At 62.0% G+C, this 115,343-nt stretch carries 101 protein-coding genes and 2 pseudogenes (1 of these 103 running past the window's edge); 53 read left to right on the top strand and 50 right to left on the bottom strand.

Annotated features, from left to right (window positions below; genetic code table 11):
• Window positions 1-93: pseudogene (locus tag VI234_RS12550) on the top strand (IS1595 family transposase); the annotation flags it as partial.
• A gap of 1,028 nt (window positions 94-1,121) precedes the next feature.
• On the opposite strand, the gene VI234_RS12555 reads toward VI234_RS12550, so the two are convergent.
• The 3 genes from VI234_RS12555 to VI234_RS12565 all read right to left on the bottom strand — a co-directional run bounded on the left by VI234_RS12555 (window position 1,122) and on the right by VI234_RS12565 (window position 5,699).
• A complete protein-coding gene (locus VI234_RS12555) occupies window positions 1,122-1,664 on the bottom strand; it encodes a DUF7344 domain-containing protein (protein WP_008312046.1) in 543 nt (180 codons plus the stop codon).
• Window positions 1,665-2,200: 536 nt separating this feature from the next.
• Complete coding sequence (locus tag VI234_RS12560; protein WP_008312048.1) at window positions 2,201-2,464, bottom strand: HalOD1 output domain-containing protein; 264 nt, start codon at window positions 2,462-2,464, stop codon at window positions 2,201-2,203.
• Window positions 2,465-2,534: 70 nt separating this feature from the next.
• Entirely contained in the window at window positions 2,535-5,699 is a 3,165-nt protein-coding gene (locus VI234_RS12565; RefSeq protein WP_008312050.1) for a GAF domain-containing protein, read from the bottom strand.
• Window positions 5,700-6,240: 541 nt separating this feature from the next.
• On the opposite strand from VI234_RS12565, the gene rdfA reads away from it, so the two are divergent.
• From rdfA to VI234_RS12595, 6 genes are all read left to right on the top strand, one after another.
• Window positions 6,241-6,888, top strand: coding sequence for a rod-determining factor RdfA (gene rdfA / locus VI234_RS12570; protein WP_008312051.1), 648 nt, complete (start codon window positions 6,241-6,243; stop codon window positions 6,886-6,888).
• Window positions 6,885-8,675 carry an archaea-specific SMC-related protein gene (locus tag VI234_RS12575; RefSeq protein WP_336330196.1) on the top strand — a complete coding sequence of 597 codons (1,791 nt, stop codon included), beginning with the start codon at window positions 6,885-6,887 and terminating at the stop codon, window positions 8,673-8,675. The genes rdfA and VI234_RS12575 overlap by 4 nt, the downstream gene beginning before the upstream one ends.
• A 153-nt stretch (window positions 8,676-8,828) precedes the next feature.
• Complete coding sequence (locus VI234_RS12580; RefSeq protein ID WP_336330197.1) at window positions 8,829-9,650, top strand: hypothetical protein; 822 nt, start codon at window positions 8,829-8,831, stop codon at window positions 9,648-9,650.
• Window positions 9,651-10,059: 409 nt separating this feature from the next.
• Window positions 10,060-10,908: an NAD(+) synthase gene (gene nadE, locus VI234_RS12585; RefSeq protein WP_049943033.1), complete on the top strand. Its 849-nt coding sequence runs from the start codon at window positions 10,060-10,062 to the stop codon at window positions 10,906-10,908.
• A 146-nt stretch (window positions 10,909-11,054) separates the two neighbouring features.
• The gene (locus tag VI234_RS12590; RefSeq protein ID WP_129756283.1) at window positions 11,055-11,252 is read left to right on the top strand and encodes a 30S ribosomal protein S17; all 198 of its coding nucleotides are present in this window, start codon (window positions 11,055-11,057) and stop codon (window positions 11,250-11,252) included.
• Between the two features lie 119 nt (window positions 11,253-11,371).
• Complete coding sequence (locus tag VI234_RS12595) at window positions 11,372-12,706, top strand: 5'-deoxyadenosine deaminase (protein ID WP_336330198.1); 1,335 nt, start codon at window positions 11,372-11,374, stop codon at window positions 12,704-12,706.
• A 19-nt stretch (window positions 12,707-12,725) separates the two neighbouring features.
• Here the strand turns inward: VI234_RS12595 and VI234_RS12600 are convergent, their stop codons facing one another.
• Genes VI234_RS12600 through yqeC form a run of 3 tightly spaced genes read right to left on the bottom strand, consistent with a single transcriptional unit; the run spans window position 12,726 to window position 14,582 of the window.
• The gene (locus tag VI234_RS12600; RefSeq protein WP_008312058.1) at window positions 12,726-13,106 is read right to left on the bottom strand and encodes a Rid family detoxifying hydrolase; all 381 of its coding nucleotides are present in this window, start codon (window positions 13,104-13,106) and stop codon (window positions 12,726-12,728) included.
• A 32-nt stretch (window positions 13,107-13,138) separates the two neighbouring features.
• Window positions 13,139-13,756, bottom strand: a complete 618-nt coding sequence (locus VI234_RS12605) for a nucleotidyltransferase family protein (RefSeq protein WP_336330199.1) — start codon at window positions 13,754-13,756, stop codon at window positions 13,139-13,141.
• 46 nt (window positions 13,757-13,802) lie between these two features.
• Entirely contained in the window at window positions 13,803-14,582 is a 780-nt protein-coding gene (yqeC, locus tag VI234_RS12610; RefSeq protein WP_008312063.1) for a selenium cofactor biosynthesis protein YqeC, read from the bottom strand.
• A 95-nt stretch (window positions 14,583-14,677) separates the two neighbouring features.
• Between yqeC and VI234_RS12615 the strand changes: the two genes are divergently transcribed.
• Window positions 14,678-14,926 carry a sulfurtransferase TusA family protein gene (locus tag VI234_RS12615; RefSeq protein WP_008312065.1) on the top strand — a complete coding sequence of 83 codons (249 nt, stop codon included), beginning with the start codon at window positions 14,678-14,680 and terminating at the stop codon, window positions 14,924-14,926.
• Window positions 14,927-14,928: 2 nt separating this feature from the next.
• Complete coding sequence (selD, locus tag VI234_RS12620; RefSeq protein ID WP_336330200.1) at window positions 14,929-15,969, top strand: selenide, water dikinase SelD; 1,041 nt, start codon at window positions 14,929-14,931, stop codon at window positions 15,967-15,969.
• Window positions 15,970-15,986: 17 nt separating this feature from the next.
• Here selD and yqeB read toward each other — a convergent pair whose 3' ends face one another.
• From yqeB to VI234_RS12665, 9 genes are all read right to left on the bottom strand, one after another.
• The gene (yqeB, locus tag VI234_RS12625) at window positions 15,987-17,567 is read right to left on the bottom strand and encodes a selenium-dependent molybdenum cofactor biosynthesis protein YqeB (RefSeq protein WP_336330201.1); all 1,581 of its coding nucleotides are present in this window, start codon (window positions 17,565-17,567) and stop codon (window positions 15,987-15,989) included.
• Window positions 17,564-17,809: a hypothetical protein gene (locus VI234_RS12630; RefSeq protein ID WP_336330202.1), complete on the bottom strand. Its 246-nt coding sequence runs from the start codon at window positions 17,807-17,809 to the stop codon at window positions 17,564-17,566. The genes yqeB and VI234_RS12630 overlap by 4 nt, the downstream gene beginning before the upstream one ends.
• Before the next feature lie 2 nt (window positions 17,810-17,811).
• Window positions 17,812-18,165, bottom strand: coding sequence for a DsrE family protein (locus tag VI234_RS12635; RefSeq protein WP_336330203.1), 354 nt, complete (start codon window positions 18,163-18,165; stop codon window positions 17,812-17,814).
• Window positions 18,162-18,533: a DsrE/DsrF/TusD sulfur relay family protein gene (locus VI234_RS12640; RefSeq protein WP_008312074.1), complete on the bottom strand. Its 372-nt coding sequence runs from the start codon at window positions 18,531-18,533 to the stop codon at window positions 18,162-18,164. The genes VI234_RS12635 and VI234_RS12640 overlap by 4 nt, the downstream gene beginning before the upstream one ends.
• 100 nt (window positions 18,534-18,633) lie before the next feature.
• The gene (locus VI234_RS12645) at window positions 18,634-21,114 is read right to left on the bottom strand and encodes a xanthine dehydrogenase family protein molybdopterin-binding subunit (RefSeq protein ID WP_336330204.1); all 2,481 of its coding nucleotides are present in this window, start codon (window positions 21,112-21,114) and stop codon (window positions 18,634-18,636) included.
• Window positions 21,111-21,677 carry a (2Fe-2S)-binding protein gene (locus tag VI234_RS12650; RefSeq protein WP_336330285.1) on the bottom strand — a complete coding sequence of 189 codons (567 nt, stop codon included), beginning with the start codon at window positions 21,675-21,677 and terminating at the stop codon, window positions 21,111-21,113. The genes VI234_RS12645 and VI234_RS12650 overlap by 4 nt, the downstream gene beginning before the upstream one ends.
• Before the next feature lie 111 nt (window positions 21,678-21,788).
• Window positions 21,789-24,254 (bottom strand): xanthine dehydrogenase family protein molybdopterin-binding subunit, encoded by a 2,466-nt coding sequence (locus VI234_RS12655; protein WP_336330205.1) that lies wholly within the window; start codon window positions 24,252-24,254, stop codon window positions 21,789-21,791.
• Window positions 24,247-24,801: a (2Fe-2S)-binding protein gene (locus VI234_RS12660; RefSeq protein WP_008312080.1), complete on the bottom strand. Its 555-nt coding sequence runs from the start codon at window positions 24,799-24,801 to the stop codon at window positions 24,247-24,249. Before VI234_RS12660 ends, VI234_RS12655 begins: the two co-directional genes overlap by 8 nt.
• A gap of 233 nt (window positions 24,802-25,034) precedes the next feature.
• Window positions 25,035-26,267 carry a Zn-dependent hydrolase gene (locus VI234_RS12665; RefSeq protein WP_008312081.1) on the bottom strand — a complete coding sequence of 411 codons (1,233 nt, stop codon included), beginning with the start codon at window positions 26,265-26,267 and terminating at the stop codon, window positions 25,035-25,037.
• Between the two features lie 148 nt (window positions 26,268-26,415).
• On the opposite strand from VI234_RS12665, the gene VI234_RS12670 reads away from it, so the two are divergent.
• Window positions 26,416-28,131: an N-acyl-D-amino-acid deacylase family protein gene (locus VI234_RS12670; RefSeq protein WP_008312082.1), complete on the top strand. Its 1,716-nt coding sequence runs from the start codon at window positions 26,416-26,418 to the stop codon at window positions 28,129-28,131.
• Window positions 28,132-28,225: 94 nt separating this feature from the next.
• Here VI234_RS12670 and VI234_RS12675 read toward each other — a convergent pair whose 3' ends face one another.
• Together VI234_RS12675 and VI234_RS12680 are read right to left on the bottom strand one after the other, a co-directional pair.
• A complete protein-coding gene (locus tag VI234_RS12675; protein WP_336330206.1) occupies window positions 28,226-29,353 on the bottom strand; it encodes a BMP family ABC transporter substrate-binding protein in 1,128 nt (375 codons plus the stop codon).
• Window positions 29,354-29,548: 195 nt separating this feature from the next.
• Window positions 29,549-30,700 (bottom strand): BMP family ABC transporter substrate-binding protein, encoded by a 1,152-nt coding sequence (locus VI234_RS12680; protein ID WP_336330207.1) that lies wholly within the window; start codon window positions 30,698-30,700, stop codon window positions 29,549-29,551.
• 308 nt (window positions 30,701-31,008) lie between these two features.
• Between VI234_RS12680 and VI234_RS12685 the strand changes: the two genes are divergently transcribed.
• The 4 genes from VI234_RS12685 (at window position 31,009) to VI234_RS12700 (ending at window position 35,900) form a co-directional block, all read left to right on the top strand.
• On the top strand, window positions 31,009-32,673 hold the full coding sequence (locus VI234_RS12685) for an ABC transporter ATP-binding protein (RefSeq protein WP_336330208.1): 1,665 nt from the start codon (window positions 31,009-31,011) through the stop codon (window positions 32,671-32,673).
• Window positions 32,673-33,773 carry an ABC transporter permease gene (locus tag VI234_RS12690; protein WP_191449597.1) on the top strand — a complete coding sequence of 367 codons (1,101 nt, stop codon included), beginning with the start codon at window positions 32,673-32,675 and terminating at the stop codon, window positions 33,771-33,773. The genes VI234_RS12685 and VI234_RS12690 overlap by 1 nt, the downstream gene beginning before the upstream one ends.
• Window positions 33,773-34,765 (top strand): ABC transporter permease, encoded by a 993-nt coding sequence (locus VI234_RS12695; RefSeq protein ID WP_008312092.1) that lies wholly within the window; start codon window positions 33,773-33,775, stop codon window positions 34,763-34,765. The genes VI234_RS12690 and VI234_RS12695 overlap by 1 nt, the downstream gene beginning before the upstream one ends.
• A gap of 100 nt (window positions 34,766-34,865) precedes the next feature.
• Complete coding sequence (locus VI234_RS12700; RefSeq protein WP_336330209.1) at window positions 34,866-35,900, top strand: LLM class flavin-dependent oxidoreductase; 1,035 nt, start codon at window positions 34,866-34,868, stop codon at window positions 35,898-35,900.
• Window positions 35,901-35,918: 18 nt separating this feature from the next.
• Here the strand turns inward: VI234_RS12700 and VI234_RS12705 are convergent, their stop codons facing one another.
• From VI234_RS12705 to VI234_RS12715, 3 genes are all read right to left on the bottom strand, one after another.
• Window positions 35,919-37,325: a uracil-xanthine permease family protein gene (locus VI234_RS12705; RefSeq protein WP_336330210.1), complete on the bottom strand. Its 1,407-nt coding sequence runs from the start codon at window positions 37,323-37,325 to the stop codon at window positions 35,919-35,921.
• A 234-nt stretch (window positions 37,326-37,559) separates the two neighbouring features.
• Entirely contained in the window at window positions 37,560-38,819 is a 1,260-nt protein-coding gene (thrC, locus tag VI234_RS12710; RefSeq protein ID WP_336330211.1) for a threonine synthase, read from the bottom strand.
• Between the two features lie 160 nt (window positions 38,820-38,979).
• Window positions 38,980-40,323, bottom strand: a complete 1,344-nt coding sequence (locus VI234_RS12715; RefSeq protein WP_336330212.1) for a dihydroorotase — start codon at window positions 40,321-40,323, stop codon at window positions 38,980-38,982.
• Between the two features lie 142 nt (window positions 40,324-40,465).
• Here VI234_RS12715 and VI234_RS12720 point away from each other — a divergent pair, with 142 nt between their 5' ends.
• From VI234_RS12720 to VI234_RS12730, 3 genes are all read left to right on the top strand, one after another.
• Window positions 40,466-41,764 carry an amidohydrolase family protein gene (locus tag VI234_RS12720; protein ID WP_008312100.1) on the top strand — a complete coding sequence of 433 codons (1,299 nt, stop codon included), beginning with the start codon at window positions 40,466-40,468 and terminating at the stop codon, window positions 41,762-41,764.
• Between the two features lie 295 nt (window positions 41,765-42,059).
• On the top strand, window positions 42,060-42,986 hold the full coding sequence (locus tag VI234_RS12725; protein ID WP_008312102.1) for a hypothetical protein: 927 nt from the start codon (window positions 42,060-42,062) through the stop codon (window positions 42,984-42,986).
• 87 nt (window positions 42,987-43,073) lie between these two features.
• Window positions 43,074-43,922: a hypothetical protein gene (locus VI234_RS12730; protein ID WP_008312103.1), complete on the top strand. Its 849-nt coding sequence runs from the start codon at window positions 43,074-43,076 to the stop codon at window positions 43,920-43,922.
• 214 nt (window positions 43,923-44,136) lie between these two features.
• Here the strand turns inward: VI234_RS12730 and VI234_RS12735 are convergent, their stop codons facing one another.
• The gene (locus VI234_RS12735) at window positions 44,137-44,907 is read right to left on the bottom strand and encodes a hypothetical protein (RefSeq protein ID WP_336330213.1); all 771 of its coding nucleotides are present in this window, start codon (window positions 44,905-44,907) and stop codon (window positions 44,137-44,139) included.
• Between the two features lie 106 nt (window positions 44,908-45,013).
• Between VI234_RS12735 and VI234_RS21305 the strand changes: the two are divergent.
• Window positions 45,014-45,483 (top strand): annotated as a pseudogene (locus VI234_RS21305) (hypothetical protein).
• Between the two features lie 56 nt (window positions 45,484-45,539).
• On the opposite strand, the gene VI234_RS12745 reads toward VI234_RS21305, so the two are convergent.
• On the bottom strand, window positions 45,540-47,375 hold the full coding sequence (locus VI234_RS12745; RefSeq protein ID WP_336330214.1) for a bacteriohemerythrin: 1,836 nt from the start codon (window positions 47,373-47,375) through the stop codon (window positions 45,540-45,542).
• Between the two features lie 102 nt (window positions 47,376-47,477).
• On the opposite strand from VI234_RS12745, the gene VI234_RS12750 reads away from it, so the two are divergent.
• From VI234_RS12750 to VI234_RS12795, 10 genes are all read left to right on the top strand, one after another.
• A complete protein-coding gene (locus tag VI234_RS12750) occupies window positions 47,478-47,912 on the top strand; it encodes a pyridoxamine 5'-phosphate oxidase family protein (protein ID WP_336330215.1) in 435 nt (144 codons plus the stop codon).
• 216 nt (window positions 47,913-48,128) lie between these two features.
• Window positions 48,129-48,341: a hypothetical protein gene (locus VI234_RS12755; protein ID WP_049943035.1), complete on the top strand. Its 213-nt coding sequence runs from the start codon at window positions 48,129-48,131 to the stop codon at window positions 48,339-48,341.
• Window positions 48,342-48,475: 134 nt separating this feature from the next.
• Window positions 48,476-49,093, top strand: a complete 618-nt coding sequence (locus VI234_RS12760; protein WP_336330216.1) for a class I SAM-dependent methyltransferase — start codon at window positions 48,476-48,478, stop codon at window positions 49,091-49,093.
• Between the two features lie 125 nt (window positions 49,094-49,218).
• Window positions 49,219-49,488, top strand: a complete 270-nt coding sequence (locus VI234_RS12765) for a DUF7571 family protein (protein ID WP_005532887.1) — start codon at window positions 49,219-49,221, stop codon at window positions 49,486-49,488.
• Between the two features lie 303 nt (window positions 49,489-49,791).
• Window positions 49,792-50,781: a DMT family transporter gene (locus tag VI234_RS12770; protein WP_336330217.1), complete on the top strand. Its 990-nt coding sequence runs from the start codon at window positions 49,792-49,794 to the stop codon at window positions 50,779-50,781.
• 134 nt (window positions 50,782-50,915) lie between these two features.
• Window positions 50,916-52,376 carry a carotenoid oxygenase family protein gene (locus tag VI234_RS12775; protein WP_336330218.1) on the top strand — a complete coding sequence of 487 codons (1,461 nt, stop codon included), beginning with the start codon at window positions 50,916-50,918 and terminating at the stop codon, window positions 52,374-52,376.
• A 185-nt stretch (window positions 52,377-52,561) separates the two neighbouring features.
• Complete coding sequence (locus VI234_RS12780) at window positions 52,562-53,542, top strand: NAD(P)/FAD-dependent oxidoreductase (RefSeq protein ID WP_336330219.1); 981 nt, start codon at window positions 52,562-52,564, stop codon at window positions 53,540-53,542.
• Window positions 53,542-54,657, top strand: coding sequence for a FecCD family ABC transporter permease (locus VI234_RS12785; protein WP_336330220.1), 1,116 nt, complete (start codon window positions 53,542-53,544; stop codon window positions 54,655-54,657). The genes VI234_RS12780 and VI234_RS12785 overlap by 1 nt, the downstream gene beginning before the upstream one ends.
• Window positions 54,657-55,589: an ABC transporter ATP-binding protein gene (locus VI234_RS12790; RefSeq protein ID WP_008312120.1), complete on the top strand. Its 933-nt coding sequence runs from the start codon at window positions 54,657-54,659 to the stop codon at window positions 55,587-55,589. Before VI234_RS12785 ends, VI234_RS12790 begins: the two co-directional genes overlap by 1 nt.
• A gap of 175 nt (window positions 55,590-55,764) precedes the next feature.
• On the top strand, window positions 55,765-56,976 hold the full coding sequence (locus VI234_RS12795) for an ABC transporter substrate-binding protein (RefSeq protein ID WP_008312122.1): 1,212 nt from the start codon (window positions 55,765-55,767) through the stop codon (window positions 56,974-56,976).
• 478 nt (window positions 56,977-57,454) lie between these two features.
• Here VI234_RS12795 and VI234_RS12800 read toward each other — a convergent pair whose 3' ends face one another.
• Window positions 57,455-58,495 carry a zinc-dependent alcohol dehydrogenase family protein gene (locus tag VI234_RS12800; RefSeq protein WP_336330221.1) on the bottom strand — a complete coding sequence of 347 codons (1,041 nt, stop codon included), beginning with the start codon at window positions 58,493-58,495 and terminating at the stop codon, window positions 57,455-57,457.
• 113 nt (window positions 58,496-58,608) lie between these two features.
• Between VI234_RS12800 and VI234_RS12805 the strand changes: the two genes are divergently transcribed.
• Together VI234_RS12805 and VI234_RS12810 are read left to right on the top strand one after the other, a co-directional pair.
• Window positions 58,609-59,187, top strand: a complete 579-nt coding sequence (locus VI234_RS12805) for an NAD(P)/FAD-dependent oxidoreductase (RefSeq protein ID WP_336330222.1) — start codon at window positions 58,609-58,611, stop codon at window positions 59,185-59,187.
• A 219-nt stretch (window positions 59,188-59,406) separates the two neighbouring features.
• Complete coding sequence (locus VI234_RS12810; protein WP_008312129.1) at window positions 59,407-59,976, top strand: hypothetical protein; 570 nt, start codon at window positions 59,407-59,409, stop codon at window positions 59,974-59,976.
• Between the two features lie 90 nt (window positions 59,977-60,066).
• Here the strand turns inward: VI234_RS12810 and VI234_RS12815 are convergent, their stop codons facing one another.
• Entirely contained in the window at window positions 60,067-60,807 is a 741-nt protein-coding gene (locus VI234_RS12815; protein WP_049943036.1) for a ThuA domain-containing protein, read from the bottom strand.
• A 678-nt stretch (window positions 60,808-61,485) separates the two neighbouring features.
• On the opposite strand from VI234_RS12815, the gene VI234_RS12820 reads away from it, so the two are divergent.
• Together VI234_RS12820 and VI234_RS12825 are read left to right on the top strand one after the other, a co-directional pair.
• Window positions 61,486-63,264 (top strand): L-lactate permease, encoded by a 1,779-nt coding sequence (locus VI234_RS12820; RefSeq protein WP_336330223.1) that lies wholly within the window; start codon window positions 61,486-61,488, stop codon window positions 63,262-63,264.
• Window positions 63,265-63,291: 27 nt separating this feature from the next.
• Window positions 63,292-66,336, top strand: a complete 3,045-nt coding sequence (locus VI234_RS12825; RefSeq protein ID WP_336330224.1) for an FAD-binding and (Fe-S)-binding domain-containing protein — start codon at window positions 63,292-63,294, stop codon at window positions 66,334-66,336.
• Window positions 66,337-66,371: 35 nt separating this feature from the next.
• Here the strand turns inward: VI234_RS12825 and VI234_RS12830 are convergent, their stop codons facing one another.
• The 7 genes from VI234_RS12830 to VI234_RS12860 form a co-directional block, all read right to left on the bottom strand.
• Window positions 66,372-66,818: a hypothetical protein gene (locus tag VI234_RS12830; protein ID WP_336330225.1), complete on the bottom strand. Its 447-nt coding sequence runs from the start codon at window positions 66,816-66,818 to the stop codon at window positions 66,372-66,374.
• Window positions 66,806-68,560 carry an Nramp family divalent metal transporter gene (locus VI234_RS12835; RefSeq protein WP_336330226.1) on the bottom strand — a complete coding sequence of 585 codons (1,755 nt, stop codon included), beginning with the start codon at window positions 68,558-68,560 and terminating at the stop codon, window positions 66,806-66,808. Before VI234_RS12835 ends, VI234_RS12830 begins: the two co-directional genes overlap by 13 nt.
• 8 nt (window positions 68,561-68,568) lie before the next feature.
• Window positions 68,569-69,141 carry an ArsR family transcriptional regulator gene (locus VI234_RS12840; protein ID WP_336330227.1) on the bottom strand — a complete coding sequence of 191 codons (573 nt, stop codon included), beginning with the start codon at window positions 69,139-69,141 and terminating at the stop codon, window positions 68,569-68,571.
• A 215-nt stretch (window positions 69,142-69,356) separates the two neighbouring features.
• Window positions 69,357-70,691 (bottom strand): metallophosphoesterase family protein, encoded by a 1,335-nt coding sequence (locus VI234_RS12845; RefSeq protein WP_336330228.1) that lies wholly within the window; start codon window positions 70,689-70,691, stop codon window positions 69,357-69,359.
• A 124-nt stretch (window positions 70,692-70,815) separates the two neighbouring features.
• Window positions 70,816-71,820 carry an alcohol dehydrogenase gene (locus VI234_RS12850; protein ID WP_336330286.1) on the bottom strand — a complete coding sequence of 335 codons (1,005 nt, stop codon included), beginning with the start codon at window positions 71,818-71,820 and terminating at the stop codon, window positions 70,816-70,818.
• Between the two features lie 199 nt (window positions 71,821-72,019).
• A complete protein-coding gene (locus VI234_RS12855) occupies window positions 72,020-72,844 on the bottom strand; it encodes a M48 family metallopeptidase (RefSeq protein WP_008312162.1) in 825 nt (274 codons plus the stop codon).
• 129 nt (window positions 72,845-72,973) lie between these two features.
• Window positions 72,974-73,633 (bottom strand): class I SAM-dependent methyltransferase, encoded by a 660-nt coding sequence (locus tag VI234_RS12860; protein WP_336330229.1) that lies wholly within the window; start codon window positions 73,631-73,633, stop codon window positions 72,974-72,976.
• Between the two features lie 115 nt (window positions 73,634-73,748).
• Between VI234_RS12860 and VI234_RS12865 the strand changes: the two genes are divergently transcribed.
• From VI234_RS12865 to VI234_RS12885, 5 genes are all read left to right on the top strand, one after another.
• Window positions 73,749-74,345 carry a hypothetical protein gene (locus VI234_RS12865; protein ID WP_336330230.1) on the top strand — a complete coding sequence of 199 codons (597 nt, stop codon included), beginning with the start codon at window positions 73,749-73,751 and terminating at the stop codon, window positions 74,343-74,345.
• Between the two features lie 155 nt (window positions 74,346-74,500).
• A complete protein-coding gene (locus VI234_RS12870; protein WP_008312168.1) occupies window positions 74,501-75,292 on the top strand; it encodes an aldo/keto reductase in 792 nt (263 codons plus the stop codon).
• Window positions 75,293-75,438: 146 nt separating this feature from the next.
• A complete protein-coding gene (locus VI234_RS12875; RefSeq protein WP_336330231.1) occupies window positions 75,439-76,437 on the top strand; it encodes a DMT family transporter in 999 nt (332 codons plus the stop codon).
• An 86-nt stretch (window positions 76,438-76,523) separates the two neighbouring features.
• Window positions 76,524-77,270, top strand: coding sequence for an NAD(P)-binding oxidoreductase (locus VI234_RS12880; RefSeq protein WP_336330232.1), 747 nt, complete (start codon window positions 76,524-76,526; stop codon window positions 77,268-77,270).
• A gap of 49 nt (window positions 77,271-77,319) precedes the next feature.
• Window positions 77,320-78,243: an LLM class oxidoreductase gene (locus tag VI234_RS12885; RefSeq protein WP_336330233.1), complete on the top strand. Its 924-nt coding sequence runs from the start codon at window positions 77,320-77,322 to the stop codon at window positions 78,241-78,243.
• A gap of 117 nt (window positions 78,244-78,360) precedes the next feature.
• Here VI234_RS12885 and VI234_RS12890 read toward each other — a convergent pair whose 3' ends face one another.
• The gene (locus VI234_RS12890) at window positions 78,361-78,732 is read right to left on the bottom strand and encodes a cupin domain-containing protein (protein ID WP_008312175.1); all 372 of its coding nucleotides are present in this window, start codon (window positions 78,730-78,732) and stop codon (window positions 78,361-78,363) included.
• Between the two features lie 315 nt (window positions 78,733-79,047).
• Between VI234_RS12890 and VI234_RS12895 the strand changes: the two genes are divergently transcribed.
• The 3 genes from VI234_RS12895 to VI234_RS12905 all read left to right on the top strand — a co-directional run bounded on the left by VI234_RS12895 (window position 79,048) and on the right by VI234_RS12905 (window position 81,653).
• Window positions 79,048-80,754, top strand: coding sequence for a cbb3-type cytochrome c oxidase subunit I (locus tag VI234_RS12895; protein ID WP_008312177.1), 1,707 nt, complete (start codon window positions 79,048-79,050; stop codon window positions 80,752-80,754).
• A 227-nt stretch (window positions 80,755-80,981) separates the two neighbouring features.
• Window positions 80,982-81,248, top strand: coding sequence for a hypothetical protein (locus VI234_RS12900; protein WP_014031241.1), 267 nt, complete (start codon window positions 80,982-80,984; stop codon window positions 81,246-81,248).
• 3 nt (window positions 81,249-81,251) lie between these two features.
• Window positions 81,252-81,653, top strand: a complete 402-nt coding sequence (locus tag VI234_RS12905) for a PIN domain-containing protein (protein ID WP_336330234.1) — start codon at window positions 81,252-81,254, stop codon at window positions 81,651-81,653.
• A gap of 103 nt (window positions 81,654-81,756) precedes the next feature.
• Here VI234_RS12905 and VI234_RS12910 read toward each other — a convergent pair whose 3' ends face one another.
• Entirely contained in the window at window positions 81,757-82,359 is a 603-nt protein-coding gene (locus tag VI234_RS12910) for a class I SAM-dependent methyltransferase (protein WP_008312183.1), read from the bottom strand.
• Window positions 82,360-82,493: 134 nt separating this feature from the next.
• On the opposite strand from VI234_RS12910, the gene VI234_RS12915 reads away from it, so the two are divergent.
• The 5 genes from VI234_RS12915 to VI234_RS12935 all read left to right on the top strand — a co-directional run bounded on the left by VI234_RS12915 (window position 82,494) and on the right by VI234_RS12935 (window position 89,250).
• The gene (locus VI234_RS12915; RefSeq protein WP_049943048.1) at window positions 82,494-83,339 is read left to right on the top strand and encodes a DUF726 domain-containing protein; all 846 of its coding nucleotides are present in this window, start codon (window positions 82,494-82,496) and stop codon (window positions 83,337-83,339) included.
• A 125-nt stretch (window positions 83,340-83,464) separates the two neighbouring features.
• Window positions 83,465-84,556 (top strand): hypothetical protein, encoded by a 1,092-nt coding sequence (locus VI234_RS12920; RefSeq protein WP_336330235.1) that lies wholly within the window; start codon window positions 83,465-83,467, stop codon window positions 84,554-84,556.
• Window positions 84,557-85,193: 637 nt separating this feature from the next.
• Window positions 85,194-85,904, top strand: a complete 711-nt coding sequence (locus VI234_RS12925) for a metallophosphoesterase family protein (RefSeq protein ID WP_336330236.1) — start codon at window positions 85,194-85,196, stop codon at window positions 85,902-85,904.
• 4 nt (window positions 85,905-85,908) lie between these two features.
• Complete coding sequence (gene ppk1 / locus VI234_RS12930) at window positions 85,909-88,437, top strand: polyphosphate kinase 1 (RefSeq protein ID WP_336330237.1); 2,529 nt, start codon at window positions 85,909-85,911, stop codon at window positions 88,435-88,437.
• 141 nt (window positions 88,438-88,578) lie between these two features.
• The gene (locus VI234_RS12935) at window positions 88,579-89,250 is read left to right on the top strand and encodes an AIM24 family protein (protein ID WP_008312194.1); all 672 of its coding nucleotides are present in this window, start codon (window positions 88,579-88,581) and stop codon (window positions 89,248-89,250) included.
• Between the two features lie 11 nt (window positions 89,251-89,261).
• On the opposite strand, the gene VI234_RS12940 is transcribed toward VI234_RS12935, so the two are convergent.
• From VI234_RS12940 to VI234_RS12950, 3 genes are all read right to left on the bottom strand, one after another.
• On the bottom strand, window positions 89,262-89,930 hold the full coding sequence (locus VI234_RS12940) for a class I SAM-dependent methyltransferase (protein ID WP_336330238.1): 669 nt from the start codon (window positions 89,928-89,930) through the stop codon (window positions 89,262-89,264).
• A gap of 74 nt (window positions 89,931-90,004) precedes the next feature.
• On the bottom strand, window positions 90,005-91,474 hold the full coding sequence (locus VI234_RS12945) for an MATE family efflux transporter (protein WP_008312198.1): 1,470 nt from the start codon (window positions 91,472-91,474) through the stop codon (window positions 90,005-90,007).
• Window positions 91,474-92,073, bottom strand: coding sequence for a TetR/AcrR family transcriptional regulator (locus tag VI234_RS12950; RefSeq protein ID WP_008312199.1), 600 nt, complete (start codon window positions 92,071-92,073; stop codon window positions 91,474-91,476). Before VI234_RS12950 ends, VI234_RS12945 begins: the two co-directional genes overlap by 1 nt.
• Window positions 92,074-92,251: 178 nt before the next feature.
• On the opposite strand from VI234_RS12950, the gene VI234_RS12955 reads away from it, so the two are divergent.
• Window positions 92,252-92,842, top strand: coding sequence for a TetR/AcrR family transcriptional regulator (locus VI234_RS12955; RefSeq protein ID WP_008312200.1), 591 nt, complete (start codon window positions 92,252-92,254; stop codon window positions 92,840-92,842).
• A gap of 73 nt (window positions 92,843-92,915) precedes the next feature.
• On the opposite strand, the gene VI234_RS12960 is transcribed toward VI234_RS12955, so the two are convergent.
• The 4 genes from VI234_RS12960 to VI234_RS12975 form a co-directional block, all read right to left on the bottom strand.
• The gene (locus tag VI234_RS12960) at window positions 92,916-93,170 is read right to left on the bottom strand and encodes a hypothetical protein (protein WP_239642321.1); all 255 of its coding nucleotides are present in this window, start codon (window positions 93,168-93,170) and stop codon (window positions 92,916-92,918) included.
• Between the two features lie 213 nt (window positions 93,171-93,383).
• Window positions 93,384-94,094: an iron-sulfur cluster repair di-iron protein gene (ric, locus tag VI234_RS12965; protein ID WP_336330239.1), complete on the bottom strand. Its 711-nt coding sequence runs from the start codon at window positions 94,092-94,094 to the stop codon at window positions 93,384-93,386.
• A 76-nt stretch (window positions 94,095-94,170) separates the two neighbouring features.
• A complete protein-coding gene (locus tag VI234_RS12970) occupies window positions 94,171-95,235 on the bottom strand; it encodes a DUF2249 domain-containing protein (protein WP_336330240.1) in 1,065 nt (354 codons plus the stop codon).
• A gap of 262 nt (window positions 95,236-95,497) precedes the next feature.
• On the bottom strand, window positions 95,498-95,965 hold the full coding sequence (locus VI234_RS12975) for a metal-dependent transcriptional regulator (protein ID WP_336330241.1): 468 nt from the start codon (window positions 95,963-95,965) through the stop codon (window positions 95,498-95,500).
• 128 nt (window positions 95,966-96,093) lie between these two features.
• On the opposite strand from VI234_RS12975, the gene VI234_RS12980 reads away from it, so the two are divergent.
• A complete protein-coding gene (locus VI234_RS12980) occupies window positions 96,094-96,969 on the top strand; it encodes a hypothetical protein (protein ID WP_336330242.1) in 876 nt (291 codons plus the stop codon).
• 652 nt (window positions 96,970-97,621) lie between these two features.
• Here the strand turns inward: VI234_RS12980 and VI234_RS12985 are convergent.
• Together VI234_RS12985 and VI234_RS12990 are read right to left on the bottom strand one after the other, a co-directional pair.
• The gene (locus VI234_RS12985) at window positions 97,622-98,014 is read right to left on the bottom strand and encodes a DUF5684 domain-containing protein (protein WP_336330243.1); all 393 of its coding nucleotides are present in this window, start codon (window positions 98,012-98,014) and stop codon (window positions 97,622-97,624) included.
• A 263-nt stretch (window positions 98,015-98,277) separates the two neighbouring features.
• Window positions 98,278-98,556 carry a PRC-barrel domain-containing protein gene (locus VI234_RS12990; protein WP_008312209.1) on the bottom strand — a complete coding sequence of 93 codons (279 nt, stop codon included), beginning with the start codon at window positions 98,554-98,556 and terminating at the stop codon, window positions 98,278-98,280.
• 348 nt (window positions 98,557-98,904) lie between these two features.
• Here VI234_RS12990 and VI234_RS12995 point away from each other — a divergent pair, with 348 nt between their 5' ends.
• The gene (locus VI234_RS12995; RefSeq protein ID WP_336330244.1) at window positions 98,905-100,260 is read left to right on the top strand and encodes a DUF7827 domain-containing protein; all 1,356 of its coding nucleotides are present in this window, start codon (window positions 98,905-98,907) and stop codon (window positions 100,258-100,260) included.
• 196 nt (window positions 100,261-100,456) lie between these two features.
• Here VI234_RS12995 and VI234_RS13000 read toward each other — a convergent pair whose 3' ends face one another.
• Window positions 100,457-101,068 (bottom strand): ArsR/SmtB family transcription factor, encoded by a 612-nt coding sequence (locus VI234_RS13000; protein WP_008312215.1) that lies wholly within the window; start codon window positions 101,066-101,068, stop codon window positions 100,457-100,459.
• 64 nt (window positions 101,069-101,132) lie between these two features.
• The gene (locus VI234_RS13005; RefSeq protein WP_336330245.1) at window positions 101,133-102,434 is read right to left on the bottom strand and encodes a S8 family serine peptidase; all 1,302 of its coding nucleotides are present in this window, start codon (window positions 102,432-102,434) and stop codon (window positions 101,133-101,135) included.
• Between the two features lie 800 nt (window positions 102,435-103,234).
• Here VI234_RS13005 and VI234_RS13010 point away from each other — a divergent pair.
• Together VI234_RS13010 and VI234_RS13015 are read left to right on the top strand one after the other, a co-directional pair.
• A complete protein-coding gene (locus VI234_RS13010; RefSeq protein WP_336330246.1) occupies window positions 103,235-103,483 on the top strand; it encodes a hypothetical protein in 249 nt (82 codons plus the stop codon).
• Between the two features lie 204 nt (window positions 103,484-103,687).
• Window positions 103,688-104,419: a creatininase family protein gene (locus tag VI234_RS13015; protein WP_008312222.1), complete on the top strand. Its 732-nt coding sequence runs from the start codon at window positions 103,688-103,690 to the stop codon at window positions 104,417-104,419.
• A gap of 239 nt (window positions 104,420-104,658) precedes the next feature.
• Here the strand turns inward: VI234_RS13015 and fdhF are convergent, their stop codons facing one another.
• Together fdhF and VI234_RS13025 are read right to left on the bottom strand one after the other, a co-directional pair.
• Window positions 104,659-107,970, bottom strand: coding sequence for a formate dehydrogenase subunit alpha (fdhF, locus tag VI234_RS13020; RefSeq protein WP_336330247.1), 3,312 nt, complete (start codon window positions 107,968-107,970; stop codon window positions 104,659-104,661).
• Window positions 107,967-109,490: an NADH-ubiquinone oxidoreductase-F iron-sulfur binding region domain-containing protein gene (locus VI234_RS13025; protein WP_336330248.1), complete on the bottom strand. Its 1,524-nt coding sequence runs from the start codon at window positions 109,488-109,490 to the stop codon at window positions 107,967-107,969. The genes fdhF and VI234_RS13025 overlap by 4 nt, the downstream gene beginning before the upstream one ends.
• 168 nt (window positions 109,491-109,658) lie before the next feature.
• On the opposite strand from VI234_RS13025, the gene VI234_RS13030 reads away from it, so the two are divergent.
• Window positions 109,659-109,928, top strand: coding sequence for a hypothetical protein (locus tag VI234_RS13030; protein WP_008312227.1), 270 nt, complete (start codon window positions 109,659-109,661; stop codon window positions 109,926-109,928).
• 91 nt (window positions 109,929-110,019) lie between these two features.
• Here VI234_RS13030 and VI234_RS13035 read toward each other — a convergent pair whose 3' ends face one another.
• A complete protein-coding gene (locus VI234_RS13035; protein ID WP_008312229.1) occupies window positions 110,020-110,412 on the bottom strand; it encodes a Rid family detoxifying hydrolase in 393 nt (130 codons plus the stop codon).
• Between the two features lie 90 nt (window positions 110,413-110,502).
• Window positions 110,503-110,913, bottom strand: a complete 411-nt coding sequence (locus VI234_RS13040; RefSeq protein ID WP_008312231.1) for an EamA family transporter — start codon at window positions 110,911-110,913, stop codon at window positions 110,503-110,505.
• 172 nt (window positions 110,914-111,085) lie between these two features.
• On the opposite strand from VI234_RS13040, the gene VI234_RS13045 reads away from it, so the two are divergent.
• Together VI234_RS13045 and VI234_RS13050 are read left to right on the top strand one after the other, a co-directional pair.
• Window positions 111,086-112,336 (top strand): NAD-binding protein, encoded by a 1,251-nt coding sequence (locus VI234_RS13045; RefSeq protein WP_336330249.1) that lies wholly within the window; start codon window positions 111,086-111,088, stop codon window positions 112,334-112,336.
• 102 nt (window positions 112,337-112,438) lie between these two features.
• Window positions 112,439-114,295, top strand: a complete 1,857-nt coding sequence (locus VI234_RS13050) for a BCCT family transporter (RefSeq protein WP_336330250.1) — start codon at window positions 112,439-112,441, stop codon at window positions 114,293-114,295.
• Window positions 114,296-114,313: 18 nt separating this feature from the next.
• On the opposite strand, the gene VI234_RS13055 is transcribed toward VI234_RS13050, so the two are convergent.
• On the bottom strand, window positions 114,314-114,886 hold the full coding sequence (locus VI234_RS13055) for an anthranilate synthase component II (protein ID WP_008312236.1): 573 nt from the start codon (window positions 114,884-114,886) through the stop codon (window positions 114,314-114,316).
• Window positions 114,883-115,343, bottom strand: partial view of an anthranilate synthase component I family protein gene (locus VI234_RS13060; protein ID WP_336330251.1) — the final stretch only. 1,051 nt of this gene lie beyond the right edge of the window; only the last 461 of its 1,512 coding nucleotides appear in the window; its start codon lies off the right edge, out of view — the gene reads right to left on this strand; its stop codon occupies window positions 114,883-114,885. The genes VI234_RS13055 and VI234_RS13060 overlap by 4 nt, the downstream gene beginning before the upstream one ends.

Consider the following 115,343-nt stretch of genomic DNA (forward strand, 5'->3'; position numbering starts at 1 on the left):
ACACAGTATCTTAGAGCATTTCAGCTACGCCGAGAGCTGTTTCGGAAACCCGGCCGAGATGCTCTCAAATACGCTGTTCGAGCAACTCTGTGAAATCAACAATGTGCTACGGATGAGCGTACTCTCTTTTACCCGTGATCGTTACGCTTGAAGCTCTAAACCGAAAATGCCTCTCAAATGGCGCCACCACGTACTTCAACCGCATTCAACACTTGAGTAAAAGGCTCAGCTACAACTGCTCCACATACCTTTCGAGTGGTAAGCTCCGCTATGGCGGAATAACACGACTATAACAATACACCCCTGCACATAAGATACTGGTGGAGAGGGCAGTTACCCGACACCCACAACACCGGCCCAATCCTTACCACCCCCCTCAGGGACGCTCGTGCCCTGTTAGTCGCTGTCGACTCGGATCGCTCTCTCCACTTTGATAGTGAGCCGGAACGGCTTCGGTCACACCGTCCTTTCCGGCTCACTCCGGTCTTGACTTTTTAGCTATGACGTGGATTCTAATCCTTTGCTAAGGCTTCGCCGATTCTCCGAACTAATTGTGGATACACTCCAGACGTCCTTAACTTAAACTTAGGTCATCAGAAGTCATTGATGCCCAGCAGACACAGCGAAACTGCATACCAGAATTTGTGACCGAGTAACGGATGTTATGATTGCATTCAGAATCCCCGATAAACACTCCTATAGCCGATATCTGGGTGAGTACTTCTGATAGTTGCAATACCCGGAGGGGTTTTACAACAAAATTCCTAAAGCTCAACACTAGTATACCCCGGACATCGACAACTGGCAAGCGTCTATAGTAGCGATTGGATCAATGCACACCTGCTCGCACGACGGCAGTGCGATCAGTGTGTACATCGTTTCAATTGTTACTATAGAAGTAGCCGACTACCTCAAATATGAACTCAATTACTAAACTGTAACAGTTACACGTAGCGGTGTATGCCGGAACATATCTCCGACAGCGAAATGGAACGGATTTCGGAATTCGCGAGCACTCCGATGTACAAACGGTCGCCCGATCAGTTACTGCCGGACGGTGCGGCCGACGACGAAGAATAACATACCCTTGGGGGGTATTTTCGGTCAGCGCATAGTTCAGCTCACGGCTCGCCGATCTCGAAGGTCTTGTTGTTTTCCCCTCGCCGCCTGGAGACTGCGTGAACAATAGAAAGCACGAGAAATGAACTAATGACGACTAGTCCGATAACTAATGGACTGATTGCACTGAGCGGCGACACACCGACAATTGCTGCGAGGAGTAAAATGGCGTTCAACAGGGCTACGGCCCCATAGTACTGATACCATTTAGAATCATTATCACTATTGCTGATGAATGGTTCAACCTCCGGAGCATCCTCTCGAAGAGCAATCTCGCCCGTATCGGCGTCGTACGTTATTAGCCCTGCCTCTTGAAGCTTCGGAGCATGGGTCTGATACAGCGAGACGTACACCCGCTTTCGCGCCTGCGAGGAGAGTTCTTCGACGGTTGTGTCGTTCTCCCACGCAGCCAACTCCTCAGCTAAGTCGGTTAGCTGGACTGGCTCCTTTTGCTGGCGTAGATAGTAAAGGGTATATCGACGCCTCGAACTGCTGAGGATATCGAACATTTGGTCGCGTGAGAGCTCTGGTTCTTCCTCTACCATCGGTTCACTCATGACCTCGATTGCTGCATTGGTTTGTGTTCAGGCCGCGAGAGCCACATATATACACGAAACCCGGGGTACCGTTTTGTTACACCCCCGTTACCTTCTAATTCCTGAGTAAGAAATAGCTACTTGTATCGCACACCGTACTCCCGTTCTTCACCGACTGACCACAGTCTGTATATAATCCCTCAGTTTGTGACATCCGGAATCATTTGGCGTACTACATGACTCAATCACAATGACCTGCAATAAATAAAAATAAGTCTGCATGTGAAAACGCAGTACAGTGTGTTATTGTTCGGCTCGGTACAAGTCTCTGTTTCATTACTGCGAAACTCCGAACCTTTTCGTATTAGTTTAGATACATATATTAGTACTACGCTATCGAATTCCAGTGAGGATAGACAGAAACTACATAGCATCCTATTAATAACATATCATGAACTCTCCCGGATCTTCTCCACGGCATACTCTCTTACCGGAGGTTCCTCGTTATCCGCTCAGTTAAGAACCAGGAGGAAAGTTCTAGCCGGTTACGTCGGCGTGATCTCGATGGTCTCGCTGTCTCGAATCCGAACGGTGTACCCACTGTATGTGAAACTAATCTGAATGTCGTCGTTGGTCTGCCCTGAGACAATAGTATCAAGGGCGTCCGGGTCGATTCGGTTGTACAACGGTGGGAGACTGGTTTCCGTTACGGATTCTTTAGCTGCTATAGCGGTCACAATCGCTTCACTCGGTGATTCGTACTGGTTTGTCCAAAAGACAGTTTCTGTCTCGTTCCACTCCAGACTCATTGTTCTTTGTATGAACACACTCCCGTATCAGCATATACTCTATCAGACTAGCAAACTCAGACAACAGGTGCTATCTATCTAGATGCTGGGTCGTTCCCCCTTCGCTAAACAACTGTTCTAGAAGCTTCCGGATAGCTACCCGAAGGTGGTGGCTGAACGTCGGCTGTGATATATCGAGTGTATCGGCTATCTCTTGACCGGTCTTGTCACGGGGTGATTGATAGAATCCGCTATAAAAGGCTGCGAGCAGGACTTCGAATTGGCGGGGGGTCAGCTGTGCTGTCAATTCTGAGTGGAACGACTCACGAGTTTGAACACCACGTTCCCGCTTGTGGCGGCCCACGAGTTCGATGTCCGGACATGAACGCCGTAATTCAGCTACGAGCTGGCGAATGTCGACCGTCTGTGGGACCTCAAGCTGAATCTCCAGAGTCTTCCCGTCAGATTGGATTAATTGCGGGGCTCCTCCTTGTTCGGCGACTGTCAGTGCGAGCTGTGTACCCGACACTGTTGCTTCGAACAAACTCGTGTCTTCTGTGTCAGTTAAACACTCTAATCGCTCAATCCGTGGAAGAGTGTCCAAACACGCTTGTAGGTCATCTGGTGGAGCGTCAGTGCTGAAAAACACGATACAGCTGGTATCTCCCTGTGGGACGATACCCTCGAATGTGATTTCTGTATCGACGACGTCCGCAATCCGATGAATGATATCGTCGGATTCCGTTGCTTCTAGCTGGAGTTCGACAGCCCGATCCGCGACGAGCCCCTGCTTCGTCTCAATACTGTTGATGGCGTATCCGACCGTTTCACTCACCTCCTCGAGTACTGACTGTGTCGGCAGATCGAAAACGTCCGGCGTTTTCGCGTACACAGTCAGGATGCCGTAAGAGAGTTGCTGATAGCTGAGCGGAATGCTGACGACTGACTGGAACCCACGTTCCAGTAGCCGCCGTTGCCACCCTTTTCCCCTGAGTCCGTCCGCGATGTTGTTGTTCAGCGTCTGTTCGTTAGTCCGGGCTGTCTGGACTGCTGGTGGAGGCGGTGTCTCATTAGAGGGCGTGCGCGATTCCTCCAGAAAGCCACGGTCGGTCCCTGCCCACGTCCGTGGCGTGACTCGGTCGGTATCGGATTCGTATTCCCCGATCCACGCAAACGAACAGATGTCGGACGCGACCAACTGGTCACACACCGCTTGCTCTATTTCTGAGCGACTGTCTGCCCTGAGCACTCGCTCGTGAATTTTCTGACTCAGCTCTGTCAACCGATTCATCTGCTCGAGCTGAACCGTCTGTTGCTCCAGGTCGCGCTGCCTGTCTTCGAGTTCTGTCTCGTATGTCAGCCTATCGAACGCCGTTCGAATCGTCGCCCCCAGGAGTTCGGTAATTCGACGGGTCTGGGTATCGAACTCGCCGCCGATCGTGTCGCCCGCTCGAAGCACTCCGTGGTCGCCCAGCGGGACAAACACGGCCTTTCCGCCAGTCATCGTGTCCTCGCCCGCTTTCGAGGTCGAGTTTCCGTCGCAAACGATAGTTTCCTCGGTGAAAAAGGCCGAACTCACGAAGCTATCACCGTCTGCTGGGATAGCTTGTTGCTCCTCGGTCTCCGTGGTCGAAAGCGGGCGAAAGGTGTTCGTATCGCTGTCGAACGCGTACAGCACGACCTCAGGGAGACCGATGATATCACGGGTCCGCGAGACGACAATTTGAGCGGCTTCCTCCTCTGAAGTCACACCCAAGAGATCTGTCGCCGTTTCGTACAACTGTGTAAAACCCATCTCAGCCCGCTGCGTCTGTAGTTCGTTTCCGATCCACTTGCTCAGAAGGTCTACGAGTGTCACGTCCCAGTCCGAGAACTCTGATCCGCCCGTTCCGGACCCATAGAAACAGAGCGTCCCGTATATGCTCCCACCCACAGTGAGTGGCGTTCCGAGATACCGATTGACTTCGTCATCCCATATCTGATCTCGGTCAGCGTCGCCGCATTCGGCATCGACGTCTGTCATCACGACCGTCTCCTCGTTCGCGATAGCTTTCGCACAGGGGGTTTCCGACAACGGAACCGTTCCGCCTGAAAAAATCGTTTCGTCGGGTGTCTGGAGCACTTCGAAATCGTATTCCATCCCGTTGACGCGAGAGAGTGTCGCGTACTCGGTTCCAAGCACGCTGCGACCGACTTGCATGAGATCCGCTATCTGTTCCCGGAGCGCCCCGTCCCGCGATGTGAACACTTCGGTAATTGTTCGCAGGACTTCTTCCCGCATTTCGAGTTCGGCACGCGTTGCGGTTGAATGGAGGCCATCGGCGACAATCTCCGCAAGCTCTGTCAGCACTGCCTGCTCCGCCTCGTCGAACGCGAAAGGCGTGTCCGCGTATATCGAAATCACACTCTGTACTGATCCCGTGTACTGGATCGGGAGAACGATCATCGACCGGAACCCGTACTCCGATGCGAGTTCGTGCCAGGGCTGGACAGACGATCCAGTCCGGATATCTGACGCTACTTGATGTTCACCGGTTTCGATCGCGTGACCGAACGGCCCGTCATCGAAAACTGAGCGGCCGTAGCGGGAGAGCATCGCTTCGACGTATTCGAGTGCGTCGCCACCGCCCGCGGTGGGGACGATATCGCCTGCCTCGTTTTTTTCGCCGATCCAGGCGAACTGGTAGGCATCCGAACTGGTCAGGATTTCACAGACAGCCTCTTTGATTTCCTCGGCTGTTGACGCCCTCAGCACTTGGCGATTTATTTCCCTGAATAGTGAATTAATCCGCGATAGTCGCGCTGTTTCTCGGCGGAATCGGTGTGATTCCACCGCGTTCTCTATCCTGTTTGTGAGCACCGCGTACTGCTCTGGCCCGCCGCCCTTGACGAAGTAATCGGTGACGCCGGCTGAAACCGCTTCGCTGGCGAGTTTTTCGCTTCCTTGGCCTGTCAACAGGATAAATGGGAGGTCTCCGTTAGACTGTCGCACCGTTTCTACGAATTCAATCCCGTCTGCTTCGGGCATCTCGTAGTCACTGACGATACAGTCGATCGACTCGGAATCGAAGTAGCTGAGCGCATCCTCGACGCTTGCGGCCTCGATGACCTCGATACGGTCGTTCTCGTGTTCCAGCAGTTCCGCTGTCGTCCGCCGGAACTCTCCGTAGTCATCGACTAACAGCACCTTGATTTTCGAGGCTGCCGTTCCACTATCCGTTGGTGCCGGTCCAGTCTCACCGGCCAACTTCCGCATACTACACTACTTACGCGACAGTCCGTATAAACGTTTGACTTGGTCCCAACGCTGTATGGTTCTACGTCTGTTAGCAGTAACGCTTCTCGCGAGGAATTCGGTCTGCTCTCCAAATTAGTAGATAGCTCATATTTTAGAATGTATGCGGATGCTGCGCCCTCTGCGATAATACATCTCCTATTTTACAGGAATGTTACATATATTGGAAATTTGTGTGTTTTGAAATACACTTTTTAGTTACACTATTCTACAGATGTGATACGTTTTGAAACGCCCATTATCGAAGATTTGCCTAGAAACTCGACTTTAGTTCTGCGTGTGATCATCGTAGAATAGTGTATTTGATATATCAGATGGCAATACAAACATCTTAAGTATCGTAAATATGACAGTATATTCGTTTTACAAATACACTCTCTGTTCAACCCTGTTGTCCATTTCTAAAGAACACGCTTAGGGTGTATATTGTACAGGCCACACCTACACTGTGCGTACACCGGCCGTCAAAAACTATTACTGAGCAGGCCGAAAAAACCGGACAATGGCTGTTGACTCCGGTTGCAAAGTAGACGCGGTTATCGACAAGTACGGGTTGGCATCAACAGACCCAGTCTACGACACCCTTGATGATGGCCTGCTCGCACGCTGGACGGGCGCTGATGACCGAACCGAAATGGGGTATCGGTCGCTGACAGCGTGGTTCAACAAACGGCTGCTTAAACAAGTCTATACTGAACACGGGCGTGAAACCCTTGACACGCGTGTAGACAGCGATTACGACACGTTGCGTGGCGACGACGACTTGCGACGGGATGAACTCATCGAGCGACTGCAAGCTACGGGTATCCCGGGAGCGTCGCTTCACGACGATATGGTGTCGTGGGGAACGATGCGAACGCACCTCAACGACTGTTTAGACGGTGAAAAAGAGCCCAGGAAGGCGACAACTAACTGGGAGCAGGAGAGCGTGGCAACGGCCAAAACGGTCGTCGAACGGAAGGCCGAAACGGCACTGTCCTCGCTCGCGAAGAAGGGCGATATCGACGGCGGTGACACCGCGGAGATAGAGGCCCAGATACAACTGGGATGCCCGGACTGTCCGACCCGTGTTCCGTTCGACGTTGCACTCGAACGTGGGTACGTCTGCAAGCAACACCGGAGCGCGAACTTGTCAACACACAATTCATGACCTGGAACATCGAAATCGAACGAATCGCGGGTATCCTTGACGGGTCGGCGACGGTAGAGCCGGGATTGAACGTCGTCCGTGGCTCGAACTGGCAGGGGAAATCGAGCTTCATCGAATCCATCAAGACGGCCCTTGGCACCTCCACTGAACTGACTGAAGGAGCAGACAGCGGTGCGGTGCATCTCGAAACGCCAACCGGTGTCTACGACGTGACGCTTACCCGAGAGAACGGTACCGTAGTCCGGCACGGCGAGCCGTACCTCAGCGACGAGTACGACGTGATCCGCGCTGAACTGTTCGCGTGTTTGGACGAGCGTAACGAAGTCCGTCGCGCTGTCCGGACAGGAGAAAATCTCGAGGACGTACTGTTACGGCCGCTCGACTTCCAGAACATCGACTCGCAGATCGAGACGTTACAGCGGGAGCGCGAACAGATCGAAACGGAACTCACGCAGGCGCGCGAGGCGAAAAAGCGGATTCCCAGCGTTCAGGAGAAAGTGACACGACTGGAAAACGAGATCGAAGACCTGCGGGCCAAACGCGAGACGATCGACAGTGAGGCAGGAAGCGACGACAGTTCGGAGTCGGTCCGCCGCAAACTCAGCCAGGCTCGGACTGAACAGAACCAGGCGAAAAACCGCGTCGAACGACTCGAGCAAAGTATCGAGCGGACGGAACAGCGTCTCTCGGAGCGCCAGGACGCTCTCGACGCTCTCGAAATACCGGAGTACAATGATGTTGCGGACAAACTCTCGGAGGCCCGCGAGAGCCTCTCGCAAGTGGAGCGAGACGCCGAGGTACTCCAGTCCGTGTACTCGGCCACCGAGATGGTACTCAGCGAGGATCGGCTTGACCTGCTTACCGAGGTGGAGCGCGATATCGACGGTGACACCGTCGCCTGTTGGACGTGCGGCAGTGAGACGACACGGGCGGACTTGGCTGACCAACTGGACGCGCTCGGGAACGAACTCACGGCGCTTCGGGCCCAGAAGGAGACCTACCGAGATACTGTCGAGGAACTGGAAACACAGCGCGAGGAGATCAGCCAGGCCCGCCGTCGAAAGGCCGATCTAGAGGAAGACATCGCTGAGCTAGAGGCGACGCTGGCCGACCGGAAACAGAGCCTCGACGCAGCCAGAAACAGGCTCGAACAGGCCCAGGCGGACGTGGAGCAGCTTTCCGACCACGTTGATGCGGCCGTGGCGGAGCTTTCGGACGTCGAAAGTGAGATCAAGTACCGCGAGGCCGAACTCGAAGACACCGCCGACGAACTGGCTCACCTCGAAACGAGAGCGGCCCGCGTCGACACGCTCGAAACCGACCTCGAATCCGTCCGTGACGACCTCGCTGAACTTCGAAACCGGAAAGACCGAATCAAGCGTGAGGCACGGGAAGCGTTCGACACCGCGATGCAGGATATCCTCTCCCGATTCGGGACGGGGTTCGAAACGGCTCGACTCACCGCTGACTTCGATATTGTGGTCGCCCGCGACGGCCAGGAAGCGAGCTTAGATGCCCTCAGCGAGGGTGAACTCGAACTCATCGGCTTTGTGGCAGCGCTGGCCGGTCGGCAGTCGTTCGATGTCGACGACGCTGTCCCGCTCTTGCTCGTCGACGGCCTAGGCGGCCTCGACGACGACAATCTCCACACCCTGATCGAGTACCTGCAGCAGGGCACGGAGTATCTGGTATTTACTGCGTACCCGGAGTACACCGCGTTTGACGGACGCGAGATCGACCCGACCCAGTGGACCGTTGTGAACGAGAAAGAGGCCTCGGCTGACTGATAGCGACTGAACTTGAGTGTCCCCGTCACTGACGCCGATACCCTTAGCTGCAGGTCTCTGGTGTCTGATAATGGAACAATCGGATAGGTATAAGTTCACTTTTAGGACAATAATACAGAAATAATATTAGCAAAGCCGGCTTTTTCAAATCAGATGGCAAATATCCGGGTCAAGGATTGGACGAAAGATAAATTGAGGAAAATACGGGATGCCGAGTCACACTCATCGTATGATTCAGTCGTCAAAACACTACTAAAAGACCGTAAAATTGCGAAGTACGCGGACGACGCCTCTGATACCGTGACTGGCGAGTCCGTCCAGTCACAGGACGCTGACATCGACAAGCCGTTCGACGATCTGACTGTGCTGGCGGAACTGACTGGTAACCACGACGACGTGTTGTTCCTGTGGTGTCCGAACTGCGGGAACGAACTCGTCCACCTCACGGTCGAGCGGCCGCTTGGCTGCTCCGTGTTTGAGATGGAGTGCCAGCGGTGTCTCACCCATCTCGACAGCCAGGCCATCGTCGCTATCGAACTGCAGTATCCAATCGAGCAGAAGATGATCGAGGGACAGCTTCAGGCGGATCTCAAAGCCTGCGTCATAGATTACTGGGACCGGACGTTGCGGGCGGCTAACGGCACCCTCGACACGGAGGCTCCCGCCGACCGTCTCGTGTGGCAGTTCGATCAGTACCACGAGCAGTTCGCCTGGGACTGGCCGACTGATGTCCCGACTGTCAGTTTTGTCCCCGGCGTCACGTATCGCAACACCGTGACTGACGAGCGAATCGAAGTCGTCGAAGCTGTCTCCGAGAACCGGAACGCGATGGATGCGTACACAGTCAGACGCTACACTGCAGACGGCGATGTCGTCTCGGACCAGCTAGACAGCAGTGCAATCGTTGACCGGATCGTCAACCGGGAACTTGTCGTCGCCGAACAGGCCGTTGAATCGACCAAACCCAAGACGTGATGATCATGATGCCAACCGTCTTGGGTTATTTCTGGTGAACGTGGTCTGCCTTTCAGAACACGGTTTGGCGTGCCGAGATGAGCGGTGGAGTATATTTTCGCTCTGAAAGCGCCGTTTCCCTCTCAGCAAAGATTTAAGGACTGGACGATATTCCGGGCGTAGTGAATTGTATGCCGGGTTACAGCCACAAGAATATTGTGATATTGGGTAAATGCCCGGATATAGTTTTGGATAACTGAAGATAATATATAAGGTGTATCGAGGCTACCGAAGACACTCATGACGTTTGTCGACAACAGTTATACCACACCAGTGACCTACGTTGTAGTATGATTAGGCTGGTTGGATGCGTGCGTTTCGGTAGTCGCATCTCCGAGCGTGCCTTGGGTAGCGCGGGAGGAGAGTGTCCGTGAGTAAAGCGACGCACCCTCACACGCTCAAACTCCCGCGTGAGGACCACGGATTGGCGACGTCGAAGGCAGCGACCAGACGGATACAGGGCATTCTTCCGGTGTTCTTGGAGAACAGGATCACGGAGGCGGAAGCTAACGGACTGGTCGTTCCGCTCGACGGCAGCATCGAATCGACAGTTGCGGCGGCGCTGGCTGTCGACGGCATTGGGGCCGACTACGTGACGGGACTGGTGATGCCGGTACAGCTAAGCGACGAGGGGCCTGCTCGGACGGCTGAAACCGTTGCGTCGCTGCTTGATATCGACTGTCACCGGCTCAATCTGCAGCCAGTGCTGACGGCGTTCCAGCGAGTCGTCGGTGAGACCGGTGGGCCGACCGACGACCTCGTGGCGATGCAAAACGCCGGCGAACGCTTCCGGATGGCGTGTAAGTACTACGTCGCAAACACCAGGAACGAACTCGTTGTAGGGACTGTCTCCCGGACTGACCGACTGCTGGGCTCCGTTGCGAAACACGGCGAGAACGGCGTGGACCTGTCGCTGTTTGGCGACCTCTATAGAACTGAGATCGAGGCCCTGGCTGATGCACTTGCGGTTCCATCGGACCTCCTCGACCAGTCACCCCATCCAATGGAGCACACTGGGGCAACTGATGCGGCGGAACTGGGTATCGACCAGCGAGACCTCGACAGCGTCCTCCACTTCGCGATTGATAGAGGCTGTTCCGCGTCGGTGGTTGCCGACAAGGTCGGCGTCAGCGAATCTGTCGTTGAGCGTACGGTTCAGTGGTGTGCCAGTACGCGCCACAAACGACACACGCCACCAAAGCCATCGATGGATAACTGACACTGTCGGCTGTTCGTCTGTGGCGTATTTCGCCACCCCTGGGGAGTCACAAATCTCTCGCAAGAGGGACAGCCAACAGTACGAGCCAAACGTGGTATTTCTGTGAGCAAAGCAGTTAACAGCCACACTCCGCGATTCTCACACCCATGCAGGCCGACCCTCAGGAGATAATCGACATCGGCGACAGGCTACTGTCGGAGTACCCCGAACTGTTTACTGAGCAGTACGAGACAAACACTCGTCTCGTTCAGCGACTCGCCAGCGTGGATTCGTTTCGTACCCAAACCAGACTCACCAGATACATCACCCATCAAAAACGGACACGGAACGGCTCGGAAAGATGAGGCCACTGCGAAGCATACGCGACACACGGAGTGCCACACGTCTGTGGCCGGGTTGTCTGCACTCGGCGGTCGTCTCGATATGAGGACCTTCTTTATGTAGAGACCGTCTTGCAGGACGTATGCTACTCACTGGGACTGTCGTTGCGGACTCTGAGACCGTCCTGCAAGACGGGGCGGTCGTCGTCTCCGGGGACCGTATCGAGGCTGTGGGTTCACGTGCCGAACTCGAATCGCAGTACGCCGACCACGAACACCAGTCCTACGACGTGCTGTTGCCGGGACTCGTCGGCGGCCACATCCACTCCGTACAGAGCCTTGGCCGTGGCATCGCCGACGACACGGAACTGCTCGACTGGCTATTCGACTACATTCTGCCGATGGAGGCCTCCTTGACCGCCGAGGAGATGGAAGTCGCGGCGAAACTGGGCTATCTGGAGATGATCGAAAGCGGGACTACGACCTGTATCGACCACCTCTCGGTCGCCCACGCGGACCGCGCCTTCGAAGCGGCGGGCGAGATCGGTATCCGTGGCGTGCTCGGCAAGGTGCTGATGGACCAGCGCTCGCCGGATGGGCTGCTGGAGGATACGCAGGCTGCACTGGAGGAGTCCGAGCGGCTCATTCAGCAGTATCACGGTGCCTACAACGACCGGATTCGGTACGCTGTCACCCCGCGATTCGCCGTCTCCTGTAGCGAGGCCTGTCTCCGGGGAGTGCGCGAACTCGTGGACAAATACGATGGCGTCCGCATCCACACCCACGCCAGTGAGAACCAGAGCGAAATCGAGACGGTCAAAGAGGATACCGGGATGCGCAACATCCACTGGCTCGACGAGGTGGGTCTCACCGGCGAGGACGTCGTCCTTGCGCACTGCGTCTGGACCGAAGAGAGCGAGCGCGAAGTCCTCGCAGAAACGGGGACGCACGTCACCCACTGCCCGTCCTCGAACATGAAACTCGCCAGCGGCATCGCGCCGATCTGGGACTACCGTGACCGCGGTATCAACGTCGCCATCGGCAACGACGGACCGCCCTGTAACAACACGCTCGACGCGTTCACCGAGATGCGACAGGCGAGCCTCCTCCAGAAGGTCGACCAGCTAGACCCGACGGTGACGCCGGCGGCCGAAATCTTCGAGATGGCGACGCGCAACGGCGCGAAAGCCGCCGGCTTCGACGAACTCGGCGCGATTCGGGAGGGGTGGCGCGCCGACATCGTCGGTCTGGATACGGACCTTACGCGGGCGACGCCGCTGCACGACGTGCTCTCCCATCTGGTGTTTGCGGCCCACGGCGACGACGTCCGCTTCACGATGGTCGACGGGAACGTGCTCATGGAACACGGCGAGGTAACCACCATCGACGCCGACGCCGTGCGTGAAGAGGCCTCGACTATGGGGCTTGAGATGGACCTCGAAGACGAACGCAAGTCCGCACAGGAACAGAAGCCCTGAGTGGCCCTTGGCGGTGCCCTTACTCGCTCGTCGCGATTGCTTCGATTTCGACTCCCACGCCCTTTGGCAGGCTTGCGACCTCGACCGCACTCCGGGCCGGCGGCTCGTCGTCGAAAAAGCCGGCGTACGTGTCGTTCATCGACTCGAAATCGTCGATGTCGTCCAGATAGACGGTCACTTTCAACACGTCGCTCATCTCCAGTCCCTCCGAAGCTAGCACCGCTTCGACGTTCGATAGCGCCTGTTCCGCCTGCGTCGCTATCGGTTCGTCGTCCAGCAGGTCGCCGTCTGGCGTCATCGGAATCTGGCCCGCGGTGAACACGAGCGAGCCGTTTGTCGTCGCCTGGCTGTACGCGCCGACCGCATCGGGTGCATCGGCCGTGCTGATGGTCCGTTTCATCAGTCGAGTGTTCCACCATCAGTGTCTTAAATTTACAGGCTGTCGCGGCGGTCCGCGAACTCGGCGAGGTCAGCATCGGTATCGATATCCCAGTGGACGCCGGGGTCCTCGACCTCGATGAACGCTGTCCGCTCGGTGGTCTCGATGATATCCCGACCGCCGCGGTCGCCGGAGACTGAGGCGAGCGAATCGAAGTGGCAGCCGTCGAATAGCACGGGGTTGCCCCGCGTCCCCTCGTGTTCGGGGACGACGACGGTTGCCGTCCCTGTACGGTACGCTTCGATAAGCACCTCGATAGTTTCGGGCCGGACGAAGGGCATATCGCCCAGCAGGAACAGGGCGGCGTCCCAGCCGGATTCCTGTGCATAGTCGACTCCATGTCGAACCGACGCACTCTGGCCGGTCGCGTAATCGTCGTTATGACGAAGCGAAACTGAGAGCCCCTCCAGTGCCTCAGCGACGGCCACGCCCTCGTACCCGAGGACGGCGACAAGGTCCGACAGCGATGACTCGCAAGCGGTTTCGGCTACCTGTCGGACGACTGCCCTTCCGCCGATGGTCGCCAGTAGTTTGTTACCCGGATCGTACCGTGAACTCCGCCCAGCGGCGAGGATGACGCCGCCGACTTCGGTCCGGTGCTGCCCGCTCATCGTGGGCCTCGTTTCACGACGATACTGAGTAGTTCACCGACGTTCGTCACCGCTGGGCCTCCTGCACATCCGTCGCAGCGACGACCTCACAGATCTCCGACGTGAAAGACGTAATCACGCCCCGAGAACACCGCTCTGTCTGCGACAGTGCGTGGCTGAGCACGTCTCTGGCGGTACACCGCTGTGATTCGGTATCCGCTTTGTTGACTAGCGGTATCACAGACGCCTCGGCTGGCGCGTTTCGGAGCCCACCCTCAGGATGTGTGAGCACTGTCCCGACAGCCTCCGCCGTAATGGTGTCGCCCACATCGAGGTCTGAGATGTCCGCTACCCGCTCCGGCCGGTGGACCACGTCCGTCGTCAGCACTTCACCGACGGCGGCGACCGAGGCGACCGGAACGACGTGGCTCGCTGTCCCCGGGACGACCGGTTCCCCATCACCGGGCGCTTTGAACTCCCGCTTGCGGGCGCCGTCAGCCTTGACGAGCAGCCAGTCGAACAGTCCGACCTCGGATAGCTGTGACACCATGTCCGCCTCGAACCCACGAACTTTCCGGTCGACTCGCGCCGGATCGGCTACCTCCTCGCGAGCGAAGGCAACTGGCAGTTCGTGTGCGTGAAGGTCGGCCCGCCACTCGTCCGGGCCAGTGAGCGTCAGCGGCAGGTCAGGCGGCGGTGGCATCGCTGTCGTTGTCGTGTAACCCACGTCGTACCCCCTGTCGGTCCCTTCGGCGGTCAACTGTCCCATCGCAGTTTTCTTCCCACCGGCCCCGACAAAGGCGACGGCGGCGCTAGAACCCAGGCCCAGCGCACCAGCCAGATGCATACGGTCGCTCCACGGGAGGCACAGAAATAGCTTACCGGGGCAACGGACGTGTGTCGCCGACAGCGTTTTTGTGACTTAGTAACACACGTATCCGTATGCCCCGCGTAGACGTTCGTGGTGAAATCTGTCCCCGGCCGGCGCTCATTGTCCGACAGGCGCTTTCAGACCTCGACCCTGGGGAGACGCTCGTCGTTCGAGGTGATTACCCACCGGCCGAAGAGAACCTTCGGCGGATGTGTACGACTCACGGCATCGACGTGACGACCGCGGAGACCGCCGGCGAGTCCGATGAGTTCGAACTCGAACTCCAGGTGACCGAGATGGCGTCGCTATCGGAGGCCTGAGTGTGGGGACCGATACAGAGATTGATCGAGACGACGAGACGGCTTGCCTGACGGAGTACACGGAACTCCACGGCTGTTCCTGCAAAGTCGGCCAGAGCGACCTCGATTCGCTGCTCGCCGATGCCGGCCTCACGGGTGACAGCGACGCGCTGTTGTTCGGCATCGGTGAGGACGCCGCTGCCCGGAAACTCACTGACGACCTCGCGCTGGTCTCGACGGTGGACTTCTTCACGCCTATCGTCGATGACCCGTACGACTTCGGCCGTATAGCCGCCTGTAACGCCGCCAGCGATGCGTTCGCCACGGGGGCGGTCGAGAACGTCGCCTGTCTGGTCGTCCTCGGCCTCCCACGAGAACTGACCGACAGCGCGTCGCCGATCCTCGCCGGCATGGCCGACGCGCTGGACGCGATGGACGGCGTCATCGCCGGCGGCCACACCATCATGAGTCCGTGGCCGTTCGCCGGCGGTGCCATCTCGGCGACAGCACGGCCAGACGCCCTGCTCACTTCGCAGGGAGCCAGCCCCGGCGACCGGCTTTACCTGACCAAACCGCTCGGGACACAGCCGGCTATGGGAGCGACTCGCGTGACTGACGAGCAGTTCGTCGGGACGGTCCGCGAGGCCGCTGACCGCCCGCTCGGCCGGATTGCGTCCGAGGCCGTCGGGTGGATGACGACGCCGAACCGGGACGCTGCGCTCGCATGCCGCGAATACGCGACCGCCGCGACCGACATCACCGGCTTCGGCCTCGCCGGGCAGAGCCGCGTGGTGGCCGCCCGCTCGGACGTCGGTATCGAACTGACACACCTTCCGGTCATCGCGGGAACGCCCGCCCTCTCGACGCTTTTCGGATACGGGCTAACTGATGGAGAGAGCGCTGAGACCAGCGGCGGCCTGTTCGTCTCCGTCCCGCCGGCTGCGACCGATGTCGTCGAATCGGCGTTCGACGACGCCGGCGTGTTCTACCGAGCTATCGGGCGTGTTACGGCTGGACGCGGCGTCACGCTCGACGACCCGACCATCGAAGAAGTTCGTCGCTAACGACGATTAGGGATGTTCTACCGCAATCGAAGCGTCGCCTCCAGCACACCACCACCGAGACACAGCGCCTTGTCGGAGATCTTCGCTGGGTCGACGGACTCACCGCGGGGGTCGACGTCGCCGAGCTTTGTGCCCTCGCTGACGCCGAGGCCGCCGTGGACCAGACCGCGAACCAGCCCGTCTATCTCGGTCTCGACCGGCCGGTCGTCGACGGTGCCGACCACGTCGCCGGCTGTGACACTGTCACCGATAGCGACTGCTGGGGACCAGTTACCATCGACCGGCGCGCGAAGCACCCGTTCGTGGGTGTAGCCGCGCCGTTCTCCGGGCTCGCCGTCGTACTCGCTTGCCGTTCCGTCGTAGAACACGCGGCCGAGTTCGTGCCCGCGGTCCGTCTCGACGACCGCGTCCACGTCCTCTCCGGCCTCGAAACCCGGCCCCATCCCGACAACCACGTCGGCGTCCCTCCGACGCGTGCCGGTGTCGAACTTCCCTTTCGCCATAATGGCATCGACCAGTACTGTAGCGTCGAGTTCGTCGGCGACGGTCGCTTCGGAGTCGACGAGTATCGGAACGACATCCTCGGCGAGCAGTTCGAGTGCCTCGTCGATATCTGCCGCTGTCCGGCCAGTGACCCCTTCAACCGTCACCTCGTCCTCGTACAGCGCCGCCCCGAAAGCGACTGCTCGCCGGACCACCGTCGGCTGTTCGACTTCGGTGACGATGACCGGGAAGCCGGCCTGCTGGAGCCGGTAGACGACACCGCTGCCGAGGTCGCCGCCGCCACGGACGACGACGAGATTTTCGAGGTTTAGCCGCGTCGCCCGCTCGCCGGTCGTGTCGTGGCGGTCCATGCTGACTTCGGCGAGAATCGATAGCGCGACGGCGGCCGGGCCGCTCCCGCCGAGGTCGAGCCCCACCGGCGTCCGGATCCGGCTGAGGTCCCGACGGGCGTACCCCGACTCGGTCAGCGAGTCGAGGACGTGGTCGGCCTTCGTCTCGCTGGCGACGAGGCCGACGTAGCCAGCCTCGCCGTCCAGCGCCGCGGCGACAGCATCCTGGTCGAACGTCCCGCTCCGCGTCGCGACGGCCACGGCTGTCTCGGTCCCCATCGGCAGGTCGCCGAGCGCTTCGTCGTAGTCGCCGTGAATCACGTCGGTGTCGTCGGGGAACTGCCCCGGGTCGGCGTACGCCTCGCGGTCGTCGACCACGGTCACGGCGTAGCCCAGTCGCTCCGCAAGCGGGGCCAGTTCGACGCTGATGTGGCCGCCGCCGGCGATGTAGAGCCGTGCTTGCCCGCGAACGCGGTCGATGAACACGTCCATCTCGCCGCCACAGACCATGCCCGTGTTGCCGCCGCGTTCGAGTTCGTACGTCCGGACGCCGGGGTCGTCGGCTCCCGAAAGCACTGATCGGGCGTCCTGAACGGCGAGGTGTTCGACCGTGCCGCCACCGATAGTCCCGTACTCCTCGTCGGCGGTGACGACCATCTTGTCGCCCACCTCCCGCGGCGCGCTGCCGTCCTTGCGGACGATAGTCAGGAGCGCCGCCGGTTCTCCCTGCGCGGCCAGTTCGTCGAGCTGTTCGAACAGACTCATACGAAGGTTCTGACCTCCTGTTCGACGAGAATTTCGATCACTTCGTCGTAGGATATCCGGTCGATGTCAGGCGGTAGTGAGACGCCACGAACGTCGACGTCCCTCGCGACTGCCGAAACAGGTGCGTCGATATCTGGTTCGAAGTAGACGCCGTCCTGAATGAGGATGACGTGTGCCTCCGGGTCCCCGTCGGCAGTTCGGAGTCCGATCTCAGCCATCGGCTTGTCGATGAGATACAGCATTGTCAGAAGTCAAGTGTTTGATCGGCGTCGCGGATGCGGGCGGTGACGCGGTCGTCCGACCAGACCGTCACATCGTCGGCGATTTCGGCCTCGTCGACGCCGCGCTCGGCCATCGCCGCGCTGTCCGCGACCATCTGTCCGTCCTGTTCCGCCAAGTCGGCGACGTGTCCGCTCATGTTGAGCGCCTCGCGGTCGACAGCGTCCCGAGCGCCGTACACGCCGTCCTGGGTGAATATCACGGTCACGTCGTGCATATCGAAGCCAGCCGCGACGCCGCGGGCGGCACGCAGCCCCTCCGGGATGTGGACTCGTCCGTACGGAGCGCGGGTGAGTAAGACGACGACGTCTCGCTTCATAGCGAAACCACCCGGTCGGCCTCGCCGATGATGTCCGCGAGGTCCGGAAGCAGCCCGACTTCGACGCCCTCGGGGTAGTCGGCCGGCGCATCGATTCCCCGCGCGTCGACACAGAGTCCACAGCAGATGACTTCGGCACCATCCGCGATAAGCTCCTGAAACTTCTCTGTGGGCATCTCGTCGTACAGTCCGCTGTCCGAACAGCCGGGGAGGGTCTGGTCGGCGACGGGGACCAGCGCGCCGTCGAGGTAGTGGAAGTAGCTCACCTCGTGGCCCCGGTCCAGCGCCGCTCGCCCCAGCTCGTAGGCGGTGCGCCACCGCTCGCTGTCGAAGGGACCGCCTGTCAGCAGAAACCCGATGTACGCCATACTGTCGAAATTTTGCCGACCTGCTCTTAATAGTTTGCTCGACACAACAAAAAACACTCCATGTGTGATATTAATCGGACGAAAACTGTTCGAAACCAACTCACTCATCGCCAGCAGACTGCTCGTGGAGTGCCGCCGTCACGTCCTCCGCAGTGAACGGTAGGTCGGTCAGCCGAACGCCGACGGCGTCGCGGATGGCGTTCGAGAGCGCCGGCGGGACACCGTTCGTCGGGAGTTCCGCGATAGACTTCGCGCCGAACGGACCCGTAGGCTCGTGGGTTTCGACGAGGATGGTCTCCATCTCAGGGTGGTCCGTCGTCCGTGGCATCCCGTACTGGCGGAAGCCGAGCACTTCCGGGTTGCCGTCCTCGTCGAAGGTGAGGTCGCCGCTGGTGGCGTATTCGAGGCTCATGTGCTCGCCGCCCTCGATCTGCCCCTCTACCAGCGCGGGGTTGATGGCGACGCCGCAGTCGGCCGCAAACACCAGCTTGTTGAGTTCGTACTCGCCGGTCTCCGTATCGACGGTCACGTCGACGAACTGCGCGCCGTAGGGCGGCGGGCTCTCGTCGGTCGAGTGGTTCCCGTCTCCGAGGATGTGTTCGCGCTCGTCATCGCCGTAGGTCGCTTCGTAGCCGATCTCCTCCAGCGAGACTCGGTTTCCGCTCCGCTCGCTGTACACGCCGCCGTCGCCGGTGTCGAGCACGTCCGGCGGCTCGTCGAGCAGGTTCGACCCCCACTCCAGCAGCCGCTCTTTGGCGTCTTCGGCGGCGTTCTTGACCGCGCGGCCGCTGATGTACGTCGTCGAGGAAGCGTACGCACCGTAGTCGAACGGCGTCAGGTCGGTGTCGGCGGCGATGACAACGATATCCTCGGGAGTGCAGCCCAGCACCTCGGCGGCAATCTGGGAGAACATCGTGTCCGCACCTGTGCCGGTGTCGACGCCGCCGACCTGCAGGTGGAAGCTCCCGTCCTCGTTCATCTGCACCTGCGCCGCGCCGAGTTCCTTGCCTGCGACGCCGCTGCCCTGGGCGATGAGCGCCATTCCGACCCCGCGCTTGCGGTGGTCTTCGTCGGGCTGTTCGAGGTCGTCGTAGCCGATAGCCTCCCGTCCGCGTTCGACACATTCGCGGATGCCACACGAGCGGATCTCCCGGGTGAAGCGGTCGCCGTCTTTCAGAATTGCGACGCTCCGGTCGAGGTCGCCCTCTCGCACCGCGTTCTGCAGGCGGAACTCGATGGGGTCGAAGTCGAGGCGGCGGGCCACCTCGTCCATGTGTGCTTCGACGGCGAAGTGCCCCTGTGGCGCGCCGTAGCCCCGCATCGCCGCGCCCATCGGGAGATTCGTGTGTACCACGTCCCCTGAAAAGCGGACGTTCGGGACCCGGGGATAGATGGGGAGCGGCTTCGTCCCGACGTTGTTCGCGACGGTCATACCGTGGGTGCCGTAGGCCCCGGCGTTCGACAGCGTGTAGAGGTCCATCGCCTCGATGTCGCCGTCGTCCGTCACCGCGGTCCGCATCTGCATCCGCATCGGGTGGCGAAAGCGAAGCGCGGTGAACTCCTCCTGACGGCTCATCTCCAGTTTGACCGGTCGGCCGGCCGCGAGGTGCAGCGCGAACGCGATTGGTTCTATCGCCATCTCCTGTTTCGACCCGAATCCCGCGCCGATACGCGGCTTCTTCACCCGCACGTCGCGGATGGGCACGTCGAACAGGTGGGCTATCTGGCGGCGGGTGTGAAAGGGGACCTGTGTCGCCGTGATGAACGTGTGTCGGTCGTCCTCGTCGGTGTAGGCGATGGTCGTGTGGGGTTCCGGGACGCAGTGGGACTGGTACGGCGTTTCCCACTCCGTCTCGATGACGTGCCGCTCCTCGTCGTTGCTGGCCCGTTCGAACGCTGCCTCCACGTCACCGAGCTCCCCCTCGAAGTGTGATTCGAGGTTTCTACTGTAGTCCGCGCCCGACTGCTTGTTCTCCACGTCGTCGGCCTCGAACAGTTGTGGCGCGTCATCGTCGAAAGCCTCCTCGGGGTCGAACACGGCGTCCAGTTCCCGGTATTCGACTTCGATTTTCCGTGCGGCGCGGTCGGCCGTTTCCGGGTCGTCTGCCGCCACGGCGGCGACCGGGTCGCCGACGAATCGGACGTGCTCGCGCAGCACTTTCAGGTCCCACGGGCTCGGCTCGGGATAGGACTGGCCCGAACTGGAGTACAGTTTGTGCGGGACCACGTCGTCGAACGGCGTGATGACGGCGTCGACGCCGTCCATCGCCTCGGCGGCGCTCGTGTCGACCGATTCGACGTACCCGTGGGCGATGTCGCTGCGAACTACCTTCCCGTGCGCGAGGTCCGGAAACCGGTCGCGGTAGTCCGCCGTGTAACGGGCCTCTCCGGTCACGATCTTCCGCGCGTCGTCTTTCTCCTCGTCTACGGTAATGGCGTCGCGCTCGGATTCGGGCTTCCGGTCGGGTTCGCGTGCCACGTCCGCCTCTGACTCCTTCTCGGCTTCGGCAGGGGCCGCGTCTTCCACCCCTGTCCTGTCGGGCTGCTCGCTCGTCTCCCGAGCCCGGTCGGAATCGCTCACTGACCGCCCTCCATGCAGTCGCAGTCGTTGACTGCACACTCGGTCGAATTTGCGACCCTCTCGTTGCCTTCGACTGCCTTCCCACCGTCGGCGGCGACTGTCCCACCGTCCATCCGCTCGGCGGCGTCTAGCACCGCTTCGACGATCTTCTTGTAGCCGGTACACCGACAGAGATTGTCCGACAGCGCTTCCCGGACTTCCTGTTCGGTCGGGTCCGGGTTCGTCTCTAGCAGCGCCGTCGCGCGCATGACCATCCCCGGGATGCAAAACCCACACTGCAACGCGGTGTTGTCGACGAATGCCTGCTGGACCGGGTGCAGGTCGTCCTGTTCGCCCAGCCCTTCGATTGTCTCGATGGACGCGTCCCGCACTTTGGTCACCGGCTCGACGCAGGATTTCACCGGCTCACCGTCGACGTGCACCGTACAGAAGCCACACGCGCCGGTGTCACACCCCCGCTTCGCTCCGGTGTACCCGTTCCGCCGAAGGACATCGAGAAGCGAATCGGATTTCGACGCTTCGACCGTCCGTTCCACACCGTTTATTTCCAGTTCGATTTCCATATGGCTCATCAGCTCGGTGGCTATGTCAGCAACGTGACGAACAGAACGGTAAATAGCTATCGCGGATTTGCGATATGCCACGCCGCCACACCGGTTCTGTTGCCGTGACTGTCACAGGTCTCCGAGTCTGGCTTCGCGCTCGTCCAGTTTTGCCTCGATTTTCTCGGCGGTAATCGGCATCTCCCGGATACGGACACCGACGGCGTCCCGGATGGCGTTAGACAGCGCCGGCGGGACCGTGTTGGTCGGGACCTCGGCGACCGATTTCGCACCGAAGGGACCGGTCGGCTCGTGGGTTTCGACCAGAATAGATTCGATGGGCGGCGTCTCGGTCGCCGACGGCAGGCCGTACTCGTCGAAATCAGCTACCTCTGCCCGTCCCTCGTCGTCGAGCGTAATCCCCTCGCTGACGGCCATCTCGTAGCTCATGTGGTTCGCGCCCTCGATCTGTCCTTCTGCCATCCCGGGGTTGATGGCGACGCCGCAGTCGACCGCGACGACCAGTTTGTGCACCTCGAACTCGCCGGTGGTCTCGTCGACCGTCACGTCGGCGAACTGCGCGGCGAACGGCGGGGGACTCTCCTCGGTGCAGTGAGTCCCCTTCCCCAGGATGTGTTCGCGCTCCTCGTCGCCGTACGCCGCCTCGTAGCCGATCTCTTCGAGCGTGACCGAATCACCGCTGGTCTCGCTATACACCGTCCCGCCGCCGGTTTCCAGAGCCTCGACTGGTTCGTCTAGCAGTTTCGATCCCCAGTCGAGAATCCGCTCTTTCGCGTCCTCTGCGGCCTTCTTCACGGCCATACCGCTGATGTACGTTGTCGAGGAGGCGTACGCACCGTAGTCGAAGGGCGTTACGTCTGTATCGGACGATTTGACGATTATGTCGTCCTCGTCACAGCCCAGTACTTCCGCGGCAATCTGGAGGAACGCCGTGTCAGCGCCGGTCCCGATGTCGACGCCGCCGACCTGCAGGTGGAAGCTCCCGTCCTCGTTCATCATTATCTGGGCGGCCCCGAGTTCGTCGCCGGCGACGCCGGTCCCCTGCGCGGACAGCGCCATCCCGACACCGCGGTGCAGGTGGTCGTCGTCGGGCTGTTCGAGGTCGTCGTAGCCGATAGCGTCCTTCCCGCGCTCGATGCACTCGTCGAGGCCGCACGAGCGGATACGGCGGTTCGCCCCCTCACCGCCCATCATCCCCGCAATCTCGTCGAGGTCGCCGACCTCCATGTGGTGCCGTCGCCGGAATTCGATAGGGTCGAGATCGAGATCGCGGGCCACTTCGTCGAGGTGGCCTTCCAGCGCGAGCGTGCCCTGTGGCGCGCCGTAGCCCCGCATCGCGCCGGTCTGGGGCGTGTTCGTGTGGACGATATCGGCCTCGAAGCGGGCGTTGGGGACCTTCGAGTACAGCGGCATCGGCTTACTGCCAACGTTGCCCGCGACGGTCATGCCGTGGCTGCCGTACGCGCCGGTGTTCGACAGCGCGTACAGGTCGATGGCTTCGATGTCGCCGTCGTCGGTCACGGCCGTCCGGGCCCGGACTTTCATCGGGTGGCGCGAGCGCATCGCGTAGAACTCCTCTTCGCGGCTGGCTTCGTACAGCACCGGGCGGTCGGTGGCGAGCGACAGCGCGAGCGGAATCGGCTCGACGACCATCGCCTGCTTGCCGCCGAAGCCGCCGCCCACCCGCGGCTTCGTCACGCGAATGTCGCGGATCGGGATATCGAACAGGTGGGCGAGCTGGCGGCGTGTGTGGTTCGGCACCTGCGTGCTGGTGATGAGGACGTGGCGGTCGTCCTCGTCCGTGTAGGCCAGCGAGGTGTGTTTCTCGACGTTGGCGTGGGACTGGCGAATCGTTTCCCATTCGGTCTCGTGGACGTGGGTGTCGCCGTCGAGTGCCGCGTCCACGTCGCCGAGTTCGCCCCCGATGTGAGCCATCCGGTTACGGTCGTAGTCGTGGCCGACAATCTCGTTCTCGACCTCGCCGTCCTCGAACAACTGCGGCGCATCCTCGTCGAAGGCGTCCTCGGGGTCGGTGACGTAGTCGTCCTCCTCGTAGGATACCTCGATAGCCTCGACGGCGGCGGTCGCGGTCGACCGGTCTTCGGCCGCGACAGCGGCAATCGGGTCACCGATGTAACGGACGTGCTCGTTCAGCACGCGCATGTCCCACGGGCTCGGCTCGGGGTAGGACTGCCCGGCACTGGTGTATTTCGTGTCCGGGACCGCGTCGGATTCCGGCGTCAGGACCGCGTCGACGCCGTCCATCGCCTCGGCCGCGCTCGTGTCGATATCGGTTACGCGGCCATGTGGGATTTCGCTCCGGACGACCGCTGCGTATGCGAGGTCCGGATACCGCGCCTCGTAGTCGGCGGTGTACTTCGCCTGCCCGGTGACGAGCTTTCGGTCGTCGTACTTCTCCGTCCGGTGGGAGACGCTGTCGCGCTCGTCGGGGGCCTTGTCGTTGTTGTCGGGTTCGTCCCACTCCAGCGGGTGCTCCTCGTACCGCTCGTCTTCGACGGTCTCTGACTGCGAGGCCGTGCCGCCGTCGGCCTTGGCTGTCTTGTCGTCGTCACTCATCGCACTCACCTCCACAGCAGCCGGTCGACTCGGCTCTGCGCGGGGCCCCATCGACCGACCGGCCGCCGTCCGCTGCCACCGACTCCTCGCCCCGCGTCCTGCCCGCCGCGTCCAGGACGGCTTCGACCGGCTTCTGATAGCCGGTACAGCGACAGACGTTGTCGTCCAGCGCCTCACGGACTTCTCGCTCCGTCGGGTCGGGATTCGAATCCAGCAGCGCCACCGCCTGGATTACCATCCCTGGGATACAGAACCCGCACTGGACGGCGAAGTTGTCGACGAACGCCTGCTGGACCGGGTGCAGGTCGTCCTGTGTTCCGAGCGCTGCGACGGTCTGTATCTCACTCCCGTCGGCGTCCGCCGCGGCCATTCCGCAGGCCATGCGCACCTCGCCGTCGACGAACACCTTCGATGCACCGCAGGCTCCGCCGTCGCAGCCACATTTCACGCCGATGTAGCCGTGTTGTCTCAAAACCGTCGCCAGGTCCTCCGCCGACCCGGCTTCGACTCTCGTTCGCTCGCCGTTGATTGTGAGTTCAATATCCACAGCGTACCCTCCGGTTTTCGGTATGTGCTACGTACACACGCCTGTCAGTGAACAGGTGTGCAACACTCTCTCATATATGTATGCTTCACAGGTGTCTGAACGCAATATTGCCAGACGATATCACGGGCACGGCCCACTACACGGCACTAGGTTGACACAGTCGCGGCAGATGCGCTAGTCAATGTGTGACGTTTGGCAAATCTGTGACACCTATTCTCTGAGAACGGAACTAGTCACTCGGCGGCCTTCGCCAGCACGGCGTTCAGCAGTACCTCTGTCCCGGTGACGATGTCGTCCCACTCGGTGAACTCGCTCTCGCGGTGGCTGATCCCGTCGACGCTCGGGACGAAAATCATGCTCGTCGGGGTTATCTTGTTGAGGTAGTTCGCGTCGTGGCCCGCGCCGCTGACCAGTTGCGTGTACTCACAGCCGACCGTCTCGGCGGCCTCGACGACCGTGTCGATGCAATCCTGGTCGAACGGGTCCGCGTCGACCCGCATTATCTCCTCGATCTCGTATTCGAGCCCTTCGCGCTCGGCCGCGTGGGCGACCTCCTCCCTGATCTGTTGGACGGCCCCGTCGACCACCGCGTCGTCGTACGAGCGGAAATCGAGCGTGAACTCGACCGTCTCGGGGATGACGTTGATGGCGTTCGGCCACACGTCGACGCTGCCGACCGTGCCGACGAGGTCCGTTCCCTCGGTCGCCGTGATCCGTCGGACCGCGCGGGTTACGTCCGCCGTCGCCACGAACGCGTCGTGACGCATATCCATCGGCGTCGGTCCGGCGTGGTTGGCCTGCCCCTCGAAGGTGACGTTCAGCCAGGAAAAGCCGAACACGCCTTCGACAGCGGCGACGGGGATGTCCTGCTGTTCGAGAAACGGCCCCTGCTCGACGTGCATTTCGAAGTAGCAGTGGATGTCGTGCGGTTCGCAGGGAGTCTCGCCTTTGTAGCCGATGCGTTCGAGTTCGGCGCCGAACCGCTTGCCGTCCTTGTCCTCGCGCTCGTACGCGTAGTCGAGGTCGAAGATATCACAGTAGACGCCGCTGCCGAGCATATCCGGCTGAAAACGGACGCCCTCCTCGTTGCTCCAGGCGACGACCTCCAGCGGGCGCTCAGTCGTCACGCCGGCGTCGTTGAACGCCTCGACGACCTCCAGCCCGCCGAGGACGCCCACGACGCCGTCGTAGCGCCCACCGTTGTACTGGCTGTCGATGTGTGACCCGAACAGGACCGGTGCGGCGTCGCTGTCAGTTCCCGCTCGCCGACCGAAGATGTTGCCCATCGTGTCGATACGGACTTTCAGCCCGGCCTCGCGGAACCACTCGACGAGCGTATCACGGGCCGCCTTGTTCTCGTCGGACAGGCTCGGCCTGTTCACCCCGCCCCGTTCTGTCGCGCCGATCTTGTTGAACGTATCGAAGCGCTGTCTGAACCGCTCGCTATCGAGATTGACAGATGGCATTGGGTAGCTGTTCCGCGGTGTCGTATTGAAGATTGGGTCGGGGTAGTGCCACACAGGCTGACAGACATGTGTGGCACGCGCTCGCCCGCCGTCACACACGGTTGAGACCACCGAAAGAGCCAAACGACCGTTCCGCGAGTCGGCAGACATGACCGAACCGAGTGCCGCGTCTATCGCGTTCCGAGACGCGCGGGTGCTGGACGGGAGCGGTCGCCCCTCGTTCACTGCGAGCGTGCGTGTCGCCGACGGCCGAATCGAAACAATCAGCGAGGCCCCCCTCGACGCCGACCGCGTGGTCGACCTCGACGGGTCGTATCTCGCGCCGGGGTTTATCGATATGCACGCGCATTCCGAGCTTCGACTGTTCGAGCATCCCGATGCGGAGGAGAAACTGACGCAGGGAATCACGACGGAAGTCCTCGGTCAGGACGGGGTCAGCGTCGCCCCGGTGCCACCGAACCTTACCGACGAATGGGCACAACGGGTCAAATCACTCGACGGCACGCTCGGCGAAACGTGGCCCTGGCACACCGTTGACGGCTACCTCGCGGCGCTCGAATCCGCCGACTCAGCCGTCAACTGTGCGTACTACGCCCCACACGGCAACATCAGGTCGATGCTGGCCGGGTTCGAGGACCGCCCGCTCGGCGGTGAACACGTCGTCGCCGCCGGGCCAGTCACCAGTCGACGGCTGGACAGACCAACGTCCGACCACGACACAGCGCCTGGTGAACTCGACGCCATTCGACAGGAACTCGAAGTGGCACTGGAACAGGGCGCGTTCGGTATGTCAAAGGGGATGATCTACCCGCCGAGTTCGTACGCTCGCGACGACGAACTGGTGGCGCTCGCGGACACCCTCGCCAAGCGTGACTCCTTCATGATTTCCCACGTCTGGAACGAGACGGACCGCGTGGTCGAATCTATCGACCGGTATCTCGACATCTGTCGGCGCGGCGGCTGTCACGCCCATGTCTCCCATCTCAAAGTCGGCGGCCAGCAGAACTGGGGCGATTCAGAGGCCGTGCTCGACCTGTTCGACGACGCTGTCGACCGGGGCCACCGCGTCACCTTCGACCAGTACCCCTACACGGCCGGCTCGACGATGCTCACCGCGCTGTTGCCGCCGTGGGCACGGCGGGGCGATTCGGAGGCCATCCGTCACCGTCTCAACTCCGCGGCAGTTCGGGACCGCATCGCCGCTGACATCTCACAGCCGGGGGACTGGGAGAACCTCGCGTACGCCGCCGGTTCGTGGGATAATATTCTCATAACGCGGACGGGGAGCGGTCGCCACCAGGGTGACACCATAGAGGATATCGCCGCTGAGATGGGCCGTGAGCCGGTTGATGCGATGTGTGACTTGCTCGTCACCGAAGAACTGGACGTGACGATGGCCGACTTCGTGATGGCCGAAGACGACATCGAACGGTTCCTCGCGGACGACCGCGGTACGTTCTGCACGGACGGTATCTTCGGTGGAAAACCCCACCCGCGGGCCATCGGGGCGTTCAGTCGCATCCTCGAACGGTACGTCCGCGAACGGGACGTACTCCCGCCGGAACTGATGGCGTACAAGGCCGCGGGCAACCCGGCTGATATCCTCGGCCTCAGGGACCGCGGATACGTCCGGGAGGGGTACGTCGCGGACCTCGTGGCCTTCGACCTCGATTCGGTGTCGGCGAACGCGACCTACGAGGACCCGTTCCAGTTCTCCGACGGGATGGAGTACGTCCTCGTTGGCGGCGAGGTTGCGGTCCGGGACGGCGAACTGACCGGCGAGCGAAACGGCACGGTGCTTCGGAGCTATGAGGAGTGGGGTGGTGCGTCCCGTCCGGCACTCGACCGTGCTGCTGATGACTAGATGGCCGCCCTGTCGGCACCCGATTGATTGGCCGACTGCTAGCCACCGCTGTGGCAATCCGTGGCTGAAATACGACCGCTGAGGTCGGACTGTCTTACTCCGGCACGTCGGCGTCGACGGCGTCGATGAAACTGTTCATCTCCTGGAAGAGGAACTCGTCGCTCTCGCCCTCGAACTCGGAGCCGGCCCAGACGTCGAGTTCGCCGTTGACGATTTGCTCTTCCGTCTCGGCGACGGTGTCTTTGACTTCCTGTGGGACCTCCGGTCCCCACTCGTCGAGTGCGGGGAGGTTCGTCTCCATGCCGCCCCAGAAAGCGTCGGATTCCCAGGTCCCGTCCCGGACTGCGGAGATGGTCGGGTCGTAGATCTCTTCCCAGTTCCACACCGGAGAGACGAGGTAGTTGTCGCCGCCGAACTCGCCCATCGGCGCGTTGTAGCCGGAGGCCCACACGTCCGCCTCGTTGGCCGCTCTGACCGGAGCCGGGGAGTCCTGCTCCTGTGAGATAACGTCACAGCCCTCGTCGATGAGCGAGTTGGCCGCCTGCTTGGAGGTCTGTGGGTCGAACCACGCGTTGACCCACCGGATTTTGAACGTCGCGTCGGGGTTCACTGACCGCGCGCCGAGCGCCATCGCGTTAATCGAGCGGATGACTTCGGGAATCGGGAACGCGGCGACGTAGCCGATGGTGTTGTTCTCTGTCACCATTCCGGCGGCCTGTCCGGCCAGATACCGGGGCTGGTAAATCCGGCCCATGTACCGCCCCATGTTCTCTCGGGTGCGGTAGCCGGTCGCGTGCTCGAAGTACGTGTCGTGGTACTGTTCCGCGATGGTGAACATCGGGTCCTGGTAGCCAAACGTCGTCCCGAAGACGATGTCGGCGTCACCCTGCGCGTACTGCTCGAAGACGCGCTCGGAGTCTTCCGGCGCGACAGCCTCTGTGTACTCGGTTTCCAGCCAGTCGTACTTCTCGTCGACCGCCTTTCGCCCCTCGTCGTGTGCATGGGACCACCCGAGGTCGCCGACCTCTGAGATGTACACCCAGGCGGCGGTGACCGAATCGGACCCGGAGCCTCCGTCGCTACCGGTCGTAGTGCCATCAGTCGAATCACCGTCGTCGCTCCCGCTGTCGCCACCACTACAGCCGGCTAGCGCGGTTACCCCTGACGCCCCGAGGGCACCCAGCATCTCTCGCCGCGATATCGTTCGGTTGGTATTCACCATTACTGAACTGGGTAGACGTAGCGAAAACTCCTACTTAAGAGATACCATCTTTGACCTTACAGCGAACAAATATATTCGGATGAACGTGCCCGAAAATCGTCTTCGTGGCTCGATACTACTACGACCGTGGTCACAGCCGTCTGAAAGGTCCCAGCAACTGCAGATGAGTACGTCAGCTGTGTGCCGCTGACAGGATCAGTCCGGGACCTCCCCCTCGACGGCGTCGACGTAACTGCTCATCTGCTGGAAGAGGAATTCGTCGCTCTCGCCTTCGAACGCCGAGTCGGCCCAGACATCCAGATCCCCGTCGAGTATCGCCGACCGTGACTCCGAGACGGTGTCCTTCGCTTCCTGAGGCACGTCCGGTCCCCAGTCGTCAAGACTACAGATGCCTGAATCGATTCCCTCCCAGTACGCGTCGGACTCCCAGGTTCCGTCCCTGACAGACTCGATTGTCGGGCCGTAGAACTCTTCCCAGTGCCAGATCGGGGAGGTGAGATAGTTCTCGCCGGCGATGTCGCCCATGGGAGCGTCGTAGCCAGTCGCCCAGATACCCGCATCGGAGGCCGCTCGGAGCGCGGCGGGGGAGTCCTGGTGCTGGGCCATCACGTCGACGTCCTCGTCCAGCAGGGCGTTCGCCGCCTCGCTTTCGGTCGGCGGGTCGAACCAGGAGTTCGTCCATCTGACCTTCAGCGTCGCGCTGTCGTTGACAGACGCGGCCCCGAGCGCGTAGGCGTTGATGCCACGGATGACCTCGGGAATCGGGAACGCCGCCACGTATCCCAGCGTATCTGTCTCCGTGACGGTACCGGCGGCCTGTCCGGCGAGATATCGAGGCTGATAGATCCGGCCCATGTACCGGCCCATGTTCTCCATCGTCAGGTAGCCGGTGTTGTGTTCGAAGTACGTGTCGGGGTACTGCTCCGCGACGGACGCCATCGGGTCCTGGTACTCGAACGTACAGCCGAAGATGATATCGGCGTCTCCCTGTGCGTACTGTTCGAACACCCGCTCGGAATCGGCCGGGGCGACAGCCTCGGTGTACTCCGTCTTCAGCCAGTCGTATTCTTCTGCGACCGCCTCCCGACCCTCGTTGTGGGCCCAGGACCAGCCGAGGTCCCCGACCTCCGAGTTGTACACCCAGGCGGCCGTGACCGAATCCGTTCCGGACCCGCCGTCACTACCGGTTGTGGTCCCGTCAGCAGCCCCGCCATCGGCGGTGTCGGTGGCTGCTTCGCCATCTCCCCCGTCACCCCCACCGCTACAACCGGCGAGTCCGGTAATTCCTGCTGCCCCAAGTGCTGTCAGTAGCTCCCGTCTCGATTTGGTGTGTTTCTTGTCAACCATTCACTATCCGGGTGCCCATTGCAGAAACAATCACTTAAATTGCCCCGTTCGTGCAGCTTTTTCTACCCTATTATCAACATATACGCCACAAAACCAGATTTATCATACGTAATCTGGTGACTATCTGCAGCATATGTTCATCCTACCGGTTGTCACGACAGACTGGATGAGCGTCGACAACGGACGCTAACACACAACAACTGATACTTGGCAAATGTCCGGCATTTCCCGTTCTGGACGGCGAATATGGCTACCTTTGGAAACAATTATGCCACTACATTGTTGATACCCGGCCAAGATCAGAGAGCATGTCCGAACACACCACGCTCAGGATGGAGGGGATTCTGAAGGAGTTCCCTGGGGTCGTCGCCAACGACCACATCGACCTCTCCGTCGAGCGCGGGGAAATCCACGGCCTCCTTGGTGAAAACGGCGCGGGAAAAAGCACGCTGATGAAGATTCTGTATGGGCTCTACTCTCAGGACGACGGCGATATCTATCTCGACGGCGAGCGACTCGACCTGGAGTCGCCACAGGACGCTATCGACGCCGGGATCGGGATGGTCCACCAGCACTTCATGCTGATACCACGCCTGACAGTCGCCGAAAACGTCGTGCTCGGTGAGCGTGAACCGGCCACGGCGTTCCGCAGCGATGCCGAGGGCAGCTGGCTCCCGGCGACGGTCCGGAACAACAGCCTCGTCCAGTCGCTGGCCGGCCAGTTCTCGCTCGGCCTCGACGTCCCCGAGCAGCGGATCCAGGACCTGGCGGACCAGTACGGGTTCGACATCGACGTGAGCGCGAAGATCTGGGAGCTCGACGTCGGCCAGCAACAGCGCGTCGAGATACTCAAGGCGCTGTACCGGGATGTCGACCTCCTGATTCTCGACGAACCGACGGCAGTCCTCACGCCGACCGAGGCCGAGCGGCTCTTCGACTCGCTCGAACGGCTGACTGACGAGGGACTCTCGATAATCTTCATTACCCACAAGCTCACGGAGGTCGACGCTATCGTCGACCGCGTAACGGTTCTCCGGGAGGGGCAAAACGTCGGTACCGCCGAGGTCTCGTCGGTCTCCCGTGCGGACCTCGCGGAGATGATGGTCGGCCGCGAAGTGCTGTTCGAAATCGACAGGGACGCTGTCGACCTCGGTGAGCCGGTTCTGCGCGCACGCGGGGTTGAGGCCACCGACAACCGAGATATCGAAGCGCTCTCCGGTATCGACCTGACGGTTCGGCAGGGCGAGATCGTCGGTATTGCGGGCGTGAGCGGCAACGGCCAGAAGGAACTCGCCGAGGTCATGGCTGGCATCCGGGACGTGACGGCCGGTGAGCTAGTGGTCAACGGCGAGGACATCACCGGCGCGAAACCGAAGACGTTCGTCGACAGCGGCGTCTCGTTCGTCCCCGAGGACCGACTCCAGTACGGCTGTGCCGAGGACCTCTCGGTGATGCACAACGCCACGATGAAAGACTTCAGGGACGGCCGGTTCGGCGACCGGCCGTTCCTGGACTACGGGGAACTCCAATCGTACGCCGAAACACTGGTTGAGGAGTTCGACGTCCGCGGTGTCAGCGACGTGACCGAGACCAAGGCCGGCGACCTCTCCGGGGGCAACCTCCAGAAGCTCATCTTGGCGCGGGAAATCTACCGCGACCCGGACCTGCTCATCGCGAACCAGCCGACCCGTGGCGTCGACGTCGGCGCAATCGAGTTCATCAGGGAGACGCTGCTCGAACAGCGCAAGGCGGGCACCGGTATTATCCTGCTCTCGGAGGATTTGGACGAGCTTTTCGACCTGAGCGACAGAATTCTCGTCGTCTACGAGGGCGAGTTCGTCTACGAAACGACACCGGCCGAGGCCGACCGGGAACGGATCGGTCTGGAGATGACCGGCGGTGGTGGGGACGACGGCGACGAAACCGGTGTCCCACCGCCCCAGTCCGGGGTCACACAGGAGGGTGAGAGCTGATGAACGTCGCAGTAAACGTCGACGCACGCGAGGACATTCCCGTCTGGCTGGCGTACGGGACGCCCGTGTTCACCGTACTGGCCGCGCTGGCAGTGAGCGCCATCGCGCTGGTCGTCCTCGACGTGAACCCCGTCGCGGCGTACACGACGATGTTCGTCGATACGCTCTTTACCGAGTTCGGTCTCAGAGAGACGCTGACGAAGGCTGTACCGCTGATTCTCACGGGCCTGGCGGTGTATCTCCCGTTGAAGGCAGGACTGTTCAACATCGGGGCCGAGGGGCAACTCGTCGCCGGTGCGCTTGCCGGAACCTGGATCGGGCTGAACGTCTCGCTCCCGGGGCTCGCACTGGTCCCGCTGATGTTCGTCGCCGCGGCCGTCGCCGGCGGTATCTGGGCGGGCATTCCGGCCTACCTGCGCGCGAGATGGGACGTCAACGAGATTATCACGTCGCTACTACTGACGTTCGTCGCGCTCGAAATCCAGAGCTACCTGCTCAGGGGACCGATGCAGGGCGGGACGGGGAACTTCCCGCAGTCCGAGCGGTTCTCCGAGGCCGCGACGATTCCGGAGCTGTTCGGCGGCGTCCACGCCGGCTTACTCGTCGCCGTCTGCATGGTCGTGGTGACCTACGTCCTGATGACGAAAACGCGACTCGGGTTCGAAATCACGTTCGTCGGTTCGAACGACGAGGCCGCCCAGCAGGCGGGCATGAGCAAGTTCTACGTGTACCTCCTGGTATTCGTCGTCGGGGGCGCGTTCGCTGCCATGGGCGGCATCAGCGAAATCGCCGGCGCACAGGGTCGCTACCGCGCCGGGTTCGAACCGGGGTACGGCTTCACCGCAATTCCGATTGCGCTGCTGGGTCGCAACAGCGCGTTCAAGGTGATGCTCGCGGGGCTGTTCTTCGCTGTGCTGTTCGTCGGCGGGTCGAGCATGGAAGTGGCCTTTGGCGTGCCCGCGGCGCTGGTCGAGATCATCCAGGCGCTGGTCATCCTCTTCCTCATCACTGCGGAGTTCTTCAAGAGCTACCGTGTCGGCATCGACGTAAAACGCGGGCCAGCGGAGACACCGGCCCAGCCACAACGGGGTGACGACTGATGGTGAGTTTCATCGCCGGACTGCTCGATGCCACCGTTCAGGCGGCGACGGTGCTCCTCCTCGCCGGGATGGGGGAACTCATTAGCGAGCGGGCGGGCGTTCTCAACCTCGGCGTCGAAGGGATGATGCTCGTCGGTGCGCTCGGTGGGTTCATCACTACCGTCCTCACGGGGAGTCACTGGCTCGGGTTCGGCGTCGGTATCCTCCTCGGGATGGTGCTCGCGCTGGTCCACGCGTTCCTCTGTATCACGCTGAAGTCGAACCAGGTCATCAGCGGCGTCATGCTGACACTGCTGGGGACCGGTCTCACGACGTTTTTCGGTTCCGGCTGGGTCGAGGAGTCCATCGACGGCTTCCCGCAGATGACGCTCCCGTTTGTCGGACAGTATCTCGTCGATATCCCGGTCATCGGTGAGGCCTTCTTCCGGAGCACGGCGACGGACTACCTCGCGCTCGGCTTGCTGGTCGTGGTCTGGTACTTCCTGTACCACTCGAACCTCGGACTGGAGATGATAGCCGTCGGCGAAGACCCCGAGATGGCGGACACGATGGGTGTCTCCGTGTTCAGACTGCGGTATCTCGCGGTACTCATCGGCGGCGGGTTCGCCGGCGCGGCCGGGGCACACCTCTCGCTGGCGTTCTCACAGCTCTGGGTCCCCGGCATGACCGCGGGCCGTGGCTGGATCGCCGTCGCGCTGGTCATCTTCGCACAGTGGCGGCCCCGCCGGATGCTGGTCGGAGCCTACCTGTTCGGCCTGCTCGACGCGCTCCGAATCCGCTCGCAGTCCATCTCGCTGACGGTGGGTCCTGACGCGCCACTCGCCGGGGTTATCAATCCCATCGTTGAGTTCCTCATGAACCCACAGATCATGGGGACGTACCCGTATCTGGCGACGATTCTCGTACTGGCTTACGCCGTCATCCGAACCAAGAGCGACCAGCTCGCGGTCCCCTCGGCGCTGTTGCAGTCCTACAGCCGCGAGACGGATTAACGGATAGTCGGGTACGGGCCGAATCGAGCGGCCACACCTGCCACAGACCGTGTGTGTGGCCAAATCTATTTATCGGCATTCGAAGAATTCAGCATGTCTCATGAGCGCCAATCAGGTCTTCGAGAGAGGCGACCGTGTCGGGATCTACTTGCAGGACAAACACTCGCTGGAAGAGAACGTGGAACTCGTACAGTACGCGGAGGAGCAGGGTATCGACGAGATCTGGCAAGCCGAATCGCGGCTGGCACGCGACGCCGTGTCCCCGCTCGGCGCGTACGCCGCGGTCACCGACGACATCAAACTCGGCACCGGCGTCATCAACAACTGGACGCGTAATGCGGCGCTCATCGCGCAGACGATGAGTACGCTGGAGGAACTCGCCGGTCCGGACCGTATCATGTGTGGCATCGGAGCCTGGTGGGACCCGCTGGCGGAGAAAGTCGGCATCGACCGTAGCGGCGCACTGCGGGCGATGCGCGAGTGCGTCGAGGTGACGCAGGACCTGCTCGATATGGAGAACGTCACCTACGACGGGGAGTTCGTCCAGATGCGCGACGTGGAACTGGACGTGGTCCACGGCGACGACGGGCCGCGCACTGTCCCCGTGTACGTCGGCGGGACGGGATTCAAGATGCTGGAACTCACCGGCCACTTCGCCGACGGAGCGCTGCTGAACTACCTCGTCAGCCCGGAGTACAACGAGAAGGCCCTCGACGCACTTGAGACCGGGGCAGAGCGTGGCGACCGCTCGCTCGACGACATCGACCGGCCCCAGTTAGTCGTCTGTTCGATGGACCACGACGAGGAGAAGGCGCTGGACAACGCCCGCGAACTCATCACGCAGTATCTCGGACAACAGCCCCACATTATGAAAGCCAGCGGCGTCAGCCAGGACCTCATCGACGAGGTGGGCGAAACCATCGGCGGGTGGCCGGCCGACAAGGACGACATCAAAGAGGGGATGCACCTCATTCCGGACGACGTAGTTCACAAACTCACCGCCAGCGGCACGCCCGAACAGTGCCGAGAGAAAGTCCGGGAATACGCGGAAACTGGCTGCCAGTGCCCAATCCTCTATCCGCTGGGCGACGACCGGCGGCTGATGATAGACGAGTTCGCGGACGGCTACCTGTAGGCTGTTCTGGACCGACCCTCAATCGTCGTCGACCGGCGGTGCGCCTGCGCCCGCCTCAGCCACCTCGGGTTTCAGCCCAGCGGTGTATTCCGTCGGTCCGGTTCCGACGCTCCCACCGGGGAACACAATGTTGAGAATGAGGGCGGTCATCCCGCCCGTTACGAGTGCGGACCCGAACAGCGTCTGCACCTCGGACGGGAAGTTCTGGAGAATCTCGGGGCGGAAGGCGACGCCGAGGCCGAGCGCCATCGACATCGCCAGGATGGTCGAGTTGCGGTGGTCTAGCTCGACGTTTTGCGTTATGAGGCGCGCCCCGGAGGAGAATATCATCGCGAACAGGATGAGCGCACCGCCGCCCAGCACGGCGTCGGGCATCGCCGAGACGACCGCGCCTACCTTCGGGACGAACCCGAGTGCAAGCAACACGACGCCCCCGATGCCGGCGACGTATCGGCTGGCGACGCCGGTGAAGTTCACGAGACCGACATTTTGGGAGAACGACGTGTTCGGGAGCGCGTTGAACACCGCGCCGAAGACGCTCATCACGCCGTCGGCGACGAGGCCGCCGCGGATTTCCTCCCGGGTGGCGTCCCTTCCGGTTGCGGACACCGTCCCTGAGATATCTCCAATAGTTTCCATCCCAGTGATGATATAGAGGAAGGCCACGGTGACGATGGCGCTTGGTTCGAACACGAGGCCGTATTTGAGCGGGACGGGGACCGTCACCCATCCGGCTGCGGCGACAGCTGAGAGGTCGACCACGCCCAGCGCGAGCGCAACAGCGTAGCCGACGATGATGCCAACGAAGACGCTGATGACGCGAAGGAACCCCTCGAAGAACTGGTTCAAACCGACCGTGACAATCAGAACGAGCCCCGCGAGTCCGAGATTCACGACGGAGCCATACCCTTCCGCCGACGGACCGGCGGACGCGCCTGCGGCGTAGTTCATTCCCGTCGGGATGAGCGTCAGTCCGATGAGCATCACAACGATGCCGGTGACCAGGGGCGGGAAGTACTGCCGAAACCGGTCGAACGAGACACCCATGATGACCTCGACCGGCGCAGCAAGCAGTGACGCGCCGAAGACGGCGGCGATACCGAACTGGTTGCCGATGCCGATGAGTGGGCCGAGGAACGCGAAACTGGTTCCCATGACGACCGGGAGCCGCGCGCCGACGGGACCGACCGGGTACGCCTGAACGATGGTCGCGATACCGGCGACGATGAGTGCCATCTGGACCAGGAACGTCGTCTCTCCTGTGATAGAGCCGACGGCTCCCGCGAGGATGAGCGGGGGTGCGACGTTACCCAAGAACATCGCGAGAACGTGCTGGATGCCGAGGGGGATTGCCTTCCCCAACGGCGGCTTGTCTTCGATATCGTACAGTACGACTGACTGTTGTTCCGCCTCTGGACCGGCCATGTGCCGCCATCCAACGGCCTGTCTTTTCAAACCACCTACTAGAATCCTAATACCAATATATGTGTTTAATTTTGCCTACGAAACACGTTCGTATGTCTCACCACTCTGAGGTAATCGTGTGAAACACAGTCCGGCGTCTCATCGAATTGCAAACCCTTCGACTCGACAGTGTCTCGAAACTGATTGCAAAATAAGTAGCGGGCTGGCCCGTGACAAATCAGCCCTCTAGTGGCGTTAGTCGTCGGCTGTGGCTTCTTCGGCAGTGCCGTACAGGCTTTCGACTTCCGCGATGTCGGGGTCGATTCGGTCGACCCCGCCGGTTGCCTTCTCGGCGCTTTTCGTGTCCTTCAGGCCGAAGCCGGTAGACACCACGACGACGGTTTCGTCCTGCTCGATGATCCCACGGTCGAGCGCCGTCTGGACGCCGGCGACGGGTGTCGCACCCGCCGGCTCGGAATAGATTCCCTCGGTGCTGCCAAGCAGTTTCTCTGCCGCCAGAATCTCGTCGTCAGAGACCAGCACGCTCGTTCCGCCGCTCTGTTCCAGCGCGCGGCAGGCTTTAATAGTGTTCCGCGGCCGCCCGACCGCGATTGAGTCAGCCAGCGTTTCGGCGATATCGTCGATATCGTCGTGGTCGTGGAAGGCGTCGTGGATGGCCGACGCGCCGTCGGCCTGGACCCCCAGCATCTTGGGGTGGCCGTCGACGTAGCCGAGGTCGTAGAACTCCTTGAAGCCCTTCCATGCCCCGGCTATCGTACAGCCGTCGCCCATCGAGAACACGACCCAGTCCGGGACGTGCCCGCGGGCGATAGACTGGTCTGCGAGTTCGTGGCCGACCGTCCGCTTGCCCTCGACTTGGAACGGATTGATGGCCGCGTTGCGGTTGTACCAGCCGTACTTCTCGGTCACTTCGACGCTGAGGTCGTAGGCTTCGTCGTAGCTGCCGTTGACAGCGAGGACGTCCGCGCCGTAGACGAGTGGCTGCGCGAGCTTGCCCGTGGGGGCATCACCGGGGACGAAGATGCGACAGTCCATCCCCCCGCGGGCGGCATAGCCCGACAGCGACGCGGCGGCGTTCCCGGTCGAAGCGCAGGTGATGATGTCGCGGTCGGCGTGTTTGGCCTTCGTGACGGCGATAGCGCTGGCGCGGTCCTTGAAACAGCCCGTCGGGTTCCGCCCGTCGTCTTTGACGAGCGTCTCGACGCCCAGCGCGTCACTGAGGTTCGGCGCATCGAAGAGGTCCGTCCCGCCTTCGTTGAGCGTCACGATGTCGGCGTCCGCTGCGACCGGCAGGAACGCCTCGTACTTCCACTGGCTCGCTATCGGCCCGCCGAGGTCGCCGTCGAACGCGTCGTCGATAGCGTCGTAGTCGTATGTCACTTCGAGAATTCCCTTTACGCCCTCGTGTTCGGGACAGGTGTAGATGATCTGGTTCGGGTCGTACTCCGCCCCACAGAGTGTACACTCGAGGGTTGTGACTTGCGTCATGCCCATATTACTCCCTGAGTACAACTGGGTATAAAACCGTACTGCGGCTTTAGCTCGATTGTGTGGTGACCCTCCTCTGTCGTGGCTGACACACATTCACACACGGCCAGCACACGTCACACATCTATTTGTGAACCATCTATCAGGTCAATGGAGACCAAAACCGCTACAGCGGGCGGTCCAAGAACTGGCCACGGCCCGCCGTTGACTGGACCTCGTGGTCCTTCGCGACGATCTCACCGCCGGCGACGACCATATCTACGCGCGCGCTCCAGTGCTGTCCCTCGTACGGCGTCCAGCCACCGATGAACGTATGCTCGTCGGCGGTGACCTCGTACTCCTCGGTCCGGATGAGCATCACGTCCGCGTCCGTTCCGACTTGCAGTGAGCCTTTCTTGGGATAGATGCCAGCGTTCTGGGCCGGTGCCGCACACACGAGTTCACGTAGTCGCGGCCACGAAATCCGATCCTCGTGGACGCCCTCGCTGACGAGGAACTCGACCATCGTCTCGACGCCCGGGAGGCCGGCGTATGGCTCCCAGATGTCCTCCCAGCCGACTTCCCGTGTTTCTCGGTAGGTTGGGAAGTGATCCGTGCCGATGAGGTCAATCGTCCCGTCCCGAACTGCGTCCCAGAGCCGCTCCCGCTCGGCGTCGGATTTGAGGCTGGGATTCACCTTCAGGAACGGCCCGTGTTCAGCAACGTCTCCCTTCGAGAAGGCCAGATACTGTGGACAGGTCTCCAGTGTGACCGGGATTTTCGCTCGGGATTTGAAGCGGTCGCCCTCGCGTGCGCCGCTCCCGCTTGAGATGTGGACGACGTGCAGCGGACAGTCGGCGTACTCCGCGAAATAGCCCGCCCGGGAAATCGCGTCAAGTTCGGCTTCGAGCGGCCGTGAGTCCATGTACACGTCGGGCTCGTCGCCTTCGGTAGTCGACCGCGCATCGTCGAGCAGCCCCTGCGTCTCGCAGTGAACGCGAACCGTTCCATCGGCATCGCCGACGCGCCGCATGAGTCGGGCGATGGACGCGTCGCTCGCCAGATACGGGTCGGCGGTGAACGTCTTGAAATCCGCCGTTCCGGCGTCCATGATGCCGGCCACGTCGATGTCTGGCTCTTGGACATTACCTGCGACAAGGCCGAAATCGACGTGTGCGAGCGCCGAGCACGTCTCTGCTTTCTCCCGCAGTGCTTCGGGAGTCATGACGGGTGTCTGCGTCGGTAACTCGATGACTGTCGTCACCCCGCCGGCGACCGCACTCGCGGTCTGGGACGCAAAGTCGATCCCGTCCGGAAACAGTTCGTCGTCGTGCATGTGGGTGTGCACGTCGATAGCACCCGGGAGCGCGACCATGCCGTCCGCGTCGATGACGGTGTCCGGGTCACTGGGAGCCGGGACTGACGACGCCGGACCAGCGGCGTCTATCGTTCCGTCGGAAATCGCGATCTCACCGTGCTGGACGCCCGACGCCGTCACCACCTCTGCGTCTTTGATGTGAGTCTCTGTCATGCCAGTACGGCCAGGGCGAACCACGAAAACAGTTAGTGTGTGAGACGCCACATACGGCGCACACTGTGGTTGTGATAGAATGGCCGCTAAGGCCGTTCTGGGGCGGAGTAGCTTTTAGTCGGTTGCCGGTATCGCCCAACCTGTGATACTGAACGCAGGGACGCTCATCACGATGGACGATGAGCGTACGGTCCGGTCCGAGGCACACGTCATTGTCGAGGACGGTGAAATCGTCGCTATCGAGGACGGCTACGCGTCCGGTGCTGACGTGATCGACGCCACTGACGAGGTCGTCATCCCGGGACTGGTGAACTGCCACACCCATATGTACGCGCTCCCGATTCGCGGTGCGCCGCTCGCTGTCTCACCTGAGAGCTTTTACGAAGCGCTCGTTGACATCTGGTGGAACGTCGACGAAGCGTTCACCGAGCGTGACGCCCGCCTCTCCGCACTGGGGTCCTGTGCCGAGATGCTTCAGAGCGGCGTCACAACCTTCTGTGACAACTACTCCGGGCCGAACACGCTGCCGGGCGGCCTCGACGCCGTCGCAGCGGGCGTCGTACAGACGCCGATCCGCGGGATGATTACCTTCGAGACGACGGCCCGAAACTCCGAGTCCCAGGCCAGAGACGGCATCGCGGAGAATCAGCGATTCATCGACGAAGCGGAAGACGAGTACGACTCCGTCTCCGGCCACTACTGCCTCCACACGCTGTTTACCAACACCGAAGATATCGTTGCGGAGTGCGTCAACCGGGCTACCGACGACGACCGCCCCATCCAGATACACCTCGAAGAGGGTCTGATCGACGTTCACGAATCTATCGCCGACTACGGGAAACGACCGGTGCCAGCGCTCGAAGACATGGGCTTTTTCGACGCCGAAATCATCGCCGCCCACTGCGTCCATTCCACCGAGTCCGAAATCGAAATCCTCGCCGAAAACGACGTCAACGTCGCACACAACCCCTATTCCAACATCAACAACGCCGTCGGTATCGCCGATGTCGAAACGATGCAAGCCAACGACATGACGATCGGGCTGGGTGACGACGGATGGGACCCGGATATGTTCGAGACCATGCGCTCGGCCGTCGGTATCCACAAACTCAAGCAGCGCAACCCGAGCGGCTTCGACATGGCGACTGCCCTCGAATGGGCGACAATCGGCAGCGCGGCAGTGCTGGGGATGGACGATGCTGTCGGCAGTATCGAGGTCGGCAAACGCGGTGATTTCGTCACGCTGGATCTGGGGCCGAACCCGGTGTTGGAGGGGAGTGCGCCCTACTACGTAGTCAGCGCCGCAAGCCGTGCGGACGTAACTCGGACGATTATCGATGGAGAGACTGTGTACGACCAGCAATCGGGTGTCACTGGAGTCGATGATTCGGACATGACCGCCGTCGGCGATGCGAGTGCCGAACTCTGGGAACGGTTGTAGGAGTTACCGGCTGTGAATGACACCTGTTCGACTGCCGCAAATATATACACTCTAAGGGTGTATATTAACTTCTTCTGCGAATTGCGGAGAGTCGCCCTTTCCGGCCACGGAAACTAACACTCTAAGGGTGTAAAAGACCGGGAGATATCTCGATTTCACCGTAGATGTGCACATTCTGTACACACGGTATTTCGACCGCAGCGAGGTTGACGGACCAAATCTGTCTATGCAGTGTGTTGTCGCAAATGTTTCCGGTTCCCGTATGTAATAGTGGGACTGTGTGCGTGAGTGTGATATGGTAGTTAGTGACGCCTTTGAGACGTTCACGCAGGTGCTCGAGTGTCTAGATTCGTCTGACACTGAGGTCAAATCGGTCTCAGTCAGGGGCCAGACGACAGCGGATAACGACGAAATCAGTGCTGACCTGACACTCGCGACGCCGGTATTCGGTGGCGTATCGATACACGACGACGTATCTGTCGAGGCTGAGGGGTTCGATTTGACCGATAAGCGGGTTGAGATTGACGTGACGGTTACCGTCCCTGTCGGAACTGACATACCAGTACCATCAGACGATCAGGGGGGCACGTCCAATGAACTGGCAGAGACCCTCTCGCAGTCGGATTCCGTGCCAGCATACAAGGACCCCGAGGCACTTCAGGCGGCTTACGAGGCCTGCGATACGTTCCCGGAGATGACCGAAGCGCTTGACGCCGACGTGACGTCCGAAACTGTGCGCCGATATATGGTGGAGTACGATATCCACGACCCGACTGATACGACGCCACAGGCAGGCGGACTCAGCCTTGCGGACGTGCAGACAGATTCGGATACCGACAGCGACGCCAGCTCCCCGGTCGAGTCGGACCCTTCTGAAGACAGGGTGGCCGACAACAGCCAACCCGAAGGACCGGACGGATTGGGGGCCAGATCTGTCGCCGACCTGCTCGCTGAGGCGGACTCGCAGGACAGCGACGACAATCTCGTCGCGGATGGAATCGGTATCTCTCAGGACGTGACTGTGGCCGACCTCGCACAGACTGTTACCCAGTCCACCTCACTGGACGAGGTGACCCAGCGTCTCGATTTGAGCCAGACACACGCCCGGAGATTACTGTCGGAACTGGACCTCCTCGACCTCGTCACCCATCGGCTGGCAGCCACCCAGATACGTGTCTCGAACGCCGAAATCAAGCGCCGTATCACTGCTGCCAGTCGGTAACTGATCTCTACATGGTGGTTGTGTGCGAAGATTAACCTTCATTATAAAAGGAAAATGTTTTTGTAGCCCGGTTTGAATGTGTGATAAATGGCAACTATACGCGTACGTGATTGGACGAAAGAACAGATAGAGAAGATACGTGATACGGAGTCTCACTCCTCGCACGATTCGGTTATCAAGTCGCTGCTGAAAGACCGAAAGCTGGCCAAATACGCGGACGATGCCGCAGAGGCCGTTCCGGAGTCGGAATCCGATTCCCTGACGACCGATCCCGACACCGCGTTTGATGACCTGACTGTGCTCGGCGAGTTGTCCGGTGCAGACAACGGAGTGTTGTTTCTCTGGTGCCCCAGTTGCGGGAACGAACTGGCGCACTTGACTGCGGATAACCCACTCGGCCTGTCCGTGTTCGAGATCGAATGCCAGCGCTGTCTCACCCATCTCGACCGACACGCCATCGTTGCCATCGAAATCGGCTATCCCATCGAGCAGAAACTGGTCGAGGACTGTCTGCAAGACGATCTCAAGGACTGCGTCGTCGACTACTGGGACCGGACACTCGACTCGGCCGCCGTGGGAGCGCTCGACGACGATCTCGACCCGGCACACCTCGTCTGGCAGTTCGACCAGTATCTCCGGCAGTTCTCGTGGGAGTGGCCTGCGGATGTCCCTGTTGTCGGTTTTGCCACGGGAGAGACCTATCGTAACACCACCACCGACGAGTACCTCGAAGTTATCGAACCAGTCTCGGAGAACCGGAACGCGATGGACTCGTTCAAGATACGGCGGTACGCCGGCGACCCGGAAACCCACGACGGTGAGACGGAAATTCTCGACAGCACTACTGTCGTCGATCACATCGTCAATCGGCGACTGCTGCTCGACGAACGCACCGACTCGGCGTCACTTCCCGAGTCGACCGAACCGACAACGTGACCAGTGGGCTCAGCCTGTCTGGATCTCTTCTCTCTAATCCTCTATTCTTACTGGACTGAGTAACTCCGGATCTGCCTGTAATAGAGGTGCTGCTGTCAAATCGGATAACACAGACTTCAGATGGCTTTTTATAGGGCACTTATAATAATGAAAAGTCGAAATATGGATACACAATACCGACATTTTGACCTATTCTGGAAACAGATGCTGTGTATCAGTCTGTTTCGGCTGTCGGACGGGAACACCGCAGACAGATGACACTCTCTGCGACCCAGTTCACATCTGTCGAGCCACAGTGCGGGCAGCGGTGGTGGTCCGTGTCGTACTCTGTCGTCCCGCGAGGGGCGGCAAGGAATCCGTCGGTAATCACTTGCTGGACGAGGCTGGGGAACCGTTGCCGTTTGACGACGGCCCGCTGTGCGAGGAACCTGCCGGGCTCGTCCGGGTCTGTACCGTGGAGGTCTTCCCAGGGAAGAGCGATTTCGCCGTTGGCAGGGCCACGAGCGACTTGGTGGATGAGGGTCGCAGCGGCCTCGAACAGCGGCGTCGTCCCCCACGCTTGCGGGTTGTCGACAGCACTGCCAGCGTCCTTGTAGGCCGATTCAGCTTCGCGGTACGCCGCCTCGACATCGTCGAGTCCTGCGACTGTTCGGAAGTCTCCGACGAACTCCTTGAGGCAGGCGTGCTGAACGGGGTGTTCCAGCCCGTTGGTCAAATCCTGGGCCACGGCGACGCCCTCGACGCCGCGGCGGGTGGCGCGCGTGTCCGTTCCGGCGACGCGGTAGCAGACCGCGCTCGTCGCGAGGTACTGGAGACCGTCACCGACCCATCCCTTCTCGTCGGCACTGAACGGCTCGATGCCTTCCCGCGGGTCCGAAAGAACACGCCACCCGGCCCGCGTGTACTCGTCACCAGCGCGACGGTACTCCCGGTCAGCGATGGCGGCGACTGCTGCCGCTCGGTGTCCCGCGTCCTGTGTGCGCATAGCGTCACTACGGCGTACGGCCTCACAGGCTTTCGCACCCAACAAATCGGTATCACTGTCGGCCCGAACCGCCAGACAAAATACGGCCCAGTCCCGCCAGTGACACATAGAGCCGGTAGTTCTCGTCACGACGCTTACGGTGTCACTCCGGTTTGTTGTCGGCGTGGCCGCCGGTGTCGTCGCGACGATTGCGATGGACCTGGTGATGGCCAGACTGCCGGAAGGCGAAACGCCGCCGTTCATTGCTTCCGGTGTATTAACGGACAGCGCCCCGGACGACGCTCCGGGACGCCTCGCGAACGTCGTCCATTAGATCGCTGGCTGACTGGCCCGCTGTTCGTCTGGCTGCTTCTCACCAGCGAAGGGCTCGTGGGCGGGCAGTCGATACTGGCAACAGTGGTCGCCGCTGCTGTCCTCTATATTCTGATGGTCGGCTTCTTCGTCTTTATCGTGCTCCCGCGGTCCCGACTGCCGTCGGCTCGAATAGCGGCTATCCGACGCGACTGGGCGATTTCGGCGGCTGCGTACCTACTCGTTCTCGTGCCACTCGTTGCACTTGGGTCTCGCCTCGTCTGACCCGGCCCGAACAACGAAAACGTTCTGGTACCTAGCAAACGCGAGACTGGCAGCACTCACTCGGCGAGCGACAGTTCCCCGTCCGGCCCCACCTCACCGACTTCGCCGGTGTGGTACCAGTCGTCCCGGAGCGTCTGTGCGCCAGTCTGGTCGCCGTCGAGGAACCCACCGAGGACAGTCGGGCCACGGACCAGTATCTCCCTGCTTTCGGAGACGGCGAGTTCCACGCCCGGCATCGGGTCGCCGATTGACTCCTCAACGAAGGACGCAGCCGGATTCAGCGCGCCGATGCCGGCTGTTCCGACGGAGCCGTATAGCTCGCATATCGGAACGCCCAGCCCCCGGAAGAAGTACAGCAGATGATCGTCCAGCCGGCCTGTCCCGGAGAGGGCGTAGGTGAGGTTTGATAACCCCGTTTCTCGTCGCAACGGCTTGTAGACGAGCCGCTTGGCGGCCCTGTACTTCAGCGGTGTCCCCCGCCCCTCGACGATACCCTGCCCGTAGGACGCCACTCGACCGCCGACCTTCCGCTTCATCCAGCCCATGTCGCCGAGACGGTCCTGTATCGTCCCGTAGAGCTGCTGGTACATCTTCGGGACACCGACCAGCACGTCGGGCTTGATGGCCGCGAGCTGTTCCACGAACTCCTCGGCCCCGAGGTAGGCGACGGCGCTCCCGGTCGCCCAGAGATAGTACGTCGAGACGCGCTGATAGATGTGTGCCAGCGGGAGCGAACACGTCCCGGTCGCGCCGGGGCCGGTGGGAAGCTCCTCCCGGAGACTCTCTGCTGCCGCCAGTAGATTCCGGTGTGTCAGCGCGCAGCCGGCCTTCTCCGCAGGGGCTGCCACGTCGAACGCGACTGTCGCAACCTCGTCACCGTCAGTCTGCAGGCCGGGGAGCACTCTCGCCTCAGCAGTCGGTAGCGCCTCGAAGTCGAGCACGGTTTCGACGGCCATCGAGAGATCCCCGGCCTCGTCTCCCGTCGCCACGAGTCCGGTCGCGCCGGTCCGCTCGATAATCTGAGCTGCCCGGTCGTCACTCGCAGACGGGTAGAGTGCGACCGGGACGATTCCGGCGAAATGACAGGCCAGGTCGAGCACGGACCACTCGTACTGGGACTGGGCTCTGATGGCCAGTCGATCCCCGGGACGCAGTTCCGTCGACAGGAGTCCGCCCGCGACCGCCTTCGCTCGCTCGGCCATCTCCTCGAAACTCCGTTCGACGAACTCGCCGTCGTCCCGGACGAGCGCCGCGGTCCGGTCCCCGTGGTCCGAAACGATGTCTTCGAACCAGGCCGCGACCGACCCCTCCGGGACCGAAAGCGAGCCGCCGCCGTAGACGTCGCTGTCGAGGCGTACGCCGGCGTCTTCGGGCTGCCGGTCAACTGGCACGGGGTCCTCCGACGTTGTTCGCTCCTGATACAGCTGTCCGGGTTCGTACTCGTAATCGTCGCTGACCTCGCTCTGGAAGTAGTCAGCGTAGTTCTGGTCCTCGTCGCCAGCGGCGATATGCGCATCGAGCCAGTCCCGGGCGACTGTCAGGACCTCCATCGTGACGTACTCCCCGTTCTCGTGTTTCTCGCGGAGTTCTTGTACTTTCCCGGCGAACTCCTCGTGCATCTCACGGTGATTGTAGAAACAGTCGCTGCAGTCCATGGCGTAGCCACAGTTCTGCATGAACTCCTCTTCGTCACCGAAATGGTACTCCGTGTAGCGTTCGAGTTCGCGGAGAATGTCACCGACCTCCTCCTCGGAGTGGCCCTCGTTCATCGCCGTGTGGAGGTCGTTCAGCAGCCCGAACAGGCGCTTGTGTTGCTCATCGAACCGCTCGATATCTGTGCTGTACCGTTCTTCGTCCCACTCGGCAAACTTCCCCGTCGAGTCTGTGCCCATACCTGTTCTGTTACCCATTATTTGAAAAGTAACTCTCACGTTCCCACCGAGTGAAAATGCGGTCTGCATCCCAAGTAGTTTCCAGTTAATATCGCAGTCGAGATGCGAGAATTACGTGACGAGACGGTCGTCGACGTCCTCACGAACAACGGAATCGGTGTGCTGGCACTGTCCGGTCCAACGGGGGCGGCCCCGTATCCAATCCCGGTCGCGTTCGGATACGACCCGGCGACGGATAGTCTGGCGTTTCACCTGTCAGAGAATGACGACAGCCAGAAACACCGTTATTTGACGGCGGACGCCACCGTCGGATTCACCGTCTACGAGGAGACCGAACCCAAATCCGTGTGGCGAAGCGTCGTGGTTACAGGCGAGTTGGTTGAGACGACCTACAGCGAAGTAGAGCCGGCCCTCGCCTCGCTGGCAAGCAACACACAGTTCGCCCCTAATCCAGTCAGTTGGGACGATACATCGACGACAACGCCGTACGAACTCCGAATCGACGACTGGTACGGACGGGAATTCCGAGTCGGGTGAAACCGGTCTCGCGATTCACCGGCTATACCGGTTACCGGACCCGCTTCGACGCTACAATCACGGTTGTTCGCTCCGGTGCGCGTTCTCACTCTGTGGGAACCAGCGCCCCTGATTATGGGCTGAGACCCGTAGCTACACATAGAGGTGTCCCAGATGCTACTAACAACTGCGCTACTCCAGCATGGACCGATGGGGCCCCACGGAGGGGCAACGGGCATGGGAATGGCCCCGGGCGGCTGGTGGCTGCTGCTCGCAGCGTTCATCATCGCCGTTGTGGCAATCGGTGTCCTGCTGTACGTGCAGTTACAGCGCGAGGCGACCGCTGAACCGGATTCACTGGAGACCCTCAAACAGCAGTACGCGTCGGGCGAGATCGACGAGACGGAGCTTGAAACACGGGCTGACCGGTTGCTCCAGCACGAGTCGTAGGACACGACACTGGCAGTTTCATCATCTGTCCGTCTGGTGGGACACTCATCCGTGACTTATGACTCCCTGACTGCGTCCGCGGCCCGCCTGACACACTTCGTGGTACATTTATTCCGCAACGGTGTACGGTGGGTATGGACCCGGACGACGTTCGCGACGACTGGGCCTCCCGCTCCGGGAAGTTCTCGCCGGCGTACTACGCTGAACTCGGGCCGAACGAGGTGAGTGAGACGCTGGTCAACGTGCTCGACCACTACGTCCACGACGACGCCCGAATCATCGAACTGGGATGTGGCTCGGGCCGCCATCTGGCACACCTCCGGACCAACGGGTACGGGAATCTCACTGGTATCGACATCAACGACGAGTCCTTCGACGTGATGGCCGAACACTACCCTCGGCTCGCTGATTCGGGGACGTTCCACACCGGTGCGCTGGAGGACATCGTTACCGAGTTCGAGGACGACGCCTTCGATGTCGTCTACTCGGTTGAGACGCTCCAGCACATCCACCCGGACGACGCGTGGGTGTTCGAGGAGATCGCTCGCATCGCAGGGGACCTCCTCGTAATCGCTGAAAACGAAGGCAACAGTCCCGAACGTGGACGCGAAGACACTGACGTGAGCTACGTCGACGACGACTTCCCACTGTATCACCGCAACTGGAAGCAAGTGTTCTCAGAGCTCGGGTTCGCGCAACTTATTCGAGAACCCACGTCTCGGGACACCATTCGCGTGTTCCGTGCACCGTAGCCCGCACCGCTATTTGTCACTTTTCGCCGGTCTTGTCGTCGGATCGCCACCCGCCGGTAACTTCAGAATCGATAACCGGGCAGCAACTATTTGTGTCATGGTATCATGCGTCAAGTTGGATCGCTATGCAACTGTGCCAAAACTGTCAGGCGGCTATCGACGAGTACCTCTTGGACAAACAACTCGAACCCCTGCGAGACCTCACAGTCGACGACTTCAATCTCTGTGCCGACTGCGTGACCGTCGTCGCGGACGCCTGTGTGGAGTGTGACGGCGCGGTGTACGTTCCCCGGTCCGAAACCGCTGTCCCCGACTGCTGTCCGGCGTGTCGGTCCGAGCACATCGACGAAACCGGGACCGACCCGGGCTGGCACTTCGACACGATGTCGACCTGACCCGGGTCATACACTTGGGTGACCCGGAGCATCCACTCGGGGATGCCGACGTGGGCATCGTCCTCGTTTTCGACGCTACTGACAGTGAACTGGGAGACCGAACGGTGACCGAATGAGAACTCCGTGTCGCGTACTGGAGTAGAACGAGACGTCTCGGTACAACTGGCTTCGATAGCACTGCGGACACACACTGTTTCCGGGAATTTCTGAACGGCAGGCGAGGCCGTAGAGTCCGTGTGTGTGCGTCACAGTGGCGATAGAAGCTTCATACTCCTCCAGCACATACGGTAGGTCTCTACTGGAATGACACGCTCGACACGACATATTGGCTTGCTGTTTGCTGCGCTCGCACTCATCTGGGGACTTTCCTTTGTGGCGATCAAGACTGGTCTCGAAGGCGTTCCGCCGGTGCTGCTGGCAGCTGTCCGACACGATATCGCTGCGGTTGTACTGCTCGGTTATGCCCTCTGGCGTGGCCGGTCACTGCGCCCACAGACCCGCGATGACTGGTCACTGATTCTCATCGGCGGCACCGTCCTCATCGGCGCACACTTCGCGCTCCTGTTTCTCGGACAGCAGTACGTCCCGAGTTCCTTCGGCGCGATCCTGCTCAGTCTCACGCCGGTAGTGACGCCGGCGTTCGCATCGACGCTGATACCGAGCTACAGGGCCCGTCCGCACGAACTCATCGGCACCGTCTGTGGATTCATCGGTGTAGTTATCATTGCGAACCCCACACCGGGAGCGGTCGGTGGCCGACTGCTCGGCGTCGCCCTGCTCATCAGTTCGGCTGTGGCCTTCGCCGTCGGTGCAGTCCTGACCGAACGCTACACCAGTTCGCTCCCGCTCGTGAGCCTCCAGGCCTGGATGACGTTGCTCGGTGCCGGCATCCTGCACGCCGTCAGTGCGGGGCTGCCCTCGGAACGGCTCGGAACAGTCACAGTCGGGTTCGAACAGCTAGCGGCAATCGCGTACCTCGGCATCGTCGCCAGCGCGATCGGGTTCCTCCTCTACTTCCGCCTGATCAGCACAGTCGGGGCCGCTGAAACCAGTCTGGTTTCCTACGTGGTCCCGGCAGTGACGGCCATCAGCGGCTGGCTCCTGCTCGGTGAAACACTCGGCCCGGTTACCGTCGCCGGCTTCGCCGTCATCGTGGTCGGCTTCGCGTGGGTGAAAGCCGACGTGCTTCGGTCGTTACGCCGCCGTCACACTGGTTCGCTGCCCCATCGAACACAGACTCCACGGGACGACTGCGTCGTCGTTAGCGGAAACGCGTACTCGACGCAGGACTAACACGGATTGGTGGATCGATGTATCGGTATGCGCCGACTCCGGGGTCAGAGCTATCCGGGCATAACCTCCAACAATCCGTATGATACCCTGATCAGGGGCGTCAGGTCTTAGCCGTTGCCGTCCGTTGCCACGGTATGGCTTCCCATCCCGGGTTCCACTCGCTGTACGACGAGACAGCGGCATCGATTTCCGTGGCCGGTGGCCTCCCGGACTGGCTCTGTGGCAGTCTCGTCCGGAACGGACCCGGCGCGTTTTCCCTCCCGAACGGCAGCAGTGTCGACCACTGGTTCGACGGGTTCGCGATGCTGTACCGGTTCACCTTCGACCCGGACGGCGACGCCGTTCACTATCGGAACCGCTTCCTTCGAACGGACGCGTACGAGGCGGCGACGAGTGGCGAGTTCGAGGGCGGCTTCGCAACCGGCGAGACGACGCTTCGCTCGCGGCTGGCGACGTTTCTGACAGACCCCTACGACAACACGAACATCATCGCTGAGCGGTTCGGCCGGGAGTACGTCGCACTAACCGAATCGCCACGGAAGGTGCGTTTCGACCCGAACACGCTCGAAAAGACGGGTCACGTCGAACACGACGACGGCGTCCCGACCGGCCAGCTATCCTGTGCCCACGTCAAACGCGACCCGACGAGCGGCGTCCTCGTCAACGTCGACACGGCGTTCGGACGGACCAGTCAGTACCACGTCACTGCCATGTCGCCCGACGGGTCCCGGCGACACGTCGGGAGCGTCGACACCGACCAGCCGGCGTATATGCACAGCTTCGCGCTCACGCCTCGGTACGTCGTGCTGACGGAGTTCCCGCTTCGACTCGACCCGCGACGGTTTCTCAAGCCCGGCCGGCAGGCACCCTTCATCGAGCAGTTCGAGTGGGACCCAGACCGCGGGACCCGAATCGTTGTCATGGATCGGACCACCGGGACGGTCGTGGCGGAGCCGGTCATCGACGCCGTGTTCGGCTTTCACCACGTCAACGCGTTCGAACGAGCCGGCGGGAGGGAACTCGTGTTCGACCTCGAAACAGTACCAGACGCGACGACTATCGACTCGCTGTATCTGGACAATCTCCGGGCGGGCGAAATGGGCGCTATCGTCGGCCGCATCGAGCGGTTCACTGTTGACCTCGGTACCGGAAGCGGTGTGCCTCGCTACGGCGACGTTGACGCGACGGTGTCGCGCGAGATGGTGTACCCCGACGGCAGCGCGCTGCCGACCGTCTCACCGGCTCGGTGGTGTCGTCCGCATCGCTACGTGTACGCGATGGGGATGGACACCCCCGTCACCGAGTGGGCCCGTCGCGTGCTGAAACTCGACACGGACACGGGGGCTGTCGAGACGTTCGACGATGGCGGGGACTACTTCGGTGAGCCGGTGTTCGTCCCCGAACCCGATGGCGACGCTGCGGACGACGGCGTGGTGCTAGTCGTTGCGCTGGACGCGGACGCCGACCGGTCCCGGCTACTCGTCCTCGACGGTCAGACGTTCGAGGAGCGCGCCAGGGCAACGCTCCCCCACGCAGCCCCGTTCGATTTCCACGGTCGGTACTTCCCCGAACTCAGAGTGGCGACCGGTGACTGAGCCCGTGGGGGTTTAATCATAGCAACGAGTACGAAACTACTGACGTAAACTTCGGCCCGCCTAAATTTCGAAAACGCTTTATCCATTTAGGCTGGCCTAAACAGTATGTTGAACGAATCGATCGACACCTCCGAACCGTCACACCGGCTGTCGGTGTCACGGACACTGGACGGAGCGTCGTGAATATGGTGGCAGTGGGGAACCTGACGGAGACGACGTTCGACCACGATGTCATCATCGTCGGGGGCGGTCCAGCCGGTTGTTCGGCGGGGGTGTTCACGGCCAGAGCGGGCCTCGATACGGTCATCTACGACCGCGGCCGGTCGTCGCTCAAGCGCTGTGCCTACCTCGAAAACTACCTCGGTTTCCCGGCCGGTATCGACGTAGAGACGCTGTACAACCGCATTCAGGACCACGCCGAAACTGCCGGTTGTTCCATCGTCTCCGAGCTGGTCGAATCGCTCGACAGAACCGACGCCGGGGAGGGATTCGTCGTCGAAACGCAGGACGGGGAGACCGCCACGACTCAGCGGGTCATCGCGGCGACTCGCTACGACGGCGAGTATATGCGTGGCCTGGACGACGACGCGGCGATGTTCGAGACCCACGAATACGGCGGCGAGGCACACGAAACCTTCGACAGCACGTATGCCGATGCGGACGGTACGACACCGGTCCCGGCTCTCTACGTTGCGTCACCGTCCGAGGCGGCGGATCTGCAGGCCATCATTGCGGCCGGTCGGGGCGCACGCGTCGCACGCCGGGTAATTGCGGATGCGAGAATCGACGACGGCTGGTGGGAATCTGTCGCCGATGGCGTAGACTGGGTCCGACGGAAGGCTGAACTCGACGACGAGTGGACCGAACGTGCGACCTGGGTCGAATATTTCGACGACCGGTACGCTTCGGATGCTCCTGTCGATCCGGATTCGGGTCGGTTCCAGCGAGTCCGCGAGGCGGTCCTCGATGAGCGGCGGTCGTCGTATCTCACGTCCGACGAGATAGCCGACCGAGTCGAAACAGGGCAGGAAGTACTGGCGGGCTACTTGAGCCCCGAAGCGGTCGTTTCGGGGCTGGATCAGACCGCCGTTCTCGATGCGATAGATGACGAAACGATCCGTGACTACGTCACTGCGACCGACGGACTCGCGGAGGTGGGCGAGTAATGGCCAGCGAGACACGGGGGGCCACCGACGTGTTGTCACGGGCCAGGACCTGGCTCGGAACTTTCGACGGGTCCCTGATCGGACTGTGTGTCGCGAGCGTCGCCGTCGCCTTTGTGGCCGGGCTCCTGCAGGTGAGCTTCGGGGCGTACTCGATGACCATCCTCGAGGCGTGGCAGGCCGTGTTCGACCCGAAGGTACTGTTCAGTGTCCAGGCATGGCAGTCGTTTTTCTTCGGGACTGAGCTGCCCGAACTGCCGAAACGGACGCTCATCGTCTGGAACATCCGGATGCCGCGGGTAATCGTCGCCGTGCTTGCGGGGATGTGTCTCGCCGTCTCCGGGGCGATATTCCAGGCTGTGACCCGAAACGAACTGGCGAGCCCGTTCATACTGGGCGTGAGTTCCGGGGCGGGGCTCACCGTACTGCTGACCCTCGTTCTGTTCAGTAGTCTCGCTCCGTTCCTGCCGTTGTTTGCCGCGATCGGCGGCTCCATCGCGTTCCTGCTCGTGTACATGATCGCGTGGAAGGGCGGAACGAGTCCGGTCAGACTGGTCCTCGCCGGTGTCATCGTCAACATGGTGTTTACCTCCCTCCAGCGGGGGCTGTTCTTCTTCGCCGACGACCTGGGCGTTGTCCAGTCGGCGCTGGCCTGGATTACCGGTTCGCTAACAGGCGTCGGCTGGGAGGAGTTCCGCATCGCTGTCAGCCCGACGCTGGCCGCCACGCTACTCGCGCTGGCGGGCGCACGACAGCTGAACCTCCTCCTGCTCGGGGAAGAGACCGCGAATTCACTCGGAATGAGTGTCGAGCGGGTCCGGTTCATGCTGTCCGCGGTCGCCATTCTGGCGGCCAGTACGGCCATCTCCGTCGCGGGCATCATCGGCTTCTTCGGCCTCGTGGTCCCCCACATCGTCAGACTCATCGTCGGGAGCGACTACCGCCGGCTCCTCATCGGCTGCGTGTTCGTCGGTCCGGCGCTGATGGTTGTCGCGGACGTCGGTGCACGGCTGGCCCTGAACCCCGCGCAGGTTCCGGTCGGCGTCGTCACTGGCGTCGTCGGCGGACCGTACTTCCTCTACCTGATGCGGCGACAGGAACAGATGGGTGAGATCTAATGTCACAGGACAACTCCAACTCGGACGGTATCGCTACGGCAAACGACACCGCTGCTGGTCCCCAGTCCGGTCGCCGGGACCGGCCGCTGGTCGGCGACGATGTGGTGCTTTCGTACTCCGGGACGGATGAACCGGTCATCGACGGTGAATCGATCACCGCCGAACCTGGGGCCGTGACTGCGCTCGTTGGCCCGAACGGGTCGGGCAAGAGCACGCTGCTGAAAGGCCTCGCAAATCAGCTCGAACCGGAGGCGGGATCGGTGTTGCTGGACGGGCAAGACATCCAGACGATGGGTACCAAAGCGATCGCCCGGAAGCTCGGCCTGCTCTCTCAGGAGAGTACGTCGCCAAACAGCATCTCGGTCGAGGATCTGGTGTACCACGGTCGGTACCCACACCGGGGGTTCTTCGACAGTGTCACCGAGGAAGACGAGGCCGCCGTCGAGCGGGCGATTGACCTGGCCGGCTGTGGACACCTCCGTGAACGTGAAGTCGGTAGCCTCAGTGGTGGCCAGAAGCAACTCGCCTGGATCGCGATGGTCCTCGCACAGGACACCGACGTACTATTGCTCGATGAACCGACGACGTTCCTCGATCTCCACCACCAGCTAGAGGTGATGGAGATCATCGAGACGCTCCGGGACGAGAGCGACATCACCATCGTGGTCGTCCTGCACGACATCGAGCAGGCGGCCCGCCTCGCCGACCGGATGGTCGCACTCAAAGACGGCGAGATACAGGCCCGGGGACGACCCGAAGACGTCGTGACCGAGCAACTACTCGCGGAGGTTTTCGAAATCGAGGCGGAGGTCTCGGCTACGGCACAGGGACCGCGCGTGAATCCAATCCGTGCCCGCCACGACGGCGACGAACACGCTGCTGGTGACGATAGTGCGGAACCGGACCGCGCCGAGGAGATCGTGGCGGAATAGGGGCCGTTAGACTACCACGAAATCGCCCTCTGCCCCACGGATCCTTCCCACGGACGCCGGGCTCTGCGCTTGATACTGGACTCTTCCCACGGACGCCGGACTCGGAGCTTGATACTGGATTGTTCCGGGTCGGTGAACCGGAACATCTATATAATTTTTAGGCTAGCCTAAAATAATGGCTGACGACACCACTGACATCGAGTCACCGACGCGGAGAGAGTACGTCAAGTATGGGGGCACGGTTCTCAGTGCCGGGTTGCTAGCGGGATGCAGCGGTGATGCCGAGCGGGGAACCGGCTCCGCGCCGACGGAGGCCGTGACGGAGACAGACACAACCACTGCGGACGAGTCGCACTCCGTGTCGATGTCCCCGATGGGAGAGGTGACCTTCGACTCGCCACCGGAGACCGTCTTCACGCGGCTCACGCACCACGCAGACATGGCGTTCGCCCTGGGACGTGGGGATACCGTCACAGCCATGCACGCCCCGGATTACTACAGCGGGCTGTGGAACCAGTTCGTCGAACGGTTGCCGGGCGTGTCGCTGGACTGGACCGGACTGTACTCTTCGTGGGAACCGAGCAAGGAGAAACTGTACGAACTGGACAGCGATATCCACCTGGCAGACCCGGCCTGGATCGCCAAACAGGACAACTGGGGCCGGACGGACTTCGAGGAGATCGCTACCAACGTCTCGCCGTGGTTCGGCAACTCGCTGAGTGACCGACACGCCGAACCACCGTCCGGATGGGGGGACTACGAGTACTACACTCTTTGGGAGCAGTTCGAACTCGTGGCCGAGGCGTTCCAGGAACAGGCCCGCTACGAGGCGCTCGCGGCGGTTCACGACGAGATGCGCTCGACCATTGACGCGAACCTGCCGCCCGAGTCGGAGCGGCCGTCGGCGGTCCTGCTCGCCGCGGCTGACCTCGACGAGATATACGCCTATACGCTTGACAACCCCGGATTCCTGACTGCACACACCCGCCCGTTCGGAGCGCGGGACGCCTTCGAGGGCTCGGTCGAGACGAACTCCGTGGTCGACTTCGAGACGCTGCTTGCGGCGGACCCGGACGTCATCCTGCACCTCGGCGGGTTCGAGCCGAACACGAGCCTTCCGGAGCGACGGGAGGCGTTTAAATCCGACCCGGTTGGGTCGGAAATCACGGCCGTGCAGAACGACCGGATCTACCCCCAGGGAGCGAGGTATCAGGGCCCGATACTGCATCTCTTCCAACTGGAGATGACCGCAAAGCAACTGTATCCCGAGCAGTTCGGCGAGTGGCCGACGTACACTGAGGGGCCGTATCCCGAAATCCCGGCCGAGGAACAGTTATTCGACCGCAAGCGGGTCGCGGATATCATCAACGGGGAGCTTAAGCCATGAGCGACCACGACACGGCAGCCGACGCACGGACACTCGGAGCATACTATCGAATAGGCCCATTGTGACAGCTACACCCCAGATATGGATGAATAGTCTACTATCGTAGTAACTATTGGCAGTATATATTGAATATAAGGATATAGTGGCTTATTTGTCCAGAAAGAATTTATACCTCCCTGTCATCATCTCACATATGTTAGTTCACGAAGGAAACACGCACTCTTACACCACCGGCTCCGACCGATACTGCCGTCACTGCAACGACGTTGCGTTAGCCTACGACCCGTCGGCTGACCGCCCTCGCTGTCGGTCGTGCGGAAAGCTAGTGTAGCAGCGTCTCTGGCCTTTAGCTGAACCGCCGCTGACCGCCAGTATCGGCCGATCCGAAGCCTGGTTCGTGGGAATTCTCCGAAACTAGTCGCAGAACGCGTAACGAGCTACTCTGTGGGTTGTGTGGCTGACTGCCAGTGCAGACCGACTACAGCTTGACGAGAACTTTGATCGCTTCACGCTCGTCCATCGCCCGATACCCCTCGGGAACGCCGTCGAGGTCGACGGTTTTCGTGAAGATCGGCGACGGGTCGAGTGTGCCCTGCAGCACATCGGCCAGCAGTTCGTCGGCGTAGGCACGAACCGGTGCGACGCCGCCGTTGAGCGCGATGTTGTCGCCGAACAGCGAGAACACATCCAGTCCGGAGTCGTCGACGCCGTGCGGGACACCGACGTAGCCGACGGTCCCGCCCGGCCGACAGACGTCGATGGCGGTCTCCATCGCCGAGGCCGCACCGACACATTCCAGGACGTGGTTCGCGCCGCCGTTGGTCAGGTCGTCTGCCGCGTCCACGGCGTCCTGACCACGGGCGGCGATGGTCTCGGTCGCGCCGAACGACTCCGCGAGTTCGAGACGGTCCTCGTGGTGGCCCATCGCGATAATCCGCTCCGCTCCGAGACGGCGGGCCGCGAGTACGCCACACAGTCCGACAGCGCCGTCGCCGACCACGATACAGGTGTCTCCCTCGTTGACGCCGGCGCTGACTGCCGCGTGGTGACCGGTCCCCATCACGTCCGTCAGCGGGAGAATCGCTTCCAGTGTGTCCTCGTCGTCGGCGTGGCGGTCGGGAACGCGGACGAGCGTCCCGTCGGCTTCCGTCGCTCTGACGTACTCGCCCTGGCCGCCGCCGTTGTCGCCGCCCCAGGAGTCGCCGTTGACACAGGACGTGTGCAGTCCCTTCCGACAGAACTCACACCGGCCACAGCTGATGACGAACGGGGCGAACACCCGGTCGCCGGGCTCGACTGAGCGCACGTCGTCGCCGACGTCCTCGACGATACCCATCGGTTCGTGGCCGACGCGGGACCCTTCCTCTCGGTCGCTCTGACCGCGATAGAACCACAGGTCGGAGCCACAGACGGCGGTATGGGTCACGCGGACAATCGCGTCGGTTGGCGATTCGATCTCCGGCCGGGGAACTTCTTCGACGGTGATCTCGCCGGGGCCACGGTAGATGGCTGCGCGCATGCGTTTGCTTCGGCTCGGCTGTGGAAAACCGTTCCCATGCCACTTCGGTACGTCACCTTCGCTGATCGTATTGGATGACAACAATTACCAGTGGTGAGACAGAACTAGATGGCATGACGGATGTTCTCGTCGTCGGCGGCGGCCCCGCCGGCTTGAGTGCGGCACTGTTCACACAGAAAAACGGCCTTGAAACGACAGTCTTCGACACCGACGGAACCTGGATGCACAAAGCGCACCTGTTCAACTATCTCGGGGTGGGCTCCCAGGACGGGTCCGCGTTCATGGAGACTGCTCGTACACAAGTCGATAGCTTCGGCGTCGACCGAAAGCAGGGCACAGAGGTGACCGACGTGCGGCAAACCGACGCCGGATTCGAGGTTACGACCGAGGACGACACGCATGAAGCACCCTATCTCGTCCTTGCGACCGGGGCTAACCGCGACCTCGCTGAGACGCTGGGCTGTGACATGACTGCTGAAGACGTCGTCGACGTGGACGTGACGATGGAGACGAGTGTCGACGACGCCTACGCGACGGGTGGTATGGTCCGAGCCGAGGAGTGGCAAGCCGTCATCTCCGCCGGCGACGGCGCGGCGGCGGCCCTGAACATTCTCACGAAGGAGAAAGGGGAGCACTTCCACGACTTCGATACGCCCGCCGACGCGGACGCGCTGTTCGGTCCCGGGGAGTAGGCCCCGAAGCGACTCCGGACGGGTCTATCTCATTGCTAACCACTGAACACCGTGTTACTGGTCACTGCCCGGCGAATACGGACTGCATTCGACGGTAGGCAAACCCGGGCCGGATGAGGCTAAGCAAGTGCGTAATTTGTGGCACCGCCGCCTTTACCACGTTACTGCAGTCGGTTTGGGGTTCTGAAACCGACCGACAGCATTATCGACTGATTCACTATGGCATCACAGAGCCATGTGTTCTCTGTGAAGGAGTTCGAGTTCAACATCAGGTTCACTGCGGGTGCCGACCCGGTAATGGACCTGTTTCACGAGTACCCTACGCTACGACTCCGGAACGCCACATGTACTGTGACCGAAAACGCCATGTGGCGTATCGACCACGTCGACGGTCCCGCTGAATCCATCTCCGCGTTCGATGAGGTGTTTCTCGACGACGAAGGCTGTAACGAGTGTCTCGACGAGCACCGCTGTTCTGGGACGCGGGAGTACCAGGTTCTCGACCGCCGACCGACCGCCAGAACGGTATATACGTACCACGCAGACACTGACCGGTGTCGTGCAGTACCCACTATCGTCACCGACCACATCGGGGATGGTGTCGTCTTCGAATCGGAACGCACCGGCAGTACGTATCGGTGGCGGGTGTTGTCGCCGGTCGAGGCGTCGCTCGATCCGCTGTTCGATCATCTCGAATCAACACTCCGAACTGGAGTACAGCTCGATGTCGACCACCTAGGAGGCGCTGAACCATGGCGAGACAAGACACAGCCCGTGTTCCCACAGTGACTGTGCAGGGTCCACGGCTGTGCGTATTCGTTGTAATAGGGTGTAAACACGAGTCGATTAAATACGACGCCGCTAAACCTGACGCCGAAATCAGTGGACCGACCGCTCGTCGCTTTCGTCGATGGCTTCAATCGGATCGGCGTTGCCAAACGATGGCTCCGGACCGTCCCCGGCCGCGGCCCACTCGCAGGCATTGGCGAGGACTTGCTGGATCGCTTCGTTGTGGTAAATCGGATAGGTCTCGTGGCCCGGCCGGAAATAGAAGATTCGGCCCGCCCCGCGGCGGTAGCAACACCCTGAACGGAATACCTCACCGCCCTCGAACCAAGAGTTGAACACGAGCGTCTCCGGTGCCGGAATGTCGAACCGTTCCCCGTACATCTCGGTCTCCGGGAGTTCGATGTACTCGTCGACGCCGTCGGCGATGGGGTGACCGGGCTCGACGACCCACAATCGCTCGGTTTCGGCGGCTTCACGCCATTTCAGACTGCAGGTCGTCCCCATCAGTTCGCGGAAGATCTTCGAGTAGTGGCCCGAGTGGAGGACGATGAGCCCCATGCCATCGAGAACCCGTTCTTTCACTCGGGTGACCACCTCGTCGTCGACCTGGTCGTGGGCGGCGTGGCCCCACCAGGTCAGAACGTCCGTTTCTGCCAGTACGTCCTCGGTAAGCCCGTGTTCGGGCTCCTGCAGCGTCGCGGTCTCCGTGTCGAATCCGCGCTCCGCAAGGGCTGTGGCGATAGCGCCGTGAATCCCGTCGGGGTACAGGTCCGCGACCGCTTCGTGTTCCTGCTCGTGGACGTATTCGTTCCAGACTGTAACGCGTGTCATACTCGTGGTTTCCACCTCCGCCGTAACGGCGTTGGCCAAGCGGCAATCCGTACGACTGGCGGACGCGATACGTTTTCGTCTTTACCGGGTATTCCCCGGGAGACCCCTCCAACACATCCATCTGGCTTAGATACTGTCTTGTGTCGGCCAGCGCCGAGTGTCAGGTTCACCTTCTATCGCGCGCCAGCGTCGTCCCAGCGATGGGACGACACCCTCGATTTTGAACCCCGGTACGGTCCGTTTTCCAACTGCGTCCACAGGACTGTGAATAACGCCCTGAAACCACCAGATACAGACGACTGTAAGGGGCTCGCGTGAGAGTACAGTCGAGTGAAATCGGGGCGTAAAGCACCGTTATACCGGATACACACGACTGTACCGCATTTCGGCCGCTCGTACAGAATAAGGCCTGTTTTTTTGACCATCAGCGCTTCTCGCGTCCGTTCCGGCGCTATTCTGGGTAGACGATAATGTAAACAGTAGATAGGTATAAATACTCCCTGCCAGACGACGTGACTGATGCACCCTACCAGAAACCGCTGTATCGGAAGGTTTCGACCGATAGAGGCCTGTACCGAGGTGTTTCAGAAATGAGAGCGCGATACTGTTTCCCGGGGCACGTAGCTGGTGACAGTGGCGGCACGTCTCCGGACGAACGGATTCCGGTGGTGAGAACCCATGTCTGAGCACACGCTGGTGCTCCTGGCACTGCTGCCGCTGGCGACGATTGCGGTGTTGATGGTCGGGCTGTACCAGCCTGCGACACGGACAATGCCCATCGCATGGGCGGTGGCGGCTATCGCGGCCTTCGTGGGCTGGCAGATGTCCCCTACGCTGATCGCCGCCGCGTCGATACGCGGTGCGCTGACAGCGACCAGAATTCTGGTCATCGTCTTCGGGGCGATACTCCTGCTGTACACGCTGAAACAGTCCGGCGCGTTCGAGGTCATCAACGCGGGGTTCTCCTCGATCAGCGACGACCGGCGCGTGCAGGTCATCCTGCTCGTTTTCCTCATGGGGTCGTTCATCGAGGGCGCGGCCGGCTTCGGGACGCCCGCGGCCATCGTCGGCCCGCTGCTGGTCGGCCTGGGCTTCCCGCCGCTGGCCGCGGTGGTCGTCGCGCTTACGGGAAACATCCTCGCAATCACGTTCGGGGCAGTCGGAACGCCGCTGATAATCGGACTGCGTGACGTGGTCTTCGCAGAAGGGACCGGCGCATCACAGCAGGTGCTTCAGCAGGGCGGCTTCGAGAGCGTCGGCGCGTACGTCGCCCAGATCGGTGTGTGGGCGGCGCTCATCCACGCTATCGTCGGCATCGCTATCCCGTTCATCGGCGTTGCGATGATGACACGCTTCTTCGGCGAGGAGCGGTCGATCAAGCCGGCGCTCGAAGTCCTGCCGCTGTGCCTCTTCGCGTGGGCTTCCTTCGCAATACCCTACGTCGCGACCGCGTACTTCCTCGGTCCGACGTTCCCGGCCCTGCTCGGTGCGATGGTTGGCCTGCTCGTGGTCACGACCACGCTACGGGCCGGTTACTTCCTCCCAGACGACGAATGGGACTTCGGCCCCCAGGAGCAGTGGCCGGACCACTGGATCGGCAGTATCGAGCCCGGAGAGGGCGTCGGCACCACGACGGGTGACAGTCGAGAGGGAACCGTCGCGGCCGACGGCGGCACGGCAACGTTTGAAGAGTCCCACTCGCAGGACATGTCGCTGGGCATGGCCTGGCTACCGTACCTCCTCGTCGCCGCGTTGCTCGTCGTGACCCGCGTCGTCAGCCCGGTTCAGGAGTTCCTGTCGACGAACGGCGTTCTCCTGTGGAGTAACATCCTCGGCACGCCGTTCTCGGAGGGCGTCGAGATGTTCTACCTCCCGGGGAGCCTCTTCGTCCTCGTCGCCGTGATCACGTACGCGCTCCACGGGATGGACGCTGACGGAATCAAGGCTTCGTGGAGCGAGGCGCTCCGGAACATCGCGCCGGCTGTCGTCGCGCTGTGGTTCGCCGTCGCGACGGTCATGATCATGCAGCGGACCGGCAGTGCCGTCGTGCTGGAGGCCGCGCCGATCAACTCCGGAATGCTCGGACTGCTGTCGGAAATCACCGCGAATGCGACCGGCCAGATGTTCCCGTTCTTCTCGGGCTTCATCGGTGCGTTCGGCGCGTTCATCGCCGGCTCGAACACGGTCAGCGACATCCTGTTCGGGCTATTCCAGTTCCAGGCCGCCCAGCAGATCGGTGCGCCGACCCAGATCGTGGTCGCCGCACAGGCGGTCGGTGGCGCAATCGGTAACCTCATCGCGATTCACAACGTGGTCGCCGCCCTCACGGTGGTCGGCCTCATCGGCGAGGAGGGACGCGTCATCCGTCTCGAACTGATACCGGTGCTGTACTACGGTGTGTTCACGGGCATACTGACGCTCATCCTGGCGTACGTCGTGGCACCGGCCGCGTTCTAACTCGTCTCACTCCCCACTTTCCTACTCATGGCATACGACTCCCGACCCCCCGAACAGCGTGACCCGGCGACAGTCCCGAGCGCGAACTACGATTACCAGGACGACAGCGTCAACCGGCCGGACCTCGTAGCGGCCCTGGAGCGCCGCGTAGACGGCGACGTGCGCTTCGACACGTACACCCGTGAGCTGTTCGCGACCGACGCGAGCGCCTACGAACAGCTCCCCATCGGCGTCGTCTCGCCGGTCTCGACCGAGGACGTGGTCGCGGTGATGGAGTACTGCGCCGCGGAGGATATTCCGGTGCTTCCACGGGGCGGCGGGACCAGTCTCGCCGGGCAGGCCGTCAATGAGGCGGTCGTCCTCGATTTCAAGCGGTACATGGATGAGCCGCTGTCGGTCGACCCAGATGCACAGCGGGCCCGTGCGCAGGTCGGCATCACTATCGCCCGGCTTAACGACCGGCTCGAACCCCACGGGCTGAAGTTCGCGCCGGACCCGGCGTGGGGTGATAAGAGCGTCCTCGGCGGTGCAATCGGGAACAACACGACCGGCGCACACTCGCTGAAATACGGCAAGACAGACGCCTATATCGAGGAGTGTGAGGTCGTTCTCGCGGACGGAACTCGGACGACCTTCGGTTGGGTGGACGTCGAGGACATCGAAGCGCGGGCAGCCGAGGTCGGCCCGGACGCCGACCTCGAAACCCGGATTTACGCCGAAGTCGCGAAGATCCTCTCGAAGGACGCGACGGAGATAGACGCCAGATATCCGGAGCTCAAGCGCAACGTCTCGGGATATAATCTGGATGAACTGGTCGACAGCGCTAGGGAACGCGGCGAAGTCAACCTTGCCCGCTTGCTCGCCGGGAGCGAAGGGACACTGGCTGTTATCACTGAGGCGACAGTCTCGCTCGAACCCGTTCCCGACGCTACGGCCATCGCCATGCTGACCTACGACGACATCATCTCGGCGATGCAAGACGTCGCCCCGATTCTCGACCATGACCCATCGGCTGTCGAGGTGATGGACGACGTGCTTCTGGACCTTGCCGCGGAGACGCCAGAGTTCGCCGACGTCGTCAGTATGCTCCCCGAAGAGACGGATTCGACGCTGCTTGTCGAGTTCTACGCCGATTCGCCCGATGATGGCGCTCAGAAGGTCGCCGACCTGCTCGCCGACCGACTCCCGGGCTACGACGCCAGAGAGTCCCCGAGCGAGGAGGCGAGTTCGGTTACCGATGCCCCAGTCCACGCTGTCGACGCGCTGGAGGCATACGACGCGGACCGGCAGGCGAAGTTCTGGAAGATGCGCAAGGCTGGGTTGCCGATCCTCCTGTCGCGGACTGGTGACGACAAGCACTGGCCGTTCGTCGAGGACACGGCGGTTCCGGCCGAGAATCTCCCGGAATACATCGCCGACATCCGGGAGTTGTTCGACGAGCACGACACATTTGCCTCCTACTACGCCCACGCCGGCCCCGGCGTCCTGCACATCAGGCCGCTATTGAACCTGAAGTCCGGGGATGGCATCGAGACGATGGAGGCCATCTCCGACGCTATCACTGACCTTGTCGTCCAGTACGATGGGTCCGTATCGGGTGAACACGGCGACGGTCGCGCCCGAACCCAGTGGAACCGCAAGCTCTACGGCGACGACCTCTGGGAGACGTTCCGGGATCTGAAGACGGCCTTTGATCCAGATTGGCGGCTGAACCCGGGCAACATCTGTGGCGACCACGACCCGGCCGAAAACCTCCGGTACGACCCGGACTACGAGTTCGACGCGGGCTTCGAGCCCACGCTCGACTGGGACAACGAGAACGGGTTCCAGGGGATGGTCGAACTCTGTCACGGCTGTGCGGGCTGTACCGGCCACCAGGAGACCACCGGCGGCGTCATGTGTCCGACCTACCGCGCCGCCGAGGAGGAGATCACCAGCACGCGCGGCCGGGCCAACATGCTCCGGTCGGCGATGGACGGTGACCTCCCCGACGATCCCACCGACGAGGAGTTCGTCACTGAGGTCCTCGACCTCTGTATCGGCTGCAAGGGCTGCAAGAAGGACTGCCCGAGCGGCGTCGACATGGCGAAGCTCAAGGCCGAAGTTGTCCACGAGCACCACCAGCGGGAGGGCATCTCGTTGCGAGACCGACTGTTCGCCAACGTCGAGACGGTGCTCTCGCTCGGGAGCACGTTCGCTCCGGTGTCGAACTGGCTGATGGACCTGCCGGGCTCGGGACTCCTCATGGAGCAAACGGTCGGCATTACGGAGGAGCGGACGCTGCCCGCCTTCCACCGGACTACGTTCCGGGACTGGTGGGCCGACCGCGGCGGCGCGCTTGTCGCGGCGAGCAGAGCCGACCGGAAGGCGCTCTTGCTCGCCGACCCGTACACGAACTACAGCCACCCCGATGTCGGGAAAGCGGCCGTACAAGTGCTGGAATCGGCTGGCGTCCACGTAGTTGTGCCTGACGGTGTGACCGATAGCGGCCGTCCCGCGTTCTCCAAGAGTATGCTGGACCACGCTCGCGAGACGGCACGGGCGAACGTGGACGCGCTCGCACCGCGAATCCGCGACGGCTGGGACGTGGTCACCATCGAACCGTCCGACGCGGTGATGTATCAGGTCGACTACCGGGACCTCCTTTCCGGTGACGACGTCGACATCGTCGCGGAGAACGCGTACGGCGTCTGCGAGTACCTCGACACGTACCGGCTGGGGGAGCGTCTCTCCTTCGACGAATCGGGCGACTCGCTGGCGTACCACGGCCACTGTCACCAGAAGGCGACCAAGAAGGACCACCACGCCGTCGGCGTCCTCCGCCGTGCCGGCTACACTGTCGACCCGCTTGATTCGGGGTGTTGCGGGATGGCAGGGAGTTTCGGCTACGAGGCCGAACACTACTCGATGAGTGCGGGCATCGCGGACCTCCTGCTGGGACAGATCGAGGACTCGCCCGCCGAGCAAGTCGTCGCGCCCGGCGCGTCCTGCCGGTCCCAGATCGACGACTTCGGCGACGGTTCCGCGGAACCGCCACATCCTATCGAGATGGTCGCGGCGGCGCTACAGTAGGTCAGCTCGCGTTGCTGGCTCCACGGGGCACGGCGTCAGATTCCGATGCCGTCCCGCTGTTGTACCGTCACGTCGTGCCCGTCTACCGTCGACCGAAGCGCCTGCGTGAAGGGTTCAGCGTCGAACTGGCCGTGGACTCTGACCGTCGTTGCGGAGCCTGTCCGGGGTTGCGCTGTGATCTTCGGCCGACCGACCCGGCCACCCGTGTGAACCTCGACGCTATCGAGTGTGTCGTACGACTGTGTCTCGACCTGTTCCGCGGTCTCGATAGCTGCGGGGACGCCCTCCTCGATCACTTGTGACGCGAACGCGGCCGCCCGCTGGTCCGGCGACCCGAACAGCAGGTCGACGGGCGTCAGGTAGTCGTACTCGACGAAGTAGGCCCGCTCCGTACAGAACAACACGTCGACCAGCCGAAGCGGGTACGACCCACGCATCGTGTAATGCAAGTGAACGCGGAGTTCGTCAGTCACGAGAACCACCCTTTTGCGGTGGCGGCATCAGTGACTGTCCCGTCTGCCGCGACCTTCGCACGCCCCACCCGATACATCGTATACGCCTGAACGAGCAAGCAGATCGCCCAGAGGGCGTACCCTCCCGGTGCACTGCCGAGCACCGTCGTCTGGACGGCAAACGCCTGCAATCCCAGCCGTGTCGCCAGCCCAGTCCCGATCAGGAGGACGCTGAAGTAGCCGAAAAACGCCGCGGCGACCCACATCGCGACGATGCGACCCCAGCCCGGCATCGTGTGCTCCGGCAGCCGGACCGTGTTGACGAGTTGGACGATAACGATGTACGGCCACATCAACAGACCGGACATCGCCGCTCCGACGACCAGAAGCCCGAAGGGATCGGATATCGATATCGGGAGGGTGAGGATGAAGATGCCCCAGCCACAGAAGACGGTCAGCAGTCCCCAGAACAGCCGTGGCAGGCTCCAGCCCGCCTCCCGACCGTACAGCTCGTAGATGATGTCGGAGCTGTTCCGGACGAACGACTCGATGATCGCGTATTCGGTCGTGAACAGGGCGAGAAACAGCGTGACGTAGATGACGCTCGTCGTGAACCCGCCGACCGACGGTGCGATTTCGATGAGCCACATATCGACCGCGTCACTCGTCGCTCCCGGTGCCTGTGACACCGCGATGACGACCAGCACCGTCGTGACGAGGAGGAGGCCCAGCAGGAAGGTCAACAGGTGTTCGAGCTGTGTCACGCGCCACCAGCCCCGCCACCGTTTGAGGTTCTGCGTGTCCGGGGTGAACGTGAACCCGTCCTCGTGGACCGTCTCGGGGTCGTCGCCGGCGAAGGGGTTCTTGATCCGGCCCTGGTACCGCCCCATCCCGTAGCCCTTCTCGCGTATCCAGAGGCTCTGTGAGAGGTTGAGATAGCCGCCCGCACCGGCGTAGGCCAGCGCCCCGACCAGCACGGCGATGGTCCCGACCGGCGAGTAGTCGCCCACCTCCGTCAGACTCCCCGGGACGCTGATCAGAACGTCTAAAGAGCCTATGAGAACGAACAACAGCAGCGTAAACGCAATCGACAGCGCCACCAGAACGAGCTGGAGGCTCTCGACGACGTTGTACATCAGCGGCGTCACTTGGTAGGTCACCCAGATGAACACCATGAGCGCGATGCCGAACAGTCGCCAGCCGACGATGTCGACGCCAGCGACGTCGTACGTGCCGAGTCCGAGGCCCTGCGCGCCGATCTGCGCGGCGCTCGCGGCCCACCCCGGCCAGCCGAGGCTGATGAACCCGCCGACCAGCATGGCCAGCGGGAGGACCGGATGGACCCGTTCGAACGCCCGGAACACGCTCTCACCGGTCGCCAGTGTCCACCGCTGTATCTCCGTGTTGATGACAAAGTGGAGACAGACAGCCGCGAGGAACAGCCAGTACAGTCCCCACCCGTAGCTGGCGACCAGATGCGGCCAGAACAGCGTCTCACCGCTGCCGAGCGACGCCCCCAGCATGATCGCGCTGGGACCGACGACGTGGCGGAGTTTCGGCACTTTCGGCAACGAGAGTTCTCTGAACCGCCCGCCCGTCCCCGTGTCCGGATGGGCCTCGCTCTCCGGTGCCGCCTCGAGGTTGTCGTACGCGACTGGGGTGTACGACGAGATGGGATACCGCTGCTCTTTGCGAGAGGCGTACACTTCCGATGTCTCTGACTCCGCGTCTTCCGCTACGTCCGACTGTTCCGTCGGCTTTTCCTCTGGCATCGGTGAACTCACCCACCGACGTAGTGCCAGACGTGCTCGTGGTCGGCAGCCAGGTCGACCTGCGGGAGGTCTTCGAGCGCGGGTCCGATAGCGTCCCACCACTCGTCAGCGGTCTTGTAGCCCGCCGGATGCTCCTGAAACACCTCGGTAATAAGCTTCCCGGCATCCGTGTCGGGGTTTTCACGGAGGTAGTCGTACGCGGCCCTCAGCGCCGCACGTCGATCGTCGAGTACCTCCCCCGTCCCCGGCAGGTCCGCGTCGGCGATACTGTGCTCGACCGGCGGCTCTCGCTCCTGTTGTGATTGCGTGCCCGAGCCGACGAGCTGGGGGAACGGGATCCACCAGACCCGACTCCGTGCACCGACCTTCCGTGTTTCCAGCTCACCCCGTTCGACGAGTACTTCGAGCTTGTTGTGTGCCGTCTTCCGGGAACAGCCGAGTGCGTCCATCACATCGGTTGCCGTCAACGGCTTCGCCTGGTCCGCTCGGTCTCGAAACACCGAGAGCACTCGCTCCGGTGTGAACTCTGCCGTGGACGGTGGCGATCCATCAGCCCGACCATCGTCCGCGGTATTGCTCATACGTAGCCATTACAGTCGTATGTAATAGACTTTTCTGCAGAGAACTCCGATCCGGGAGCAAACGATCTGTCTCCGTCCGACGCCCGACAGGCCTCAATCTCACACGAGGGCAAGGACTCGACTTTTCAGTCGACCACCGACAATAGCCGTTGCAGATCTCCCAAATCCGGTCCACTTCCGACAGCAGCCACGTTCCCGTCGGACCGGCCCATCCCTTACTCGGCCGGTTCCCGCGGCGGCACCGACTGCTCAGTTTCCACGACCGCACGGTCGGGGAGTTCGGGGTTGGGTGTCCGACCGACCGTCAGCAGGCGTTCGGTGAGTGTCAGCTCCTCCGGACTGGGGCTCGGTTTCTGGACTTCCTCGTAGTCGACGACCACCTGCCCGTCTTCGGCCGTAATGCGCACCGCACAGAGCTGGTAGGAGGGGTAAAACACCGGGGGAAGGAGCCCGATGATGCCGTCCCGACGGTGGAGGCGTTTGAGCCAGGTCCCGCTGTTGACGACCAGCCCGCCGTCGACCGACTGCACGCTCGGCCGGTGCGTGTGACCGTAGCAGAAGACGACCGCGTCTTCCTTTTCGTCGAACACTTCCCGGGCGGCTTCCTTGTACGGCGTCTGGGTATCGACCGTGAGATCGGTCTCGAAGACCCCGAATCGGTTGATCGTCTTCTTGATGTCCTGGCGCAGAAGATACAACGGGATGCCCACGAGCAACAGCAGCCCGGCCAGCGACGCGTTCACGACAAGCAGCAGCCAAATGGCGGTGCCGACCGTGCCGAACTGGCCCAGAAACGACGTCGTCGTTTCGACCGGCGCGGACCAGACGCCCAGCAGGTTCAGCGCCGCCAGAATCGCCAGGATGGCGCTGATGTTGAACAGCAACAGGAACGGGACCAGCGCGTACCGCAGCAGCGGGTTCATCTCCCGGTAGAAGTACTTCGAGAGCATCCACACTGGAACCCGCTCGGTCGGCGTTACGGCCTGTACGTCCTTGAGCCAGTTGTACCGGCCCCGGTCCGAAAGCTGGCCGGCCCGACTCGTCACGAGTGTGTTGTAGTAGTAGCCAAGCGGCGTCACGTTGGTATCCCCCCAGTCTTCGATGCGGTTGTTGGGGTCCTGCTGATTGCCGTGTTCGAGGTGGATGGCCTGGTCCCCCACCGGACGGGTAATCGACTTCGACTGGACAAGGTCCACGTTGTACGCCGCGAACCGCTCCACGTACTCGTCGTAGGCCGCGAGTTCGTGGTCGTGGTTGCCCGGTATCAGCGTGATCTGGATGTTCTCGCCGGTCTTTCGCAACTGCTCGAACAGCGACGGATAGGTCCCTTCGAGGGCGTCGAACTTCTCCAGTCCCGACATGCCGGTGAACTCCCACAGCCCGAACGCGTCGCCGTTGATGAGTAGTTCGACGTCCTCGTCGGTGGTCTCTAACCGCCCCAGAAAACCGAGCAGTTCGTCGAGAAATTCCACGTCCTCTAGCTGCTCGTCGCCGCCGATGTGAAGGTCGCTGATGACGTAGTAGACGCGGTCGTCGGCGGTGCCGTCCATTGAATACGGGTTCTTGACCCACGGACAAAGGCGTTGCTCTCCGGGAAATCACGACGGAAAATTGTGGTCTCAGCCGGGACTGTAGCGTATAGACGCGCTGCCACCGATATCGAGACCTGCTCGATTACAGTTCCAGCACGGCCCGGAACCGCGCTTCGTTGTCGATCATCCGCCCGTATGCTTCGTTGACGTCTTCGAGCGGGTAGGTCTCTATCTCCGGCGCGATGTCGCGGAGCGAACTAAACTCCAGCGTGTCCTGTGAGTCGCGCGCGTGCCCGGAAGCCCAGCCCTCGACGCCGCCCCGGCTCTGGACGAGCTGCTGTGCGCTCACTTCCACTGGCTCGCCGGGGACGCCGACGACTACGACTGAGCCATCGACGCCGATTCCGCTGACGATAGAACTGATAGCGTCACTCGACGGTGCCGTCGCCAGCACGACGTCGGCCCCACCGAGTTCCTGCAGTCGCTGGCCGGCATCCATCTCCGCCGCGTTGATGAAGTGGTCGGCGCCCAGCTCTTTCGCCAGCGATTCCTTCTCCGGCGTTCGGGAAATGGCGGCCGTCTCGAAGCCGGCCGCGTGAGCGTACTGGACCCCGAGGTGACCGAGTCCGCCGACGCCCTGCACAGCGACTAGATCCCCGACGTTCGCATCGCTGTTCCGAAGCGCGTTGAACGTCGTCACGCCCGCACAGAGCAACGGCGCTGCGGCCGCCGCGTCCAGCGCCTCCGGAATCTTGGCGAGCGCTTCCGACGGTGCGGTCATGTACTCGGCGTAGCCGCCATCGTAGCTCAGCCCAGTGATTTCGCCGTTCTCACACTGGAGGAAGTTCCCCTGTCGACACTGCTCACACGTCGAACAGTGGCCGCCGTGCCAGCCGACGCCGACCCTGTCGCCCACGTCCCAGGCATCGACAGCGTCGCCGACGGCATCGACGTGTCCAGCCACCTCGTGGCCGGGAACCCGCGGATAGGAGACGACCGGGTTGGTCCCCTCTTTCGTGAACACGTCGCTGTGACAGATGCCACAAGCGTCGACCGAGACCCGTACCTCGCCGGGGTCCGGTTCGGGCACGTCCCGTTCGACGACCTCGAAGTCTGCCCCTGCCTCAGGCACGACCGCCGCTCGCATTGTGTCTGACATAGCGATACTTCCGGCTCGACGCGGATAAGCGGCCAGTTACCAGAGAGCTGTACGAGAGCGTCGGCTGCGATACAGCCGTGCCGACCGGGTCGGTCCGCCTCCCGATTCATACTGCCGGCTGTACGTCCGTGAAGAATCTCGCCACCTCGGGGTGGCAAATCTCTTGAAATAGTTACAGCCGGCAGTATCAGGATCGGAGCCGCTGAATCCGCTTCTCCGTCGGGGGGTGGGTCGAGAACAGTTTCTCGAACAGCCCCTTGTCGGCGTTGAAGATACAGAGGGCGTTCATGCTATCCTCGACTTTCGATTCGCGTCCTTCAGCACCGCGAGAGATTTTTTCGAGCGCACGGGCCAGCGGCTCGCCGGTGCCGATGGCGCGGCGCGCGTCCGCGTCTGCGACGTACTCCCGATACCGTGAGATAGCCAGCACGAACACCATGACCAGCGCGTTCGCGAGCGAGGAGGCGATCATCGCCATGATCCAGGAGCCGACGTTTCGCTCGCCGCCGAACAGCACCGCGAAGTAGGCGACGTAGCCGACGAGCATCCCGATGGATTGGCCGACGACCATCGTGATGACGTCCCGGTTCTTGATGTGGGCCAGTTCGTGTGCGATCACGCCCTCCAGTTCGTCGTCGTCGAGGAGTTGCATCAGTTCGCTCGACACGACGACGACACCCGCACCTTTCCGTCCGACCGCGAAGGCGTTGGGCACGCCCATGTCCATCACCATCAGCCGGGGCTCCTCGATATTCATATCTCTGCAGAGCCGCCGGACCATCTGGTGGACGTAGCCGAACCGCTGGTCGTCCGGCATATCCTCCGCGCCACGGAGTGCCAGCCACTTCCCGAGTTTGTACTGGATCGCCGGCACCACGAGGATTCCGACGAGGAGCACCGGGACGAGCGGCAGGCCCAACAGCACCGACAGTGCCGTGCCGGCGAAAACGTAGAACGCGAACAGAATCGCACCGACGACGAGCATCCGCACCTGTAATCCAAAGTCTGCCATACAGGGTCAAGTCCGTCCGGCCGTATAAACCGTCTGGCCGACGATGCCGCTCGTGTCACTGGGTTTCGCCGCAGATGTGGTGACGACTCCGAGGAAATTCGCCGGCTTAGTCGGTACAGCGGACGGTCCTTACTCCCTGGAGAGCGCGTAACTCCGACGGTCGTGCGTTTCGAGCGTGAGAGACGCCAGCCGCCAGTCGGTCTCCGCACAGAACTGGTGGACGGCAGGGATGACGCCGTTCACGATTTTGTAGTCGTCGCCCGCGATGTAGCCGCCTGCTGTGACGGCCCGCTGGCTCTCTCTGAGTTCGGCCAGCGTCGCCTCGTACTCGTGGGAGCTGTTGATATACACCCAGTCGAGCGAGTCGGTGTCGGCATCACGAAGCACGGTGATCGGTTCGGCGTCCCGCAAGTGAACGGTGCCCTGATGCTCGCTGAATCGCCGCTTGACAGCCTGGCGCTCCCCGTCACTTGCCCACTGATCGACCAGATAGAGGGTCTTCGGCTGCGTGATCCGGACGATTGATTCGGCGAAGGAACCGTCTCCGGGCCCGAACTCGGCGGCGGTCGCGCTGGTCGGCATGTGTTCGAGGAGGGCCGTCCGGTGGGGGAGGAGTTGCACGTTTTCAAGCTCTGCTGCCGGGAGCGACTCCGGGACGGCTGCCTCTCGGTCCAGAACGGTTGCCGCTGCGGCTCCCCCGGACGTGTCGGGTGGGAACGCGGTCTGGTAAAGTCCGGCGACCACCGGGTAGCGGCGGTCCGGACAGGACTCAGTGATAGCGCGTTTCACCCGCGATAGTGATATTATGATGTCACGATACCGCAACGGAGCCTAAAAGCATGCCGACTCCGACTCTCACTGGAGAGCCGAAAACCTATGCGCTTGGGTTCGAAACGACCCTGGCATGTCTCTATCCCGTTTTGTCGGGCGGTTCCGGCCTTACTCCGTCCCGATCTGTCTGTTTGCCGTGGTGGCTATCGCTGTGCTGTTCGTCCCGCCCCTGGTTCTCGGGGGCGCGACCGGACGCACGTATGCCCTGACCATGGCAGTTCTCATCGTCGCGATCTCGTCGGTCCTTCCGTATGCCGTCGCCGTCGGTGTGCTGACCGTCCCGTTCCTCTACACTGGAATCGGTAGTTACGCGGCCCCGGAGGTGTTGCCGACCGACGCAGAGCCGTTCGGACTGGCTGCAGCACTCCGGCACGTCATCGCTGGCATCTCGTATGTCGTCGCGGCCACCGCCGTCGGCGCTGTCGGCATCGGTCTCGATTTCGCGGCTTCGAGTGGTTCGGACCCGTTTCCGGCGGTCGGTTTCCCGCCGTTTTTGCTGCTCGGCGGGGTGGTCATCGCCGGTGTCTACGTTGCGGTCCAACTGTGGCGGTACGAGCGACCGGTTCGGGGCCTGGGGTGGGATACGGTTCTCGGGACAGGCGTCCTCGGCGCGTTCCTCGCCGCATCGCCCCTCGTCGCGCTCTGGATTTTCGGGTCGTACGGCTTCTGAACGCCCCTGTGCTACCTGTGATAGCCGGCTTCTCCGTATACTACCGATAGTCGGCGCTACCCGCCGGCTTCCAAACGGCTTAAAGTCGCAAGCTCCGGTATCCGATAATGACTCAGCAACAGTCACCGACAGACGGCGGTCCACGAGCGAGCGGCATGCCGATGCTCGGGCTCGGAACGTGGCAGAACGACGACGCAGAACAGTGTGCGGAAAGCGTCCGGACGGCGCTGGAGGCCGGCTACCGACATATCGACACCGCACAGATATACGACAACGAAAGCGCCGTCGGTGACGGTATCGCCGCGGCCGACGTGGACCGCGACGATATCTTCCTGGCGACCAAGGTCTGGATCTCGAACCTCTCGCACGACGACGTGATCGAGACGACCGAGGAAAGCCTCGACAAACTCGGCGTCGATTCGGTAGACCTGCTGTACGTCCACTGGGCGGCGGGCGAGTACGAGCCCGAGGAGACGCTCCCGGCGTTCGACGAACTCGTCGACCGCGGCCTGATTGACAACGTCGGTGTCTCGAACTTCGAACCACACCACGTCGAGACGGCGATGGACGTGCTCGATGCTCCGGTGTTCGCAAACCAGGTCGAGACGCATCCGTTCCTCCAGCAGTCGGAACTCCGCGAGCACGCGGCGGAACAGGACTACGAACTGGTCGCGTACTCCCCGCTGGCACGCGGTGAAGTGTTCGGCCACGATGTCATCGAACCCATCGCCGACGACCACGACGCGAGCGAAGCGCAGGTCAGCCTCGCGTGGCTCCGCGAGAAGGGCGTGACGGCGATTCCGAAAGCCACGAGCGAAGCCCATATCACGGACAATCTGGCGAGTCTCGACCTATCGCTGACAGACGACGAAATCAACCGTATCGACAGTATTGAGACAGTCGACCGACGCGTCGATCCGGACTGGTCGCCCGCCGCCTGGGACTGAATCGATTTCGAGCGTTCCCGGTGGGAGTTGCCGATACGACTGTCGGCCCGTGACACCACGTCTCCCACAGCCCTCTTCACATTTCGACCCGTTACACAGGTTATGAGATATCTTCGCTCTAACGGGTGGTCCAACTGACCTGGCCTATGTTGCGGTCCACGTTTTCCGATCGGCCCTCACTCCCGGCCCGCTATCGTGACAGCGCGTTGTTCGTCCTACTCGCGGTATTGTTCGGCGGCTCGTTCGTCGCGATCAAGACCGGGCTCCGTGAGCTTCCGCCGGTGCTGTTTGCCGGCCTCCGATTCGACCTGGCAGCGGTGACGCTGCTTGGCTACATCGTCGTTACCCGGCCCCGGTCGACGTGGCTCCCGCGGACTCGCGAGGACTTCGTTGGAATCGGGATGGCGGCGCTGTTCCTGATCGCGCTCAACAACGGGCTGTTGTTCCTCGGTCAGGGAACGACGACGCCCGCAGCGGCGTCCGTGATGTACGGCCTGAACCCGATACTCGCCCCCGTGTTCGCCTGGTGGCTGCTGGGCGACCGCCTCTCCTGGATCGGTGCACTCGGTATCGGTATCGCGCTGAGCGGCGTTATCCTCATCGTGCAGCCGTCGCCGTCGACGTTCACCGATGCGAGCGCTATCGGGCAACTTCTGGTCCTCGGCGCGGCCGCGGCCGTCGCACTTGGCAGCGTGCTCCTCCAGCGTGTCGGCCCCCAGATGGACAGTACACCGCTGACTGCGTGGGCGATGGCTGTCGGCGCGGTGCTCCTCCACGTCGCGAGCCTGCTGGTCGGGGAGTCGCCCACGGCCGTCATCGGCATCGGCCCCGAAACGATTGCGAGCATTGTGGCTGTGGGCATCCCCTCGACGGCAGTCGCGTACGCCATCTACTTCGGCCTCATCAAGCGCATCGGCCCGGTCCGTGCGAACTTGGTCGCGTACGTCGTGCCGATTTTCGCCGCGCTCATGGGCTGGGTACTGCTGGGCTCGTCGGTGTCACTGTGGACGCTCGTCGGCTTCTTAGTCGTCGTTGCGGGCTTCGCTCTCATCGAGCGTGTGACCATCCGCATGGAACTGCGCCGGCTCTATCACCGCTTCGAGGAGACATCCTCGTCGAAACAGACGCCGCCGTGTGACGACTGACGTCAGCGGTTGCAGTAGAGCGATCACGATCTGGATTTGACGAAACGGGCCCAGCCAATCATGTACTGGCAGCCCCAAGCCACGATATGGGCTCTTCCGACGTGGAGACGGTGTTCGTCGCCGGAGCCAGCGGCGGGACCGGGCGCGCGACGCTCCGACTGCTCAGTTCGCGCGTGCCGACGGTCCGAGCACTGACCAGCACGCCGTCGAAAACAGACGACCTGCAAGCGGCCGGCGCTGACGAGGTTGTCGTCGACGACTTGCTGAACCCGGCTGCGTTGGCCGAGGCGCTGTCGGACGTTGATGTCGTCCTGAGCGCCGTCGGCTCGAACATCACGGACGTCTGGTCCCGGGACGAGTACGTCGACGGTGCGGGGACGATCAATCTCCTCGATGCGGCCGTCGACGCTGGCGTCGATGCGTTCGTCATGGAATCCGCTATCGGCGTGGACGACGAGCCGGCCAGTCCGCTCGCGACGGCCTTCGACGTCGTCATCCAGCCGATACAACGTGCGAAAGCGGAGGCCGAGGCCGCGATTCGCGACGCTCCGGTTCGACACACGATCCTCCGCCCGGGCGTGCTCACGAACGGACCGCGAACTGACACCGTCTCCGTCGCCGAGCCCGGAGCGAAGCTCTGGGGCAGCGTTTCGCGGGCCGACGTGGCCCGACTGATGATCGCATCACCTGTCACACCGGCGGCCGAAGACCGGACGCTGGAAGTCGTTGCCAGGCCGTCGTTCCCGAACCGCGCGCTGGACATCGAGTGGCGGCTTCCCCGGAGTGGGGGGTCGGAGACCGTGACAGTCGATACCCCGGATGACGACCCGTAGTGGGCAATCCACCCGTGTGCAAATACGCCTCCAGCGTGAAAGGCGGCTGATGACTGACGTGGACCACGCGAACACTGGCTATCGGCGGCTGTTCGGGGGGGACGGCCTCTCGTTCGGCCTCGGGTTCCCGCTCACGGGCGAAACGGAGTCGACGCCGGATATCGACGCGGAACTCCGGCTCGCAAGCCACGCCGAAACAGTCGGCTTCGACGCGCTCTGGGCGCGAGACGTGCCGACGTACTGGCCGCGTTTCGGGGACGCCGGCGGGGCCTTCGACCCGTGGTCGCTGCTGTCCCACGTCGCCGCACACACCGAGTCGGTGGCGCTTGGCACCGCGAGTATCGTTCTCCCGCTGCGCCATCCCATCCATGTGGCGAAATCGGCCGCAACCGTCGACCGGCTCTCCGACGGCCGTCTCGTGCTGGGCGTCGCCTCGGGCGACCGCGACCCGGAGTATCCGGCGTTCGGCGTCGACCCCGAGAACCGGGGCCAATTCGTCCGTGAAAGCGTCGACGCGCTTCGCGCGCTCTGGCGCGAGGAATACCCGACGCTCGATGGCTCCTGGGGCCACCTCGACGGAGAACTCGATGTCCTCCCGAAGCCGACGACGGACACGCTCCCGCTCTTCCCGACTGGTAACGCCAGACAGTCCACGGAGTGGATCGCCGAGAACGGCGACGGCTGGATATTCTATCACCTCCCCGAGTCGACGCTTGAGTCGTACCTCGATACGTGGCGGAGCCACGCGTCAGAGAAGCCGTTCACGATTGCCGTTCAGGTCGAGTTCGCTGCTGATCCGACGGCGGAGCCTGAACCGCTCCACCTGGGCTATCGGGCCGGTGTCGAGTGGTTCCGGGAGTACTTCAGACGGCTCGAAGAGTACGGCCTTGACCACGTTATCGTCGGACTTCGTGCGGCGGAACCAGAGGCGGCGATGACGACCTTCGCCAGCGAAATCATCGACGAACTGTGACTCCAGCCGTCGATACCGTTCCTGCGAAACTCGCGGCGGATGACGCTGCCGTCGTTCCAACTGACTGCCTGCCGTATTCCGGTCTGGACTTCCCAGCAACAGCCCTCTGAGCTGGGCTTACGGATCGAACTCGTTCTGCTTGAGCCCTTTCCGGACCGGTTCGTGTTCGGCGTCGGTCGGCGGCGGTGCCGTCACCAGTAACGCCTCCAGTCGACTCTCCTCGTCCGCTTTGACACCGCGGTCGGTGTCGGCCTCGACGACCACCACGTCGCCCGGTTCGACCGCCCGCTCCGTGTCACCGTCACGGACGATACCGGTCCCGGACTGGACGTGTATCGCGACGTCGCTCGCGGGCGCGTGTACCGGAATAAACTGGCCGGGTTCGAAGTAGCCACAGACGACTTTCATCCGGTCGCTGCGGAACACTTCGACAGCCGAGAACTGGTCGTCGTCGTATTCCCGGACGGCGTCGAAATCGGTCGCTGTCATCGCGCGTCCTCCCGATAATTGTACTCTCGAAGAACTACAGGGCCGAAGTCGCGGCCGGTCGATGCGGACTGGCTCGAACGTCGGCAGGTGCGTGAACTCGCTCGCTGTCGGTTTCGGTGCTGTGGGTGCATCGCGAGGAGTTCCGACCGCACGACGGAAAGCCTCGGTCCCGAACCGCTTCGTCTGTAGTCGCGCCGCTTCGTACTCTGGATGCATATAAACCGTCTCCGAACATCTTCCCGATAAGAACCACGGGCAGTCCGTATAAAGACCCTCCAAATGGTGTCTGTAGGCGCATTGGCGACGACAGTACTGATGGCGGTACTGCTCGTCGGTATCGCTGGGATACTCGTACGGATCGAAGACTGGCGGTCGTATACGATTGCGATCGGTGGCGGCCACGGGACGCACGAACGCACCCACGCGGAGAAGCCGAGCGGGATTCTCCGGTGGCTGACGACGGTCGACCACAAAGACATCGGGATTCTCTACGGCGTGTTCGCCGTCGTCGCGTTCGCCTGGGGCGGTATCGCCGTGGTTCTGATGCGGTTCGAACTGCTGTACCCCGCTGAGGACTTCCTCAGTGCCAGTGCCTACAACGGCCTCCTGACGACCCACGGCATCACGATGCTGTTCCTGTTTGGGACGCCAATGCTTGCGGCGTTCTCGAACTACCTGATCCCGCTACTCATCGGGGCCGACGACATGGCCTTTCCGCGAATCAACGCCATCGCGTTCTGGTTGTTGCCGCCGGCGGCGCTGCTCATCTGGGGTGGCGTCCTCGGCGGGCCGTTCCTCGAAAACATCGAACCGGCACAGACCGCCTGGACGATGTACACACCGCTGTCGATCGAACAGCAGAACCCCGGCGTGGACCTGATGCTGCTCGGCCTCCACCTCTCGGGCGTCGCGGCGACGATGGGGGCGATCAACTTCATCGCGACAATATTCACCGAACGGAGCGAGGACGTGACATGGGCCACCCTCGATATCTTCTCCTGGACTGTCCTGGTGCAGTCCGCACAGATCCTGTTTGCCTTCCCGCTGCTGGGCAGTGCACTGGTCATGCTCCTGCTCGACCGCAATCTCGGGACGACGTTCTTCACGCTGGACGGCGGCGGCCCGCTGCTGTGGCAGCACCTGTTCTGGTTCTTCGGGCACCCCGAGGTGTACATCCTCGTCCTCCCGCCGATGGGACTGGTGAGCTACATCCTGCCGAAATTCTGCGGGCGGAAGCTGTTCGGCTTCAAGTTCGTCGTCTACTCCACGCTGGCGCTCGGAGTCCTCTCCTTCGGCGTCTGGGCCCATCACATGTTCGCGACCGGCATGGACCCTCGACTACGGGCCTCGTTCATGGCGGTCTCTATCGCCATCGCCATCCCGAGCGCGGTGAAGACGTTCAACTGGATGGCGACGATGTGGAACGGCGCGTTACGGACGACCGCGCCGTTCCTCTTCTGTGTCGGGTTCGTCGGGAACTTCATCATCGGCGGCGTTACCGGCGTGTTCGAGGCCGCCATCCCCGTCGACCTCATTCTCCACGACACCTACCACGTCGTCGCGCACTTCCACTACGTCATCATGGGCGGCATCGCCTTCGCCGTCTTCGCTGGCATCTACTACTGGTTCCCGCTGTACACCGGTCGGTGGTATCAGCGGTCGCTGGCGAAGTGGCACTTCTGGCTGACGCTTGTCGGCACGAACGTTACGTTCTTCCCGATGGTCCTGCTCGGCTACGCCGGGATGCCCCGCCGGTACGCCACGTACGCTCTGACCGCTGGCCCGGTGGACCTGTTTACGCTCCTGCACCAACTGGCGACGCTTGGCGTCGTTCTGCTGGTCATCGGCCAACTCATCTTCGTCTGGAACCTCGTGACCTCGTGGCTGGAGGGACCACTGGTCAGGGACGGCGACCCCTGGGACCTGGCGGCGACGGACCAGTTCCCCCGGGAGTTCGCCTGGTTCGAGCGCGAGCGGCTCCCGGCGCTGGCCGACGGCGGCGAAGAACCGACCGGGGATTGATCTCCGAGTTCTTCTGGTTTCCCGTTCGCGGTACCCTTCTTGGTTGTTCTACGGCCACCTCTAGAGTGGTATAGAACCGTTATCACACCCAGTTTGAAACGGTCAATACAACTCAAGCAGTAAATGAGCTTGAGAATTGGTCGGACTGGACGACTCAATATGGGCGGGAAATCTACTATATTTACGGGAATATTTTTATTCTTTCCCACACTATGGCTGAATACGTCATGTCGAAGACGACAGACGAACGAGGACGGATCTACCTCCCGAAGGATGTCCGCGACCGGTTCGGTGACCAGTATCGTATCGTTGAACTCCCGAGCCACGTCGCACTCTTCCCAGTTGACGAGGACCCGCTAGAGGGCCTCCGAGCGGCCGTTGGCGATGCCTTTGCAGAGACAGAGGCCGACAAGCTGAAAACTGAATCGCGGAAGGCGATCTCACGAGAGGTTCAAGAGGAAGCGAAAGATCGGACACAGGATGGCGAGGCGTAAGTCGTGTACGTTGAAACTGACTTTCTCACCGCACTGTTGAAGGACGACGACTGGCTTCAGGACGCCGCAGTCCGCGCCCTCGAAGAACACGATGACATACATACCTCGATACTCGCGTACGCCGAGGTTCTGGTGCTGTTCTACGACCGTGAGGCGGCCGAGTACGAGATCGATGCGCCGCGGGCAATTACCAACCTGCTCGAACTGGTTCCAATCGTGCCGGAAGAGCACGAGGACGTGGTTCTGGCCGCCGCGGCGTTCCTCGACGAGTACGATCTCACCCCGTTCGATGCACTCCACGCTGGACTCGTCACAACCGGCGACGAGCGAGTCCTTTCGACCGAGCAGGACTACGACACTGTCGGCCTCGACCGCACATCGTTGGAACCTGCGCCCTCTGAGTGAAGATGGTAGATACGCAGACCGACTGTGCAGCTTGTTCAGTCTACACTGCCTGAAATCAATAGCCTGTGACGAGTTGTCTGACACCCTGTCTCCGTCTGCTACCCTACTCCGAGATGTCCGGATACGACTGCCGACCGCCCTGTGACTTCCTGGCGACCAGTTGGGCGGTGGCTGCGGTCGTCCCGTCCCTCGTCGCGGTGCGTTCGTCGTAGTGCAACACCGTCAGGTCGAGTCCGGCCCTGAGCAGTTCGTTGGAGGCGAACCGGTACCGGTCCCCGGAGGGGCCGCCGTCCACGTCGTCGGTCGTCCGGAGGTGGTGCTGGATGAACAGACAGCCGCCGTCGGCCAGCGCCTCGATAATGTCGGGGAGGCGGTCGACGGGGCGATAGAAGCTAATGGTGATGAGGTCGTACCTCGACGCCGGATACGCGAACGAGTCGAGGTCCGCCTGTATCCACTCGATATCGTCTTCGACGCCCGCTTCGCGTGCATTTTCACGGGCAATGTGCAGCCCCGCACGCGATTGGTCGACCGCATCGACGCGGTACCCGGCCGCTGCGGCCGGAAGCGCGTTCCGCCCCGTCCCGGTTGCGATATCAAGCGCTCGTCCCGGTGGAAAGGTCGGCAGGTATCGTTCTAACACCGGATGTGGGTCCGGGCGCTGTGGGTACGTACCCGCTCGGTATCGCTCGTCCCAGGTCGTCATGGCTCCGTCAACCGCCCGCGGATACATGAAGTCTGTGGGCTGTAACACAGCTCTTGCGTTGCTTCCTGTTTCCGTCCGCGTCGATCTCAACTGATTTATCGGTGTGCTTGCGAACTACCCACAAGCTACTAGCCATGGACAGTCAAACGGGTGTGACCAGACGGCGGCTGCTCATCGCTCTCGGAAGCGGACTCGGTCTGCTCGGGGGCGGCGGTGCCTACGTGTACTGGTCGCTACAGGGCGACTCGGGCGGGTACACTGCACCGGACTCACAGCCGGTCGTCACTACGCGCGGGCTCCTCGACGCGGCGGAGGGGCCAGCCTTCGAGACTGGTGGCATGTGGTCGTTCGACGACGCGTCGGAGGTGTTCCTGTTCGTCCACGGATTCAGTACCGACGCCGAGAGGGCGCGCGACAATGCCTATACGGCGCAGGTAGCGCTCGACGGAACACGGCCCACACCGGTTATCGCGTACAGTTGGGATTCCGATGTCGAGTGGGTGCAGGCGAAGGACAACGCCGAGGCGAACAGTACCCACCTCGCTCAGTGGCTGGTCGAGTGGGCCGAAACCGACGGCCGGCCGGTCCATTTGCTCGCTCACTCACTTGGTGCGCGGGTGACCGGTGAGACCCTCCGGGAGCTAGCCAAGCGAGGGGTGCCAGACGCGCTTGCTTCGGTGTCACTGCTCGGCGGCGCTATCCCCTACGATAGCGTAACTACAGACGGTCGTTACGGCGACGCCATAGCGGCCGTTGACGCTCCGGTGTCGAACTTCTACAGCCACAACGACAAGGTCCTCTCGTGGGTGTACCGAGCGTCGGACCGGACACACGCTGTGGGCCACGCTGGAACCCGCGATGCGGGGCCGCCTCCCGACGGCTATCAGGACGTGGATGTCACTGATCTCGTAGCCGATCACTACTCGTACTTCGAACCGGATGCGGGCTGTTTGCCGCGGGTCGTCGCCGAACTCGGGTAGGCTGTCGAGGGGAACTCAGCGACCAAATTCGTGTTCCCTGCCGCTCCGGTCACACAGCGAACAGTCGCTATATATCCAGTTTGACCGTCCCGGAGACACTTACCCGTCTACCGAGAGAACAAGGTATGGACCGACGACAGTATCTCGCTTCTGCTGTGGGACTCGGAGCCGGCAGTCTCGCCGGGTGTAACGGCTACTTCGCGGGCGAAACCGGCACCGCCGGGGACGACAATGGCTCGCCCGCACCCCCAAACGCGCTTTCGGCTGGTTCGTATACCGTCACGCTGGCCGACCCACGGGTCCGTGCGTCGATACGTGACGCCGGAGTCCACGTCGATGTCCGTGCTGAGCATGGGAGCCAGTTTCTCGTGCTGGATGCCGAGACAGGTGATGCCAGAGTCGAAGAGATCCCAGTGAGGGTTGTCGCGGACGGGGAGCCGATAACTGACCGGCTGTCACTCGTCGGCCGCCCCGAGCGGAAAACTGCGGGTGTCATCGGGTTCCCCGTTCCAGTGTCGGACTACCGAACCGTTGCGCTGGAGCTCGAATCAGCGGGGGAGACCGCCCGCTGGCGGGTCCCCGATGCCACTGTCGAGATGCTTTCCAGAGCTCCCGAGTTCACCGTAGACGGTATCGAGGCTCCCGACAGCGTGGACGTCGGCGAGTCTTTCGACGCGTCGTTCACCGTCGCCAACGACGGCGACCGCGACGCCCGCTTTCTCGCGGAGTTCGGGCACACGCTCCTCTCCGACACTGGGGAAGTAGAAGTCGCCGTGCCGGCCGGCGAGCGTCGCACGCACACCACCACTATCGACCCGTTCTACGACGAGAGTCCCGCCGAAATCCCGGTGATACTCGATTGGGGTCTTCAGGCTCACCATGCGACCGTTACCGTGAAGCGGGAGACGGCAACGGCCGACCTTCCACCGCGTTCAGATGCGCTCAGCATCGAATCGAGCTATCCCATCGACGGCACGATGGTCAACGTCGGTGTGGGCGGGACGGCCCGCAATACCAGCACGAGGGCGCTTACGAACTGTGTCATCGTGGCCTCGGGCGATGTCGGTGACCAGGGTTTCAGCGCGACCACACGCCGTGACAGGCTCGAATCGGACCAGCCATGGGACTGGGAGGTCGCGTTCGGTGACGAAGCCGACGCACAGCGTGAGCCTGTCAGAAACATCACTATCGAGACCCGGGCAGAACCGTCCGGATGACAACGGCTATACGGCCCTCCATGTCGGTACTGCGTTCGGTCATTGTCGTCATCTGTGGGAAGAAGGCATGAGTTAGCGGTCTGCAGTGACGCCACCAGCATAGCGGCCACAGGTGTCTAACTGTTCATCGTCGGTAATGGTAGCACCGGTGCGCCACTCTGTACTGCGAGGGTCACTGGCTTCGATATTTTCTCCTCTGGGGACACATCGGCTGCCCCCGTTGCGTCTGCGTCTCCGGACGAAGCGCCTGCCGCGGACAACTAACTTTTATTTACTGCCCTTTTCGACCCCCTCGTTCGGGGTTCGACGTGGCTACGTTTCGGGAACCATCGATAGACGAGTCCGGGTACGAGCTCGTGAAGTTCGGTAAGTACGACGATAGCCCCGGCGTATGCGACGGCGACGTCTCGGCCGAATAATGACTACCTCTTGTCACACCGCTGCTACAGATGCATCACATATAAACCGGGAGGCAGTTCCGTCTCGCCTACGGTCTGTGGCAGTCAGCGCAGGCTCGGTCTCTAGCGGTGGGTTCGACATCAGTTGGGGTGATACGTTCGCTCTCATACACCTATATAGGGCTCATATAAAACGCCTATAGCAGATTCACCGACGTACCGTCAACGGCTCCACATCGATGGTCTCACCACCGACGTTTCATCCGGACCTCGGCGCATCACACCAGCGAATCCACGGCGATGACTGGGAGGAGATCTATGTCGTCGGCGACGTCCACGGCTGTCGCCCGACGCTCGAACGGCTCCTGAATCGGCTGGACCCCACAGCGGACGAACTGGTCGTTTTCGTCGGTGATCTCGTCCGCAAAGGGCCCGACAGCGCCGGTGTCGTCGATATCGTTCGACAGCATCCGAACTTCATCACCGTCCGGGGCAACAACGAACAGAAGATCATCGACGGCCGCAAATCCCTTCCCTCGCTGACCGACGACGACCTGTCGTGGATCGCGTCGCTCCCGGTGGCGATATCGTGGGACGATTCGCTGGTCGTCCACGGCGGCGTCGACCACCGAAAGCCTCTCGCGGAACACGAACTGACTGAACTGCTGAATATGCGCTCGCTCGTTCCGGACGGGAGCTACGACCGCCCGTACTGGTTCGAGACGCGCCGCGACGACCCGCGTATCTTCTTCGGCCACACGGTGCTTTCCGAGCCATTCGAGACGCCTACTGCGGTTGGCCTCGACACGGGGTGTGTGTACGGCGGGCAACTGACGGCGTACCAGTGCTCGACGGGTGAGTTCGTCACAGTCGCCCCAGAGACGACCCACGAAGACCGATCGTCCGATAGCATCGTCGACCCAGAGCGCGCACCGCCCACCTCATCGTAATCCGATGAATCAACCCTCAGAACCGGATATCCCCGCATACGAGCCGGAGGATGTCGACCTGAATGACCCGTCGCTGTATCTCAACCGTGAACTGAGTGCGCTCGCCTTCCAGCGGCGCGTACTCCACGAGGCACTGGACGAACGAAACCCGCTGCTGGAACGGGTTCGGTTCCTCGCTATCGTCACCCGCAATCTGGACGAGTTCACAATGAAACGCATCGGCGGCCTCAAACAGCAGATCGAGGCCGACGTGACCGAGACGGCCCCCGACGGTCGAACGCCAGAGGAGCAACTGGAAGCGGTCCACGAGATTCTGCGGCCGATGTTAGCGACGCAGGCCCGTTGCTACCGCGACGCGATTCGGCCCGCGCTTGCTGCAGAGGGTATCGAGATTCTCGACTACGACGATGCTTCCACCACAGAGCAGTCTGAGCTACGAACCTATTTTGAGGAATCCGTGTTACCGACGCTGACGCCGCTTTCGTTCGACCCGGCACATCCCTTCCCGTTCATTTCCAATCGATCGCTCTCGCTCGCTGTCCTCACCCGGCATCCGAACGCCGAGGACCCGACGTTCACCCGCATCAAGATTCCGCCGAACAGGCCCCGTCTGGTCCAGCTCGGGAACGAAACACGGTACGTACTGCTCGAAGAGGTCATCCGTGCGAACCTCGATCTGCTGTTGCCGAACGTCGAGATCGTCGACACGGCCCTGTTCAGACTGACCCGCAACGCGGAGGTCCGGCGGAATCAGGAGATAGCCGAGGACCTCATCGACATGGTCGAGGACGTGCTCGAACAGCGGCGCTTCGCGTCGGTCGTCAGAATGGAACTCGCTCCCGATGCAGACCCCCGTATTAGATCGACACTCGCGACACAGCTCGGTCTCGACGAGCGTGAAATATACGACCTCGCGGGACCGCTGGACTACCGAGACTTTGCGGAGCTGACCGATCTCGACCGGCCCGATCTCTCGCTTGACGAGTGGACGCCACAGCCGCATCCTCGTCTCAACGGTCGCCGACAACAGTCGTTCGGGACGCCGGATACGACGGACCCGAGCGTGTTCCGGCGTATCCAGGATGGCGACATATTGCTCCATCACCCGTACCACGACTTTACCGACACTGTCCAGCGATTCCTCTCCGCGGCAGCCGAAGATCCCGATGTACTGGCGGTGAAAGCAGCGATCTACCGGACTGCAAGCGACTCACAGATCATCCAGTCGCTGATAACGGCTGCGGAAAACGGGAAGCAAGTCGCGGTGATGGTCGAACTGAAGGCCCGCTTCGACGAGCAGAACAACCTCGAATGGGTACGTAAGCTGGAGGAAAACGGTATCCACGTCGCCTACGGAACGGTTGGACTGAAGACCCACACGAAGACGGCACTGGTCGTTCGGGAGGAAGACGACGGCGTCGAACTGTACTCACATATCGGGACCGGGAACTACCACTCAGAGACGGCGAAGGGGTACGTCGACCTCGGGCTGTTGACCGCTGACCGCGACATCGGCCGCGACCTGACGAAGGTGTTCAATTTCTTCACCGGGCCGTCGCTGGATGAGGAGTTCCGCGAACTCCTCATCGCACCGGTGACGATGCGCCAGAAGTTCACCCGGTGTATCCGTCGGGAAGCCCAGCACGCACAGGCCGGCCGTCCCGCACGTATCGTCGCGAAGGTTAACGGACTCGAAGACCCCGCTATCGTTGCCGAACTGTACCGCGCCTCGATGGCGGGTGTCGACATCGACCTCATCGTCCGTGACATCTGTCGCCTCCGGCCCGGACTGGACGGCATCAGCGAAAACATCTCAGTGTACTCGCTCGTCGGACGCTTTCTGGAGCACTCCCGCATCTTCTACTTCGAGAACGGCGCACGGGCCGAACCCACTGCTGAAGACGACTGGGGCGAGCCCGAGTATTACATCGGCAGCGCCGACTGGATGACACGCAATCTCGATTACCGGGTCGAAGCAGTCGCGCCCGTGACCAGCCCCGAGATCCAGCGCCAACTCCGCTTCAATCTCGAACTCGTCCTCTCGGACAACCGCAAGCTCTGGGAGATGGACAGCGACGGCGAGTACCACCAGCGGTACCCGGATGACGGCGAGCGCGTGATCAGCGCACAGGACATTCTGATGCGTGAAGCGCTGAAAGCCGGTCGTTTGGACGACCTCGCCGCAGGAATCCCCGGTGACTATCCGCTAGCTGCTGAGCTCTGTGTCGTAGGCGACGGTGAGCACCAGCCAACTGCGTCAGCTACCCAGTCGGAATCTGCAACCGACACAGGCGGTGCAACTGCGGCCGATCGAGCGTCCTCCGATCCCGATGCCACTGACGGCGAACCATCTGAAGTCACGGACGGTGGAAACCCCGAGGAAATACTGTCTACATACAGCGACCAGTGGTATGTCCCCGACAGTGTCGTGTACAACTACACTGTTCGGACGCCCGATGGGGAGCGGCGCTACCGCAAAACCAAAGCCGGCGTCACTGATCTCCTCGAACGCTTATATAGCGATACGGAATAGCTATTCGGCTATACTATTTCTCAGTTCCTTTTCGGCTCAGTAACTGCGTTGCTCCATCAATATGAGACCACTTCACACAAAATGCGTTTTAATCCTTCAAGAAGTCTATGAGCCTGGCCTGTCCAGTGTCTCGATGTAGCTATGGATTTACAGGAATTCGTCCGCTCCAACGCCCCCGTAGACGGCGGCGATGGGTTCCAGAAGGAGAACAACAGACTGCTCGACATCCCGCTCGACGGAACGGTGATGGTCAAAGCCGGGTCGATGGTCGCGTACACCGGCGAGGTGACGTTCACCGGCAAGTCCTCGGCGGAAGGCGGCATCACGGGCATCGTCAAGGAGGCCGTGAGCGGCGAAGGGACGCCGGTCATGGAGGCCGAAGGAAACGGCCACCTCTACGTGGCCGAGAACGGCAAGAAAGTGCAGGTGCTGGCCCTCGGTGACGGGGAGTCGATATCGGTCAACGGCACCGACGTGCTCGCGTTCGAATCAAGCGTTGACTACGAAATCAACACCGTCGGCAGTCTCTCCAGTATGGCCGCCGGCGGCCTGACGAACGTCTTCCTCACCGGCCCCGGCGAAGTCGCGCTGACAACGCACGGCGATCCGCTAGTGATGACGCCGCCGGTCTTCACCGACCCGGACGCGACCGTTGCGTGGAGTTCGAACCTCTCGCCGTCTATCGAGATGAACAAGACGTTCGAAATCGGCCAGACCTCCGGGGAATCGATACAGATGGAGTTCACCGGCGACGATGGATTCGTCGTCATTCAGCCGAACGAGGAGGGGTCTGTCACCCAGAGCCAGAGCTAACCACCGCCGAGTTATCGCGTCGGCGACGTGGCTCGCTTGCGGAGCCGTCCCCGAACGAACGGACGGATCGGCGTCATGCCGAGATTGAGGCGCTCGATTTCGACGACGTCGAACGACCGGTCAGCGACGAGCCGCGACCCTGTTTGTCGGGTAAGATGGCAACCGCCAGCGAGAGGCTTCCAGAGCGGTGCGAGGGCCGACTGTACCCGGGCGCGCCACCCGTCGTCGATGACGTGCTCGAAGAAACGCAGTTCGCCGCCGGGTTTGAGTACGCGGACGATTTCACTTATCGCGGACTCGACCTCTGGAATCGTACAGAACACCATCGAGGCGATGACAACGTCGAAGCTGTCGTCGTCGTACGGGAGGGCTTCCGCCGGTGCAGGCTCGATACGAATCGGCGTGGCCTGCGCGTTCGCCTTCTCTGTTGCCTGTCGCCGCATATGTGGGTCCGGCTCGGTAGCGTGAAACTCCGTCGCCGCGTTCGCAACGCTATCGAAATACGGAAACATCGCGCCGGTTCCAGCGCCGAGGTCCAGCACTGTGCCATCCAGATTCGCTACCAGATACTCACGATGTGGCCGTAAGAGCGTCCGCTCAACGAGCGCTGTGGCCGGATCGTAAATAGCTGCAAACAGCGGCGACGAGGGATCCTGACTGGCGTTCGGTTCTGTGGGCATGGCAGTAGTAACGGCGGCTCGCCTGAAAGTATTGGTTCACTTGCGGGGTGTCACTCGCTCGCCACCCACCGCTGTCAGTCTCCGTCAGCCGACATCTCGACGCCCGCTTCGTCAATATCGACTTTGGCTTCGGTGAGGTTGCTGTCTCGCCACGTCCCGCGTCGATACCAGCCGTAGGCGATGAGCGCCCCTGCGACGTTCGAGACGGCGAACGACAGCCAGATGCCGGATTCACCCATCGGGCCCGCGGCGAACCACGCAATCGGGAAGCGGATGATTCCGAGCATCAACACCGAGATTGCCGCGGCGGTGAGCGTCTTCCCGGCACCGCGGAAGCTCCCGGTGTAGGCCCGCATAATCCCGATAAACCCGAAGGAAAGCGCGACGTAGCGGAGGAACTGCGTCGTGATTTCGACGACTTCGGGGTCCGTCGTGAACAGGTCGGCTATCGGTGCGGCAATGAACCAGACGAGAACACCAGCCAGGGTGAGCACGCCGAACAGCACCGTCGCCGCGAGGCCGGCCGCTTTCGCTGCCCGGTCCGGTTTGTCGGCCCCCATGTTCTGGCCGGTCATCGTCTCGACGCCGCGAGCGACCGCGATAGCCGGCAGGAAGACGACCGAGAACACGCGCGTTCCGATGCCGTAGGCGGCGACGACCGTGTCCGGGAACATCGCGACGATGACCAACAGCAGGTTCATCGACAGCGCACGCCCCGTCCCCTCGACGGAGGCGGGTAGGCCGATGCGAACGAGACGGCGGAGATACGAGAGGTCCGGGGCCATATCGCGGAGGTGAATCTGGACGCCGCGGTTCCCCCGGAACATGATCGCCAGCCCGACGACCAGCGCCAGCGCCCGGGAAAAGACGGTCGCGATGGCGGCCCCTTCGATCCCGAGCTCGGGGAACGAAATCGTCCCGACGAGCGGCGCGTTCTCGACAACCGTCCAGCCGAATATCAGGAACGGGTCGATGATGATGTTGAGCACGACCGAACCGAACATGACGAGCATCGGCGTTATCGTGTCGCCGTAGCCCCGCATGAGCGCGACGAAGACGAAGAAGCCGAACATGAACAGCAGGCCGAGCGAGATGACCTCCATGTAGCTGGTCGCCATGGGCAGGACGTCTTCGGACGCGCCCATCAGGCTCAGAAACGTATCGACGCCGAAATAGCCCGCGATGCCGAGAACGAACGAGACGATGACGGCGAACGTGACCGTCTGTGAGGCGGCGTACTCGGCGTCGCGCTCCTCGCCCGCGCCGGTGAACTGCGCGACGAGGACGCTGCCGGCGACGGATATCCCCATCCCGAGCGAGATGAGGAGGAACACCATCGGGAACGCGAAGCTGATTGCCGCCAGCGCGTCCGTGCTGTACTGGCCGAGCCAGAACGTGTCCGCGAGGTTGTACGCGGTCTGGAAGAGATTCGTGATGACGATCGGCATCGAGAGGAAGAACAGCGGCTTCCCGATGCCACCAGACGTGAGGTCGAACTCCTCGGGCCCCTTGAACAGCGCACTAACGCGACTTCGAATCCCCATCAGCGGGTCGCCTCCGCTGGCGTGTCCGTCAGGAGATGTGTCTCAGCGTATCGCGTAATCGTCTCTTTAAATCTGTCTATCGAACGGTCTGTGGCGACGTGTCGGGTATGGGCACCTGTAATCGCCGTCACGAGAAACTCAGCTGCGACGGCCGGCTCGACCCTGCTATCGAACTCCCCGGTTTCGACGCCGGCCGCGATGATTTCCCGCAGCCGGTCGAAGAGCACGGCATCGAACCTGGCCAGTTGTGTCCGGAAGGCGTCGTTGTACGGGGCCTGTGCCTTTATTTCGAGTATTGCCGTTCTGAACTCCTGACCGGGCGTCTGTCGCCCATCAGTGAGAACGGTGTCCAACAGCAAATCGAGTTCTTCCCGTGGTGTACTCCCGTCGACCCCCGTAATCTTTGCAGTGTATCGTTCGTACAAGAAGTCCAGAAACTCCGTAAAGAGGTTCTCTTTGCTGTCGTAGTAGTAGTGAATAGACGCTTTGCTCCGGTCTGCCTCGGCAGCGATGTCCTTGACCGTGAGCGCGGCGTACCCGTGCTGGCAGAGGGCGCGGTACGTCGCCTCGAGAATTTCGGTAGCTGTCTCGTCATCCATAGCGGCTGTGACTGTACTTACTAACTAGTTAGTCAAAAACGCTTTGAACTCCACAAAGTGAGTTATAAACGATAATTTAGACCGTTCAACACTCAGAGAACTAACTAACCGATAATTCAACTGCACAATAGTAGGTGGGTCACAACGGTTATCCAACCGTGGGTGAAACCGGTACACAATGGCTGGACCATCGGACCGCACCTTCTCGGACCAGACCGAGGAGATAATGCAGGCGACCTACCGGGCGCTGCGCGAGCACGGGTACGCCGACCTCACGATAAAACGGATCGCGGACGAGTACGGTAAATCGACGGCTGCAGTGCATTACTACTACGACACGAAAGACGACCTTCTTGCGGCCTTTCTCGATTATCTGCTGGAGCGGTTCGTCGATTCGATTCACGACGTCGAGACGACGGACCCCGAAGCCAGACTGGAAATCTTGCTCGATGAACTGCTCGTCAAACCCCAGGAAAACCCCGATCTCTCGGTCGCCCTGTTAGAGATGCGGAGTCAAGCACCGTACAAGGAGGCGTTCAGCGACCGGTTCCGACAGAACGACGAGTACATTCGGTACATGCTCAAGGCGGTCATCAATCACGGGATCGACGAGGGTGTGTTCAGCGACGTCGACGCGGATCACGTTACCCGTTCGCTGCTGACGATCATCGACGGTGCCCGGACTCGCGCCGTGATGCTGGACGACACCGAGGAACTCGAAACAGCCCGACAGACGGCGAGTGAGTACGCCGACGCGATGTTACGGTAACCAGCCACCTTATACCGCCACCGCTCAGCCGCCGTGTATCTGCATCACAGGGTCCTGACGACACCGGCTATCGTTAGCTCGAAGCCTCGGGGCCACAGACGTCACAGCCTATCGACCAGAGGGCGATCAGTGCGATAACGGCCGGCACATGCGCGAGGACTAGCAACGGGACGACGAGTCGACCGAGGCCGAGGGAACTTCCCAGGGTGCGGACACCAGTTCCGAATATCGGGAGCGAGAGCAACGCTCCGAGTGTTATCACGCCTCGTATGGACAGCGACTGTTCGTCGATGACGTGACGGAACTGCCGAATATGGTCACGTATCACGAACACTGCACCTCCTATGTGACGGCTGAGGGAGGGTTCTGGGCTGTGTCTGGCCTCTAGTTTTAGGCTTACCTAAACACATTCAAGCCCGACTGCGACCAGATACAGGAAAATGATTTGCACGAACGTGTTCGACACCTCAAAAATATTGGTTGACAAATCTTGGGTGGAGAGGAGCAGTACTGTAAGGGCTGTCAATCGGCCTTTTGACCGTCAGACTTGGCCCGCGAGCCGTGATTCCACCTGCGGGAACAGGACGTTGTTCTCCTTGTGGACGTGCATATGTGTGTCCTGCTCCAGTGTTTCGAGTCGTTCGAGCAGACTCTCATAGCTCGGACAGGCGTCGTCCGGAACTGCGTACCCGTCGCTCAGCTCCGCAATCCGTTCGAGGTGCTCGGCCGTCGCTTCGTGGTCCGATTCGAGGTCCGCGAGCGCCTCGTCCAGACGCGCTCTTTCCTCGCCTGTGAGTTTGTCTCCGCTGTCGAGCTTCTCGATGACGGGGAACACGTCCTGTTCCTCATCTGTCGTGTGCTGATGCATCTCTTCAGCCAGTTCGAGGACTTCCCGCTCGATGTCCGCCAGCTCTGGGTGCTCTTCCGCGTGGACGCTCCGAACTTTCTCAGCGAGCTGCTTTAGCGCGGGCAGCTCCTCGCGGAGGTACTGGTGATGGGTGTCGACGACGTGTTCGATGAGTGTAGTCATCGAGTCCCATTCGTCCTCGCCGTTTTCGCTTTGTCGGCGCGCCTCGTCCAGTTGCTCCCGGACGGCATCGAGATCGAGGTCCGCTTCGGTACAGGCTGTCCGGAGCATCTGGTCACCGCCACAGCAGAAATCAAGCCCGACTGCTTCGAAGACACGAGCGAACGCCGGGTTCTCTCTGACGAGTGCGCCGAGCGGTCGGTCCGGATCGATTGGTTCAGTCATTGGTAGCTGTTACTTACGTTCGTTGTAGGGCGCGCTCTGTTCCCCCGCTCTCGAAGTTTGGGTCGGTAGTCCATGGTCAGAACGGGACCTCCGTCTCTTCGTCGGCTGACTCGTCGACGGTCGGCTCGGCCTTTCCGATCAGGACTCTGAACTCACCGGGGTCCTGCTGGCGGTAGGTCCAGCGGAACTCCGGGCCCGCCTCGGCCTCGAACTGGTGGTACAGCGGCTTGGGGTCGTGGTCGTTCACCAGCACGAACCCGCTCCCGCTGTCCAGTTCGGCGTACGCCTCGAAGATCTGCTCGTGTCGCTGTGCCGGCGGGAGAGCTCTGACATCGAGTTCGTCGGTAATCTCGACTGACTCGTCGTCAGATGGGGCTGCCGAAACGTCATCGGCAGCGGTATCCGATTCACCGGACTCCCCCGTACTCTCAGTTTTCGTGATCTGGACGCGACAGCGGCCGGGCTCAGATTCGACGACCTCCCAGGCGAACGCGTCGCCGTACCGCTGTCTGAACTCCCGTTGCAGGGGCCGCGGCTCGTGTGGGGCGATGAGTTCCATCGTCCCGCCCTCGGGTATCATTCCGTATCGGTGATGGATCGTCGGATGCCGCTCCCGTTTGGGGATTTCGCGGACGTCGTACCGCGTAACGATGTCTTCATCGGTGGCCTCGGAATCGCCGGTCTTGACGATCTCGACCCGCCATTCGCCCCCGCCCTGACTCGCGTAGTCCCACTCGATTACGTCCCCATGCATCGATTTGAGCTCGTGGTACAGCGGCTTGGGATCGTGGTCGTTGACGAGGACGAACCCGTCACCCGCCGCCAGACCATCGAAGATATCCAGAAGCGCCTCGTGTCGCCGTTGTGGCTTCAGGTCACGGACGTCGATTGTGGGGAGCGACTCGTCCCCGAGCGGCTCGCCGACGGTCACCTGCAGCTCTCGCGGCTCTGCGTCGGGATGTGCGTATTCCCACTCCAGCGACCGGTCCTGTTCCAGCTGGTAGCGCACCAGCTGGGGGTCGATATCCCTGTCGGCCACGACTTCGATGGTATCACCGACCTCGGCTCCCGACAGTACGTCGAAGAGCTGTTCCCGGCGTTGTCCTTCCGACTGGTCTCGCAACTGAATCTCTCTTGGCATCTCTATACTGGATGGTACACGAGTGGACTGATGTCACCTGTCCCGAAGGGGTTCGGCAGCATTCCGATCCCTCTACCGATTGGACGGCAACCTGTCGGGTATCCTGTCACTGTCGTACCCGGTTCGAGACTGAGAACGGGCCGCGGATCCGCTCGCTAATACGTTCGCCGTCACGGTCTTCCGCTGACTTGTTTGACGACGTGGAACGGGCGGTTCCGAACCGGCGAGAGATTCGATAGCGGGTGCTGACGACACTCCCCGTCTATGGAACGCACTGCTCGCCGTCGCCGTCTCCCTCTGGACAGAGGCCCAGACACGCTCCATCCACCTGGCTTCGGAGACGAAACACACCGTTTTTCGGGAGGAGGAAGCCGATATCGAACGCCGTCTCTTCGTCGAGGGTCGTATCTAACACCGATTCGAAGAAGGTGGAAACGACGCAGAAACGCCACCCAACCTCCGTCGCGAGAGCGTCCCCGCGATCCGTGAGCGTCACTCCCTGATATTTTTCGTAGTCCACCAGTCCCCGCTCGTCGAGTTTCGACACCATCTCCGTGACGCTGGCCGGGGTCACGTTCAAGAACTCCTGCAGTTCCCCGGTTGAAACCCGCTCCGTGGGAGATTCCGAGAGGACAGAGACGGCGAAGAGATATCGGCCTGCGCTCCGCTCGATATCGGAAACCGACGGCGTGAGCGACGAAGCGGACCCTGTTTGCGATTCTGAGGACATATCTCTTGGTCTCTCAGCTATTGCGGAAAGTGTAGTCCCGAACCCCTTCGCTCTGTCTCGGGTACGAAACCGACCGAACATCTCCGGCCCCAGGGTTTTGATTAGGTGTACCTAAAACTGATTAGCTTATGGGTACGGGAGAAGGTGAAAACAGGGCAATCTCGTTGCTCGGCCGCACCGTTCCGGTACAGGTACTCAAGCCGCGGCTCGTTTTGGGACTGTTACTGACCGGGTCGCTGGCTGGCATCTGGGTCGCAAATCTGGCTGCCCCGGTGCTGGTTCGGGGTATCAGGTGGGTTACCCTCGCGACGCTCGGTGTTCTTGTCGGTGGGACCTACTGGCGACTCGCTCTCTTCGACCGGTCCGAGTTCGCCGATGACGACACGTACCGGACCGTCACGCACCGGTGGCAACGGATCGAAACACTCGCTGTCGTCGGATTCGTCCTCTCCGGGACTGTCCATCTCGGCCTCGGTGCCCGCGATGGCCAGTTCGGAACCGGCCGTGTGGCTCTCGGTCTCGGCGTCATCTCTGCCCCGGTTCTCTGGGTCGGTATCAGACGTATTGCTGACGGCTCGCCGACTCGCCGGGCGGTGTCGGTTCGGTCCACGCTGCTCCTCGCCAGCCTCGTTTCGCTTGCTGGATTCGCTTGGGTGGAAACGGGGACGACACTCGTGGACTGGGGGGTCCGGCTTGCTCACGTCGGCGCGTTCTCGCTGTGGCTCGGCGGCGCGATCTGGCACAACTTCGTCGTCTTGCCGACAGTACGGTCCCGACCCGACGCTGGCGAGGCGCTGAAACCACAGGCACACGCGTTCCGCCGCCACCTCCCTGTCGTTCTTCCGGTCGTGTTCGTGACCGGCGTTTACCAGACTGCCGGGCTCATCGGGCTGTCCGCTCCAGCGCTACTCGCTTCCCCGGTCGGGCACCTCGTTGCCGTCAAACTGCTCGTCCTCGCCGTCTTGACCGCAATGGTTGCCGCCAGCTGCAAGCGAAACGGGTAGTCGGCTTTACGGACCGCCACCACGGCCGAGTCGGCATCTCGCACCGACTGTCTTCGGGTCACGAGGTCCGTTCGCCGGTAATAGTCCAGAGCGTACTCTGTATCGATTTGCCCACAAAGTACCCGATAAGGCCCCATAGAACGCTACTTTCGACGCCTTGCAACACGGCTCCGACACCAGCACAGAGGACACCGAGGACAACGCCGGGATAGTTCTGTGCAGGCGATAGTACTTCCATAGACCTTTTCAGCTATTTGTGAAAAAGAGCATTCGTCCGAACCTGTTCGTGTCTGCGTTGACAGACCGCTACCGAATTAGCTGTGGCTGCTTGGGATCCTCGTTTTGATGATCATTCAGCCCCCACCGATTGAGACCGGATAATCGTACAGTCAAGCGTCTTTTCCGGGACGACGATGGATGTGCCAGTCTCTCATAGCCATGTTTTCTTTTGTCTCGGATGCTACTCGGATTTATTCGCCAGTATTCACACATATATTACAGGAACTGTCGAGAGACGCTGCCGGGGACACACAGTAGTTCGCCGTCACGAGCGATTACCATCCGGAACGCCCCTCGGACTACCCGCTCTGCTACCGTTCGATACCTGACGCTCAAGCGATAGTATTCTGCCCTGTGGCCGCGCCGGCAGATCTCAGGCAAGCCTACCGGACTGGCGGTATTGGTAATCGCCAAAGCCCAGCAGTGGGAAGAAGAGTATCCCCAGAAACGCGAGCCCGAGCCCGAAACCGATGCCTCTCCCGAATGCTCTGGCCACTCCAGCGTGAATCTTGTACCACGCGTAGATGTTCACGAACGGGACCAGCAACAGCACTAACCACCACCACGCATTCTCGCCGATCTTGAGCATGATGTAGAGGTCGTATATCGGAACAATTGCCTTCCAGCCTGCGTGATCGGCCTTCTCGAATACCATCCACATCCCGGCAATCTGGATACCAGCAATCAACAGATTGAACAAGAGCAGTACGATATTACCACCGCCGCTGTTCTGGAGGGGGGCGGCTAACACTTCAAGCGGGACCATACCGGCACTAGTCCATAGGTATTCAAAAAAACAATGAATCTGTGTCATGACACTACTGCACTCTGGTGTTACAGATATACACTTGAACTGGTGAAAATACCCATCGGTCATCGGTGTCTTTCTGAACTACGGCACAGCGTTCTAAACTCGCAAAATGCACTTTGTAACCCCGTCGCCGCTCGTCCCCATCAGCCAGCGACAATCGAATATACTCAACTACCAACCACATTCGTTTCGGCCCGTTTGAACAGCCGACGGGTCGCCTACGAGTCCACCGTATCGCCGCCGGCGACACTTTGTTCTGTCGGCGGCTGAATGGTCAGATGGTCCCGCTTCGATTCGATGAGGGACGCCGGCAATCGAATGTCGCCGTCGGAATCCCGCTCAACGCCGAATATCTCCTGCACCTCGCTGTTGATGACAATCGTCTGAAGTTCCCCCGTAGCTGTATCGAGCGTAATGTTTTGCAGTGTGCCGACTTCGCGGCCATCAGTACTCACGACCCGGACGTTGGAGAGCTGGTTTGCGAGGACCGTTCGCATACTAGTCACTCATCCCGAAATTACCATAAAAATACTGATCTCTCCCAACTTCCCACGCCCTGTCGTCTCTTACTGCAAAACGACTGCATATGTTGATGGCATGAACATCGTCGACGCCGAAACGGCATAACAGAGATGACCGTTTGCAGCAGAGCGGCTTCGCCGGCTCTCCAAGCTGATTAGTACTGCCGAGTTCAACGTGGTTTTAAGCTATCGCAGACGGTTTTTCAGTCCCACTGCAACTGCCAGTCGTATGCAAGCGAATTGCCCTCCACCTGCAAACCGGTACTGTCTGCAGCATCGCCCTCGAATACATGCACAGTTGCCTGCTCTGCGGGAGGTGGTTCTGTGAGGGTTCGGTCGGTGGCGCTGGCCGCGGTGCTTATCGCCGCAACGGCGACGGCTCCGGGGCTGGCCGCTGCTGAGCAACAGGCCACGGTCTCAGAGGACAGTCTTCCACTGCACTCAGACGAACAGCAGGTGATCACCGGAGAGACCACGCTGGAATCCGGGACTGAGATGACGGTCAGAATCCAGTCAGCTGATGCGTCGAACCCATTCCTTCAGCAAAGACAGGTCAGCGTGCAGCCCAACGGGACGTTCGTCGCCCAGTTCGACATGTCTGGGGTGCCGGCGAACACGTCCTACGAACTGTCCGCTCACGTCGACGGTGACACGCTGTTTGAACGTACTGGAACCGTCGCTGAGTGCGACAGCAACTGTACTGACCCGGTACCGGATATCCAGACTCCGACAGAGACTGACGAGGACGAAAACGTCGTCACGGTCTCTCAGGGAGAAACCGCTGAAATTCCGGTCTCGATGACTGATGGCGGGAACAAAACGCTCTCCGTCGGCAGCGAGGCAGTCAATTATCAGATCAACGCGACTGTCAGCGACGACGACGATGACGGTGAGGTGCTGGTCCTCTTCGACACCGCGGCTGCCGGCACCGACGCGGAGACCCTCAGTGTCGCGGACGACGGCGACTCGCTCACCGTGACTGCGACAGAGCCGGAACTCCCGTCGACGCTTGCCCCCGCCGCGTACACCTACCGCGTGTTCGACGGCACGACCGACGATTCGCCGACTGTCGGGACGCTCGTCATCGAAGCAAACGAGACGGCAAACGAGGAGTTCGAGGTCGAGGAGACTGCCGAATTCGGCTTCGAGGAGTCGGTGACCCGGGCTCAACAGGGCGACACTGGTCGGATTCCAATCGTCCTCGCAACCGCTGACGCGGCCACTGTCTCTATCGGGAGCCCGGCCACCAACTACGAGATCAATGCGACCGTCCGCGACGGGAACGGCGATGATCGTGTCGTGCTCCTGTTCGACACCACGGCGGCCGGCCACGACGAACCCACCCTCGAAACCGCGGCGGACGCCGACGCCGTCGCAGTCGAGTCCGGTTCGGAGGTTGCCCTCGATTCGCAACTCGCCGCGGCGAGCTATGAATTGTCGCTGTTTCGCGGGACCGAGGCGGCCGACGAACCCGATGCGGTCGGCACACTACTGATCACTGATGGCACCAACTCCACTGCGGACGCGTCGTCCGATGGCGTCGATTCAGTTACCGGCGAAACGCCGGCCCCAGGGCAGTCACAGGACGCTGGCTTGGGAATCGGTACTGGCGCTCTCGCCGTCGGCGCAATCCTCGCCATTGCCGGCGTGGGGATATGCTTGCGGTCTATCATGAACTGACGCTGTGACGGGCATCTAACCGTCCGTTTTTTGAAACCACGTCTGGACTGTTCGAGGCGGCTTTTCTGGTCAGACACCCGCTCCCACCGATATAATTACAACTACAACGCCGGGAGCTGGCTCGGTGAGCTATTCGGCCCTGCGCGCTGACCGTCTACAACGGCCGTCTCGTTCTCGGAGCATAGTCTGTGCAACGTCAGTCCTCAGTCAGCAGCGCAGCCATACCGAGAACGGTGAGACAGAGACAGAAAAACAGCACCCCCGGCTCGACGACTTCGAAAACGAACCACGCGAGTGTGCTGGTTCCACTGACCGGTCCTGCCTGCGGACTTGCTGGGGCTAGAACGCCACTACTCCCGGCTGAGTCCGCCAGTTTCTCCGCGCCCCACTGGACGAAGAGGCTCGCGAAGCCGATGAGTCCCAGCCCAGTGACGACATCAGCCATCGACTGCTGGAGACGCGGCTCCAGGTCGCGGTCGCCGACGAGCACAATCGGATCGCTTGCGGGACCGTACACGGTCATCTCGTTGCCCTTCGAGGAGTAGACCGTCTCGACCGGTTCGATGAGCTCTGCGTCTTCGAGATTCGAGACGTGGTAGTGGACGTTCTGGACCGACGTGTCACACCGGTCCGCTATCTCGGACGGCGTTCCAGGCTTGTCGTACAGCGTGCGGAACAGCGACCGGCTGGTGTCCGATGCGAGCGCGTCGAGGACGTCGTCGGTTTCGTTCTCCGCAACACCGAGTACCCGCGGTGATTCGTCTGCTGTCCCGGTCCGCTCCTGTAACGTTTCGATAGGGCTCGACATGGGTCACTGTCGGATATATGATACGGCACTCCCCCAAAGGTCTGTGGCTGGGTTAAAACGAGTTTTAACCATCAGTACGGTTCTGTGCTGCCCGCACCGCGCGGACTGGCTCGACCGCCCCGTGGCCGGTTCCGTTGTCGAGTCCCGGTCGTCCCACGTCTCTCGTGGTCTGTTCCAGCAGGTGTTCGGTTTCGCGGGGGGACAGCGACCCGTTTGCGTCCAGTAGCAAGGCTGCGGTGCCACCGACGTAGGGGACTGCGGCCGAAGAGCCGACGAAGCCGTCAGGTGCTGCGGCGGCGAACTGTCTATCCGGGGCCACGACGTCGACGCCGACTCGGCTATCGACTGTCGGGCCTCGTGAACTGAACGGTTCGAGCTGGTCGATACGGCTGTTGTACGCCCCGACAGTGACGGCTTTCCGGGCCGTGCCCGGAGCCACAATGCTGTTCCGAGTCGTCGTGTGCTGGAGGTCGTGCGTCGGTGACACGAGCCGGAGCCGCGCGCCAGTCGGCGATGCTGGCCCTCGAACGACGAGATAGTAGTCGCCGGGTCTGACGTCGGCAACGATACGCTCGTTTGGTACATCGTCACCGCGGTAGGGCTGTGAGCGGGCGACGAGACGGGAGTCGGTTCCGTTCGTCCGATACAGTTCGACTGTGTACTCCTCGTCTGCGTGGCCTCGGTCCCACGAGAGCCAGACCGTGATTTCGGTCCCGCCTCGAACGTAATTCTCCCGACTCCCGTTGGTAAACGCGACTGTCCGATTCTGGACGGCCTCGGACGTGTACTGCCCCGACCAGTGGGACTGCGCGAGATTACCGGCTGGGGCGATGAACACTGACCCACTCTCCGTCGCTCGCGTCGCACTCCGGGCGACCGGTCCGGTTCCATCGCCTGGCTGCCCGTAGAACGAAACGGGTGCGACAATCACGTCGACGTCCGCTTGAACGAGCCAGTTGACTGCCTGTCGGTAACTGTCGACGCTATCGACCCGGGCGAGATAGAGGTCGGCGTCCGGTGCGGTCCGCGACACGACGGCGGCCGTCGCGGTTCCGTGTGCCTCCCGTGTGTCGTCTACGGACCCACCGCCGAAGCTCCGTGTTTCGGTGACCTGTCCGGCAATCGGTTCCGACTCCGTGTCGAATCCGGTCGGATCGACGATGCCGACCGAGACGTTCGAACCTGTGACCCCGGCCGTGTGGAGACGTGCGAACCGGCCGGCTGCTCCGTCCGACACCGATACTGATGCGGCATCGGCCCTATCCGGACGGGGGTCTGTTGGCCCTGCCACTGCGAGCATTGCGATGCTACCAGTGAGTGATACGATTGCGACGACGGCCAGTAGCAGAACAGTCCGATCACGCACTGCTGACCACCTGCCGCGATACGCCCGTCGGAATGTGGGGCGCCGGCCTCTCAGCGAACACTGCCCGGGAATCGAGTGCCGTACCGAGATGTCCGGCTACTCGGTGATACATATCGTAGAACACGTCGCCTCTAAAAAACGACGCGCGTACATTCACATAGCAACAGTATAACCGGCATACACGTCGTTTCATGGTTACTTTCGGTCTGTGGTGTGGGTCTCAACTGTAGTGCCAACGCACTGTTAATTGAGCAGTCGACAACGGGGAGGGCGGGGTGTGCCCGTTGCCGTGTGGACACCCGGACTGGGATGGATTCCGATTCGTGGAAACCGGCGGCATACGGGGAGGGCGCTGGCAGCCGGGAACCGTCTCAGGCGGTCGCCGGCGTTTGACCCGTCGGTCGGGAGCATACTAAAGCTACCAGAGACTAAAAACTGGTTTTAAACGTCGAGAGCTGTGGGTTGTAGACAACCCACACACCTTGGTACTCGCCGTCGACGGATTTGCACCGGACTGCGAGATGGAAGACAATTTTGGGTCGCCCATCGGATTCCGACTGGATGTTGCGCCCTGATATTGGCCTGCCGAGATTCAGGTGGGGCCGTTGGTTCTCGTTGTAACGTACCTCCTGGTAATTGTCGTCCTCTCCGGACTGGTGATCATCTCCCCCGGCGTATCGCCGCCGCCCGTCTTGGGAATGCTCTGAGGTGTCTTCCTCGTCGCACTCACGGTTGGTGCGCTCAGAATAGAGACCGTCTCACCGCGCTCTCTGCTCCCGCCTGTTCGCACACTGATTCCCGTGATCGGGGTGGTCATCGCGTTCTGGGGACTGTACAACCTCTGGCTCGTCGCCCTGTTCCATGCATCGATGAATCAGCCGCCGGTCGTCGTATCGATAAACATCCCGTCCGAGCTACATTTGGTCGCCAGTGTGATCGAGTATGCCGCCATCGTCTCGCTTGTCTACCTGACTGCTCGCGTGGTAGAACCTGCCGGGACACCGCTGATCTGGTCACGGCGGAACAACCCTGCCTCGACCGGGGACTGATACTGCCGGCTGTACGTCTGTGAAGAATCTCGCCACCTCGGGGTGGCGAATCTCTTGAAATAGGTACAGCCGGCAGTATGAGCAGTCGCTCCGCAGTTGAGGTGTGGTCCGGGCCGTACGTGTTCCATTTTGTGTAGATGGCAACCAACCGTAACAGGCGGAGAGAGACTGGGCTTTATTTCCGCTTCGTACAGAGACGTGACCATGGATCTACAGACGGAAACCTGGACTGATATGGCGGCTGTCGAGACGAGCCTGGCGCTGCTTCCCGTCGGGAGCACGGAGCAACACGGGCCACACGCGCCGCTCGGGACGGACACGCTCGACGCCGAGGCGGTCGCCGAACGCGGTGCCGAGCGGTACGACGACCCCGTCGTTGTCGCTCCGGCAGTCCCTGTCGGCGTCGCCGAGGAGCATCGGGCGTTCACCGGCACGCTGTGGACCTCCGAGTCGACGTTTCGGTCGTACGTCCGGGACATCGTCCAGAGCCTCGCGAGCCACGGCTGGGACCATGTGGTGCTGGTCAACGGCCACGGCGGCAACATCGACGCGTTGCGGGAAGTGTCCGGCACGATAACCCGCCACGACGAGGCCTTCGCCGTCCCGTTCACATGGTTCAACGCGGTCGGCGACCACAGCACCGATATGGGCCACGGTGGGCCGCTGGAAACCTCACTCCTCCAGCACACGAATACCGAAACAGTCCACGAGGACCGACTGGACGAGGCGGCGGCCGGTGGTAGCGACGGCTGGGGGGAGTGGCAAAGCGGCGTCAACCTCGCGTTCGATGCAGACGAGTTCACCGAAAACGGCGTCGTCGGTGACCCGCGCGAGGGGAGCGCCGAACGCGGGGAGACGCTGCTGGAGTTGGCGACCGATTCTCTCGTCGACCTCCTCGATGAGATCGCGGACCGACCGGCCGGACCGCGTGAGTGAGGACTGACAGCGACATCGGTAGCGCAGGCGTGGATAGACTAACTGTGAATATATCTGGACATTTCAAATCTATCTGTCGGACAAGTGTGTGTCAATCGGTTTAGTATGGAGAAGGAAATACGCAGAACTGACGTTTGGAACTAAATCAGACTTAAATATAGCCATATGTGTGAGAGCGGTCAGAATTTGTCCGGCACCATTGACGTTCCCGCGTATTGGCCGGAAGTGGATGCCCCGGTTCAGTCGTCGCCTGCCCCTCGCTTCCGGATCTGTTTCCCGCCGGCGTCTGGCGTCCGAAGCACCGCTTCGTCCGTTTCCGGACCCAGCACCTCCACGCGGACGCTCGACACTTTGTACTCGGGGATGCCGGCGGTCGGGTCGAACGTCTCGCCGGTGAGCTTGTTGACCGCGCCAGCTGCGAAGTGCATCGGGATGAACAGCGTCCCCGGGCCGACGCGCTCGGTCACCTGCGCCTTGACGACGATGTCGCCCCGGCGGGACTCGACGCGGACGTACTCGCCGTCACTGATGCCGAGTTTCTCGGCCGTCTCGGGATGCACCTCGACGAAGCTCTCGCCGACGTGGCTCATCAGCCCCTCGACGCGGCGGGTGATCTGACCCGTGTGCCAGTGATACAGCACCCGACCCGAAGTGAGCGTCAGCGGGTACTCCTCGTCGGGAATTTCGCCGGGGTGCCCGCCGTCGGCCGGAACGAAGCGGGCTTTGCCGTCCTCGAAATTGAAATTGCCGTCCTCGTAATCATAGAGATACGGCGTGCCCTCGTGGCCCTCGTCCCAGCAGGGCCACTGCAGGCCGTGTTCCTCGCCCGATTCGAGCCGGTCGTACGTGACGCCGCCGTAGATGGGCGCGAGCGAGTTGATTTCGTCCATGACCTCCCGCGGGTGGTCGTAGTCCCAGTCGTAGCCCAGCCGACGGGCCAGCGCCTGCGTGATTTCCCAGTCCTGGCGGGCCTTGCCCGGCGGCTCGGACGTGGGGCGGACCCGCTGGATGCGTCGCTCGGTGTTGGTGAACGTACCGTGTTTCTCCGGCGAGGTGGCCGCCGGCAGCACCACGTCGGCGTAGTCCGCCGTTTCGGTCATGAAGATGTCCTGGACGACGAGGAACTCCAGGTCTTCCAGGGCCTCGGCGGCGTGCTGGATGTCGGGCTCTGAGAGCGCCGGGTTCTCGCCGACGACGTACATGCCGCGGAGGTTCCCTGCGTGGGCCTCGGCGAGCATCTCTGGTACTTTGAGTCCGGGCTCCTTGGGCGGGCGCTCGCCCCACGCGTCGGCGAACTTCTCGCCGACCTCGTCGTCGGCTGGGTTCTGATAGCCCGGGAGACTCCCCGGAAGGGTCCCCATGTCGCCACCGCCGCCCTGAACGTTGTTCTGGCCGCGGAACGGCGAGAGGCCGGCTCCCGGCTTGCCGACCTGCCCGAGGACGAGCGCGAGGTCGGCCATCGCGATGAGGTTCTCCGTGCCGTGGCTCTGTTGGGTCATCCCCATCGCCCAGCCGAAGACGACGCTGTCGGCGTCGGCGAGTGTCTCGGCCGCCGAGGCGAGTTCCTCGGGTGACACGCCCGCCAGTTCCTCGACTTTTTCGGGCGTGAACGCCTGGACTTTCTCCTTGACTTCCTCGAAGTTCTTCGTGTTGCGCTCGATGAACTCCTCGTCGTGGAGGTCGTGTTCGATGATGTACCGCATCAGGCCGTTGAGCCAGGCCACGTCGTAGCCGGGGTTCGTGCGAGTGTACTGGTCGGCGTGTTCGGCGATGCCGATCTTCCGCGGGTCGAACACGACGAGGTCGGCCCCTTCCCGGACGTTCTGCTTGATGCGAGTGGCGAGCACCGGATGTGACTCCGTGGTGTTGGAACCGCTGATGAGGTAGGCGTCAGCCTCGCCGATGTCCTCGTTGATACGGTTGGTCATCGCGCCGTAGCCAAGCGTTTGCTGGAGCGCTGCGACCGTCGAGGAGTGGCATAGCCGGGCGCAGTTGTCGATGTTCTTCGTGCCCAGCACCTGCCGGGCGAACTTCTGGACGAGGTACGCTTCCTCGTTGCTGCCCTTCGAGGAAGCGAGACAGCCCAGCGAGTCGATGCCGTGCTGGTCCTGAATCTCGGAGAAGCGCTCGGCCACATAATCGAGCGCCTCGTCCCAACTCGTTGGTTCGAGTTCGCCGTCGTCGTTGCGGATGAGCGGCTCGGTGACCCGCTGTTTGCTGTTGGCGAACTCGTGGCCGAACTTCCCCTTGACGCAGGTCGAGAAGTTGTTCGCGGGCGCGTCGTCGGGGTCATCGACCGGGACGACGCCGAGTGAGTCGCCGTCCTTGCCCCACATCTCGAAGCGACAGCCGACGGCACAGAACCCGCAGGTCGTCTCCTGCTTGTCGATTTTCGAGAGGCGGTAGTCGCTGACCACGCTGGCGATGTCGAACAGCCGGCCCTCGGGCATCGTGTTCGCTGCGATACTCTCGGCGGTGTGTTCGCCGGCGAGGAACGCTTTCTTGCCGTAGTCCTTGGCGATGTCACCGGCCCGCCGTTTCGCCGCAGACGCGAACTTGGCCAGGCCCTTCTTCCCCTTCGGCGCTCTCGGGTCGCCGGGCTCGAACCCGCGGTTCGGAGCGGTGGTGTCGTCGATGGTCTCGACGTCCTCGTGCTCGATGACTTTCCCGATTGAGTTCCGTTGGGTAAAGCCCGGAAGCGGAAGCGTCGCCGCACCGCCGATCCCCTTCTCTGTCAGCGAGCCGGTGGGGCACACTGTCGCGCAGTGGCCACACGAGACACACTCCGAGTCGTGCATGGTTTCGGCGTCGGACTGGAAGCCGATACGGGTGTCCTCGCCGTGGCCCTCGATACGGAGGACACCCTCGACCTGAACGTCGTTGCAGGCGTCGACACAGCGGTTACAGAGGATGCACTTGTTGCGGTCTATCTGGATGAACGAGGAGGTGTCGTCGATGGGTTCGTACTGGTCGCGCTCGTCGAAGACGCCGTAGCGGGGGTGGTCGACGTCTTCGCTGATAGCGGCGTCTTGCAACTCACAGCGGCCGTTCCCGTTGCAGGTGGTACACCGGAGATTGTGGTTCGAGAGCACGAGGTCGAGATTGACGCTACGGGCCTCCTCGGCGTCGGGGGAGCCCGTCGAGACGGTGAGGCCGTCTTCGGCGGGGAACGAACACGACGGGACGAGGCCGTGTTCAGCCGTCTCGACCATGCAGGTGCGACACTCGCTGCGCGGGCCGATCTCGTCGCTGCAGTCCCCACCGCGGTCGTAGTAACACAGCGCCGGCACGTCGGCGTCGTCTTCGACGCCGTCCGCGCCGGGGTCGACGCTGACGACGTCGTCATCGAGGTCCTGTAGGGCGTCGATGATGGTCGACCCCGGACCGACGGTGACGGAGTGGCCGTCGACGGTGAGCGTCGTCGGGTCGTCCGTGTCGGTCCCCACGTCGGGGTCGTTGGCAGTTCCGGTCTCGAACTCGCGGGTGACTGCTGTCTCGGGCTGTGGGTCGTGTAGGTCTGGAACTCGTGGAATCGATTTGTCTGTGCTCATAGTTTCTCCGTGCAGGTGCCGCTGGGACAGTGGCCGTCCGTGTGGGCGCGGAACTCCGGCTCGAACTCGTCGATGGCGGTGGTCACCGGCCGCGGCGCGTGCGCACCGATCTGGCAGTTGCTGGACTGGCGCATCACACGGCCCAGTTCGCGTATCTTGTCGCTCTCGAACGAACCCTGGTAGATGTCGCGAAGGAGTTCAGCGAGCTGTTTTGTCCCCTCACGACCGGGGACACACCGGCCGCTGTTTTCCATCGACGCGAACCGGGCCCGTTTCCCGACCGTCTCGACGGCACAGCGGTCGGTGTCGAACAGTTCGACGACGCCGTCGGTCCCGAGGCCAGCGGCTCGAAGCGACTGGGCGGTCGGTGCCATGTCGAGGTTTCGAGTGATGCCACCGAGGACGCCGCCGACACAGGCCATCTTGCACGAGCCGTCCATCTCGACCGCCTCGCGGGCCGCCGTGAGGCTGCCGCTCGATCCGAGTTCGACCGTCGCCGGGTCCGGAACGTCGCCGGTGACGGTTACGATTCGCGTCCCCGGGTCCGCGGCGTCAGCATCGATGCTTTCTGGCTCGGCGACGGCCCGCTGGACCTGTGCGAACGTCCGCGGCGTGTGGATGACTGTTGGGCGACCGTACAGGCCGTGCTTGGCCGGTGAAGGCGGCTGGAGCCGCGGTTCGACGCGGTCAGCCCCCTCCAGTGCTTCGAGCGCCGCCGTGGGTTCGCCGGCGCGGAACTCGTCCGGACCGGCCACCAGTTGCGGCACGACGGGGAGTGTGTCGGTGGCCGCGTCGATTGCCTCTCGGAGGTGCGCCTGTAAACCCGTCTGTGATTCGTTGATGTAGATGACAGCGTCCTCGGCGTCCACGTACCCGGCGACCGCCGCAATCCCGTCGAGGACTGCCATCGGTGCTCCGGACAGGAGTGTTTCGTCGCCTGTCGGGAGGGTGCTGGCGTCGTTGGCGTTGCAGACGACCACCGGGTCGCCGTCGGTCGCTCTGACCGTTTCCCACACGTCGGTGATTGGCTCGTCGGCGGCCGCGTCCCCGCGGCCCCGACCCAGCAGCCCGGCTTCCGCCGCAACGTCGGCGGTCCGCTCAGTCGAGACAAACGACCAGTCGGCCGCGTCCAGCGGGGCGACCCAGCCACAGGGACCCAGCACCGACCGTCGGCCGACCGAGAGCGGGCCGCGCTCCGGGACGGGAAGCGACGCCGTCTCAGGGTCGTGCTCGACGACGGCGTCCGCGTCGGCTGTCAGTACTGTCCCCGCTTCGAGTTCGTCGACGAGGTCACGAACGGTCCCCGGTGACGGGTCGCCGTAGAACGCTGTCCGTCCGCCACTCGTGACCATTACCAGCGGCGTGGCCGCTGTGATGCCCGTCGGCCCCGTCCTGACGACCGGGACCGAGTCCGCCGCTGTCCGTGCCGCGGAGCGGACCCGGTCCCCGCTCTGTGACCCGCCATCCGTCGACACGCGGACGACGGTCGTATGAGCGAAGGCCGTGGTTTCCTGTGTCATACTCTGTGCGTCGTGCTGAACGATTAAAAACCCCGGCCGAGCGGTCCCGGTCGCAGTGGAGCCATCTATCCCCACAACATATCACTTGCGTATACACTGATCGGACAGCGCTGGCCGGGTCGTTCCGTCGAAACAATGAGGCAGCGGGACCTTACCCCAATCGAAACGATGAATCCACGATTCGAGGAAGTCAAAACGGAGGCGTCAGCCGCGATAACCGAATCCGACCTGCGCTCGGTGTACACTGGCATCATCCACGAGGACGGCCGCCACGAGTACTACTTCGGTAACGACACCGAAGAGGCGGCCGAACTCCGCGAGGCAGCGGCGATACAGCTCGGGATGTTGCTTCGCGTCCTCGCGGACCGCTCGGACAGTAGCGTCGGGGAACTGACGACCCTCGCCGCTGAGCGAGCCGAACAGATGGAACTGCGGTAGAGAACGGAGCGGCCGTACTCGCTATAGTAACAATTGAAACGATTTACACACTGATCGCACTGCAGTCGTGCGATCAGGTGTGCATTGATTTTCAATGGCTACTATAGTCGGCGGTGGCGATGGCTTCGATTTCGACCGCTGCGCCCTTCGGCACCGCACCCACGCCAACGGCGCTCCGTGCCGGCGGGTCCGACTCGAAGAACTCGCTGTAGGCCTCGTTGAACACGTCGAAGTCGTCGATGTCGTCGAGATAGACCGTCGTCTTGAGCACGTCATCCAGCGAAAGGTCCTCTGCCGCAAGAATCGCCTCGACGTTACGGAGACACTGCCGCGTCTGGTCGGCGACTGGCTCGTCGTCGAGGAGTTCGCCGTCTGTCGTTAGCGGAAGCTGCCCGGCAGTGATGAGGAGGTCGCCGTTCGACGCTGCCTGACTGTACGCGCCGACCGCGGCCGGTGCCTCGTCGGTGCTGATTACGCGCTTCATACCCAACCCTACCTGACCTCGTTGCATAAATCCCGCCCGTGTCGGGTCGCACTCGCACAACGTTCTCGGGAGCTTACCAGTTGTGTCCAGTCATTGATTGATGACGACAATCGCGGTCAGCGCCAGTCCGATGCCCGCGGCTTTCGTCAGCGTCATCGACTCCCCGAACGCGATGACGCCGATGACTGCGGCGGTGATGAAGTACATCCCACCGATGGTGGAGACCACCGACGTCGACCCGACGGTTACGCCGACGAACGTCGAAACCACGCCGACGGCTGCCGCGACGCCGGCCGCGCCCGCGAACAGCAAGCCTCGGTTCGTGACGACCAGTGACGCGTCGGAGACAGCGACGTACATGCCGGTGACGACAGTTGCGGCCGCATACGACACGAACGCCGCAGTCTCCGGGTCCATCGTACTCGACGCGACGTTGCCGAACGCTATCCAGAACCCCCAGGCTATCATCGTCCCCAGTCCGAACAGGACGGCGGCGTTCATCTGTCCGGCCTCCGCGTGAGTCGGTTCCAACTCCCTCCAAGCGCTCCTGGCGAACAGCGACATCTGTACTCGTGCAATCGACGCATTGATAAGATCGTACGGGGCCCGCTGTCTTGAGTGCGGTGTCCGCTCGCCGCGTGTTTTTTATATCGACTCCGACAACAGTGTGTCAATGGCTAACGTCCCGGAAGACTCCTCGGACCGGACACTGGAGGACGTGTTCTATCCGGCCGACAGGGTTCCGTTCGTGGAGTGGGACGAGCTATCCGGCGCGAAGCCGACGGTCGTTCTGACCGGTGTGGTAACGCTCCTGGCGTTCGTGACCGGACTTTCGAATCTCAGTCAGGCGTCGCTTGCGCTCAATGGCCCGCTGACCGCAGTCGTCGACCTTCCGTTACCCTTCGTCAGGTTCGGTGGGGTGTTGTTCGCGTTCATCCTCGGCGTCGTGACGGTCGGGCTCCAGCGACGCAAGCGACTCGCCTGGCGCGTCGCGGCTGTCGTGTTTCTCGGTCTGGTGCTCTTGCCGCTTGCCACGTTTCAGCCCACGGACATCCCCCTACTGGTGATGACGCTGGGCACGTACCCGTTGCTGGTCCGGAACCGCCACCGCTTCGACCAGTCGCTCGACCTCTCGCCGATTCAGATCGCGTCGCTGTCGGCGATTTTCGGGGTTATTCTCTACGGGACTGTGGGCGCGTACGGACTTCGCGCCCAGTTTCTCGAACTCGACAGTTGGAGCGATGCCGTCTACTACGTCGTGGTCACCATCGCGACGGTCGGCTACGGCGATATCACACCCGTGACAGCGGAAGCACGGTGGTTTTCGCTCTCGATCATCCTGTTCGGGACCGGTGCGTTCACCGTCGCCGTGGGCGCGCTCATCGGGCCGGCTATCGAGTCCAGAATGGCGACAGCGTTCGGAGTCATGACAGCATCAGAACTCACACTTCTCGAGGACCATATCGTGGTTCTGGGGTACGGAGACGTTACGGCATCGCTGCTCGATGAACTAGGCGACGAGACGGAAGTCGTCGTCGTCACGCCCGACGAAGAAACGGTGGCGTCGCTGCAGGGCGAGGGCGTGAATCTGCTCACCGGTGACCCCACCGACGAGGATGTCCTCAGGGACGCACGCGTCGGGTCGGCAAGCGGCGTTGTAGTGGGGAGTAACGACGACGCACGCGATGTGCTCGCGGTCATCGCGACGAAAAACGTCAATCCGGACATCAGGACAGTCGCGGCGGCGACCGCCGAGAAACACGTCGAGAAGTTCCGCGCTGTCGGGGCGGACGAAGTCATCAATCCCCGCTCTATCGGCGGGCGGCTCTTGGGCCAATCGGTACTGGGCCGTGGGTCGAGCGAAGCACTGCTGGACGGAATCGGGACAGGCGGCGACGGGACCGAAACCGACGCCCCGAAGTAAACTGTCCTGGAGCCTGCCACTGACAGGATCGACACGCTCCGACTCCAGGTTGAAGCGCGCTCTGGGATAGTAATATATGTATTCGATACTGAATATCAGGGTATGGCCACCTCGGACGCCAGTGGCATTGCGGAGATCGTCGGCCGAGTACTGGTGCCACTGTGTGCCGCGTCCGGGGCGCTCGTGCTCGCGGGGTTCTTCTTTCCGACGCTCGTCGGCGAAGCCGTGACCGGCCCGGCGTGGCTGACTATCGCCCTCGTGTTTTTCAGCTCTGGACTGTGTTACATCGCGCTGCTTCCGTACTCCGAAGACGACACCGCGCCGGCCGCGGCCGATGTCCTCCTTCGGGTCCGTAGGACCGATGTCCGGCAGGCCGTCCGCGAGTTTCTCACACAGCACGAGCCAGCGATCCTCACGTTCCCGGTGCTCGTGTTCGCCGCGTTCTTCGGGCTCCAGGCGGCATACCCGACACGGACGACCAATGCCGTTGACGCGGCAGCAGCCACGGTGCTGCGTGGTGGTGGCCCGCTGTTTCTCGCCGCCGTCTTCCTCTCCGTCTGTTACTGCCTGTTCTTGCTGGTGGGTCCCTGGGGCGACATTAAGCTGGGCGGTCCGGATACGGAGCCAAGCTACACCTATCCGACGTACTTCACGCTCGTGTTCACGGCCGGTATCGCGGCCGGACTGGTGTTCTGGGGCCCGACAGAAGCCCTGTTTCACTTCGAGCAGCCGCCCCCCTACGTCGGTGTAGCGGCTCAATCACCGGAAGCTATCAACGGCGCGCTGCTGTACACCCTCTTCCACTGGGGCGTCTCGGCCTGGAGCGCCTACGCCGTCATCGGTGTCCCGATAGCGTACTTCGCGTTCACCCGGGGTGCACCGCTTCGCGTCTCGACGGTGCTAGCGCCGATTCTCGGCGCTGAGGGGCTAGATTCGGTGTGGGCCAAACTCGTCGACACGCTGGCCGTCTTCGCCACTATCGGCGGCATCGCCACTTCAGTCGCGCTCGTGAGTGAGCAGTTCCTCGCCGGTATCAACTACCAGTGGGACGTGGCAGCCGGTGATGTTGGGCCGGTCCTGTTCGTCGGTGGATTGACGCTGATATTCGTCGTCTCCAGCGTGACCGGAATCCACCGCGGCATCCGCCGTATCGCCGGTCTCAACATCGTCCTGTTCGGCCTGTTCGCGCTCCTCATCGTCGCCGTCGGTCCGCGGTCGTTCATTCTCCAGCGAGGAACGCAGGCGCTCGGGACCTACGTGGTGGCGTTCGTGCCGTTGAGTCTCCACACGGGCGGGCAGTGGGTCACGGAGTGGACCGTCTGGAACTGGTCGTGGTGGTTCTCCTGGGCTCCCTTCGCGGGGCTGTTCGTCGCCGCCCTCTCCCGCGGTCGTCGGGTCAGGACCGTCGTGTTCACGAGCGTCGTCGCAACCTCGGCGGCGACGATGGTCTGGTTCCTGCTACTCGGTGGTACGTCGCTGTTCATCCAGCAGACGGGCCGGGCCGATATCCTCGCCGCTATCGCACAACGAGGGGGTTCGGAGGCTATCGCCGGGTTCCCGCTGTTCGCGTCGCTGCCACTGGGACAGCTCCTGATGTTCCTGTTTCTCGCGCTTATCATCGTGTTCATGACCACTTCGGCGGACACCTCGACGCTCGTCGTCTCGGTTCTGGCGACGCGCCGGGGACTCGCACCGTCGACGACGCACATCGCCTTCTGGGGCGTCTTCCAGGGTGCGGTCGCCGTTTCGGTGTTGTTACTGGGGGGCGCTGAGACGCTACAGGCGCTGGCTGTTCTGACCGGCGGGCCGTTCGCCGTGATATCGCTCGTGGCGGCTGGCGGGCTGACCGTGACATGGTACAGGGACGAACAGGGACACACCTCCCTCCTCAGACGTGCCGTCAGGAAGCTGCCGGACATCCAGACACACCACGACGTGGACCCACCAGAAGAGAAGTGACCCCGTCTGCTACCGGGTTCAGGCCTCGGCGATCCCGGTACAGAAGTTCTCGACGATCTGTTTCCCGGCGTCAGTCAAGATGCTTTCCGGGTGGAACTGGACGCCGATGTGTGGTTTCTCGGCGTGCTGGACGCCCATCACGATGCCCTGCTCGTCGTTCGTGTGGGCTGTTTCCTCGAGCGTGTCCGGTAGTTCCGTGGCCTCGACAGCCAGCGAGTGATACCGCCCGACTTCGAAGGGGTCGTCGACCCCGTCGTACAGCCCCGTCCCGTCGTGGTGGACTTCCGAGGATTTCCCGTGGACCACGTCCGGTGCATGGCCGACGGGGGTTCCGTGGGCCGCACAGAGCGCCTGGTGGCCCAGACAGACGCCGAGCGCAGGGTACTCCGTCTCGGCGAAAACGTCGATTGACACGCCGGCATCCGCCGGCGTCCCGGGGCCCGGCGAGACGACGACGCCGTCCGGGTCGAGGTCGCGGATGCCGTCCACGTCGATAGCGTCGTTCCGGCGGACGGTGACAGCGTCGAACTCGCCGACGTACTGGACCAGATTGTAGGCGAAGGAGTCGTAGTTGTCGATGATGAGTATCATCGCATCCCCTCCATCGGTTCGGTCCCGGATTCGACCGCGAACGACCCCTGTTCGCCGAGCGCCTCGTCGACAGCGGTGACGAGCGCACGGGCCTTATCCAGCGTCTCTTGGTACTCCGCTTCCGGGACGGAGTCGTGCACGATGCCGCTTCCGACCCGAAGCCGATATTCGCCATCGTAGTGAACCAGCGTCCTGATGGTGATGTTCAGCGTGGCTCGCTCGTCGAAACCGAACATCCCGATACTACCGGTGTACGGCCCCCGGCGCGTCGTCTCCACCTCGTCGATAATCTCCATCGTCCGGGGTTTGGGTGCGCCGGTGATAGTTCCGCCGGGGAACACCGCAGCGACCGCGTCAGCGATGCTCACGTCGTCGCGCAACTCCCCTTCGATGAGAGAGACGAGGTGCATCACTTCGGAGTACCGGTCGACGCGGCGGTACTCGGCGACGTCGACGG

This window comes from Haloarcula sp. CGMCC 1.2071 (assembly GCF_037078445.1).
In the GTDB taxonomy this organism is placed as follows: Archaea; Halobacteriota; Halobacteria; order Halobacteriales; family Haloarculaceae; genus Haloarcula; species Haloarcula amylolytica.

What these genes read in the sequence shown, in the direction of transcription:
- VI234_RS12555 (WP_008312046.1), bottom strand. Translation starts at nt 1,664, where the DNA reads ATGGTAGAGGAAGAACCAGAGCTCTCACGCGACCAAATGTTCGATATC.
- VI234_RS12560 (WP_008312048.1), bottom strand. Translation starts at nt 2,464, where the DNA reads ATGAGTCTGGAGTGGAACGAGACAGAAACTGTCTTTTGGACAAACCAG.
- VI234_RS12565 (WP_008312050.1), bottom strand. Translation starts at nt 5,699, where the DNA reads ATGCGGAAGTTGGCCGGTGAGACTGGACCGGCACCAACGGATAGTGGA.
- rdfA (WP_008312051.1), top strand. Translation starts at nt 6,241, where the DNA reads ATGGCTGTTGACTCCGGTTGCAAAGTAGACGCGGTTATCGACAAGTAC.
- VI234_RS12575 (WP_336330196.1), top strand. Translation starts at nt 6,885, where the DNA reads ATGACCTGGAACATCGAAATCGAACGAATCGCGGGTATCCTTGACGGG.
- VI234_RS12580 (WP_336330197.1), top strand. Translation starts at nt 8,829, where the DNA reads ATGGCAAATATCCGGGTCAAGGATTGGACGAAAGATAAATTGAGGAAA.
- VI234_RS12590 (WP_129756283.1), top strand. Translation starts at nt 11,055, where the DNA reads ATGCAGGCCGACCCTCAGGAGATAATCGACATCGGCGACAGGCTACTG.
- VI234_RS12595 (WP_336330198.1), top strand. Translation starts at nt 11,372, where the DNA reads ATGCTACTCACTGGGACTGTCGTTGCGGACTCTGAGACCGTCCTGCAA.
- VI234_RS12600 (WP_008312058.1), bottom strand. Translation starts at nt 13,106, where the DNA reads ATGAAACGGACCATCAGCACGGCCGATGCACCCGATGCGGTCGGCGCG.
- VI234_RS12605 (WP_336330199.1), bottom strand. Translation starts at nt 13,756, where the DNA reads ATGAGCGGGCAGCACCGGACCGAAGTCGGCGGCGTCATCCTCGCCGCT.
- yqeC (WP_008312063.1), bottom strand. Translation starts at nt 14,582, where the DNA reads ATGCATCTGGCTGGTGCGCTGGGCCTGGGTTCTAGCGCCGCCGTCGCC.
- VI234_RS12615 (WP_008312065.1), top strand. Translation starts at nt 14,678, where the DNA reads ATGCCCCGCGTAGACGTTCGTGGTGAAATCTGTCCCCGGCCGGCGCTC.
- yqeB (WP_336330201.1), bottom strand. Translation starts at nt 17,567, where the DNA reads ATGAGTCTGTTCGAACAGCTCGACGAACTGGCCGCGCAGGGAGAACCG.
- VI234_RS12630 (WP_336330202.1), bottom strand. Translation starts at nt 17,809, where the DNA reads ATGCTGTATCTCATCGACAAGCCGATGGCTGAGATCGGACTCCGAACT.
- VI234_RS12635 (WP_336330203.1), bottom strand. Translation starts at nt 18,165, where the DNA reads ATGAAGCGAGACGTCGTCGTCTTACTCACCCGCGCTCCGTACGGACGA.
- VI234_RS12640 (WP_008312074.1), bottom strand. Translation starts at nt 18,533, where the DNA reads ATGGCGTACATCGGGTTTCTGCTGACAGGCGGTCCCTTCGACAGCGAG.
- VI234_RS12650 (WP_336330285.1), bottom strand. Translation starts at nt 21,677, where the DNA reads ATGGAAATCGAACTGGAAATAAACGGTGTGGAACGGACGGTCGAAGCG.
- VI234_RS12655 (WP_336330205.1), bottom strand. Translation starts at nt 24,254, where the DNA reads ATGAGTGACGACGACAAGACAGCCAAGGCCGACGGCGGCACGGCCTCG.
- VI234_RS12665 (WP_008312081.1), bottom strand. Translation starts at nt 26,267, where the DNA reads ATGCCATCTGTCAATCTCGATAGCGAGCGGTTCAGACAGCGCTTCGAT.
- VI234_RS12670 (WP_008312082.1), top strand. Translation starts at nt 26,416, where the DNA reads ATGACCGAACCGAGTGCCGCGTCTATCGCGTTCCGAGACGCGCGGGTG.
- VI234_RS12675 (WP_336330206.1), bottom strand. Translation starts at nt 29,353, where the DNA reads ATGGTGAATACCAACCGAACGATATCGCGGCGAGAGATGCTGGGTGCC.
- VI234_RS12680 (WP_336330207.1), bottom strand. Translation starts at nt 30,700, where the DNA reads ATGGTTGACAAGAAACACACCAAATCGAGACGGGAGCTACTGACAGCA.
- VI234_RS12685 (WP_336330208.1), top strand. Translation starts at nt 31,009, where the DNA reads ATGTCCGAACACACCACGCTCAGGATGGAGGGGATTCTGAAGGAGTTC.
- VI234_RS12690 (WP_191449597.1), top strand. Translation starts at nt 32,673, where the DNA reads ATGAACGTCGCAGTAAACGTCGACGCACGCGAGGACATTCCCGTCTGG.
- VI234_RS12695 (WP_008312092.1), top strand. Translation starts at nt 33,773, where the DNA reads ATGGTGAGTTTCATCGCCGGACTGCTCGATGCCACCGTTCAGGCGGCG.
- VI234_RS12700 (WP_336330209.1), top strand. Translation starts at nt 34,866, where the DNA reads ATGAGCGCCAATCAGGTCTTCGAGAGAGGCGACCGTGTCGGGATCTAC.
- VI234_RS12705 (WP_336330210.1), bottom strand. Translation starts at nt 37,325, where the DNA reads ATGGCCGGTCCAGAGGCGGAACAACAGTCAGTCGTACTGTACGATATC.
- thrC (WP_336330211.1), bottom strand. Translation starts at nt 38,819, where the DNA reads ATGGGCATGACGCAAGTCACAACCCTCGAGTGTACACTCTGTGGGGCG.
- VI234_RS12715 (WP_336330212.1), bottom strand. Translation starts at nt 40,323, where the DNA reads ATGACAGAGACTCACATCAAAGACGCAGAGGTGGTGACGGCGTCGGGC.
- VI234_RS12725 (WP_008312102.1), top strand. Translation starts at nt 42,060, where the DNA reads ATGGTAGTTAGTGACGCCTTTGAGACGTTCACGCAGGTGCTCGAGTGT.
- VI234_RS12730 (WP_008312103.1), top strand. Translation starts at nt 43,074, where the DNA reads ATGGCAACTATACGCGTACGTGATTGGACGAAAGAACAGATAGAGAAG.
- VI234_RS12735 (WP_336330213.1), bottom strand. Translation starts at nt 44,907, where the DNA reads ATGCGCACACAGGACGCGGGACACCGAGCGGCAGCAGTCGCCGCCATC.
- VI234_RS12745 (WP_336330214.1), bottom strand. Translation starts at nt 47,375, where the DNA reads ATGGGCACAGACTCGACGGGGAAGTTTGCCGAGTGGGACGAAGAACGG.
- VI234_RS12750 (WP_336330215.1), top strand. Translation starts at nt 47,478, where the DNA reads ATGCGAGAATTACGTGACGAGACGGTCGTCGACGTCCTCACGAACAAC.
- VI234_RS12755 (WP_049943035.1), top strand. Translation starts at nt 48,129, where the DNA reads ATGGGAATGGCCCCGGGCGGCTGGTGGCTGCTGCTCGCAGCGTTCATC.
- VI234_RS12760 (WP_336330216.1), top strand. Translation starts at nt 48,476, where the DNA reads ATGGACCCGGACGACGTTCGCGACGACTGGGCCTCCCGCTCCGGGAAG.
- VI234_RS12765 (WP_005532887.1), top strand. Translation starts at nt 49,219, where the DNA reads ATGCAACTGTGCCAAAACTGTCAGGCGGCTATCGACGAGTACCTCTTG.
- VI234_RS12770 (WP_336330217.1), top strand. Translation starts at nt 49,792, where the DNA reads ATGACACGCTCGACACGACATATTGGCTTGCTGTTTGCTGCGCTCGCA.
- VI234_RS12775 (WP_336330218.1), top strand. Translation starts at nt 50,916, where the DNA reads ATGGCTTCCCATCCCGGGTTCCACTCGCTGTACGACGAGACAGCGGCA.
- VI234_RS12780 (WP_336330219.1), top strand. Translation starts at nt 52,562, where the DNA reads ATGGTGGCAGTGGGGAACCTGACGGAGACGACGTTCGACCACGATGTC.
- VI234_RS12785 (WP_336330220.1), top strand. Translation starts at nt 53,542, where the DNA reads ATGGCCAGCGAGACACGGGGGGCCACCGACGTGTTGTCACGGGCCAGG.
- VI234_RS12790 (WP_008312120.1), top strand. Translation starts at nt 54,657, where the DNA reads ATGTCACAGGACAACTCCAACTCGGACGGTATCGCTACGGCAAACGAC.
- VI234_RS12795 (WP_008312122.1), top strand. Translation starts at nt 55,765, where the DNA reads ATGGCTGACGACACCACTGACATCGAGTCACCGACGCGGAGAGAGTAC.
- VI234_RS12800 (WP_336330221.1), bottom strand. Translation starts at nt 58,495, where the DNA reads ATGCGCGCAGCCATCTACCGTGGCCCCGGCGAGATCACCGTCGAAGAA.
- VI234_RS12805 (WP_336330222.1), top strand. Translation starts at nt 58,609, where the DNA reads ATGACGGATGTTCTCGTCGTCGGCGGCGGCCCCGCCGGCTTGAGTGCG.
- VI234_RS12810 (WP_008312129.1), top strand. Translation starts at nt 59,407, where the DNA reads ATGGCATCACAGAGCCATGTGTTCTCTGTGAAGGAGTTCGAGTTCAAC.
- VI234_RS12815 (WP_049943036.1), bottom strand. Translation starts at nt 60,807, where the DNA reads ATGACACGCGTTACAGTCTGGAACGAATACGTCCACGAGCAGGAACAC.
- VI234_RS12820 (WP_336330223.1), top strand. Translation starts at nt 61,486, where the DNA reads ATGTCTGAGCACACGCTGGTGCTCCTGGCACTGCTGCCGCTGGCGACG.
- VI234_RS12825 (WP_336330224.1), top strand. Translation starts at nt 63,292, where the DNA reads ATGGCATACGACTCCCGACCCCCCGAACAGCGTGACCCGGCGACAGTC.
- VI234_RS12835 (WP_336330226.1), bottom strand. Translation starts at nt 68,560, where the DNA reads ATGCCAGAGGAAAAGCCGACGGAACAGTCGGACGTAGCGGAAGACGCG.
- VI234_RS12840 (WP_336330227.1), bottom strand. Translation starts at nt 69,141, where the DNA reads ATGAGCAATACCGCGGACGATGGTCGGGCTGATGGATCGCCACCGTCC.
- VI234_RS12845 (WP_336330228.1), bottom strand. Translation starts at nt 70,691, where the DNA reads ATGGACGGCACCGCCGACGACCGCGTCTACTACGTCATCAGCGACCTT.
- VI234_RS12850 (WP_336330286.1), bottom strand. Translation starts at nt 71,820, where the DNA reads ATGCGAGCGGCGGTCGTGCCTGAGGCAGGGGCAGACTTCGAGGTCGTC.
- VI234_RS12855 (WP_008312162.1), bottom strand. Translation starts at nt 72,844, where the DNA reads ATGGCAGACTTTGGATTACAGGTGCGGATGCTCGTCGTCGGTGCGATT.
- VI234_RS12865 (WP_336330230.1), top strand. Translation starts at nt 73,749, where the DNA reads ATGTCTCTATCCCGTTTTGTCGGGCGGTTCCGGCCTTACTCCGTCCCG.
- VI234_RS12870 (WP_008312168.1), top strand. Translation starts at nt 74,501, where the DNA reads ATGCCGATGCTCGGGCTCGGAACGTGGCAGAACGACGACGCAGAACAG.
- VI234_RS12875 (WP_336330231.1), top strand. Translation starts at nt 75,439, where the DNA reads ATGTTGCGGTCCACGTTTTCCGATCGGCCCTCACTCCCGGCCCGCTAT.
- VI234_RS12880 (WP_336330232.1), top strand. Translation starts at nt 76,524, where the DNA reads ATGGGCTCTTCCGACGTGGAGACGGTGTTCGTCGCCGGAGCCAGCGGC.
- VI234_RS12885 (WP_336330233.1), top strand. Translation starts at nt 77,320, where the DNA reads ATGACTGACGTGGACCACGCGAACACTGGCTATCGGCGGCTGTTCGGG.
- VI234_RS12890 (WP_008312175.1), bottom strand. Translation starts at nt 78,732, where the DNA reads ATGACAGCGACCGATTTCGACGCCGTCCGGGAATACGACGACGACCAG.
- VI234_RS12895 (WP_008312177.1), top strand. Translation starts at nt 79,048, where the DNA reads ATGGCGGTACTGCTCGTCGGTATCGCTGGGATACTCGTACGGATCGAA.
- VI234_RS12900 (WP_014031241.1), top strand. Translation starts at nt 80,982, where the DNA reads ATGTCGAAGACGACAGACGAACGAGGACGGATCTACCTCCCGAAGGAT.
- VI234_RS12910 (WP_008312183.1), bottom strand. Translation starts at nt 82,359, where the DNA reads ATGACGACCTGGGACGAGCGATACCGAGCGGGTACGTACCCACAGCGC.
- VI234_RS12915 (WP_049943048.1), top strand. Translation starts at nt 82,494, where the DNA reads ATGGACAGTCAAACGGGTGTGACCAGACGGCGGCTGCTCATCGCTCTC.
- VI234_RS12920 (WP_336330235.1), top strand. Translation starts at nt 83,465, where the DNA reads ATGGACCGACGACAGTATCTCGCTTCTGCTGTGGGACTCGGAGCCGGC.
- VI234_RS12925 (WP_336330236.1), top strand. Translation starts at nt 85,194, where the DNA reads ATGGTCTCACCACCGACGTTTCATCCGGACCTCGGCGCATCACACCAG.
- ppk1 (WP_336330237.1), top strand. Translation starts at nt 85,909, where the DNA reads ATGAATCAACCCTCAGAACCGGATATCCCCGCATACGAGCCGGAGGAT.
- VI234_RS12935 (WP_008312194.1), top strand. Translation starts at nt 88,579, where the DNA reads ATGGATTTACAGGAATTCGTCCGCTCCAACGCCCCCGTAGACGGCGGC.
- VI234_RS12940 (WP_336330238.1), bottom strand. Translation starts at nt 89,930, where the DNA reads ATGCCCACAGAACCGAACGCCAGTCAGGATCCCTCGTCGCCGCTGTTT.
- VI234_RS12945 (WP_008312198.1), bottom strand. Translation starts at nt 91,474, where the DNA reads ATGGGGATTCGAAGTCGCGTTAGTGCGCTGTTCAAGGGGCCCGAGGAG.
- VI234_RS12950 (WP_008312199.1), bottom strand. Translation starts at nt 92,073, where the DNA reads ATGGATGACGAGACAGCTACCGAAATTCTCGAGGCGACGTACCGCGCC.
- VI234_RS12955 (WP_008312200.1), top strand. Translation starts at nt 92,252, where the DNA reads ATGGCTGGACCATCGGACCGCACCTTCTCGGACCAGACCGAGGAGATA.
- ric (WP_336330239.1), bottom strand. Translation starts at nt 94,094, where the DNA reads ATGACTGAACCAATCGATCCGGACCGACCGCTCGGCGCACTCGTCAGA.
- VI234_RS12970 (WP_336330240.1), bottom strand. Translation starts at nt 95,235, where the DNA reads ATGCCAAGAGAGATTCAGTTGCGAGACCAGTCGGAAGGACAACGCCGG.
- VI234_RS12975 (WP_336330241.1), bottom strand. Translation starts at nt 95,965, where the DNA reads ATGTCCTCAGAATCGCAAACAGGGTCCGCTTCGTCGCTCACGCCGTCG.
- VI234_RS12980 (WP_336330242.1), top strand. Translation starts at nt 96,094, where the DNA reads ATGGGTACGGGAGAAGGTGAAAACAGGGCAATCTCGTTGCTCGGCCGC.
- VI234_RS12985 (WP_336330243.1), bottom strand. Translation starts at nt 98,014, where the DNA reads ATGGTCCCGCTTGAAGTGTTAGCCGCCCCCCTCCAGAACAGCGGCGGT.
- VI234_RS12990 (WP_008312209.1), bottom strand. Translation starts at nt 98,556, where the DNA reads ATGCGAACGGTCCTCGCAAACCAGCTCTCCAACGTCCGGGTCGTGAGT.
- VI234_RS13000 (WP_008312215.1), bottom strand. Translation starts at nt 101,068, where the DNA reads ATGTCGAGCCCTATCGAAACGTTACAGGAGCGGACCGGGACAGCAGAC.
- VI234_RS13015 (WP_008312222.1), top strand. Translation starts at nt 103,688, where the DNA reads ATGGATCTACAGACGGAAACCTGGACTGATATGGCGGCTGTCGAGACG.
- fdhF (WP_336330247.1), bottom strand. Translation starts at nt 107,970, where the DNA reads ATGAGCACAGACAAATCGATTCCACGAGTTCCAGACCTACACGACCCA.
- VI234_RS13025 (WP_336330248.1), bottom strand. Translation starts at nt 109,490, where the DNA reads ATGACACAGGAAACCACGGCCTTCGCTCATACGACCGTCGTCCGCGTG.
- VI234_RS13030 (WP_008312227.1), top strand. Translation starts at nt 109,659, where the DNA reads ATGAATCCACGATTCGAGGAAGTCAAAACGGAGGCGTCAGCCGCGATA.
- VI234_RS13035 (WP_008312229.1), bottom strand. Translation starts at nt 110,412, where the DNA reads ATGAAGCGCGTAATCAGCACCGACGAGGCACCGGCCGCGGTCGGCGCG.
- VI234_RS13040 (WP_008312231.1), bottom strand. Translation starts at nt 110,913, where the DNA reads ATGAACGCCGCCGTCCTGTTCGGACTGGGGACGATGATAGCCTGGGGG.
- VI234_RS13045 (WP_336330249.1), top strand. Translation starts at nt 111,086, where the DNA reads ATGGCTAACGTCCCGGAAGACTCCTCGGACCGGACACTGGAGGACGTG.
- VI234_RS13050 (WP_336330250.1), top strand. Translation starts at nt 112,439, where the DNA reads ATGGCCACCTCGGACGCCAGTGGCATTGCGGAGATCGTCGGCCGAGTA.
- VI234_RS13055 (WP_008312236.1), bottom strand. Translation starts at nt 114,886, where the DNA reads ATGATACTCATCATCGACAACTACGACTCCTTCGCCTACAATCTGGTC.